The following is a 115,343-nucleotide window of genomic DNA, read 5'->3' as shown; positions in this document are numbered from 1 at the left end:
GCATTATCATCAACGAAAACGGCAAAATTATTTACATTCATGGTCATACAGGAAACTATCTGGAACCCGCGCAAGGCCAGCCCAACTGGAATATCATCGAAATGGCCCGGGAAGGCTTACTGGTGCCGTTGGCGACATCATTGCGTAAAGCCCAAAAAAAGGGTGATATGGAAATCATCAACAATGGAATCAGGGTCAAAACCAACAATGGTTTTGAAACGATCGACCTGAAACTGGTAAGGATTTTGGAGCCGGAAGCGCTGCAGGACCTGTTTTTAGTCAGTTTTCATCCGCATCACAAAGATAGTGACTCACTAGCTGACGAGCAAACTACCTCCTCGATCCTGATCAATAAAAATGATAAAGAACAGCTCGCGCATGAACTGCTTTCCACTAAAAAGTCACTGCGCGAAACGATCGAGGAGCTGGAAACCTCGAACGAAGAGCTCAAGTCCACGAACGAAGAGCTGCAATCGACCAATGAAGAACTGCAAAGCTCCAACGAAGAACTGGAAACTTCCAAGGAAGAAATGCAGTCATTGAACGAAGAGCTGAATACTATCAACAGTGAGCTTCAAACGAAGGTCGACGCCTTGTCGAAGATCAATGATGATATGCAAAATCTTTTGAACAGCACGAATATTGCGACTATCTTCCTCGACAACAACCTTAAGATAAGGCGATTCACCAAATCGGCCATCAATATTGTCCATCTGATCAACAGCGATATAGGACGACCGCTCGGCGATCTGGCATCGAGCCTTAAATATGACCATCTCATTGATGATGCCAAAGCGGTGCTTCAGACACTGATTTATAAGGATGCGGAAGTACAATCCACAACCGGCGTCTGGTATCTGTTGCGTATCCTGCCCTATCGAACCGCAGAAAACATGATTGACGGACTGGTCATCACATTTATCGACATCGACAGACTGAAAAAAGCCGAACAGGCGGCTTTAGACGCCAGTATAGCCAGCGCGATTGTCAATACGGTCTCCAACCCGCTGTTGGTGCTCGATGAAAATTTCAGCATCATTACCGCCAACCCGGCTTTTCACAAAGCCTTCAATCCGTCCCATGAAGATCTGACAGGACAATCGTTTTTTACTATCAATGAGTCGGCCTGGAACTCAGAGCAATTACGAAGCCATTTAAACGAGACATTAAACAACAATACTCCTTTTGATGCATTTAACTATACGTATAAATGCTCTGTAATAGGAAAAAAACATTTAACTCTCAATGGTCGTTTATTACAGCAGTCATCGACAAATGCCAGACGCATTCTGCTAGCCATTGAGGATGTCGAACGGGATAAGCTATGAACACATCGGTCCTGATTTCGCCGGCGCATAGACTAAAATTGCGCACCATAAACCCGGCTAGCCCTGCACCAACCGCAGGCGCTCACTTTTTCACTTATCCGCGGGAATAAATCGCCATGTTTAATTCATTTGACGGGAATACCGACTATGAAATTCTCCAGACAGATGCGGAGAATCTACTTATCCAGTACCGCAAGAACCTTCGTAAGAGGGCGGAAACGATGCTCAGCAAATCCGGCACCGATATTACACGCATGTCCAGCCAGGACATTCAAAAGTTACTGTTCGAATTTCAGGTCCACCAGATAGAGCTTGAACTGCAGAATGAGGAACTCAGTAGAACACACCAGGAACTGCTCTCCTCTCGTGACCTGTACGCCAACTTATATAACCTTTCTCCGGTAGGCTATCTGACCCTCAATAAAGACGGCGTTATCCTGCAAGGCAATCTGACTGCGGCTCGTCTATTGGGCCATCCCATTGAGGGACTGATTAACAGGAAACTGGCGCAATATATAGACGCCTGTGACCAGGATCAGTATTATTTTTTCCTGCGCAGTCTGGCTACGGAACGCGCCAATCAAACGCTGGATGTCCGGCTCAAGAGCAGCAACAGCGAAACCACTTACGTGGAGTGTCAAGGTAAAATCAATGACATCAATAATAATGACAGCGAAATCTGGCTGACTTTAAATGATATTACCGAGCGTAAACGCGCCGAAGAAACCATTGCCAATCTCAATAAAAAATTGGCCCAAAAGGTTCTTAAACAAGATTGCGATTTATCGCAGAGCAATCAGAACCTGACCAAGCTGGTTGAAGAACTCAAACATTCCAAACAGCAGATACTCGAGCGCGAGGCAAAGCTTAATTCCATTTTCAATGCGTCTGTCGAAGGTATCATCACCTGCGACATGTCCTGCAAGATCATTTCCGTGAATGCAGCGGTAGAAACCATTTTTGGCTATACTGAAGCAGAGCTGATCGGCTGCCGCATCAACAAACTCATGCCCTTGGGACAAAACAAATGTTCGCATCGAGAGAGAAAAAGCTATCAGCATGAAGCCGATATGCCGAAAGTTCTGGGCCGCATTCGCGAGGTTGAGGGTTTGCGCAAAGATGGTTCCGCAATACCTCTGGATATATCCATCGCCGAGTTTACACTCGACGGGCAGAACTATTTCACCAGTATTGTTCGTGACGTCAGCCAGCGCAAGATGCAGGAACTGCAACAGAAAGAGCATGTGGAAGCTCTCTCCCATGTCATGCGCCTTGGCCTGATGGGGGAACTGGCATCAGGTATCGCCCATGAAGTCAATCAGCCGCTGACAGCGATCGCCAATTATACGCAAGCCTGTTTGCGTTTTATTCAGACTGATAAACCTGATTTGGCAAAACTCAGTTCAATCCTGGAAAAAACTCATGAACAGGCGCTGAAAGCGGGGCAGATCATCCATCACATGCGGGACTTTGTCAGGTCCAAAAAAATACATCGGTCAACCGCTGACATGAATGCCCTGATCGAAAATGCGGTCAGCCTGTCAATAACTGATTTAAAACAGTACAACATCGAGTTGTCTTTTAATCTGGCCAATAACCTGCCCGCTATTTATGTCGATAGCGTCCAAATTGAACAGGTCATCTTAAATCTGGTCAGAAACAGTATCGATGCCTTGAAAGATTTATCACATAATAAACAACGAAAGCTGTTCATCCAGACACTGTTGAATGATGAGAATTTTATAGAAGTAAAGGTCAAAGATAATGGCCAGGGACTCGGCGAGTCCAGCCAAAAGAAAATATTGACGCCTTTTTACACGACCAAATCGTCCGGCATGGGAATGGGATTGTCCATCAGCCAATCTATAGTCAAATCCCATGATGGCGCATTGCATTTTGCCAGCAAACCGGGAAAAGGCAGTACTTTTTATTTCACCATACCGGTACGGAGGAAAACTAATGATGCATAACAAGCCGACGACCCCTATAGTCTATATAGTTGATGATGAATACGCAGTGCGTGATTCACTGAAGCTATTGATCGAAACGACAGGATATACTGTCACAGATTTCGAATCGGCCGAAGCCTTTCTGGACCACTATACCCCTGACCAACCGAGTTGCCTGCTGCTGGATGTTAGAATGCCGTCCATGAGCGGACTCGATCTTCAGGAAGAGCTTATCAAGAGAGGCATAGAAATTCCCATTATCTTCATCAGCGGCCATGCGGATGTGCCGGATTCAGCAAAAGCATTCAGGGCCGGAGCCGTCGATTTTCTGGAAAAACCGTTCAATGAAGAAGTATTACTGAGCCGTATTGAAGAAGCCCTGAGCAAAGATGCCCAGACCAGAGAGCAACTCAGCGAGAAAAACAAAATACTTGAGCGCCTCAACCATTTAATGACGCGTGAGAGAGAAGTGCTGAACCTGATAGTCCGAAGCCATTCCAACAAAGAAGCCGCCAGAATACTCGATATCAGCAACCGCACTATTGACGTACACAGAGCCCATATCATGGAAAAAATGCAGGCTGAAAATCTGGCCGAATTGATGGTTATGGCAATGCAATGCGACCTCTTGTAAAAACCCGCCCGCAATCAGAACGATAACACTTCGTCAATTTAAGCCCCAGCTTTAAACTCATAAACGCAATAAGCCCGGCTCAATTCGCGCCACAGCTATTCTTTTTACTTAAAATGTTATAATATAACACTTTAAATACTTGACACCCCCTGCTATGCAGAGCTGTCGCTGAATTTCGCTGATTAACTTTTTATAATGAAACCATGAGCAATTTTCCTCACGATCACAAAAAATGCATTGCCGACGCCATCAACATGGCGGAAAGGCTTTGCATTAACCGCAGCGTGAAATTGACACCCATCCGCCGCAAAGTGCTGGAGCTAATCTGGGAAAGCCATAAAGCCGTAAAGGCTTATGACCTGCTCGATCACATCAAGCCGCTGAACTATTCCGCCAAACCGGCCACCGTTTACCGCGCGCTGGATTTTCTGATGAGCCAGGGCCTGATTCATAAGGTGGAAAGCCTTAATGCCTATGTCGGCTGCAATTGTTCAGATAGGCAACATGAACAATTATTGCTGATTTGCGATCAATGCCATGAGATTGAAGAACGCGCCGCATTCGAGGTCATGCATGCACTGTCATCGGAAATCAAAAAGGCCGGCTTCGCCATCAGCTATAAATCGATTGAGATCCATGGCACTTGCGCTGGATGTACGTCATCCCATAACCACTCAGCCTAATCTGAGCAGAGAAAGTGTCTGTATATTTATAGCCCCCATAGTGTAACGATATAACATTAGTTTTTATAAATTTGGAACAATGATGTTCAAAAAATTCATTTTACTGGCAGCATCAGGATCTCTCGCTGTTCCTGTGCTTGCCGAAGAAGCATCGACTATTGAATTGGAGGAAGTGGTCGTCACTGCTCCTTTGCAAGCCGAGCCATTGAAAACGGCAGTACCTGTAACGATATTGGAGGATGACGAACTAAGCATGAAGACCGGTCACAGCATCGGTGATACATTAAAAGATGAGCTAGGTATCAGCAACCAGTCGTTCGGACCAGGCGTGGGCACACCAGTGATTCGCGGCCAGGCCGGCCCTCGGGTGCGGGTGCTGAATAACGGTATTGGCAGTAATGATGCTTCGGCGCTCAGCCCGGATCACGCCACCAGCGTCGAACCACTTTTAGCGGAACGCATCGAAGTGCTGCGCGGCCCGGCCACTCTGCTCTATGGCAGCGGTGCGATAGGCGGAGCGGTCAATGTCATTGACAATCGCATCCCCGGCCAAATGCCGGATAAGTTACTAGGCGGCGCTCTGGAACAGCGCTTCGACTCCACATCCAACGAAACCAGCACCACGATGAAGCTGGAAGGCGGACAAGGCAACATTGCCTACCATCTCGACGGTTTTTTTCGCCATCGCGGCAATCTCGATATCGGCGGCCGTGCCATCGATACCGCCGCTGTATCGATCACCGATCCGTCGCTGGTTGTGGTCGACAATCCCGTCGGTCATCTGAACAATACCGGCGCTGAAGCTATTAGCGGCTCAGCTGGTCTGTCCTGGATCGGCGATCCCGGGTTCGCCGGCATTTCGATCAACAATTTGAACAATAATTACGGCATCGCGCCGGATGGCACTGATGAGGAAACCGTGCGCATCGCCCTCAGGCAGGATAAATACGATTTTAAAAGCGAATTGGACAACCCGTTCCGCTTTGCCAAGAGCCTGCGTACCCGGTTCGGTTACACCGATTATCAGCACACGGAAATAGCCAATGGTGAACCCGGTGCGTTTTTCACTAATCGATCCTACGAAGGCCGACTGGAGCTGACTCACCAGGATTTGGGACCATTGTATGGCACGGTGGGCTTTCAGGCACAAGCCAGTGATTTCAACGCTATTGAAAAGCTCACCGGCGAGAGCATCGTTCCGCATTCCCAAATCAACAGCTACGGTGTATTTGCGGTAGAATCGCTCGACATCGGCGCAGTAACCTACCAGCTCGGCGCTCGGGTCGAACAAAACGATATCAAGCCGGAGGGCATGAACGATCTAAGCTACACACCGGTCAGCGCCTCGGCCTCGGCGCAATGGAAACTCAATGACCACAACAACCTGAATCTGGCTATCACCCGTTCCTCCCGGGCACCGAATGTCCAAGAATTGCTGGCCAACGGCTTCCATGATGCTACTCGCAGTTTCGAGCGCGGCAATATTGATCTAAAGGAAGAGATTTCTTATAACCTGGACCTGGGTTACCGTTTCAAATCCGACTGGCTGCGCGCTGAATTCGATCTGTTCCACAACTGGGCCAGCGATTACATCACTCAGCAGCGCAGCGGCGAATTTGTCGACGAGGACGGCAATCCTTGTGTCGTCGACTGCGTGCCCGTGCTGATCACACGCCAGAATGATGCGATCTTCAAAGGTTATGAGGCCAAGCTGATTTTCCCAATGATGGAAAACCGTCATGGCCAGCTGGACCTGACCTTGTTCAGCGACTACACCCGAGGGCAATTCGTCAATGGCGGCGATGTGCCGCGCATGCCGCCGCTGCGTTATGGACTGCAACTGGATTATAGCAAGCAAGACTTATCCAGTTACCTGCGCTTTACCCGCGCCGATTCCCAACCGCACGCCGGCGACTTTGAAACTTCAACCGCCGGTTACTTCCTGCTCAACGTGGGCGCGAATTATAAAATCAAAGCCTACAAGGATGCCGAGTTGATGCTGTTCGCCAAAGGCAACAATTTGCTCGATCAAAACATTCGCAATTCAACGTCCTATTTACGCAATTTCGCACCGGAAGCCGGACGCGGGGCGGAGGTGGGATTTAGATTGAGTTATTGATTGAATGATTTATCGTAGAAACTTTCGTTGGGTTAGCGTAGTGTATTCAGCGTATGCGTATGTAAAAGGGTGATCATAGCGGTAGAGTACGCAATGCGTACGAGAGTGTGAAAGTATTATTCCTGCCAAGTTAAAAAGTGATTCACCACAGAGAGCACAGAGGACACAGAGGACACAGAGAAAATAATGCTAATTAATTCAATGCATTAAAAACTCTATGCTCTCTGTGCTCTCTGTGCTCTCTGTGCTCTCTGTGCTCTCTGTGGTTAGTTATTAATTGGGCTAAAAAATGAATTCTTTCACAGTCTCGTACCTTTTCAAAGATAAGATAGCCGACAACTATTGAAAAGGTATGCGGTGCATACTCTACTGATGAAGCGCTCTACTCGGCGCAGCAAATGGGATAAAAAGCTGCCTGAGCGCAATAACAATCAGTCAATTAATAAAGCGAACATATACACATGACATCCTCTCACGAACCGGACAACCGCATTCCCGTCATCGTATTAAGCGGTTTTCTCGGCAGCGGCAAAACCACCTTGCTGAACCGCCTGCTAAGCCATGCGCCCCGCTCGGCTGTCGTGATCAACGAATTCGGCGCCACGCCTGTCGATCAGCAATTGCTCAGACAATACAACGTGCCGTTGAGCACTTTGTCGGGCGGCTGTCTGTGCTGCCAGGTACATGGGGCTTTAACACCGTTGCTGAAAAACCTGCGCATGGCCTGGCAGGCGCAAGCCGAGAAGCCGTTCGACCGCGTGTTGATCGAGACCAGCGGCATCGCCAACCCTGAGCCAATACTGGACACTTTGTTAAGAGAGCGCTGGCTGGCATCGCGCTATCGCCTGGATGGCATGATCTCGACGGTCTCGGCCACTTCCGGTGAAGATGCCTTGAATCGGTTTCCCGAAGCCCAAGCCCAGATTGCCTGGGCCGATACCCTGATTATCACGCACACCGATCTGGCGGAAGACTGGCAAATCCACAACCTGACAGCACGATTGGATCACCTCGCTCCGGCAGCGGCAAAGATTCAGTCCGCGCATGGCAATATTGATCCCGATAGCTTGCTCAGGCTCCCGAAACAGAACCGCTATCGATTAAAAACCGATACGCCGATGCCGCAGCACGATTTTAGCAGCACCACGCTGCAACTCGACCAGCCTGTTTCCTGGCCGCGCCTGCAAGCCGCGCTGGAGAACCTGATCAATCGGTATTCCGACCAATTGCTGCGTTTGAAAGGCGTAGTCTATACCACTGGAAATAGCGAGCCCTTATGCGTTCAAGGCTCGGCCGGCCGGCTTTACCCGCCGATACCATTGCCAGCCAGAGCATCGGATGATGGCCGAAGCCGTCTGGTATTTATCACAGACGGCGAAGTACAAGGCCTGATTGAAACTGTAAAGGCAGGCCTGCTTGCGCCCAGCTGATTAGCGACAATCTCAACGAATCGTCACACCACTGATTTGTGCTGGTACAAATTCTGCTTATTTATTGAATGAACTCGAAATTCGCCTGGATTCAAGGTTATTTCCGTCATTTTTACAACATCGCTCAGGTTGAATGTTCGAAGTTCGACACAAGCCGGATCAATTATGTGAATTGACTTTTTCCAGCCCATATTCCAGCAACACAAAACTAGAGAGGTATCTACAATGGCAGAGTTTTACGTTGAAATTAATGCTCAAAGCAATGGGGATCATGTGGTTCATAAAGCGGATTGCGCTCATCTTCCTGCCAAGGAAACGATTCAATATCTGGGAGCCATCAGCAATTGCAACAGCGCCTTGAAAAAAGCCGGCCAATTATTCAGGCAGGTTAACGGTTGTACGCATTGCTCGGTTTCAAGTCATACAGCCTGAGTCTGGAAAGGTACGCAGTGCGTACCCTGCGGCTGTGGAGGGCGGATTTATCCGCCCAGAGGCATCAATAAATTCGCTTCACAGTTATAAAGAATCTTTCATAGTCACCTATGCCGGGTTTCCGCTAAAGCGCCAACCCGGCCTACACTGCATAGGCTATTTTTATTGGCCTATAACTTTCACCAATGCCGTCCTTCCCGCAGCAAATCGATCATCTCGTTCTTGCGCAAAGGACGGCTGACATGATAACCCTGCGCCAGATCGCAGTCATGGGCACGCAGGAAGTCGAACTGCTCTTGGGTCTCCACGCCTTCGGCGACGACTTCCAGGCCGAGCTTTTTGCCGAGTGTGATGCTGGTTTCGACGATGGCCGCATCGTTGGCATCGCGGGTCAGGTCGTGCACAAAGCTCTGGTCGATCTTCAGCGCATCCAACGGAAAGCGCTTTAGGTAGGACAGCGATGAATAGCCTGTGCCAAAATCGTCGATAGCAATGCGCACGCCCAGCGCCCGTAACTTCTTCAGAATCTCGGCGGCGGCGGCCGGGTCCTGCATGATGATATTCTCGGTCATTTCCAGCTCCAGCGCATTCGGGGGTATGCACTCCTGCTTCATAACCCGGCACACCTTATGCAGCAGTTCCGGATCGTTGAACTGGGAAGCCGATACATTGACGGATATGCGCACATCATGAAGCCCCATTTCTCTGAATTCGGCGCAAGCCTGGCTTAGGATCCACTCGCCTGCCTGCATGATCAATCCGGATTCCTCCAGCATTGACACGAAGCCGGCCGGCGATACCAGACCGCGTTGCGGATGCCGCCAGCGGATCAGCGCTTCCATGGCAACAATGCGGCCGCTGGTAAGCTCAACCTGAGGCTGGTAATAGACAATAAACTCATTGCGTTTCAAGGCCAGGCGCAGATCGGTCTCCAGCGTCAACAGTTCGTGGCTGCGAGCGTTCATATCCGGCGCATAGAAGCGGTACTGATTATGGCCCGCCGCGATAGCCCGGTACATGGCCGTGCCGGCGTTGCGCAATAATTCTTCGACACTGGCGCCATCATGCGGATAGATAGCGATACCGGTGCAGAAAGTGATGTAGGTTTCCTGGCTGCCCAGTGATATTGGACGCTCGAAAGCGGCATAAATCTTGCGCAATACGTCCAACACGTTTTCCGAACGTGGCAGATCGCCTGCTATCACCGCGAACTCGTCACCGCCTTGGCGAGCGATCGTGTCATTAGGGCGTAAAGCGGCCTGCAGCCGATCGGAAATCTGCTGGAGCAAGGCATCGCCGACCGCATGCCCCAGGCTGTCATTGATCCGTTTGAAATTATCGATATCCAGAAACAATACGGCTACAAAATTATTAACATGCCGGGCGCGCTCCAGTTCCGCGGTGAGCCGGTCCATCAGCAGAATCCGGTTCGGCAAGCCGGTCAGAATGTCGTGAGTAGCCTGATGCTGCAATTCGGCCTCGAAGCGCTTGCGCTCGGTGATGTCCCGGACAATCGTGGACAGGTATTCGACCTCACCAGCCGCATCGTGATGCGCCAGCAATACTTGCGACACCGGAACTTCTATTTCGTCTACACGCCGCAAGGCCGTCTCTCCGGACCAGGTGCCTTCCCGATAAGCGATAGGCAACGCCTCGCTCTCCAATTGATGGGTTATACGTTCGGGAAACAGTTCTTTCAGACAGACCTTACTGATCTCCGTCTTGGGATCGAGGCCAAGCAAGCGGTAGCCGGCATTATTGAGGTAACGCAAACAGCCGCTGGGATCAAGGATTGCGACCAGGTCGGTCGTAGCTTCCAGAATGGCGACCAACTGGGCGCGCGCTTCTTCGGCCTTGACGCGTTCAGTGATATTGCGGCCTGTGGAAACAAAATGAGTGACGCGCCCCTGCTCGTCCTTCAGAGGGGTGATGACCTTCTCTTCATAGAACAGCTCGCCATTCTTTTTACGGTTAATCAAGGTGCCTCTGAATATCTCGCCTTTGAGTACCGTTTGCCACAGAGCCTGATAAAAAGCCTGACCGTGCTGGCCGGATTTCAATAATGAAGGTTTATTGCCCACGGCTTCGATGCGTGTATAGCCGGTCAGCCGCTCGAACGCCGGATTGACGTATTCAATGCGGCCTCCAGGATCGGTAATGACGACACTGTCGGCCGCCTGTTCCACGACCAGGGACAGTTTGCGCAGCATCTCCTCGGCCTGACGTCGCTCGCGGCGCAGTTGCGCTTCTTCAAGTTCGCGCTCCACGGCCGGCACGAGGCGCGTCAGATTGCCCTTCATAACATAGTCCTGCGCGCCGGACTTCATCGCCAGCACGGCCGTATTTTCGCCGATCGTGCCCGACACAAAGATAAAAGGCAGATCGAGGTCGTGCTGCCTGACCACTTCAAGCGCGCGCATGCCGCTGAAGTGCGGCATTGTATAATCGGACAGCACGATATCCCAATGCTGCCGCAGCGCCTCGGTTAAAGCCTGTTCCGTCTCTACCCTTTGCCAATCGACAGACCGGCCTCCCTCTATCTCCAGTTGATCCACCAGCAGCAGCGTATCGTCTTCGGAGTCTTCAACGATCAGTATGCGCAAAGGTTGCGTGGTATCTACCCGCTTCAGCATAACATCATCACCTTGCTCTAAAATCCGGTCAGTCGGGTGGCGGCTCATTGAGCAGTATCCAGTACAGCCCGAGCTGGCCTGCCGCCCGCACAAATTCGTCGAAGTCGACCGGCTTGCGGACATAACTGTTGGCGCCCAGCATGTAGCCCTTGAGCCGGTCTTCCTCTTCATTCGATGAAGTCAGCAAGACGACCGGCAGCAACTGAGTGCGTTCATCTTCCCGGATGCGGCGCAACACTTCGAGACCATCAATCTTGGGCAATTTCAGATCCAGCAGCACGACCAGCGGCAAATCATGGGGATCTCGCCCGGCATAAGCTCCCGTGCCGAACAGATAATCCAGTGCCTCGGCGCCATTGTGCGCCACGACTATCGTGTGATTAATATTATTTTTCTCAAGGGCGTGCAGAGTTAGCGCCTCATCGTCAGGGTTGTCTTCCACCAGAAGAATGACCTTTTTGTTCATAAATCCTCCCGAGCTTCCAGCGTAAAATAAAAGGTCGCTCCCTGTTCGACCTCACCTTCGGCCCAAATGCGCCCGCCGTGCTTATGAATAATCCGTTGCGCGGTCGCCAGTCCGATGCCGGTGCCGGGAAATTCGCTGGTATCGTGCAGGCGCTGGAAAGCGCCGAACAGTTTTTCGGCATAAGCCATATCGAAGCCGGCGCCATTGTCGCGCACGAAATAGGCCGGTTCATCATCCTGCATTTGCCTGCCGAATTCGATCCGCGCCTCGGGTCGTTTACTCGTGAACTTCCAGGCATTGCCCAGCAGATTGTCCAGCACGATGCGCAGTAATCGGGCATCGCCCCAGACGATCAGCCCCGGCTCTACCGTACACTCTACAGCGCGGTCCGGTTCCTGCTTGCGCAACTCCTCGATCACTTCGTTGGCAAGCGCGCTTAAATCGATGTCTTCGCGTTTCAGTTCGGATCGAGTGATGCGTGACAGTTTGAGCAAATCATCGATCAACGCCGCCATGTGCTGGGCGGCGGCACGCACCCGTTTCAGGCGATCTTTGCCTGTGTCATCGAGGCGGTCGGCATATTCGTCAAGCAGGATGCGGCTGAAGCCGTCCACGGCGCGCAACGGCGCGCGCAGGTCATGCGAAACGGAATAACTGAAGGCTTCGAGTTCGTGGTTGACCGATTCCAGAACCATGGCCCGATCGTGCAAGGCCGTATTCAGTTGCTGGATATGCCGTTCGATTTTTTTGCGTTCGCTGATATCTTCGATGATGCCGTCAAAATAAAGATTGCCGGCGCTGTCTTTTTTCATGGCGGCGCTGACGGCGGCTGAAAACTCGCGCCCTTGCAGGGTAACCAGCTGTATCTCTTCATTGCCGACAAATCCCTGTTGCATGATTTTGTCTATGAATGTTTGCCAGCAGTCCTGATCCCGGCACAGATCCCTGACGGGGAGCGCCTGCAATTGGCCGGCGGACTCCGCTTCGAACATGGCGACGATGGCCGGGTTGACTTCCAGGAAAGATCCATCCGCCGTTGGCGCTTGGCGATAAACGCCGACCGGCAGATTGTTGACCAGCTCTTGGTATTTGGCGTGCGCCTCGAGCTGTGCCCGTTCCGCCCGCTTGCGCTCTGTAATATCGCGGATAATGCTGGTTACGAACAATTCCTGATCCATCTTGAACGGGCTCAGGTTGATTTCCACCGGAAACTCGCTGCCATCCTTTCGGCGGCCGTACAAATAGAGCCCTATTCCCATTGGCCGCACTACCGGATTGGCCGTATAAGCTTGGCGGTAATCTTCATGGTGCTCGCGAAAGCGCTCGGGCACCAGCAGATCGACCTGTTGACCCAGCATTTCATTGCGCGTGTAGCCGAACCATTTCGCGGCCTGCGCATTGACCAGTGTAATGCATCCTTCGCGATTGGTAATAACGATGGCATCCGGCGCTGATTCGACCAGCCCGCGAAAGCGGGCTTCACTGGCTTTCATATCTTCCTCGGCCTGTCGTCGCCGTACTCGATAGTGGGCAATGAACCAGCTGACCACGCCTAATAACAAGGTTAAGGCGGTGAATGCGAGCCCCCGGGCCAAAACAACCGATTTCTCGGCAAGCAATTCAGCAGGTACACGGGTGACCAGTAGCCAGCGTTCATCGCTGGCAATAACACTATTGCCGGTTTCTCCAAACAGCTTACTCGGCGAGATTGCGCCGTAGGTGAACAAATCGCCGTTAACCATGAATTGCTGTCGCTCGGGGTGCTCGACCATAGATGTCCACGCATCGCCATAGTCGTTTGCAAAGAGCTTGTTCGTGCGTTCCGGATACATGAAGCCCCATTCATCTTCAGGATGGCGGCCTATTAGCCAATAACCTTGGGCATTAAGCAGCCATAGGCTGCAGATACTTTGTCTGGAAATTGTCTGGAGCTGGTCGATCAGGCGCTGCCCTCGATAGTTCAGCAGAATGATGCCGCGTTTTTCTCCCTGCCGGTCAAACACCGGTGTTCCGAAGCGGATCACGGGCTTTATCGGCTGCTCAATCGTATTGCGTTCGATGCTGAGATCGAATGAGGAAATATAGATTTCGTCCTTTTTCAGGGCGAGCGCCCGCTCCACAAAATAAAGATCGGACCTGTCCTGCAATTCCCTAGCCGGTACGATCACTGGCTGTCCCTGGTTCCAGCTGATGCGCACTCGTTCCTGCCCTTTTTCATCCAGAAACCGGATCTGGTCATAAAGTTTGCGGTATTTGACGAAGACCAGCAAATCATCGCCTAAACGCCGCCAGATCTTGGGAGATTTGATTTGAAGCCAGTCATGCAGCACTGGCTGATCCCTCAGATAAAGAATATCGCCGTGCAATATGCTCAATTCTTCAGCGACGGTTTGGCTTGCGATCTTGACAGTCTGCCGTCCTTCGTCACGCATGAAGGCCAGTGCCGATTCTTCGTGGATTATATTGACGATCCCAAAAACGACAGCCAGCACCAGTGTCAGCAACACCCATATAAAAATGCACTGGCGTATTATCAACCAATGCTGGCGATCCTTGTTTTCGATAAAAAACCTTCCATTCATAATGGTTACCACCATTTGAGTTTGTCGTTTTTAGTATCGTACTGAACCAGTGCAATAACTTTTTATAATTGCGTCGAAGCCTATCTTTTATTTACTTTTGAAAATCTGACCGATACCGGCGTTGAAAATTCGAAAAACTTGAACTTATATTTGCTGGCGCAATCGCATTTAAATCGCTTAAGAAAAACCGGGGCCTGAAAGCGTGTCAGACCAACCTGATCCCGTCTGTTTCAATGCGGATAAGCTGCTTCTTGTACAAAGCACCAATGGCCTGCTTGAAGACTTTCTTACTGACTCCGAATGCCTCATAAATGGCTTCTGGCGGGCTTTTATCGCTCAGATTCAAATAGCCGTCGTTTTGCTTCAGCCTGGACAGAATTTTATCGGTCAGCGATTCGACTTTGCCGTAACCGGGCTCATGCAGCATCAGATCAATTTTTTTGTCGTCCCTGATCTGCTTGATGTAACCCTCCAGCTTCTGCCCTTTTCTGAGAGGCTGGAATACTTCGTTTTTATACAGCAGTCCCCAATGGCTATTGTTGACGACAGCTTTATAGCCCAGGTCGGTTTTATCGGCGATGATCAGCGACACTTTCTGGCCTGTTTTGAAATAGACCGATTCTTCCTCCAACCATTCGTCCAGTTTGGTCGTCGCGGCAATGCGCCCTTTATCATCCAGAAATAATTTGACCAGATAGGACTTGCCGACTTCCATTTCATGATGCTGTTCACTGAATGGAACAAGCAGATTCTTGGGCAGTCCCCAGTCCAGAAAAGCGCCGACGTAATTGACCGACACCACTTTCAGCCAGGCTACATCATCCACCTGCGCCAGAGGCTTTTGCATCGTCGCGGCCAGATGGCCTTCCGAATCGACATAGACGAATACGTCCAACGTATCGCCCACCTGGCAGTTGACCGGCAGTTTTTTATCGGCCAGCAGAATCTTCCTGGAGGTTCCGCTATCGAGATAAATCTCGTAGCCCAGCTGTTTAACGACTTTCAGCTTGTTGATTTTGCCGATGTTGATCATGAATAAATACTCGATAAATCTGTAGAGGATGGTTCGTTCATAAGATACAGTTAGGCGCTATGCTCAGCGTTTGTCAAGAAATCAAGGATTTGGTTAAAAATAGTTTCCCGATTGCGAATGAAATCAGCTTTAATGGGGAGCGGCTGGCTAAGCCCCCCCACAGGCTCAAAATTATTTCATGCACATGCCTTAGCTGGTGATAACAAACCGCACGGCATCAAGCCTCAATTGCGCCACCTGAATATTTTCATGCAGCAGCATCGTTCTATCCTTTAACAGCTCGATTTCTTCCTCTTTAATGGTCGGATTGACTTTTTTCAGTCTGGCCAAACGTTTTATCTCACCGGTCAATGAATCCAGCATGGCCTTGGTCGCATCGGCGATCAGCACCTGCATGTCGGCATTGGCTTTTTGCTCGGCCTTGTCCAGCATCTTGACCAGATGCTGGCGCTGACCGTTTATAAACGCCACTATTTTCTGCTTATCGAAAGTAGTTCCTGTCTCAACCAGGCTGCGGTGCCCTACGGTGTCACTCAAGTCTTTGATATTTTGATCAATCAGTACCCGAATCGGCGTGGCCGGCAGGAAACGGCCGACTTGTAATTCGGCAGGCGCACTGCATTCGACAATAAACAGGCACTCCAGCAAAAACTGCCCGGCTTTAAGATCGCGGTGTTTGACCACGCTGATCGCGGCATTGCCGGTTTCGCTGGACAACACCAGATCCATGGCCCCCGTTACCATCGGATGTTCCCAGGTCATGAACAGCATGTCTTCGCGCGCCAGCGCACAGGCCCGATCAATGGTTACGGTGACGCCGTCTTCGAGCAGGCCAGGAAAATGGGCAAGCCGTAAATGCTCGCTGGGCCTGAGAATGAAACAATCCGGCGAATGAAACTCGGTGTCAACGCCGTAACACTCAAACACATCTTCCATATAGGGCCAAAGCACGCCTTCATGCTCATAAACCTTGATCTGGTCGATCATGGCCTGGGCCTGCTCCTTGCGGCAGGAATTCAACTCCAGCAGTTGATCACGTCCGTTGTGCAATTCGATTTCGATTTCCGCCGTCAGGGCTTTCGTTTTATTGATAAACGCGCCTATCTCGGCCTGATTTTCGGTCTGTAGAAAAGCGGTCAGTTCGTCGTGCAGCCTGTCGGCGACCGGCTGGGCGGCCGAACAATTGCTGCGGAAGGCGTTCAGCCCTTCGTCATACCAGCGATACAGCCGATGCTGCTCGGTATTTTCCAGATAAGGCACATGAATCTGGATCACATGCTTCTGGCCGATACGGTCAAGCCGCCCGATGCGTTGTTGCAGTAAATCGGGATTGGTCGGCAAATCAAACAGAATCAGGTGATGGACGAACTGGAAGTTGCGGCCTTCGCTGCCGATTTCAGAGCAGATCAGCAGCCGCGCGGTGCTTTCCTGATCGGCAAAATAGGCGGCGGCGCGGTCGCGCTCGATAATCGACATGCCTTCATGGAAAACCGCCGAGGCAATACCGGCGCGATTTCTCAGGGTTTGTTCAAGGTCTATCGCCGTTTGCGCATGCTTGCAGATCAGCAGAGCTTTCTGGCCGGTCAGTTGCTTGATTTTATCGACCAGCCAGATATAGCGCGGGTCTTGTTGCAGATCATCACTATTAGGTTGTCCGGTTAACGCATAGCCGTAGCGTTCCCGTTCAGGAAAGCCCTGCACCGTTTGCCGGGAATTTCTGAACAGGATGCGGCCCGTGCCGTGATGATCCAGCAATATCTTGATCAATTCACCGCGCGCCGCCGGCGCTTTGACGGCATCGTTCAGATTTTGCAGCAAGGTTTCCACATTGTCGTTTTTAAGCAATGTACACAACGAGGCTGTGGCGGTGGCATCCAGCGGTTTTCCAGCCAGCAACATCTTGGCCGCGTTGGCGACCGGTTCAAAAAGTCGCTCTTCTTCGAGGAATGCCGCAAAACTGTAGAACCGGTCAGGGTCCAGCAGTCTTAACCGGGCAAAATGGCTCTCCTTGCCCAACTGCTCCGGTGTAGCAGTCAGCAATATCAGGCCCGGCGTCTGCTGAGCCAGACGCTCGACGAACAGGTATTCGGGACTGGGCGCATCCTCGCTCCATTCTAGATGATGCGCCTCATCGACGATCACCATATCCCAAGCCACCTGTAGCGCCTGCTGCTGGCGGCGTGGATAGGCGGCGAAAAAGTTCTGGCTGCACAGCACCAGCTGTTCGGTTGAAAACGGGTTATCGCCCTGCGTTTCAAGACAACGTTCCTCATCAAAAATGCTGAACCGCAGATTGAAACGCCTGAGCATTTCAACCAGCCATTGATGCAGCAAGCTTTCCGGCACCATAATCAGGACCCGGTTACTCAGCCCATTGATCAGCCGGTGATGCAGGATCAGGCCGGCCTCGATAGTTTTGCCTAAACCCACTTCGTCAGCCAGCATGATTCTTGGCACGGAACGGTTAGCCGCCTCCTGAGCGATAAACAACTGATGAGGAATCAGCGAAGTCCGCCCGCCGAGCAAACCTTTAACAGGCGATTGTTGGTGCTGCTGCAATCTGCGCCAGGTTTCGTAACGCAGCTGAAACCAGGCGCTGGGATCGATTTGCCCCGTAAACAATCGATCCTGAGGTTTGTTAAATTGGATATGGTGATTTAGTTCCACTTCATCCAGGCGAACTTCCTGCCCGGACTCATTTTTAGCGATATAGGTAATCAAACCATTCTGTTCGACTAATCTGATTACCTTCAACTTGATCTCGTCTATCGATTCAATCTGGTCGCCCGATGAAAACCGGACACGGGTTAATGGTGCGTTATCGCGTGCATAAACACGTCTTTCGTCACTGGCTAAAAAAAGTACGGTGACACGATTGCCTGTTACCTCGAGAATAAGCCCTAAACCGAGTTCTGACTCGGTATTGCTGATCCAGCGCTGACCGGGGATGAAATTTTCCATTTATTGATATGCCACTAAAAAATAATAATTTAATCACAAATTATCATCATTATAAGCGTTACAATAATTTGTTGTGGCAATTAATTATTTTGTTTTTTGAATAAAAAACAAGAAGAACTATACTTCCAAGGTTCAGCTGTAGTTTGATGTGATAGAAGTGGCCATTGAAAAGAATGCGAAGATAATATGCCAGTCGTTATAGCAGCCTTATATCGCTATTTGATTTTTATCCACTTCAACATCAAATCACACCTTGGCAGCATTTGTTAAGCATCCATTAAGGTTTAGCGGCCTACTATTTCTCAAAAACCTATGACTGCAACCGTACTGGTTAACGCCCCTGCTCTAAACTAAATCATTTATTGAGAAGGATTCTATGAAAAAGTTGCTTTTTTTAATTCAATTGGCTGCGCTTGTAGCGGTGTATTCCTCGCCCTCTTACGCGTCCGGTGGCCATGGCAAGAAACATGGCCGAGGCCACCATAAACACCGTGAGGTAGTGGTGGAGAGACACTATTACCACGAGCCTGAAGCCAGATATTATCCAGCACCGCCGCCCCCGCCCCAGCCTCGGTATTCAAGTCCTGATCAACGGTCCACTCAAGGACTGGTAGGAGGCGCGGTAGGCAGTGCTTTAGGCTATGAGCTCGGCAAAGGTGACCCCGTCGCTTCCGGCCTCGGTGCAGCCGCAGGGGCCTATATTGGCAACGGCATGAGCGGCCGCTAACAATCCCCTTCCTCAAAATGAACACCAAACCTGCCTGGGTTCTTCTTCGGGCAGGTTTTTCCGCCTTTCAAAATGATCAAGTAAAAAACGTTTTCGGCTATTCTACCTATCCGGTGAATATGCACTACACTTATAAGCTGAATTTCAATATCAGCTTGGATAACTGTATTTTATGCCCATATTTATTCGCGTCGCATTCATTGCTCTTGTCTTATTGAGCACCGGTTGTGGCAGAGCCTATCAGACAGAACATATAGAAACGTCTAATTTCCTGGATGACTATTCGCTACTTAAAGGAGGTCAGCAAGGTGAGGCCCTGCTGAGTTACTGGAAAAGCGGGACGGACTGGGCTTTTTATAAAAAAGTGATTGTTGATCCTGTCGCTATCCGCAAAACCCCCGATTCAAAACTCAATGAATTGCCCCATGCCGATAATTACCGGCTTAAGGAACTGTTTGATTATCGAATCCGCGAAGCTTTGAAAACGGATTTCAAATTAGTCACCAAACCCGGTCCCGATACGTTGCGTATCCAGTTTGCCATCACCGACGCAGATACGGAATCCTATATAGGCAAAGCCAGTGTTGAAGGCAAAATAACCGATTCGCAAACCGGTGAATTACTCATGGCTTCGGCCGACAGCCGGGCAGGCGGCAAAACATTAATTGGCATATTCAATGGTTGGGATGATATTGCGCTGGCCTATCAATACTGGGCCGCACAGTTAAGTTATCAGCTCTGCGAAAAACAGGGCCACAGCCCGTCGTGCCGGAAACCGAAATCACCTGCCTGAACCTTTAACCGTAAAAAATACGCGCTTTGCCTCGAAAAGCATTATGCTATCGGCTCATAAAATAACTCACGAGGATTCACCATGCCTTATACGCAAGATATTGTAGAGGAACTAAACATACTGGTCCGTTACAACCTCACTACCACACAAGAAGGCATTAAGGTTCACAAGACAGCGACGCCGGAAACCATTAACGCCACCCGGCGCTTATACGATAAAGGTCTTATCTCGCAGAAAGACGGCGGTTATCTGACCAGCCTAGGCCGTGAGGTTACCGAGCAGGCCCAGGCTATTCTGGACATACTCAAACCCGCCTGAAGATGAAAGATGTTCTCGCCCAGTTCTTGATATTTCGTTGATTATCATTCCTGCGCTGATTGCTACGATTGATTCAAAGCGAACAAATAAAAAAGGCTTGGCGGTTAAACCGCCAAGCCTTTTTTGTTCAACATGATGAAACGATCAGGCTTCAAGCACAACCGCTGCCCGCAATTTTTTCATGGCATTTTGTTCCAACTGCCTGATTCTTTCAGCAGACACATTGTAACGCTCGGCCAGCTCGTGCAAGGTGGCTTTTTTATCCGCCAGCCAGCGGCTGGAAAGAATGTCCAGGCTGCGCTCATCCAACTCCGACAAAGCTTCGGATAATAAATTCTGCTCATGCCCTCCCCAATCTTCATTTTCAAGCAATAAAGCCGGGTCAGTACCGTGTTGCTGAAGATAGTTCACAGGCGCTATATAGTTTTCTTCCTCGGATTCATCGCTGGGCATATCAAAAGCCATATCCCTGCTATCCAGGCGTTTCTCCATTTCATAAACGGTATCGACATCGACATCCAGATCCTTGGCAATGGCCGTTGCTTCGTCATTGGACAGCCAGCCCAGATTCGCTTTGGATTTGCGCAGATTGAAGAACAGCTTCCGTTGCGCCTTTGTTGTCGCAACTTTTACGATACGCCAGTTCTTGATGACGTACTCGTGAATTTCGGCTTTGATCCAATGCACTGCAAAAGAAACCAGTCGCACGCCAACATCAGGGTCAAAACGCTTCACAGCTTTCATCAATCCGATGTTGCCTTCCTGAATAATATCCGGCATGGGCAGGCCATAACCGCTGTAGCCTCTCGCAACGTGAACGACAAAACGCAAGTTGGACATCACCAATTCCCGAGCCGCTTCCAAGTCGCCGTGATCTCTAAATCTCAAGGCTAATTCACGTTCTTGATCAGCAGTCAATCTAGGCATCTGCCTGACAAGATTCAAGTAAGCGTCAAATGTTCCGACTGACAAATTAACGGGTAAAGCTAATGCACTACTCATGGTATCCCCTTAGTAAAAAACTTAAATCGAATTCTAGCACTCCGCTTTTAAGAGTGCTAATAATTTTCTAAGTTCCACTGTTCTACTCGGGCTTCAGCTGTTGGAGCTGGTAACTAAGCACAGCCCACGAACCCACTATGCCTAGTAATGAGGAGATAAACAGCAGCGCGAAGGTCTCCGAATAACTCAAAAACAGCAAATGAAAATCCCCTTCATACAAGCCGGAAAGTTCCTCGATAGGGTGTTTCACAATCAGCATCATCACGGCAACGATAAACCATGCCGCCACGCCTGCAAAAAAGCCAAGCCAAAATCCACTGTATAAAAACGGCCGTTGAATAAAGCTGTTAGTAGCGCCTACCAATTTGGCAATCTCGACTTCCTCCCGACGGTTATGCAATTCCAATCGTATGGTATTTCCGGCAACAAACAATACGGCGATTCCCAGCAACAAACTTAATGCAGAGCCGGTGCGCCGCGCTAATTCCATGAAAGATTGCAGACGCTTGACCCACTGCATATCCACTTGGGCAAAATCGACTTCAACGGCCTGTTTAAATGAATTAAGCAACTTCTCAAGTTCCCCTCCATTTTCAAGAGTATTTTTCGGTAAAACCTGAATGACGATAGGCAGCGGATTTTTTTCCAGCGCAGTAACAGCCTCGCCGAAACCACTGTATGTCCGAAACTCTTCCAAAGCCTGGTTTTTAGTAATTAATTTGACTTCCTGAATAACCGGATTCTGCCTTATGCTTTCTGCAAACTTTTTAGCGCTTGCATCGGAGACATCATCACGCAGAAACAACGATATTTGATTGCTTGCCTCCAAATTACCGGACAACTGTTGAAGATTCGCTACTGTAATATAAAAAACGCTGGCCAGTGAAATGGCAATAGCCAGCACGGTTATGGTCATGATGGACGTATACGGCGAATCCACCAAACGTCCGAGACTGGAAAAGAGTGCATGGGCATGCAAGTCAAGATAGGCGTGCAATTTATCCCTGAAATCGCCGCCCGAGACTCTGGTTTTCGGACCATCCGGTCTGGTTTGCGTTGCCGTTTTATTGGTTGGATGATGTCTGTGGGGTCTTGCGGGTATTTTTTTTTCCCGAGCATCATATAGACTTCTGAAAATCATCATCAAGATACTTGGAAAGCTAGCTTTATTTCTTCTGCGCTTCATTGTTTAGCCCGCAACCAGTTGCCCATGATCCAGTTTTAAAACGCGATAATTCATTTGGTTGATTAATGAGATATCATGCGATGCAATCAATACGGTGACGCCGACCTGTTGAAACTGCTCAAACAAATGCATGATTTCTGCTGACAGTTCCGGATCCAGATTCCCGGTTGGCTCATCGGCTAAAATCATCGGCGGCTTATTGACGACAGCTCTGGCGATCCCGACCCGCTGCTGTTCGCCGCCGGACAAAGCCAGCGGGTATTTTCTTTCCTTGCCTAGCAAGCCTACCTTATCCAACGCCGCGCGCACCCTACGGGGAACTTCATGGTGTCCATAGCCCGCAATCAGCAACGGCAGCGCCACGTTATCAAAAACTGTCCTGTCCTGTAACAGCTTATAATCCTGAAAAATCAGACCTATTTTTCTTCTTAGGTAGGGGATCTGACTTTCCTTTGCCTGATTGACGTTGTGTCCGTCCAATAAAATTTGTCCGCGGCTGCAGCGCTCGATGACCGCAATCAACTTCAATAAGGTACTTTTGCCGGCCCCCGAATGGCCGGTTAGAAAAGCCATCTCGCCGTGCTGCAAATGAAAACTGACATTGCGCAACACATCTCCGGTCTCAGGATAGCGCTTGCTGACTTTATCGAACTTTAACATATCGGTTTTCAGTCTTTGACAAATAATGCGTCTACAAAAGTTTCTGCGTTAAAGTCCTGCAGATCGTCGATGCCTTCGCCTATGCCTATATAACGGATGGGAATGCCGGACTGTTTGGCCAGAGCGAAAATGACACCACCTTTTGCCGTACCGTCCAATTTGGTCAATACCAATCCGGTTAAGGCAACGGCTTCATTAAACAGCTTGGCCTGGGATAATGCGTTTTGACCTGTACCGGCATCTAGTACCAATAATACTTCATGGGGCGCTGTATCATCCAGTTTGCCCATGATTCTTTTTACTTTTTTCAATTCGTCCATCAAGTTTGATTTCGTATGCAATCGGCCTGCTGTATCGGCAATCAACACATCAATCCCTTTTGCCTGCGCGGACTGGACGCCATCATAAATAACCGATGCGGAGTCAGCGCCGGTATGCTGAGCCACCACATGAATATTATTACGCTCACCCCAGGTTTGCAGCTGCTCGACGGCCGCCGCTCTGAACGTATCGCCGGCCGCCAGCATGACGCTGTAGCCTTGAGCTTGCAGACGCTTGGCCAGTTTACCAATGGTTGTGGTTTTACCGGCGCCGTTAACACCAACCACCAGAATGACAAAAGGCTTATCCTGCTTAGGAATTTCCAAAGGCTGGCTGCAAGGTTGAAGCATAGCCAGCAATTCCTGCTTTAGGGCCGATGACAGTGCGGCACTGTCATTCAGCTGATGCCGCTCGACACGCTCAGTCAATCGCCTGATGATTTCCGTCGTGGCATCCATACCGACATCGGCCATTAACAAGCGGGCTTCAATTTCTTCCAGCAAGTCCTCGTCGATTCCTTTTTGTCCCAGAGGAATAGTGGCCAATACCTCGCTAAGTCCGGAGCGGGTACGTTTCAGCTGCGACTTGAGGCGTAAATAAAGAGACTCGGGCGCCGGCTCGACATAGATTTCTTCGGCGATAATACCGGAAGGCGCTACAACTGCGCTGGGCTGCGGCGCTTCAGCATGGGTGTATCTGCTGTAAAAACTAATGACGATTAGCGGCAGCATCAGTAACGCCGAAAAGGCATTATGTGTCACGACTATCCATAAAGGCATAGCCAGCTTGACACTGACAATGCCCAAAGCAATTTGCACAAACAGCAACAAACTCAACAGCAATCCGGCTTTTCTTACAGGTTTCGGATAACGTTCAGAAGTAGCGCTCAGCATCACCAGACTGAGCAGAATAAAACTGACCAGCGCACCCACCCTGTGTAGCCAATGCACCGCGACTTGTGCATCATAAGAGAGAACACCGCTATAACCTGTGATTAAGCCGTTGAATAAATTAAGCGCACCTTGATAATCGGCTTCAGGCCACCAGTATCCGTTGCACTGCGGAAAACCGGTACAAGCCAATGCAGCGTAATTCGTACTGGTCCATGCGCCTAAAATAATCTGCAAGAACAGAACCAGCATGGCAAAGCGGGCAAAATTTCCAGGGCCTGTGCGTGATTTTGATACAGAAACCAGTGGGTTTAGCCGCAAATACAGCCAGGACAGCACCCAGAAAATCATCATTCCCAACAGCAGATGGCCGGTTACGACAATCGGCATGGCTTGCGTTTTGACAATCCATAGACCCAAAGCTGCCTGCAGTCCGAACAAGAGCACCAGAGACCATGAAGTTGCCACTGCCGTCAGGCGTGCCTGTTTCTGGCGCCAGGACATCAAAGCCAGCAATACGATAAATATGCCCAGGAAAGCCGCCAGATAGCGATAACTCATTTGCTTCCATGCTTTTATAATATCGAGCGGCTTATCGGGAAATGCCTGTGCACCCTGGGATTTAAAATCCGCATCATCACTAATCACGAACTGACCATAACAACCTGGCCAATCAGGACAGCCAAGCTCCGCTCCCGATAAACGAACATACGCTTCCAATACGATCACTATTAACGCTAAAACGGCGCTAAAGAGGGTTATTTTTCTAAACATTTTTTATTTTTCTATTAGCCGATTTGTGAAATTTTCAGAAGATGCATCAGATCATTTTTTACTTTGTAAGGGTCGAACCCAGGCTCATATTGCATCATTAAATTGCCTAATGGATCCATTAACAGCAGCATACCATCGGGTACACCGTCCTGCCTGATGGCAGCGATTTTTTTAATAAGCGCTTCATTGGGTTTGATTCTTAATAAGCGCGAGTCCTCTTTCCACCACAATGCGGCGGTTTCCGGCGCCACTTCCTTAAAAATCAGGGCGACGCGGCGAGTTCTGGTCAAATCCTTGCTCATCATTAGCTGCAATTGTTTGGTTTTATATAGGGCCTCCCGGCATACTTCATTGCAATCATCATGCGGAATCACATTGACGATCAGCCAGTGCCCCGGCAGTTGATCCATATTCTGCGCTGTAAACTGATCAAACCCTGTTAAATCGCTTCGTTCAGTTGTAATAACGGGGGTTATGAGTTCGCCGTGATTAGTTCTGCCCTTTAAGAGACCTGGATTTTCTTTTAGTCCCCAGGCAATTAAAAAAGGAATGACAGACATACCAAAAATAGCCAGAATTAATAAACGATTTCTTTTTTGCTGATTATTCATTGTCTTTTTTAATACTGTACCAAATAAATATAAGCGTAAGTGTCAAGGCCAGTCCGAACCACTGAACCGCATACCCAATATGTTGCTCCGGAGACATGACTGTTGCGGTACGCCATTCGCGCTTAAAACCGCCGGATAAATCTTGATCCAGCTCAATCTGGAATGGGAATAATGGATAGCCTAACTTTTTAGCCAGAATACCACTATCGACTCGCTGAACCACCGAAGGCCAAGTATCAGTCGGGATCTCGGCGCCGGCCAATTTTATACCGACACTAGGGAAACTATTAATCCGGCCAGCAATAATTGTTTGTAGCTCATCAACAGGCACGTCAGGCAATATTGACCGGTCCTTGTTTAAAGGCACCCATCCCCTGTTTATCAATACTGCCTTGTTCTCTCCCTGTAATATAAACGGCGTCAGCACATAATAGCCGACCTTGCCATCGCTGATTTGATTATCTATCAAAAACTGATGCGCTTGATCATAACTGCCGATCACTGTTACATGCCTGTATTTCAACATATCCAGATCATCTTCGACATCTGCCGATAAATGCAACGTACCTGAAGCCAGTCTTTGCTCTTCCAGCTTGATAAATGCCTGTTTCTCATCCGATCTTCTTAATTGCCAGGCTCCCAATGACAACAGCAATGATAATAGACATAGGTAGGCTATTGTCGGGATTATTTCGAACTTCAATGACCTACGGCCAATTTTAATATTCATACTTTTTTACTTTAACCTATTGGCACAGGCAGCTGAATAATCGAGAATACCAGAACCTTACTTGCCTGCATAACTACATCATGATTATAAAAGCCATCATTATTATTGCCTTCGTCCTGATTATCATCAGTCTTGGTTCCGCACTTTTTTATCTGGTTAAATACAAAGATCAGGAACAATCCGAAAAAACAGTCCGGGCACTGACTTTTCGCATTACTCTTTCAATCCTTTTGTTCATTTTTATTTTTATCGCCTTTGCTACAGGTCTCTTTAAACCTCATGGATTGGGTGTTCAAATGCACGGACAAAAACCGGTACAAACTGATAAATAATTATCGCTATCGTCCCGACAAAAAAAAAGCGCTGCCGGTTTAGGCAGCGCTTTTTTTCAGCCTTGTTTTCAGATTACATTAAATAAACGAATACAAACAAGCCTAACCATACAACATCAACAAAATGCCAGTACCAGGCGGCAGCTTCAAAAGCAAAGTGATTTTCCGGTTTAAAATGACCTTTCCAGCTACGGAACAACACAACGCTCAGAATGATAGCACCTACGCAGACATGGAAACCGTGGAAACCGGTCAACATAAAGAAAGTAGAACCATAAATACCGGAACCTAATGTCAAGCCCATTTCAGTATAAGCTTCATGATATTCGAAGGCTTGAAAAGCCACGAACAAAAAGCCCAAACCTACAGTCGCGATCAAACCTTTGATTAATTGATCACGCTTTTTGGCCAGCAAGCCATGATGCGCCCATGTACAGGTTACACCGCTGGTTAATAGAATCAAGGTATTCAGAAAAGGCAGGCCCCAAGCGCCCATTGGCTCGAACTCACCACCGACATTGGCAGGACCATTAGTCGGCCAGCTAGCTTCAAATGATGGCCACAGAAGTTCTTTAGTTGCCGCACCAGTGCCTTCACCGCCCAGCCAGGGCACCGATAAATTACGGGTATACCAAAGCGTACCGAAGAAAACCCCAAAAAACATAATCTCTGAAAAGATAAACCACATCATACCCATACGATAGGAAATGCCTACCTGAGTATTGTACATGCCGGATTCGCTTTCACCAGCTTGTAAGGTAAACCATCCGGTCAGCATGATAATAAAAACAACCAGGCCCATAATCATCCAGGCTGAACCCATGGATGAACCATTTAAATGGTTCGCAAAACCCGCCAGCATCATCATTAAACCGGCAGTACCAATAACCGGCCAGGTAGCCTTATGCGGAATGTAGTAAGAGTGATTTGTAGACATGACCGTCCCCTATTATTTTTTTACTGATGTTTCAGTATTATCGAAAAATGTATATGCGAGTGTAATTGTTCTATATTTTTCAGGTAACTCAGGGTTCACAACAAAACGCACGGGCATGGTTTTGCCTTCCCGCGCCTTGAACGTCTGTTCTGAAAAACAGAAACACTCTATTTTTTTAAAATATTCAGCAGCAGGTCCTGGCGAAATACTTGGAATTGCCCGGGCTACCATCGCCTTATCAGTCATGTTTTCTGCGTAGAAATTCACTGTATGGTATTCGCCCGGATGAATTTTTAACTTCTTTGTTTCCGGGCGGAATACCATCGGTGTCGATTCATTCAACGCAGCCATGAATTCTACGGTAATTTCTCTACTTTTATCAATTTCATAACTCGCTTCCTTGACTGCTGCGCCTTCAACTTTGCCATTGATTCCTGTGATATCGCATAACACGTCATAAAGAGGAACTAGCGCATAGCCAAAACCAAACATACCCAATACAACAAACACTAATGTGACAACTAACTTAGCGTTCTTTTGCGTAATGTCTTCTTTCATTGAGAAACTGCTCTTATTACCGCAAAAACATAAATAATGACCGCTATGATAATTAGAACCACTGCTGTCAAAATATTCTTCTTTTTTGTATCCATATTTCACCTGATACATTGCCTGTTATTCAGACAATATATCTAAATTACACCTTGATGAACATAATCTAGCTCCACTGCTTCACTTGAAGCAGTGGGTATTGAATATCTTAGATATGTTCAGTCGGCACAGAGGCTGGAGGTGTTGTAAAAGTATGATATGGCGGAGGCGATGGCAAAGTCCATTCCAGGCCATGTTTATGTGCATCTTCCCACACTTCATCTGTTGCTTTTATACCAGTGCCGCCTTTAATGGTATCAATCACGATCCACAAGAACAGCAACTGGCTGACTCCGAAGATGAAGCCACCAATACTTGAAATCATGTTCCAGTCAGCAAATTGAACCGCATAATCAGGAATTCTGCGCGGCATGCCTGCCAGACCTAAGAAATGCTGAGGAAAGAACAGAACATTGACTGATATAACAGACAACCAGAAGTGCAATCTGCCGATTCTCTCGTTGTACATATTACCGGTCCATTTAGGCAGCCAATAATAGCCCGCCGCCATCAAAATAAAGACAGAAGCCGGAACCAGCGTGTAGTGAAAGTGGGCAACGATGAAATAAGTATCGTGGTACTGGAAGTCAGAAGGCGCTATAGACATCATCAGTCCAGTAAAGCCGCCCATGGTAAACAGTACGACAAAAGCGATCGAGAACAGCATCGGCGTTTCAAACGTCATTGACCCTTTCCACATGGTGGCCGTCCAGTTGAAAACCTTAACGCCAGTCGGAATCGCAATCAGCATGGTTGCATACATGAAGTACAACTCGCCTGCAATTGGCATGCCGACTGTAAACATGTGGTGAGCCCACACGATGAATGACAGAAAGGCAATCGATGCAGTTGCATAAACCATTGAGCTGTAACCGAACAAAGGTTTACGGGCAAATACCGGGATAATAGTAGAAGCCACGCCGAAAGTGGGCAAAATCATGACATAAACTTCAGGATGACCAAAAAACCAGAAGATATGCTGATAAAGAACCGGGTCGCCGCCGCCAGCTGCATCAAAGAAACTGGTATCAAAAAAGCGGTCCGTCAACAGCATGGTTACCGCACCGGCGAAAACCGGCATGATAGCAATCAACAGGAAAGCGGTAATCAGCCAGGTCCAGACAAACAACGGCATTTTCATCAGCGTCATGGCTGGGGCGCGCATATTGAAAATAGTCGCGATAATGTTAATAGCCCCCATGATGGACGAAATACCCAGCAAATGCACCGAGAAAATCGCGAAAGGCAATGCGGAACCGGTCTGCAATACCAATGGTGGATACAACGTCCAACCGGCTGCAGGCGCGCCGCCTTCCATGAACAAGGTGCTGGCCAGAAGTAGAACACCAGCTACGAGCATCCAGAAGCTCATGTTGTTCATACGGGGCAATGCCATATCCGGTGCACCAATCATCATTGGAATCATCCAGTTGGCCAAGCCTACGAACGCGGGCATAACCGCGCCGAATACCATCACCAAAGCATGCATGGTAGTCATCGAATTGAAGAACTGGGGATTAACAAACTGCATACCCGGCTCAAACAGTTCAGCACGAATGATCATTGCCATTGCGCCGCCGACAAAAAACATCGCCAGTGCAAACACTAAATATAAAGTGCCGATATCTTTGTGGTTAGTTGTAATAATCCATCTTAAAAGCCCCTTCTGAGGGCCGTGATCATGATGATCGTCATGTTCATGTTCAGCTACTACAGCAGACATATTTTATACCTCTATGAATATATGAAAAGATTTTATCGATAACAAAGTCAATGACTTACTCATCATCATCTTCAGCAGGCATAGCCGATTGCAGAGACTGAATCGCTGAAGGCTGTATAGAATCCCCTACCGAATTACCCAGTTTGTTACGGGTATATGTTACAACCGCGGCGAAATCAACCGCATTTAATGTTTTTCCGAAAGCAGGCATCATGCCTTTTCCATTCAACATCAAATCAACCTGAGCATTGATATCTCCTGTTGCCACAGAACTTCCCTTTATAGCAGGAAAAGTACCGGGTAATCCGGCGCCATCTGCCATATGGCACGACGCGCAGTTTTGGGCGTAAACAGATTCTCCGCGAGCCACTAAATCATCAAGCGACATTTCTTTGCTCGCATCCACTTTTTCTTGCGGCTTTTCTTTTGCAGCAGAAGCAGCTGGAGCAGTACCTGCCGGCAGCAATTCTTGTATCGCTTTAGGCTGTATTTCATCACCCACCGAGTTGCCTAATGCATTTCTGGTATAAGTGATAACTTGGGCCAATTCAGCCGCATTCAACATTTTTCCGAAAGCCGGCATCATGCCTTTACCATTCAGCACCAGATCGGTCTGGGCTTTAATATCCCCTGTCACTATAGCGCTGCCAGTAATAGCTGGGAATGTACCCGGAACGCCTTCACCACCGGCCATATGACAAGATGCACAGTTTTTCGCGTAAATGGCAGCGCCTTTGGAGACCAGTTCATCATGGCTTTGATCATTTAAATCAGGTCCTTTTGCCGCTTCTTCCTGAGTCTTTTTCACCCAGGCATCATAATCGGCCTGCTCCATCGCAACGACGACGATAGGCATAAAACCATGATCCTTACCACAGAGTTCGGTACATTGGCCGCGATAAATACCGGGCTTGTCAACAGAGGTCCAGGATTCATTAATAAAGCCGGGAATAGTATCTTTTTTCCAACCCAGATCAGGCACCCACCATGAGTGAATCACGTCAGCCGCTGTAAATACGAAACGAATTTTCTTTTTAGTTGGGATAACTAAAGGATTATCTACATTTAACAGATAATTAGGAACCGTACGAGGATCTATGCCCGAATCTATCTGTCGTGCCTTATTACTGGCTTCATCCAGATTACTGAAAAAATGGATACCGTTGTCCAGGTATTCATATTCCCATTTCCACTGCCAACCTGTAACTTTAATGGACATATCGGCATCTTGCACATCATCCAGTTCCATCATGGCTTTTGTTGCTGGAATAGCCATACCGATGAGAATCAGTGTCGGAATAATAGTCCAGATAATTTCAACAGTAGTATTTTCATGAAACTGCTCCGCTTTATGTCCTTTTGATTTACGGTGATGGTAAATCGAATAAAACATAGTGCCAAATACGACGATACCTATGAATACACATATCCATAGAATCAGCATATGCAGGTCATAAATATCATTACTGATCTCTGTAACCCCTTTCATTAAATTGAGCGTATATGCCGCCTGCGCTGTCCCTAGACCAAAAGTCATTAAGATCAGACCTGCGAGCAGTTGCTTTATTGTTTTCACGGAGCGCTCTCCTCGTTAGTAGTTATAAACTCTTGTATGCGTTTTATCGTTTATATCGTTTCGTAATTTCCAAGACGCACCAAAATTCGCCTTATGTCTCCTCTCTAAGAATTCTCACAAATAAACTGAGCAATTTTAACTCATGAAGCTTTTCTAAGCTAGAAGTCTATGGAATTTAAACCAATAAACGCCCACTTTATTGCTATCTATCTTGTGTATTGATCTCTACCTAGAAAAAGGACAGTTTTTGATTTGTGTTGATTTCTTATGACACATCAATGCTAATTGATGTAAGACAATTCTATTTGATGTAAAAACAATTCAACTTGATACAGAACAATTTTATGAATGAAACCGACAAATGAAACAGTCATGCGCTTTCAAATCTCACTTGAAAGCGCCAACCAATGACGTGATAAATTTTTTAGTGCAACTTCATCAGAAAAGCCGGATCAATTCGGCAACCACCAATTTCAGGACGATTCAGCAAATCCTGCTCGAAATCCCTGAAGGTCGGCAACTGAAACGCGATGCGACTGATTTTTCCACCGAAAAATGCAAACTCTATGGCGCCGCCTTTGATTCGAGAACTGCCATCCTTGGTTGTAAACAAGAAAATCCCTATATTCTCCGCTGACTTTCCTTGTTGTTCAGGCGCGGGACGAGCACAACTCAGCTCACTTATAGACAGGCCGGAAAAGACTTGCGCCAATTGACGAGCACTAACAATTATCCCTTCTCCAGGAACAACCACAGGGGCGGATGCTGCTGATGGCGCTGTTTGAGTCTCTGCCGCACCTGAAGATGAAGATACTGGGGGAACAGGTGAATTTAACAACGCTTCCAAGCCAAAATCACCCAAATGATTCTGTAGCAATACAGTGCCATCACCACCTTTCGCAGTGGATAATAAAGGAAACATCTGACGCGCCATTTCAGCCGGATTAGGACTTTTAAGCACTGAAATCAGCTGTCTTTCCACTGACTGCATCGGCGTAAAAAACTGTTCTTTTTTCTGCCTGGACTCGCCGATCAGATTCCAGTCCGACGGCGCATTAACGGACAATCCCATCGATTTCATGACAGTATAATCATCAGCTGCGAGACAATTACCGAAGCCCTTGCCGCGATAAGCCTCCAGAATTTTAGGACGAATCTCGTCGGCCATAGCCATCTGCCCGGATATGTTGTAGTTTTTCCAATCGCCGTTTTTGAGTAAAAAATAATAAAGTACGGCATTACGGTCAAACTTATTAAAGCCAAGATCCTTCAAAACCAGTTTTAATTTCCGGCAATTACTCTCGACTTCAGCATAATTATCCCAGTTAGGATTTAAATTCGGCTTTGCTGGATGCTGTGATTGCTCAATCAACTGCTGCAGAGTAATTTGGCCCGTGGTTGATTTCATGGGCGAATACCACATTTCTTCCAGCGATAAGTCTCGCGCATCGGGTATTCCGTCAGCAGTCGTTTTCAACAATAATGTCGGAAGAATTTCAGGATAAATCTTTAGCTCACCCAGTGGCTTGATGTTCGAGCCAAACGGATTAACACCGCCTTCCGTCACTTCATAAACCTTGAATACGGAATGATTGAGCGTGCCCGTCTTGCCTGAAAATGAAGTCGCAGCCGGCAGCGAGTGCGATTCTGAACTATGCTTGCCTGATGTCTGGACAGCAGCAGGTGCCGCTTGCTGGCTGCTTTTCACCCATTCGCTGGCAAACTGTCCCATAACGGCGACACCCATACCAACTCCAGTCATCGCCAGCAAGCTACTTGCGGCATTCACATCGCCAACCAGTTTCGATAAATCCAGATCACTATTGGCATTGGTATAGAAGTCATAATCGACCATGGTCTCTTTGCCTGAATCCAAGCGTATCCAGGGAGTGAGATATTGTTTTTTAGCATCGAACTTGAAATTGCATTTCCCTGTCGTAGCCTGATATAAAAAGCCGGTAGCTTCACTGTTGAACTTGAGAGCATTATTACGAATGCCATAAATCAGAGCCGCTGATAAATCGCCTTTGCTATAGGATGGCGCGATATCGGCACATCCGCTTTTTAGTACATTGTCCGCTTTGGAATCAAACTCTGAAATCAGCCGTACATAATAATCATCACCATCAATGACCGAAAATCCCTGCAGAGGCTGAAAAGAATGCGGCTCAATTGATGGAGGATCGATGGCAATTTGACGAGATGTTGTGCACCCTGACAAGATGAAACCAGCAAAGAAAATAAGTGAGGAAATATAACGAATTGACATGCATTAACCTTGTATCGCTAGCTGATCTGCGACTCAAGCCAAAAAAGAGGAAAATAATAGGACGTTCCCAGGGACTTTGTCATGCTTTATTTTTACCAAGCATCTCGGACAAACAAAAGCACATGAAAAAATAAATAGAATAAAAACGTTACGAAAAATCATATTTTAAGGTATATACAAGGCACTTATTTAACGATATCTTTCTCTAATTGTTTAAAAAGATCATAGCCAACCCGGCGAGAAACCACATGCCTACTAAAAAGACAAATCTTGATAAAGACAAATTAAATCAGATTGTTATTGAAGCTCGACGCAGTCAGGAATTGCGGGAACAATCCTATCGCGGGCAAGCCCTTAAACTGTACCCCTGGATATGCGGCCGTTGCGCGCGTGAATTTACGCATAAGAACCTGAATGAATTGACCGTTCATCACAGGGACCACAACCACGACAACAACCCTCCCGATGGTAGCAACTGGGAATTGTTATGCCTTTACTGCCACGATAATGAGCATTCGCGATATGAAGAAACCCGCTTCGGCAGCAGTCAATCCCATAAAGCGTCAGAATCGATTCCTACTCATAATCCCTTTGCAAATCTCAAATCCTTACTGGACAGCAAAAAATAATTGAGAAAAAGTTTATTGGCGGGCAGATTGTACGATTAACCTGTTGCCGTTAAAGAATCAATACCAAGATTCGCCAACGCATCTGCCCGCTCATTGCCTTTATCTCCCGAATGTCCCTTTATCCACCGCCATTCTATATCATGGCTCTCAATAGCTGCGTCCAACCTGCGCCACAGATCTTCATTTTTAACCGGTGTTTTAGCCGCGGTTTTCCAACCCCGTTTTTTCCAATTGACCATCCATTCGGTGATTCCCTGCAGTACATATTTTGAATCGATATGAAGCTCGACAGTGCACGGCCTTGTCAGCGCTTCCAAAGCCTGTATGGCGGCCGTCAGTTCCATGCGGTTATTGGTCGTTTCCAACTCTCCCCCATACATTTCCTTGATCTTACCTTTGTATTTGAGTATGACACCCCACCCGCCTGGCCCTGGATTACCGCGACAGGCGCCGTCGGTATATATAGTAACACGGTCAGTCATGTTGATTGGATTCTGTTGGTGAACTTATCGAATTGGCAAAGACCAGTTGGGGGTTTGTCCTTTCCGCAGGAGTTAATGGAATTAAATGATAACGACGTTTTATTGCCTTAACCGCATAGGCCGTCGCTGAAAACGCATGCCGATTGGCATTCAATCTACCATTCGTCGATTTCACCGAATTCAGATTAAAATCCGATGAGAGCGTCACTTCAAAATTCAACAATTTCAGCCAGTCTAATATTCTCGCCCTGGAAATAAAATGCCCACGCCAAGTATCAGCCATTTTCTTGTCCCACAAATACTGATACCTGACCCATAAACTCCAGGGATTAAAATTTAGCACAACCAATAGACCTTCCGGCTTAAGCACGCGCTCCACCTCTCTCATAGTCTGAAACCGATTGGCATCGAACTCTAATAAATGCGGCAGTATGATCATGTCGATACTATTGTTTTGCAGCGGCAGATTATACGATTTGGCCTGAATCCGTCTCGCTTCGTCACTGCCCAAATTTTTGGCGTCGAGCACTGTATAATTTTTGTATAAAGAGCAATCAATAAATTGATTCTCCCAGCCTAACCCGCCGATCTGCAAAATAGTCTGCTTACAGCTGACGGTAATAGCCCGCTGCAAATAGCATTCTTCAAGCTGCCTCAACAGCTTGCCCCTGGGAGTCTCGTAGCAAGCAAACAAAAAATCACGTTTCATTGATCTAGCTCAACAATTTATGGCTTTAAATGGTTTTCAGGGAAGACAAGCTGTACAATAATTTAGTATATTTAAACACAATTAGACTTCACCTCAGGGTTAGATGATGCACATCAATTTTAACAGGTCAGTTAATTTTTTATTTTTTTTGATCCTTTTAATAGCATCAGGTTGCTCAGAGAACACTAAAGATCGCCTGAGCGTGAGTCAAAAACCGCCATTTGTAGGTCAGGAAGATAACAGCTACATATACCACCGCCATAGTGCATTATCCAAAAAAAAGTTTAAAGGATCATTAAACTCTCACAGTAGCGTTTGGGATCGGCTACTGTCTTTATACTCATTGCCCGAAATCGAAAATGAACGTATAGACCGTGAGTTAAACTGGTATCTACAACATCCCGATTACATTGCCAGAGTTCAACAACGTGCAGAACCCTACATGCACCTTATCCTCAATGAAATCGAAGCCAAAAATCTTCCAGGAGAATTGGCATTACTGCCTATAGTTGAAAGTGCTTTTCTACCCGAGGCCTACTCAAAAAGCGCTGCTTCAGGCCTTTGGCAATTTATACCGGCTACGGGCCGTCTCTTCGGTCTTAAGCAAGATTCCTGGTACGATGGCCGTCGCGATGTCTATGCATCGACTAAAGCCGCCACTACTTTTCTCAAACAACTGAATGAGACGTTCGATGGAGACTGGCTACTCGCATTGGCTTCCTATAATTATGGAAAAGGCAATGTAAGAAAAGCCATTGAAAGGAATGAGGATTTATCCCTTCCGACGGATTACTGGTCTTTGAGACTGCCGGAGGAGACGATGGACTATGTCCCTCGGCTGCTGGCTATTGCGAAATTATTTGCCCATGCCGATAAATACCATATCCCTTTGCAATATATCCCGAATAAGCCTTACTTTGAGGTCGTCGACATTAAATCCCAACTGGATTTGGACAAGGCCGCTCAGCTGGCTAATACCCCGCTTAAAGATTTTTTAAAACTCAATCCCGGCTTTAACCGCTGGACCACTGCGCCTGAAGGCCCCCATCGATTATTGGTTCCTGTTGACCAGGCTCAGTCATTCAAAAGGAATCTGGCACTATTACCCGATGAAGATCGGGTTGCCCAACATCGATATTATGAAGAACGAGTACCTCAACATCGTCCCCATGACAAGCAGATCCAGCAAGTAGCTCAGTATCGGCACAAGGTTCATTCAGGAGAAACGCTTACGTCGATTGCCGTCAAAAACCATACAACAACCAAAGCTATCCGACAGGCCAACCATTTGGCCGGCAATACCATTCGCTCCGGCATGATTTTAAAAATTCCTTCATCGGGAAAATCAGCCAATTTCCCGGTTATCGCCAAAGCGTCTAAAAATCACCTCCAAAACAGCCGGACTTATACCGTAAAAAAAGGCGACACATTCTGGAAGATTGGCCAAAACTTTTCGGTTAGCGGCAAAGATATCGCAAGCTGGAACAAACTCACTTTATCAAGCGCATTGACACCTGGCCAAAAACTCACCATTAAAGGCGGCGAACAACAGCTTGTTACCTCATCTTCTGCAGAATCGAATCCATTCCGCCTGATTCATTACACTGTTAAATCGGGCGACTCATTGATGAAAATTTCCCGAAAATTCAATGTGTCGCTTACAGACCTCCGTAAATGGAACTCAGAAATGACGGGCAAATCACTGCGTCCCGGACAAAAAATAAAAATTCTGGTTGATAATAGCCAACCCGCAACCTAAGTACGGCTAAACGGATTGATAGGGGGTAGCTTCTAAAATAATATTGGTGGCTATACCCAGAATTAGTCTCTATAATGCAGAAGCTAGTATGTCATATACGACTACTACTCTAATTTTGCATATTATTCAGCATTTTACAGAAATCCCATTCGCTTTTTCCTTTAAATTGCCCGATATGATCTGCAATCGAACATCTTTTAATTATTGAGGTAATTTACATGGCATTAGGTACTGTTAAATGGTTTAACGAATCAAAAGGATTTGGTTTTATTTCACCTAGCGATGGCAGCGCAGATGTGTTTGTGCATTTTTCTGCAATCTCTGGCGATGGCTATCGCACGCTGAATGAAGGCCAATCAGTCAAGTATGAAGTAGAAAAAGGCCCTAAAGGCCCGCAAGCATCCCAAGTATCCATAGCTTAAGCTTACGATACTTCCTGACTCACAACCTCGATCGACATAAACCGCGGGGTTGTGGCAAATATCGGCCAACCCGGCCAATCAACTCACCCCCGAACTTAGGACATGTCTTTTGAAACGAATTTTTGTAGGAAACTTACCTAGCGACGCCACCGAAGAATCTGTACAAGCTTTATTTTCCCAATATGGAAAAGTCCGATCCATTCAACTGGTTTCGGATATATTTAGCGGTAAATGCCGAGGTTTCGGCTTTATCGGAATGGAAGGCCATGAAGCCAGAGCGGCTATCGCCGGGCTAGACGGCAACCTGTACTGCGGAAAACCTTTAAAAGTTAAATTTGAAGAGTCCGCCGGCGGCAGAAATAGCAGACGCCATTAATACACATCAAGGCAATTTATTTTTCATCTGGCTTGCCGCTTTTTAGATTGCCTATCTATTCATGAAAGACTGCACGGGCTGAAAATGATTTTATCATCGCCCTGCAGTCACTTCATACATGAACCTTTAAGCAGGCGGCCATAATAGCGCCATACATGAAAATCATAGCCACTCTTTCTTCTTTGGGCCTTGAAAACTACTGTCGTCAGAATCTTTTTTTTATTACACTTAGACCTCCGTCGCTCTCCAGATAACACTCCTTGACTTCGTCCGCACTCTCCACGCCCTGTTGACGTATCAAGCTTATCAGTTCTTCCTGCGTGATCATTTCCTGACGCATGTTTCTGCGCAACATTCGGCCATCCTTTATCAACAACAAGGGAGCAGGATGAATAAGTCGTTGAAAAGCTGGAATCTCATGACCTAGCCAATCAAGCAGATAATCCCAAAAACAAATCGTCACAACTAATACGAGACCTTCGGTAACGGACTTATACTCGCCGGCCATACCATTCTGGGCCGCATCAGCAATAAGCACAATCACCAGAACATCGGTGATTCCCAAAGATCCGGCTTCACGCCTTAGCACTCGCAATAAAATGAACAACGCCAGATAAATAAGGGTACCTCGTAAAATGATCTCCAAAATACCCACTGATGGAACAAAAACCGACTTCCAATCAATCTGAAACAAAATGTCCACCGCCTTATCCGTTCATGGTTTTAATACCACTTTAATGCAACCATCCTCCTTGTCGCGAAAAGTCTTGTAAGCCTGAGGACCATCCTCCAGTCCCAGGCGGTGCGTGATCACAAAAGAGGGATCAATCTGGCCATTCTCAATCATCTCCAGTAGCGGCTCAAGATAACGTTGCACATGGGTTTGCCCCATTTTCAAGGTCAAACCTTTGTTCATCGCAGCCCCCATTGGCATATGATCGAGAAGACCGACATAAACACCAGGAATTGAGACAGTTCCTCCCTTGCGGCAGCACATAATCGCTTCACGCAAGGCATGCGGGCGATCAGTCCCTAAATAAAGCGCCGCTTTCGCCTTGTCGATTACGGCGTCGAAGCTGCCGGTACCATGTGCCTCGCAACCGACCGCATCAATGCATCGATCAGGGCCGCGGCCGTTCGTCATCGTCATCAACCGGTCGTAGACATCCTCTTCCTCAAAATCGATGATTTCCGCCTTGCCGTACTCTTGCGCCATGCTCAGGCGTTCCGGCACACGATCGATAGCAATGACGCGGCCGGCGCCGAACATCCAGCAACTCTGAATTACAAACTGCGCCACCGGACCACAGCCCCAGACTGCCACCGTATCTCCAGCCTCAATCTGGGCATTTTCAGCAGCCATGTAACCGGTAGGAAAAATATCGGACAAAAAGAGCACCCTTTCATCGGGCAATCCGGAAGAAATCTTGATCGGTCCGACATCAGCATAAGGCACGCGCAGATATTCCGCCTGACCGCCCGCAAAACCGCCCAGCAAGTGGGAATAACCGAAAATGCCGGCCGGTGAATGCCCCATCACCTTGCGCGCCATATCAGCATTGGGATTAGTGGTGTCGCAGCACGAATAAAGCGTCTTTTCGCAGAAGAAGCAGTGCCCGCATGAAATCGTAAAAGGTATAACGACACGGTCGCCTATTTTTAAAGTACTAACCGCACCACCGACCTCAACGACCTCTCCCATGGGCTCATGCCCCAGTATGTCGCCTGACTCCATGGTAGGCATATAGCCGTCGTAAAGATGAAGATCAGAACCACAAATTGCGGTAGACGTTATTTTCACGATGGCATCCGTAGGCTCAACAATGCTAGGATCGGGAACGGTATCAACGCGTACATCGGATTTGCCATGCCAACAAAGTGCTCTCATAGCAGCGCTCCTGTGTAAATATGTAAACGGGTTGCAAGGCGGCTAGCCTCTGGAATGAACGCAAGCTTAGTTGGATTGAGCCTTCCTGTCGGTACGATGACGTACATAAAATATCGAAGCCCACTGTCAGAAAACAACGCCCTTGCTTTTGCCACAGCCTCGTGTCTAATCACTGCAAGTAAGCACAAAATGACATTCGGGTTTGTCGTTATCCTGCTTTCCTGCACTATAATTAGTGCCCATTGCAGATAAGGCTTCTGCCAATGCCCAACCTCTTCAAATTGCAATAAAAAAAGCTCCGGGAACCCTATATGTCGCTGCAAATTTTTCGCACTAAACACCTCTCGCCCGATGATCAATCAGATACCGGCCTTCATCGCTGCTTATCGGCATGGGATCTCGCCTTGCTGGGCATTGGCGCCATCATCGGTACCGGCATTTTCGTTCTGACCGGGATTGCCGCCGCGACGCAATCCGGTCCCGCTGTCATACTGTCGTTCGTCATAGCGGGGCTGGCCTGTACATTTGCCGCGCTGGCTTATGCGGAGCTGTCCGCCGCCATCGGAGGATGCGGCAGCGCTTATGGCTACAGTTATGTGGCATTCGGCGAGTTGTTTGCCTGGATTATCGGTTGGGATTTATTGCTCGAATACGGTATTTCAGTGGCGGCCGTCGCTAACGGCTGGTCCGGTTATTTCAACAACGCCATGACGGCCATCGGCCTGCCGCTGCCGGAGATGCTGACTAAAGCGCCCAAACTGGGAGGACTGATCAATCTGCCGGCCTCGGCCATTATTCTGCTCCTGATGGGTTTACTGATCATGGGCGTCAAGCATAGCGCCAGAACCAACAATGCCATGGTGTTCGTCAAGCTGATCACCATAACCGTATTCATCGCCGTTGCCGTGTTCAACGTCAACCCGGACAACTGGAGTCCTTTCATGCCTTACGGCTGGTTTGAGACATTGCCCGACGGCAAGACGACCGGCGTTCTGGCCGGCGCTTCGCTGGTGTTTTTCGCCTATGTCGGTTTCGATGCCGTTTCCACCGCCGCCGAAGAAGCCAAAGATCCCCAGCGCGACCTGCCCTTTGGCATTGTCGCCTCACTGATCTTCTGCACCATCATCTATATTGTCGTATCCGGCCTGCTGACCGGCGTCGTGCCTTATACCGACCTGAACGTCTCATCACCCGTGGCGCATGCCCTGAGCCTGATTGGCATTAACTGGGCATCAGCGCTGATCGCAACCGGCGTCATCGCGGGACTTACAACGGTGATGCTGGTGCTTTACTATGCCCTGACGCGCATCATCTTCGCCATGTCGCGCGATGGCCTGCTTTCGTCTTTCTTTTCCGAGGTCAACCCCAAAACACAAACGCCGGTGCGCGTGATTGTGATGTGCGGCGTCGTCATGTCGCTCATCGCCGGCTTCATGCCGCTTGGCGATCTGGCGGAACTGGTCAATATCGGCACACTGGCCGCGTTCGTGCTGGTATGTCTGGGCGTACTCATCCTGCGCATCGCCAAACCGGACATGCACCGCCCGTTCCGCACGCCGTTCAGCCCTTTGTTTCCGGTACTGGGCATGTTGTCTTGCGGTGCCCTCATGGCCTTTCTGCCCGCTCTCACCTGGTTGCGCTTCATTCTCTGGCTGACCCTTGGCCTGATCATTTATTTCGTCTATTCGATGCGCCACAGTAAATTGGCAAAATCCGCCTAAACCGCGCAGCCTCTCATCGTCTGCCTTGCAAAAAGCAGACGATGACTTCCACGGCCTCACTCGCTGGCCCGTTCACAATCAATATTCTGAACACTTACCTGAAATATCTTCTCTAATTTTTAATCAACTGCTTCTGAATCTTAAAACCCATAGAAACAGAATCCCTACATTAAAAAACCGTCTTCCTGCAAGCATTTTTTAATCATGCAAAAACACATTATTTTCTCGATTAACCACTATATGTTGTGTTATCCTAATCAGAAATCACTACATATCGATGATCAAGCACAAGTTGCCCGCAAAAGCAACGGCCTGTTTTCATCCTTTTACACAACTACCGCAGGGACTTATCCATGACAGCCAAACTCCATGTCGTCGCCAATGCCGTGACCGAAATACCGTTCCAGGATGCCTCGATAGACATCTGGGATACGAAATATCGCTTAAAGACCAAAGAAGGCATCGCTATCGATGCCACAATGGACGAGACGTACCAAAGGGTGGCCAGAGCACTGTCTGAAGCGGAAAAAGGCAAGGCCAAACAAGAACAGTACTACAAGGAATTCCTGTGGGCGCTGCGCCAGGGCGTCATACCGGCAGGCCGCATCATTTCCAATGCCGGCGCACTGGAACACAAACCCGCCACCTCGACGATCAACTGCACCGTTTCCGGCACGATCGCCGATTCGATGGACGATATCCTGCGCAAAGTGCATGAGGCCGGATTGACCCTGAAGGCCGGCTGCGGGATCGGCTATGAATTCTCGACCCTCCGGCCCAAAAACGCCTACGTGTCCGGCGCCGGCGCTTATACGTCCGGCCCGCTGTCGTTCATGGACATCTATGACAAGATGTGTTTTACCGTGTCCTCGGCCGGCGGCCGGCGCGGCGCACAGATGGCCACCTTCGATGTCGGCCATCCCGACGTCGTCGAATTCATCCGCGCCAAACGCGAAGACGGCCGCCTGCGCCAGTTCAATCTGTCACTGCTGATCACGGCGGAATTTGTCGAAGCCGTTAAAAACGACAAACCGTGGCCGCTGTCATTCCCCGTTACCGAAAAAGAACTCAAACTGGACAAGCTCGACCTGAACAACCCCGAACAGATCATCTGGCGCGACCTGCCCGGCAAGGACGGCTATATCGTCAACGAAGATGGCCTAGTCGCCTGCCGAGTCACGAAAACGATCCCCGCGCGCCGCCTGTGGGACATCATCATGAGTTCCACTTACGACTACGCCGAGCCCGGATTCATCCTGATCGACAAGGTCAACGAAATGAACAACAACTGGTTCTGCGAAAAAATCCGCGCAACCAACCCTTGCGGTGAACAACCGCTGCCGCCTTACGGCAGCTGCCTGTTGGGCTCCATCAACCTGACCCGTTTCGTCAAGAAACCGTTTACCAGTGAAGCGCATTTCGACTGGGACACTTACCGCAAAGCCATCCGCGTCTTCACGCGCATGCTCGATAACGTCGTCGAAATCAACGGCCTGCCCCTGCAGCAGCAGCAAAATGAAATCCTCGGCAAGCGCCGTCACGGCATGGGCTATCTGGGCCTGGGCTCTACCGTTACCATGCTGGGCATGAAATACGGCGATGAGCGTTCCCTGCAATTCACCGAAGAAGTGACCAAAATCCTGGCCGTGGAAGGCTGGAAGGAAAGTCTCTCACTGGCCAAGGAAAAAGGCCCGGCCCCGATCATGGAGCAGATGTTCACCGTCACCGGCGAAATGCTGCACAAACGCCCCGAGATGGCTGCCGACGGTTACAAAGTCGGCGACCAGGTGCCGGGCAAACTGCTGCACTCCAAGTACAGCCGCTACATGCAGCAACTGGCCCAGGTTGAACCCGAACTGGTCGCGCAACTGATCGAGACCGGCGCGCGCTTTACGCACCACAGCTCGATTGCGCCTACCGGCACGATCTCGCTGTCGCTGGCCAACAACGCCAGCAACGGCATCGAGCCGAGCTTTGCGCACCACTATTCGCGCAACGTCATCCGCGCCGGCAAAAAATCCAAAGAAAAAGTCGATGTCTATTCCTTCGAACTGCTGGCCTACCGCGCGCTGGTCAATCCCAACGCGATGCCTTACAGCGCAGAAGCAGACCAGCAACTGCCGGACTATTTCATAGCCGCCGACGACATTAGCCCTAAGCAGCATGTCGACATCCAGGCCGCCGCGCAGAAATGGATCGACTCGTCGATCTCCAAAACCGCCAACGTACCGACCGATTATCCGTATGAAGACTTCAAGTCGATTTATGAATACGCCTATGACAAAGGGCTGAAAGGCTGCACGACGTTCCGCTTTAACCCTGAAGTATTCCAGGGCGTTCTGGTCAAGGAATCGGATCTGGAAAACACCACCTACCAATTCACGCTCGAAGACGGCCATGTGATCGAATTGAAAGGTAATGAAGAAGTGGAATACGACGGCGAAACCCACACCGCCGCCAACCTGTTTGACGCCCTGAAAGAAGGCTACTACGGCAAGTTTTAATCGAGATTACAGACATGATACTGAAAATAAACAAAAAAATCGTCGGCTACAAAGTCCTGACCAAAGACACTACCGAAGCCGCCAAGCAGGAAGAACAGCATGCGCTGGAGCGCATGCACGAAAACGTCGAGCGCCCCGAAGTGCTGGTAGGCTCCACCTACAAGATCAAGACGCCGCAGTCGGAACATGCCCTGTACATCACCATCAACGACATCATCCTGAACCAGGGCACGGAGCACGAAGAGCGCCGCCCTTACGAAATCTTCATCAACTCCAAGAACATGGAGCATTTCCAGTGGGTGCTGGCGTTGACGCGCGTTATCTCGGCCGTATTCAGAAAAGGCGGCGACGCCTGCTTCCTGGTCGAAGAGCTGAAAGCGGTATTCGACCCGCGCGGCGGCTACTTCAAGAAAGGCGGCGTGTTCATGCCGTCACTGGTCGCCGAAATCGGCTACGCCATCGAATCGCACCTGAAGCACATCGGCATGATCAAGCCGGAAGCGATGAGCGATCACCAGAAACAGTTTCTGGAAGAAAAGCGCCGCGAGTTCGAAGCCCAGCATGGCGAATCGGAAGGCCAGGCGTTTCCTGAAAAAGCCGTGCTCTGCACCAAATGCAGCACCAAGGCTATGGTGCTGATGGATGGGTGTATGACTTGTTTGAATTGTGGGGAGAGTAAGTGTGGGTGATGGGAATAGGCTTTGTAACGGCATGAAGTAGATTATCTAATTTCGGATCGCCCTTGCTGAGCTTAAATTGAATAAAGAACGACTTTTAAAAATAATGCTGGATAACATACTTAATTTGCATGTTATCCAGATCCTGATAATCACTTGTTATACGCCCGGCGAGATTGATTGCCACTAAGGGATATTATGAAAAAAATTCTAGACTCTGTAACGATATTCAATACAGGAATGTCATTTATTGATTGGGCTTGGAAAATACTAACTATTGTTGTTATTGGCGGCGGGGGTACAGTTGGTGGTTTTTTAGCTTCCGACTCACCATTCTTCAAAGAACTAGGAATGCTCGCTTGGGTTTCCATAGGCTTTGTATGTGCGATGTTAATAGCAATAATTTTCTACTTAATTAAATCAGCAGAAAATCAATCTGCTCAAGCTGAATATACCCGTATAGTTAGTCAACCTAAAAGCCATGTTAACCCACTTCAAGAAAGCTTTAAGGAACTAGTCATTCCAGTGGAAGAGCTAAGAGTTCCAGGTGCTCAAGTTCACGAAAACAAGCATTTTAAGCGATGCTCCTTTGTCGGCCCGGCTGCTCTCGCGTTAATGGGTGGCAGTTTTATCCGTACTAGAGCAATTATCTTTTAGATAAAAACATGATATAAACTAACCTCTTGTTAAACGAAATGAGCCATTTTTATCATGCCCAAGCCTTATTCCGAAGATTTACGCAGCCGGGTGGCTGAAGCGGTTGCCGCAGGCCACACCGTGCGGGCCGTGGCTTTACAATACAAAGTCAGTCCGGCCTTTGTCTGCCGAATGCACGCCTTGTGGCGTGAAACCGGAGCCGTTCAAGGCAAGCCCTTTGGCGGCTACAGACGCTCGCGGCTGGAACCTTATGAAGCCGCCATCAAGGAACAGTTAGCGAGTAGTCCGTCGATGACCTTGCAGGAACTGCAGGCTTGGCTGGGACGCGAACACAGCCTAAGTGTTTCGATCTCGGCCATTGATAAGTTTATTAGGCGCAAGCTGGGCTATCGCTATAAAAAAAACGCTGGTCGCCAGTGAGCAGCAACGCGCAGATGTCGCGATGGCCCGAGAGCAATGGCAAGCCTGGCAGCAAACCTGCGATCTGTCAAAGTTGGTGTTTCTGGATGAAACGGGCGTCTCCACGAACATGATCCGTCGCTATGGCCGGGCCTTGGGTGGCGCCCGCTGTCGGGATGCGGCACCGGCAGGCCATTGGCAAACCCTGACCTTCATTGCCGGCTTGCGTGCCGACCGGCTCACCGCGCCCTGGTGTCTGGACCAGGCCATGACGGGCGAAGCCTTCAAGGAATATCTGCGCTCGCAACTGGGACCGACCTTGAAGCCCGGCGACATCGTCATCTGTGACAATCTGTCCGCCCATAAGGTGGCGGAAGTCCAGTCCATTGTTGAAGCGCACGGGGCGACGATCCAATATCTGCCGCCCTATAGTCCTGAGCTGAATCCGATCGAGCAAGTCTTCGCCAAACTGAAGGCGTTGCTGCGCAAGGCCGCCGAGCGCACTTACGACAAGCTCTGGCAACTCATTGGTAAGCTGTTGGATGAGTTTCAAGCGGATGAGTGCCTCAATCTCTTCAGGCATTCAGGCTATGTTTCTACGTAATAGATAATTGCTCTAGTTTCAATGAAACAGGGGACATTATTCCGCTTCCAGATAATACGTTGCTAACTGGAATTATAGTTTTAAAAAATTGTACGGTAGAGGACTGTAAATTTTATAGAACAACGCTAATGGTTAGTGAAGATCAAGCAAGCGCAATGGTTCAAGCTATCTTAGGTATGCGAGTTGCGGGTAGATAGGCTTATAATCGGGTAACCGGAGGTAACTAGCCCCCAGTCCCCACACCACCCTGCATGCGGCTCCGCACAGGGCGGTTCATCAACCGTAATGAAATGCAATCCAGCCCTCCCGTAGCGAGAACAGGCCTTGTTGTTTCAGATATTTCACACGCTCCGGCGTGGGAATGCATCTCCAGACGCTCTGCGTCGACTTGCAAAAAACAATGATTCGCTAACGCGAAGCCTGATCTAACGCCGGTTCCCGCACCGGCGGGCGGGTTTCTTTCTTTTGCGCGGCCAAAAGAAAGAAACCAAAGAAAAGGCCGCCCGGATGCCGCTTGCTTCCTGCGTTCCTCAATTTCGACGGGGGTTGCCGAAAGGGGCTCCTGCCCCTTCGTCAACGTGCGGCATCCCTGCCGCACCCCTTCGGGCTATTCCCGTCGAAATCTCCGGTACTCGGCGCGGCATACGGGATTAGTCCCGCTCCCTACCCTATGATTTATCCGAATGATCAGCCTGGTAAGGTACACATCACATACCTTTTGGGGTTTAATTCACCAAAAAAATTTTGAAAATGATACGCATGGCCGTATGGCGGATGAATTGCAGGGTGGATTTACCTTGGCAATCCACCAACAACCGGAGTCTTAAAACCATAATGTGCCACAATAGTAGCAGCAAGAAGCAGAGAGACGAAGCTAGCAGACGCTTTTGGGCGTCCGTTTGCTCGAATTGCTGAACTTGAACGAAAACCAGCCCTGTAGAATACTACAGCCGGACGGGGCATGTTGCCCCGTCCGAAACGTTTTGCATTGATTAAATGTAGGCGCTTGGCTCAGACATCACAGAACCGTCAGGAACGGGGTTGCAAACCCCGTTCCGCCAGAGGTACGCGGTGCGTACCCTACGTTCTTTTCGACTCAATCCACGCCCCTGCTTTTATCGACAAACTGCTCGGTTTCATCATCCAGTTGCCGACTGGCGCGCCCCAAGGGTTCATGGATATAAAGGGATTTCGAAAGGGCCTTGGCATTGGCGAATTTTACATCGCGCACCGGCGGTTTCATTTGATACTTGACCGGCATGCGGTGGTCGTCCAACTGAAGCGCGGGGTTGAAGACTTTGTCGAACTTGAAGAGATTGCTGACGAAATTGGTCTGGCCGCGTATTAAATGGCCGCCGATAATCCTGGCGACATCGCGCACAGCCGCCCAGCCCATATGTTTGGTGAACATCACCCGCTGGGTTTCAACCAGTTCCGCGTAAAACTCGTCGATCGGCAGGCGGGTCGGCAGCACCGCATGCTGGATATCGAATAACCGGTAATCCCGGGTCATGAGATTGCGTGATTCAGTCAACCAGCTTTCGGTGCCCGGATAAGGCGTATTGACGCTGATATTGACGATCTCCGGCACTTCCCTGCACCATTCCCTGACGACGCGGAAGCGTTCATGGTCCCAGTCCGTATCGGCGATGATATTGATGGCGACATTGATGCCCAGGGACCTCGCGAATTCCAACGCTTCGAAGTTGCGGCTCAAATCGATGCGCTTACGGTATTTTTCCAGCCCCTCGGCATCGATCGATTCGATGCCCAGAAACATATAACTCATGCCGAGTTCCTTCCAGAGCCTGAAGACATCCTTGTTGCGCAGCAGCACGTCGCCGCGGGTTTCCAGGTAATACTCTTTCCTGATGCCTTTCCGGGCCAGCGCCTCGCCGATTTCAAAGCCCATTTTTTCCTGAATGAACGCCACGTCATCGACAATAAAAACGCCGGGCTCGCGAATGCGCTGCATTTCCTCGACGACTTTTTCAGGACTCAGCACGCGATAACTGCGTCCATAAAAAGTCCAGGCGCTACAGAACGAGCAGTCCCACGGACAACCTCTGGAAAATTCGATCGACGCGCACGGGTCCATCGTGCCCAGGAAATATTTCTTGCGGTGTTTGATCAAGTCCCGCGCCGGCGACACATTGTTCAGGTCGGGCATAAAGGTCGGTTGCCCGCCCTGGCCTTTCATGGTCACGACGCCCGGCACGCAGTGAACATTTTCCCGATCTTCCCTGATGGCCTGTAGCAATAACGGAAGCCCTGATTCGCCTTCGCCTTTTAGAATCGCATCGATTTTGCACTCGCCGTGCTCCAGTAGTTCTTCCGCCGTAAATGAAGCGCTATGGCCGCCGATAAAGACAAAACTGTGCGGCAACCGGTCTTTAGCGGCTTTGGCAAGATCGATCACTTCCGGCACATTGGCCAGATAATTCAATGAAAAAGCGATGATGTCGGGTTGCCAGTCATCGAGCAGACGGTACAGATCCTGATGCGACTCCACCTGCAAATCGATCAGGCGAACCTGATAACCCTGCCGGCGGGCCGTATCGGCAACCTGCTCCAAACCGAGCGGTTCCAGGCGCAGGAACACTTTGGTGTACATGAGTGGACTGGGATGAACGGCAAGAAACTTCATAATAACTCCTTATTATTAGGTCATCGCGACTCGCAACAATCCATGCCACTTTCAGCATAAACGCGCGCTTGAAATATAGTATCGATTCAATATAAAAAACCTGGCCATAGCGGTCAAATTTAAATAGATTGCTTTCTCATCGACAAAGGCATTGAGAAATATGACAATAAGTCGGATTTTTTGCTCCTTGCAAAAATCCCCATGAGCTTAATGGTACTCAATGCGTACCCTACAAAAATTGTCCTGGCAGCCATTAAAAATTTCCAGTTGCCAAACGCATAACCAAGCCGCTCAATAACAGCAACTATCAATAAAATTGAAACAATCTGTCAATAATGAGCCATATTGTCAACCATACCTTATCTGCGTATAGTATGCGCCAACTGACAGCGAGATTTACTGCTGAGCCTTTCAGGCATTTTTTAAGCCAATATTAAAGAATCCTTTTTATAATTTATTGGCCCATGAAAATTTATTCTGCCTGTCTGCAACCCTATTTTTGCAAGGATCGATTTTTCGGCGCCTTGCCGAGATCGAGGCTGAAAAGCCCGTCTCCACCCGTTTCATATACCTCCTCGGACTATGGAAATTCAGAACCTACCATAATTCTGTATTCTTTATACCTCCCGCTGCCTTTGGCTCCGGGAGGTTTTTTTTGTCCGCCGATAAGCATTCCCTGCCCTACTGTGCAGAAGAGATATCATTCCGCCCATCTCTTTTAGCCGTGTCAGGCAACTTGGCCAGCCAAGCCTGTATCTTGCCTTCCGCCTGTTGGACCAGTTCGGCGAAAGCCGTTACCGCGCCCGATGCATCAGCCGTTTGGGTCGCCTGTTCCAGGCGAAATTCCTGAGCGCCAAGCAGGCGTTTGTCATCAGGCGAATAGGCTTCCAGATAAAAACGCATGATGGCACGAGCCCGGTCAGATGACTCAAACTGCTGCTCAAAGTCCAGCAAACGGATATTCAACAAATAATTCAGCGACGTTGTACTGCCAATCAGCTGCTGCTCCAGCAATTCCGGAGGCGCGGCAATCCAGCGGTCCAGTGCATAAAACCTTACCTGGGTCGGCGCCGCGTAGAGTAGCCGGTAACGGATGCGATTGTCCCATAGCCACTTGGGCGCGGTAATCTTGACGGCCGGCTTGGCGGATTGTCTGCTTTCATGCCGGGAATAAGGAACTCCGAAGTCATGCAGCGCGGGCTGCGGCTGCTTGGGTGCGATGCTGCAACCGGCGCTAATCATAATAATGGGCAGTAATAATATGCCTGAGTATTTCATTTCGGCTCCTTATAGCCGGGTTCGCCCGGGCCGGGTTCTGGTTCAGCCGGCCCCAACAGCAAGCTTTGAGGGTTGTTTTCGAGCATCGTGGCTACGCGCTTAACCTGCGTTGTCGTCGATTGCAATTCGGACAGCAGATCGTTAATTTTCGGCAACGTCGTTTGCAATAAAAGATCACCGGTTGTTTGGCCCTTATCGGCAAGGCTTTCCGCTTTATTGCTGAGCGTTTGCACATTGCGGGTTAACAGCTTTAGATCGTCAGTCAAGGCATTGATATGTGTTAATGTCTTTTGGGCGTCGGCGCTTAACGCCGGAACACCGGCCAACGCTTTATCCACGGCCATTTGCAAATCGGAAAACTTGGCGGTCAAGGTATTGAAATTATCAAGAATTTCGCTGATATTTTTTTCGTTTTCTTCATTCAGCAATGAGTTAAGACGGCCCATGATCTGCTCGGCTTTTTTAAGAAGGTCTTCGCCCGAAAGCATCAGCTTGTCGGTCAAGGAAGGCACTAAGGGAATGCGTGTCATGGGATCATTGCCGGGCGGCAAAACCTCCTGAACTTTACCGTCATCCTGTAATTCGATCTGAGTCAAGCCGGTGACGCCTTTTAACCGCAAAGTGGCGTATACGCCTTTGGTCAGCGTGATGTCTTTGTCGACTTCAATCGGCACCAGGATGGTACCGAAATCTTTCGGATCAAACTGGATCTTCCGTACTTTGCCCACGGCAATGCCACGGTAAAACACCGTGGATTCGGGATTGAGGCCGGAAACGGATTGACGTGTTGAGATTACATACAAATCGCGTTCACGCTCAAAATGGCCTATCCAGTAGATCACGACCACGGTAGCTGTAATTAAAGCCACCAAAAACAGGCCGGTCATCAATGCGTGGTTATTTTTGCCCATGCGTAGTCTCTTGAAATTGAAATACCCGCTCAGCGCGTCTATTGTGAAAAAATTGCTCGACAAAAGGATGTTTGCTGCTCAAGACCGTAGCCAGCGGCCCGAATGCGACCAGTTGATGATCGGCCAGCACCGCGACTTGCGTGCATAAATCCCTCAATATATCCAGATCATGCGTCACCATGACGACCGTGAATTTGAGCTCGCGATGCAGTCCCGATAACAGCTCGACAAAGTCCTCGCTGGAAATAGGGTCCAGCCCCGAGGTCGGCTCGTCCAGCAGCAGCAACGGCGGCTCAACGATCAGCGCACGGGCAAGCGCGACCCGTTTGGTCATGCCGCCGGACAAATCGGCCGGTTTCAGCCAGGCATCCCTGGCCGCCAGCCCTACGTTTTCCAGTTTCATGAAGACCAGATGCCTGATCAATTCTTCGTCACGAATGCCCAGTTCGCGCAATGGGAAGGCAATGTTTTCGAAGACATCCAGCACGCTGAACAATGCGCCTTTCTGAAACAGCACGCCGCAATTGTTGCGCAACCGCAGTTCGCTACCGGGCGTAATATTGGTCAAAGACTGCCCCATCACGGACACCTCGCCCTGAGTGGGTATTTGCAGGCCGATGATCTCGCGCAACAAAACCGTCTTGCCGGAACCCGACGCGCCCACCAACCCCAGAATCTGGCCTTGCGGCAAGCAAAGATTGATATCCTTATGGACGGCCTTATCGCCGAAGCTGGTCCAGACGTGTTCCAGCCGTATCGCGCATGGCGGCATGGATGTGCCGGCGTCTGCGGGTGACTCAATGGTCGCTGGAGCATTTGTCGGGAGCTCGGTCATGGCATGCCCACATTCATAAACAGGATCGCGAATACGGCATCGACCATAATAACCACGGTAATCGCGGCTACTACGGAATTGGTCGTCTCGAAGCCAAGACTTTCGGTGTTGGGCTGGATGCGAAATCCGAAATGGCAGGCGATCAACGCTATCATCAAACCGAATACGACGCTCTTGCCCAGCCCGATAAAAACATTGAGCAGCGGCACCACATCGGGCAATTTGAGAAAAAACTGCTGGTAACTGATATCCAGCGTATTCTGCGCCGAAACCATGCCGCCGACCAGCGCCATGGCACTGGTCCAGACGCTCAGCAGAGGCATTGAAATCGCCAGCGCCGCCACTTTGGGCAGAATCAAACGCATGGAGTGGGAAATGCCCATTGCGGACAGCGCATCCAGTTCCTCGGTAACGCGCATGATGCCGATCTGCGCGGTCATGGCCGAACCGGATCGGCCGGCGACCAGAATGGCCGCGAGCAATGGCCCCAACTCGCGAATAACGCTCAGGCCCAGAATATCGATAATATAAATCTCGGCCCCGAACAACTTTAATTGCAGCGCCGACAGATAACTGAGCACAATGCCGATCAGAAAACCGACCAATGCCGTAATGCCCAGAGCCCGAACGCCCGCTTCATAAATCGTGTCTGAGATCTCGGGCCAGGGAACAGCGCGCGGACGCCGCAGCAAATAAGCTATATCGAGCGCCAGCTGGCCCAATAACATGATCAGGTCCAGCAGTTGAAGCCAGAAGCTCCCAATCGTTCGCTGCAGATAACGGGATATCAGGAGCGACCGGGAACTCTTGGGCTCGGGTTCTATAATTTTAAGCTGCCGTGATTGCCAGCGCTCGAACAGGCGCTGATGCTCCGGCCGTACCCTGAGCGCCGCCGGCATCCGTTCCCCCCAATCCTGCCAGAGAACCAAGGCCGTGCCGCTGTCGAGTACATCAACCGCGTGCATGTCCCATTGCATAGTCTGGTCACCGGCATACTTCTTGAGTTTATGTCGCAATAGAGGCGCCATCGCCAGATTGCGTAGCGTCCAGTTGCCTGACAATTTGATCACTTTATTGCCGTCCTTTTGCTTATGGACTTTCAGCAGTGCTGGAGAATCCGGATGTATTGCGGCATCAGTCATAGATAATTTACGGTAGCAAACAAAAATTTTTCCTTAAATACATACGCCGGCTTGATTATACCTTGCTCGAAACGGTATGACGCACAACTGACGTTAAAAAGCTAAGCTCATGCTCAATAGCGGACTTTACCTGTGTTATAGTAAAAAACATGAGCATTAGCGTTAGACAGCCTGTGATCATGATTTTATGTTACAAGCATACACATTAGAGATTACCTATGAATATAAAAAGATCGTTAGCCCTGTTATTTTTTTTCCTTATCACGAGTCAGGCTTTCGCTATTGATCCGGTGTATGAGGGTCCCAACGGCATTCGAGCGCAAGTGTTCGCCACCAACTGTCTGGACTGCCATTCATCCGACCTGGGCTCGGCGCGTAGAGGCGCCCCACCCAATGTCAACTGGGATACTTACGAGGCAACACTCCCGTATGCGGAGCGCGCCATCGTCAGGGCCGTGGAAGAGATGACGATGCCGCCCGCCGGCAGCGGCATTCCACAGCTTAACGATGAGCAAAAAGCCGCCATGCTCGCATGGCAAAGCACCGGTTTTCCGAATACGATTCCTTCTAACTCCTCTTTTGACGGCACTGTTCTGATACTCCCTGTCCTTAATATCGGTGACCAAAAAGCCCGTGCTACTTTTATATCAACCCCTCTCAAAAATAGTCCGACCGGCTACGGATTCGTACTGGATAGCGTCGTGCCGACTACTGTGTCCTCGGATAAAGCCGCGACTTTCGATCCTGAAACCGGGCAAATGCTATTACCTTCAGTGGAATTGATAGAAAAAGGCGTCAGTCAAGGCAGCGGAGATGCTCAAATGACGTGGGTAACAGGCTCTGCTCCAATGATCTTTACTTTGGAAAGTCCCAATTTTCCGATCATTTCGTCTCCGGCTACTTTTGATGGCCATCTACTGACCCTGCCGGTCGTCAATGTCGGCAATCAAAAGTACCATGCCATCCTGAGATCAATCCCCCTCCTCACTAGTCCGACAGGCGGAGGATTTGTGCTGGACAGCGCTGAACTAACCACGGCGTCTTCGGACGATACGGCAACTTTTAACCCTGAAACCGGGCAAATCGTTCTGCCAGTGGTAAAACTGATACAAAACGGCGTCAGACAGGGCGTGATGTTTATCGATATGGAATTGGTAGCCGGCTCCGATCCGTTACTGTTCAGCATCACTGGTTTTAGCGTTATACCTGCATCACCCTGGTATCCAGGAAGCCAATAATTGGGCTTGAAGCATGAAGCATTCCTCATCACGCGTATGAGACTGGTTTATTTGCCTTTAATCGCCAGCATGGCGGCGATAATGAGCTGTTCTGTTCGCTCTTATCGCCGCCATCCCTGAAACCGTAACTCAGCAATGCTTCCGCCGGCTTGATCTTAGCCTGCCCGAAACGGTATGCCCTATGTAGACATTAAAAACTCAATACCAGCTTTTTATCTGATTAAAGTCAATGTCATGATTTTCGATGCTAGATAGCCTGTGTGTCACGACTTTATATTTCGAGCCTACACACAAAGGTGAACCTATGAATATAAAAAGCTCGTTGATCATACTGTTCTTTTTCCTTATCACAGGTCACGCTTTCGCTATTGATCCGGTCTATGAGGGCTCCAACGGCATTCGAGAGCGGGTGTTCGCCACTAACTGTCTGGCCTGCCATTCATCCGAACTGACCGGCCCGGATCGCAACGGCGCCCCACCCGAAATCAACTTCGATACCTACGAGGCAACGGAACCGACTGCCGAGCGCGCCATGGTCAGGGCCGTGGAAGAGATGTCGATGCCGCCCGCCGGCAACGGTATCCCGCAGCTTAACGATGAACAAAAATCCGCCATGCTCGCATGGCAGAGCGCCGGCTTCCCGCAATCGCTCACGGCCACGACCTCTGTTGCGCCCAATTCCTCTTTTGATGGAACTCGATTGAGAATTCCGGTCGTTATTGTCGGCACTCAAAGGTTCAATGCCGTTTTGAGACTCACCCTGCTCGAAAGCAGTCCGACCGGCTTCGGATTCGTGCTGGAATCCGCCGTGCTGACCACGGAGAGGTCGAGAGCTCCCGCCACGGCCAACATCCAAACCGGAAGAGTACTCGTGCCTTCGGTAACGGTCATACGAAATGGCGTCAATACAGGCACTGTGGATATCCAGCTGACATTGGTACCGGGCACCAGGCCAATGCTGTTCAGTCTGGATACCCGCTTGGTGGTGCCAGCCAATGCCAGCTACTCTTTTAACAGCAGGGTTCTGAACCTGCCGGTCGTTATTATCGGCAATCAAAGGTTCCGGGCAAACCTGAGACTAATCCCTCTGGAAGGTAGCCCGACGCGTATTGGATTCGTGCTGCAGAGCGCCGTATTGACCACCGCGACTTCGGACAATGCCGCTATTTTTAACACGTCGACCAGACGACTCGTTCTGCCTTACGTTGAGATGATACGAAATGACACTGTCGAGAGCGTAGTCCGGGCCGAAATGCAATTGGTAGGCACCAATCCAACGGTGCTGAGTTTGCTCAGGTTTGCCACCATACCCCGCGCTCAATAGTGCGAAGGGTATGGATATGCTGTTTCTAAAATAAGGCCATGCTAATGAAGAGGCGGCGATAATGAACTGTTCGCCATTATCTCCGCTGTACCTGAATCCGTAATGCGACAATGCCGCCGGCGTGATTTCAGCCCGCCCGAAACGGCATGCCTTTGTGTAGACATTAAAAACCCAATACCAGCTTTTATCTGATTAAAGTCAATGTCATGATTTTTGATGTTAGATAGCCTGTGCGTCACGATTTTATATTTCAAGCAACACACTTAAAGGTGAACCTATGAATATAAAAAGCTCGTTGATCACACTGTTCTTTTTCCTTATCACAGGTCAGGCTTTCGCTATTGATCCAGTGTATGAGGGTCCCAACGGCATTCGAGCGCAAGTGTTCGCCACCAACTGCCTGGCCTGCCATTCATCGGAAAAAGTCGGCGCGGCGCGTAACGGCGCTCCCCCCAATGTCAACTATGATACCTACGAGGCAACGGAACCGAATGCGGAGCGCGCCATCGTCAGCGCCGTGGAAGAGGAGTCGATGCCGCCCACCGGCAGCGGCATCCCGAAGCTTAACGACGAACAAAAAGCCGCCATGCTCGCATGGCAAAGCGCCGGTTTCCCTAGAGAAGCGACTACGCCCCCTCCTCCGTCCGCTACCGATTCCTCTTTCGATGGCACCACGCTGAGACTGCCGGTCGTGAATGTCGGCGATGAAAAGTTCAATGCAACGCTTGACCTCATCCCCCTTGAAGACAGCCCTACCGGTTCCGGCTTCGAACTGAGAAGCGCTGAGCTGACCACGGCGTCTTCGGACAATGCCGCGACTTATACCCCTGCAACCGGGATAGTAACGATACCTTCGGTAAATCTGACGACAGACGGCACCAGCGTAGGCACGGAAGATGCCCAATTGACGCTGATACCAAACTCGGATCCCATGCGGTTCATCCTGGAAGAACCCGGTTTTCCGAATATTTCGACTGAAGCCTCCTTCTCTTTCGATACCAATATTTTGACTCTGCCGGTCGTCAATGTCGGTGATCAAACATTCCGGGCAACCCTGAGGCTGATCAATCTCGAAACCAGCCCAACCGGCGCTGGATTTGTACTGGAAACAGCCGAGCTAACCACGGCATCATCGGACAATGCCGCGACTTATACCCCTGAAACCGGACAAGTCATTCTGCCTTTTGTCGATCTGATACGAAACGGCGTCAGCGAGGGTCCGGTGAGTGCCGAAATGCAATTGGTGGAAGACTCTCAACCGCTAGAATTCAGCTTAACCAGTTTCACGCCTATCGAACAACAACAGCCACCTAACCAGTAATGAAGCCTTAACATTACTGGTTTACCGCCGATAGCGTCCTGTTTATAAAAAGGCAGTAATTATTAATGAAGGATTTTCTTCTCACGTATGAGACTCATTTATTTAACTTTGATCGCCAGCATCGCGGCGATAATGAGCTGTACGTCATTATCGCCGCAGCCCCTCTGAAACCGGAATTCAACAAAGCTCCTTAAACACATGCCCTGCCTGAGATGGGTATGACGCCCAATTATGAGAGTCAAAGCTCATACTCAACAATAGATTTTACCTGACTTAAATCAATGTAATAAGTCTCCGTGTTAGATAATTTGTCAGACACGACTTTATTGCAAGCCCCAAAGGTAAACCTATGAATATAAAAAGCTCGTTAGTCTTACTGTTTTCTTTCCTTGTCACAGGCCATGCTTTCGCTATTGATCCGGTTTATGAAGGCCCCAATGGCATTCGAGAGCAAGTGTTCGCCACCAACTGTCTGGCCTGCCATTCATCCGAACTGAGCGGCGCGGCGCGTAACGGGGCCCCACCCACTGTCAACTGGGATACTTACGAGGCAACGGAACCGAATGCGGAGCTCGCCATCGTCAGGGCCGTTGAGGAAATGTCGATGCCACCCGATGCCAGCGGCATCCCGAAGCTTAACGACGAACAAAAAGCCGCCATGCTCGCATGGCAAAGCGCCGGTTTCCCGCAAGAAGCGGCGGCCACCTCTACCAATGCCACTTTTGATCTTACTGAGAATACGTTGAAACTTCCGGTGGTCATTGTTGGCAGTCAAAAATTCAATGCCACCCTGAGGCTGATCCCGCTTGAAAGCAGTCCGACCGGCTATGGATTCGTGCTGGAAAATGCTGAGCAGACCACAGCGTCTTCGGATACTGCCGCAACGTATACTCCTGAAACCGGAAAAGTACTCATACCTTCGGTGGATGTGATACAAAACGGCACTGTCCAGGATCAGGCAACGAATGTCGAATTGACATTAGTGGCTGGCTCTGATCCTATGACGTTTAGCTTGGACGAAAGTGGCTTAGAGATTCCAACTACCGCCTTCTTCTCTTATGAAGCAAACAAGCTGGCACTGCCGGTCGTCAACGTCGGAGAGCAAAAGTTCAGTGCAATCCTGAAACTCATCCAGCTCCCAAGCAGTCCGACCGGCCTTGGATTCGAACTGGAAGACGCAGAGTTGACCACACTAACTTCGGACACTCCCGCGACTTATGACCCCGAATCCGGAATACTCACTCTGCCTCTTATTGATCTGCAGCGGAACGGCGTCAGTGAAGATCAAGTAAGCGCTGAAATGCAGTTGATAACGGGTTCCGATCCGTTGCAGTTCAGCTTGACCAGCTACACGCCTATCGCACAATGATAGCCACTAAACCAGCAATGGCGTTTGAACATTGCTGGTTTAACACCGATAGCGCCCTGTTTATAAAGTAGATAGTCATTAATGAAGGATTTTTCATCTCACGCATGAGACTGATTTATTTAACTTTGATCGCCAGCATCGCGGCGATAATGAGCTGTTCGTCATTATCGCCGCCGTCCCTGAAACCGGAACTCAGTACCGCGCAAAGCCATGCCCAATATGTCGGAGCAAGCGTCTGTTCCAGCTGCCATGAACTTGAAACCAGTCACTGGAACCATACGATTCATGCGCGCATTCCTCATTTGGCCGCGCCGGATAATCCGAAAGTAGAAGGCTGCGAAACCTGCCACGGCCCCGGATCGGAACATGTATCGGACCCTGCCGATAAATCGAAGATCATGGCCTTCACCCGCCAGTCAGGCTCGACCATCCGTCAGCAGAACTCCATGTGTCTTCAGTGTCATCGAGGCAAGGAGCGCATCGCCTGGCCGGGTTCGGCCCACCAAATGAACGACTTGAGTTGCAGCGATTGCCACAATCCGATGGCGCGGTTTTCGGAAAAAGGCCTGCTGGGCAAGGATGGCATCAATCAGACCTGCTACAGTTGCCATCAGCAACAGCGCGCCGAGTTCAGAAAACGCTCGCACATGCCCTTGCCCGAAGGCAAAGTCACCTGCACCGACTGCCACAACCCGCACGGTTCCGGCACCGCGCCATTACTGAAAGCCGATACGGTCAATCAGGTTTGCTATCAGTGTCATCAGGAAAAGCGCGGTCCCTTCATTTGGGAGCACGCACCGGTTCGGGAAAATTGCCTGAATTGCCATCAGCCGCACGGCTCCAATCACGAATCGCTGCTGGTCAGCACCAGGCCGTTTTTATGCCAGACCTGCCATACCAACCGCGGGCATCCCAACGATTTGCTGACCACCGGAAATCTGGCGTCGGCCTCCAATCCGGATGCGCGCCTCATCAACCGAAGCTGTCAAAACTGCCATGCTCAGATTCATGGCTCCAATCATGCGGCAGGCATGCTTTTCCATCGATGACGCGGCAGTGCTGCCCGTTATCGGCGCTGGCCGTTTCGGCAGCCAGCGCACCGCTTTGCTTATCGCATCGCTGGCTTTTGCCTCGTCGGCGACAGGCATAGGCAACCCGCCCGGAAACCATCTCAATCCCACAGGCACCGATATAACCCGGACCAAATCCTCGCAGGGACTTTCCGCTTTGAAGGAACACCCTTCCAGAACGCCGAGCGGTCTGCTGTACAACTCTCCCTATGCGCCATTAAGTTATAAAAAGCTGAACGAAGACTGGCGGTACCGGGGCAGCCTGGATTTCGGCTATTTATTCGGCAGCGACAGAAGATCGTCTTCAAAATTTAATGATTACAGCGACTGGCGCACAGGTCCCCTGCTCAATTATTTTTCGCTGTCGGGCTGGCAGGAGCGCGAAGGCTATTTTCTCGACGCGCAAGGCGGCGGCGTCGGGCGTGATGATCAGTATTATCAGTTATCGACAGGCCAGCTCGGCACCTTCAGGATCAACGGCTTTTTCAACCAGACGCCGCATACCTATACCGATAATGCCCTGACACTGTTCCAGGGCGTCGGCAGCGAAAACCTGAGCTTGCCGTCCGGTCTCGTTCCCGGCAGCAATAGCCGCGAGCAGATCCGGCAGGCTCTGGCATCGGCCTATAACCCCGATCTGGGCATCAACCGGGAGGAAAGCCGCATCGGCTTCAACTATACGCCGACGCTGGGCATGAAATTCTTCGCCGATTTCTCCCATGAAACACGCGACGGCAGGCGGGCCTTCGGCGGATCATTCCTGCCGCCGTTCTATGCCGGCCCGAACTCAGGCGGCATGGTCGAAACCATCGAACCCATCGATTACACGACCAACGAAATACGTTCCGGCTTCAGCTATGCCGATGCCGATTTGGAACTTAACCTGAACTATACCGGCTCATTTTTCGCCAATGACAAAGGCCAGTTGACCTTCGACAACCCGTTCACCAATCTTCCTGGCACGGACTTTATCATCGAACGCGGCCGCTTCGATTTATATCCCGACAATACTTTCCACCAGGTAAAAACCGATCTTGCCTACAGACTGCCGCTGCGCGGGCAACTGACCTCGACCCTGTCATGGTCGCGCATGTATCAGGACGATGACCTGCTCCCGTCAACTATCAACTCAGGCCGGACCTTTACCGGCATCGACATGGACCAGTGGAATTCCGCCGCATCGCTGTCGCAGAAAACGGCTAATGCCGAGATCACGAACTGGCTGTTTCAACTGGGCCTGCAACTGGCGCCATGGGACCCGTTGACGCTGAAAGCGAAATTCCGCTATTACAACGAAGCCAACGATACGGACTATACCGCGTTCAACCCGCTAACCCGTCAATATGGCCTGATCCTCGAAGACGGTTCGCAAGGCGGCGAGGTTTTCAGGCCGGCCTCGCCGCAAAGCCCTTTCCACTACCGAAGCATCCCCTTCTCGCAAGAAGTCATGGACTGGTTCCTCGATACCGATTACCGGCTCAGCTACAAGACCACGGCCGGCTTCAGCTATCATTTTGAACAGCATGATCCCAGCTACCGCGAGCGCGACAGCACCGACGAAAACCATTTTAAAATCCACTTATCGAACCGTTCGCTGTCCTGGACCACCTTGCGCCTGTCTTATGAATACGCGGTCCGGGACGGCAGCGATTACAACTATAATCCCTACGTGCCTTTCTATACCGCCTCGCTGCCCGGATTCAGATCGTCGCTGCCCGACGGTGTCACGCCGCATACGCTCGCCGATCTGAGAAAATACGATTTGAGCGACCGGTATCAGAACCAGGTCAAGGCCCAGGCCAATTTTCTGCTACGCGACGACCTGGATCTGCTCGCTTCCGTGAACTGGACCGACAACGATTATGACGTCCGTTACGGACTGCAAAACGCCCGGACCCTCTCGGCCAATCTGGAAGGCAACTATCAGCCTTCGTCACGACTGAATGCCTACGCTTTCTACAGTTTTCAAAAGCAGGAAAGCCAGCTCAGCAATATCAACGATATCGGCTTCTCGGCCGACCCTAATGCCGGCGGAAGCCGCTTTCCCTATGCCGCCGCCTGGCAAGAATCCGTCGACGACATCAACCACCTGATAGGACTCGGCTTTCGCTACCAGTTCAACCCGTTCGATATCGACATCCGTTATTCATATAACTGGGCGGACACTCACGTTGACTATGACGCCGCATCCAATCTGGCCTTCGCCAATCCGGATGTCGGCAACCAGGCGACTAACAACAGCTTTCCGGTGATTAATTTCGACAGGCATATTCTGGAAACCAACTTAAGGTGGAACCTGCGCAAGGACATATCGATGCGGTTCTATCATCGCTATGAACACAACACCATACAGGACTGGCATTACGACGGACTCACGCCGCTGATCGGCAATCACCTGTTTCTGAATGCGATTCCGGAGAATTATGGCGAGCATGTTTTTGGGGTGTTTGTGCAGTATCGTGTTCAGTAATTAGATATACCCCGTTTGCCCCACCGGGCACCGCAGCTTTTAGCGGCTGTAGGCGGTAGGCTGGGTTAATAACCCAGCATTTCGGCCGCCCATGCCGGGTTTCCGCTAAAGCTCCAACCCAGCCTACACAGTCGTAGGGTACGCATCGCGTACCTTGCCTGCTCATTCCCCCGCCACAAGCAACGGATACGGATTGATCGCGCCCTCGCGGTAAGCATAAATCCCATAATGCAGATGCGTCGGCCCGCCTTTGGCATTGCCGCTATCGCCGACGTAGCCGATCACATCGCCGCGCTGGACGAGTTCATAGGCTTTAACAGGCCCGAAGCGATCCAGATGCGCGAAGTAATGGACCTGAAGCCCTGGCCCCAAGAGCCTGACATTATTGCCGCCGAGACGATTCTCCCCCATACCGATAACCAGGCCCCGGACCGGCGCAAGCACCGGCGTGCCGCGTCTGGCGAAAATGTCGATGCCCTTATGCTGCCTGCCGCCGCTGCGCGGGTTGCCCCAGGAGTCGGCGATCGCCTTGCGCGATACGCCTTGCACGGGAATCGGCAATGCCGACGGCGCATCGGACGTCATGAGCGAAAACAGCGCCTTGGAATGCGGAACCACCATCAAGACGGCACCTGAAAGAAAACCGGCCAGCATCAGCAAGGCAAGAAACATTCTCATGGACGCCTCATGCCAAAGCGTCCAAAAAACCGCAGATTCGAGCGGGGCGGCAGGCGTTCTCCAACATTCATGATTTTCACTCCAGACAACACGCCGGTTATTTTTAGGACAAATCTTCAGGCATTATTCTCATTGTCCTTAAAAAGCCTGAATGGATTTTTTAACGGTTTTTTTATGAATTTTCATTTTCTGATGAGGTCGAAAATCCGTGCAAGCCCAAACATAAGTAGAGTCAGATACTTGTCTACAGTAGAGTCAGATACTTGTCTACCGCTTCGCACCGATAATTGAGCCCAGGAGTCTGCTGTTGCCATGATAGAAACTGATTCAAACGCGCGCGTGATTTATGTACCGGGATTTCTCGCAGCTTAAAGACCGCAATGTTGACGTGCTGATTTGCGGCGGCGGCGTTTATGGCGCCTGGACGGCCTACGATGCGGCCTTGCGCGGCCTGAAGGTCGCCATTGTCGATCAGGGCGACTGGGCCAGTGCGACCTCTTCCGCATCCAGCAAGCTGATTCACGGCGGCTTGCGCTATCTGGAATCCCTCGACTTCAAGCTGGTCAGAAAGACCCTGGCCGAACGGCAGATGCTGCTCAAAACCGCGCCGCACCGGGTCTGGCCGCTATGTTTCGGCATACCGGTTTATAAAAACGGGCGCATGGGCTCGCTGCAATTAAAAATTGGTCTGCTCCTTTATGATCTGCTGGCCAGCACGGTGCCCAAAACCCAGACTTACCAATACCATTCCCCCGCCGAGTTCGCCGAGCGATTCCCCTGTCTTGAAACGGCTGGCCTGACAGCCGGCTTTACCTATTTCGACGCCCAGACCGACGATGCCCGCTATGTCCTGGAACTGATAGCCGGCGCGCAGAACAGCGGCGCTATCTGCCTGAACTATTGCCGGCTCAGCCGGTTTCTGGAAAATGACGGCCGGCTCTGCGGCGCTGTCTGTCAAGACCAGGTCACGGGCGAGATGGCCAATGTCGGCGCCGCTCTGATCGTCAATACGGCCGGCCAGTGGTCGGCTTGTCTTCGGAGCGACAACCGCTACAGACTCTCGAAAGGCGTGCATTTGATCCTGCCGAAAGTGCTGGAAAATGAAGCGCTGCTGCTGACCGCGCAAGCCGACGGGCGCGTGTTTTTCATGATGCCCTGGTACGGGCTGACGCTGCTTGGCACGACCGACACCGATTATAGCGGCGACATCGAGCACGTGGCGGTCGAACCCGAAGACATCCGCTATCTGCTGTCCGAAGCCAATCGCGTGCTCAGGACGGCAAACTGGACAGAAAACGACATCATCGGCCGATACGCCGGCTTGCGCGTGCTGAAGCCTGGCGATGAAGCGTCGCCTTCGGACGTCAGCCGTGACTGGACATTAAAAATCGCCAGCGATGGCCTGCTCTCTTCTATCGGCGGCAAGCTGACTTCAGCGCGTGAAGATGCCGAGCGCATAGTCGATACGGTATGCAGGCAATTAGGCATCGACGCCGTCAGCCAGACCTTCGGCAAAGCCTTTCCCTGGAGCCCCGACACGGACTATGCGGAATGGTGCGCCGGCGCTTCATACAAGGCCACGCATCTGGGCATCGACAGCATCAGCGCGCACTGGCTGCTGCGCCGCCACGGCAACCGGATGCCGGCCGTATTCGAGTTGTGCGAACAGGAGCCTGAACTGGCCCGGCGCATAACGCCGGCGTTGCCGTTCATCATGGCCGACCTGGTTTTCTGCGCGCGGCACGAAATGGTCGTGCATCTGGAAGACCTGTTGCGACGTCGCATGCCGCTGCTGATCCTGGCCAAGCTGTCGCCGGTCGAATTGCAGCGCCTGGCCTGCATCGCCGCTGAGGCACTGGGATGGGACCGGCATACGATGAATCATCAACTCGACAGTTGTACCGAAAAATGGCTGCTTCACTGACTTCGACTATCGCGCTGGACCTGGGTTCGACCGCCATCAAGGCCGGCATCCTGGCCGATAGCGGCGAATTTGCCGCCGTGCTTTCGCGCCCGGCGCCGACCACGACGGGCGAAAACGGCATCTGCGAAAGCGACGCACTGGCCTATCTGACCACGGCCACCGAACTGCTGGACCAATGCCTTGCCGATACGGGCGGCAACGCCAGACTGGGTTTATCGTGCCAGCGCTCCTCTTTTCTTCTCTGGGACAAGATCAGCGGGCTGCCGGTCACGCCGCTGATATCCTGGCAGGACACGCGCGGGGAAGCCAGTTGCAAGACGTTGCGCTCGCAGGAACCCCTGATAAAAGACCTGACCGGCCTGCGCCTGACGCCATATTATTTCGCGCCCAAGCTGCGCATCTTGCTGGAGGATCGTCCTGCCCTGCGCGAGGGCCTTGAGCAGGGCGAACTGATCGTCGGCACGCTGGACTGTTTCCTGATTTACCACTGGTCGGGCGGCAACCGGCATCAAACCGATGTCTCCATGGCCGCGCGCACCTTGTTGATGGATGTTCGGCAGGCGGCCTGGTCGCCGGTTTTATGCGACCTGTTCGGAATTCCGTTGAACTGGCTGCCGGCCATCACGCCCTCTTCCGGCCTGAATCTGACGCTGAACAACGGCTGTACGCTGCAAGCCGATATCGCGGACCAGTCCGCCGCACTGATCGCCAGCATCCGGCCCGATAGTACGGAAGCACTGGTCAATCTGGGCACCGGCGGCTTCGTGGTCCGTTATCTGCCCGAGCAAGTCCCGATGCAGATAGACGGGTATCTGCGGACCCTGGTTTACGAGGACAGCACTTCGAAAACGCATACCGCCATCGAAGGGACGATCAACTCCATCGCCGCCGCGCTGGCCCCCTACCCTTATCAGGACTGCCGGCTGGAAAATCTGGCCGAAGCGGTGCAACTGTTCTGCACTTGCGAGCCGAGCGGACTGGGCGCACCGTATTTTCGCGAAGCATCCGGCACCGTTTTTTCAGCGCCTGTCGATCATTTGAGTGAACATCAGATCGCCTGCCTGTTGCTGGAAGGCATTATTTTTCGCGTGACGCGCATACTTGATGATTTCCGGCGTTGCCATGGCATCGACCGTGTTTATCTGTCCGGCGGCTTGTCCGAAGTGCCGGCGCTGCGGCAAGGCATAGCCGCATGCAGTTCGGTCGAGGTTCACAGCCTGCAGCAAAGAGAAGCGAGTTTGCTCGGCGCCGCTATCCTGGCCGCCGATCTGCCGCCGGCTTATGCGAGAAAATCGGTAATCGTATCGCCGACGTCCGGCGCCGGCGCATTAAAGGACAAATATCAACATTGGAAAATCTGGTTCGATGCATTCCTTAATACATGACATAAAATTAACGAAGAGCGCGGCTGTTGACCGTCCGGGCATGAGCAACCTTCATGAGGTACAGGGTGTGAATGCTTGGTATACTAACCGGAGCCGACTATCAGAAAAACCATTCAAGAACAGGTTGAAAACAACATGCAAAAATCCATTATAAATACCCGCCTGTTAGCCGCCGGCCTGATTATCTCAGGCATGCTGGGCGGTTGCGCGACGACGCCCAAAACGGGGGAAGCCAACGCGAACGACCCTTTGGAAGGCTGGAACCGGGGCGCGCAGTCATTTAACGATGATGTCGACGACGTTATTTTAAAACCGATGGCGAAAGGTTACCTGTGGATAACCTCGGATGCGGTCGACGAAGGCGTGTCCAACTTCTTCAGCAACCTGAACGATATCGGCGTCACCGTCAACGATCTGCTGCAGTTTAAAATGCTGCAGGCCGGCATGGACGCCAGCCGTTTCCTGATCAACACGACGGCCGGGGTAGTCGGGGTTTTCGATGTGGCCAAGCATATCGATTTGCCCAAACACGATGAGGATTTCGGCCAGACTTTGGGCTATTGGGGCATTCCCTCCGGCCCTTATCTGGTGCTGCCGTTCGCCGGCGCCAGTTCACCGCGCGAGGCGGTCGGCCTGCTTGGCGATGCCCTCCTGAGCCCTTTGACCTATGCCTTTCTGCTTTCCGGCGGCATGGTCAATGCCGTATCGTTGGCTTCCAGCGCGGTCGATGTCGCCGATACGAGAGCCGGCTTGATGTCGACGGAAAAAATGATCGACGAAGCGGCCGTGGACCGCTATGAATTCATCAAAAACTCCTACCAGCAGCACCGTGAATTCCTGGTCAACGACGGCAGTGCCCCATCACAGGAAGCGGACGGTTTTGACATAGACAAAGAAGTTTCCGAAATGGAGGATATCGATAACGCCTCAACGGATGCGGCCGAAACGAATGCCGCCGGTAATGCCTCGGCTAATACGACCAGAGTGAATGCGGTCACGGCGATTCCTGACAACACCGTCAAGATAACGCCGATAGCCGACAGGGCGCCTGTTGCCACCCATACGCTGAAACTGGAGGACGCTAAACCAGCCGTTTCGCCCAAGTCGGTTCCGGTGACCCGGCACTTCCTGGATTTATCGACTCCTCAAGAGGAATAACGCCATGCCTAGAGTACCTTATCCCGACAACTGGAGTGATATCGATACCGCACTCTATAAAAGATCGATCAAGGTATTCAGTTCCGTTAAAAAAATGCTGGGCGTCAAGCTTAAGCTCCATGCCGACACTCAGGTTCAGCAAGGCGATATCTTTTTATTCAACCATTTCTCGCGCTTTGAAACGTTTATCCCGCAATTTCTGATCTATGAGAAAACCGGCGCCTACAGTTGCGCCATCGCCTCGGGAGAATTCTTTCAAGGCGACACGGTACTGGCCCGATACCTGAGGAACGTCGGCGTGTTCCCCCATGATCATCAACGCTTGTTCCCCCTGCTTGCCGAACAGATACTCCGCGGCCGCAAGGTCATCGTCTTTCCCGAGGGCGGCATGGTCAAGGACCGCCGCGTCATGGACCAAAAAGGCCATTACAGCGTTTATTCGCGGCTGACCGGCGAAAGGCGCAAGCATCATACCGGCCCCGCCGTGCTGGCGCAGGGCCTCGAGGCCTTCAAAGCCACGATCCGCAATGCCTATACCGACAAAGATTATGATCAGCTGTTGCGCTGGAAGGAAGACCTGCACCTCGACAGCCTCGACCAATTACTGACCGCCGCGCTGAAACCGACCCTGATCATACCGGCCAATATCACGTTTTATCCGATTCGGTCCGATGAAAATCTGCTGTTGACGAGCGTCGAACTGTTCGCCGACGGGCTCAATCTGCGCCAGACCGAAGAACTGCTGATCGAAGGCAACATCCTGCTCAAAAATACCGACATGGATGTCCGCATGGGCGCACCAGTTGATCCCTATAAAGTCTGGCACTGGTGGAACCGCTATCTGCTGGGATTGGTAGCCTCCGAATTCAGGACCCTCGATGATGTGTTTGCGCTGCATGCCAGGCCTAGGAACTGGAAGCAGAAAATGCTGGGCTCGTATTTTAAAAAAAGCGCCGCAGCCACGCGCAATCAATACATGGAAGAGATCTATGCCAATGTCACGATCAATTTAAGCCATCTGGCCTCGACGCTGATCATGCATTGCATCGAGAACGGCCGGCAGCAGATCGAGCGCCAGCGTTTTTTCACGACGCTGTACATCGCCGTCAAGCATTTGCAGAACAACACCAAAATCAATCTGCACAGGAGCCTGCTGAACCCGATCGATTACAGCGATTTGATCACCGGCACCAGCAAGCGCTTCGAGCAGTTCATCTCAGTGGCGATCAAAAACGGGCTCATTCTCGAATATGAAGAGTACTACCAGTTCTTGCCCAAACTGCTGGAAGAGCATGACTTTGACAACATCCGGCTGGAAAACCTGATCGCCGTTTATGATAACGAGGCCGAACCGATAACCGCCGTCCGCAAGATCATGGTTAAAGCGCTGGCCGAGTATGATCATGTCGACCCGCAGAGATTGGCCGCCTGGCACTTCGACGATGAATGCCGCGATTTGAGCTGGGAGCGGCATCTGTACAGCAAGGCTCATTTCGACGATATCAATGAAAATGAAGCGGCCTCCGCCGATCCCTCGCCGTTTTTCCTGCAGCCCGAACACGATAACGGCATCGGCGTGTTATTGGTACACGGCCTGCTCGCGAGTCCGGCCGAAACCCGAGGCTATGGCGAGTATCTGGTTAAACAGGGCTATACGGTCATGGGCGTCAGGCTGAAAGGCCATGGCTCATCGCCGTACGCGCTGCGTGACCAGAACTGGCAGGATTGGTACGCGTCCGTGCAGCGCGGCTTCACCATACTGAAAGCTCACTGCAGCCGGATTTTCGTCACCGGCTTTTCCACCGGCGGCGCCATGGCGCTAAAGCTGGCCTCGGAAGGACACCCACAAATCATCGGCGTCAGCGCGATCGCCGTGCCGCTAAAATTTCTCAACCCGACCTTTATGCTCGTACCGTTATTGCACGGCACCAATAAGCTGGTCGGCTGGGTTTCGGCCTATGAAGGCGTCAAGCGGTTTATCGAAAACACACCGGAAAATCCGAACATCAATTACCGGCACACGCCGATCAGAAGTTTATATGAACTGCGTCTGCTGATCGATGACATGGATGAGGTTCTGCCTCTTATTGATATACCCGTATTCGTCGTTTATGCCGATCAGGACCCTATCGTATCGATAAAAAGCGCGCAGGAAATCTTCGAAAAACTCGGTACGCCCCACAAACAGCTCAAGATCATAAACGCCGACCGCCACGGCATCCTGCTGCATAACCTCGGCAACACCTGGGAAATGATCGATGACTTCATGGCCGACTGCATCGATGAAACCAATCAGGATACAGCCGGTCAAAGAAGAGCTAGTGAGATTTATCTGCCCACCCTGCCGGAGTCGAGCCGCTAGAAATCAAGCCTACTTCACTGGAGATAAGGATTATGAAAAATGTCGTTATTGCCGGATATTGTCGGTCGCCGTTTACGCCCGCCCATAAAGGCCGCCTTATTAAAGTCAGACCGGACGATCTCGCGGCGCAGGTTGTCAAGGGATTGATCGAAAAAACCGGCGTCAACCCGCATGACATCGAAGACCTGATCCTGGGTTGCGCGTTTCCCGAAGGCGAACAGGGGCTCAATGTCGCCCGCCTGATCGTCAATCTGGCCGACTTGCCGATTTCTGTCGCCGGCATGACGGTTAACCGCTTCTGCGGCTCATCCATGCAATCCATCCATATCGCCGCCGGCGCCATTCAACTGAATGCCGGTTCGGCATTTATCTGCGCCGGCGTTGAATCGATGACGCGGATTCCGATGGGCGGCTACAACTACATGCCCAATCCGGCCCTTTATGAGAAGCTGCCCGAGGCCTATATCAGCATGGGCGATACAGCCGAAAACCTGGCCCGGCAATACGACATATCGCGCGCTGATCAGGAAAGTTTCGCCCTGCTGAGCCAGCAAAAAGCGTCCGAAGCCCAGCAGCAAGGCCGGTTTGCCGATGAAATCATCCCGATCAACACGCCGGACTCAGATCTTGTGGACCAGGACGGCTGCATCCGGACGGATACCAACATGGAGGCCATGGCGCAGCTGCCTCCCGCTTTTCAGACCAACGGCAGCGTCACGGCCGGCACTTCTTCGCCCTTGACCGACGGCGCCGCCGCGGTGCTGGTCTGCAGCGAAGAATACGCCGACGCGCACGGCCTCGATAAACTGGCCCGGATCAGGTCGATCGCCGTTTCGGGCTGCGCGCCGGAAATCATGGGCATCGGCCCGGTCGGCGCCTCCATCAAAGCCCTGCAGCGCGCCGGACTCGAGCTGGACGATATCGATATCGTCGAATTGAACGAAGCGTTTGCCGCGCAGTCGCTGGCCGTCCTGAAAGCCTTGCCGGTTCCATTACACAAGCTGAACCTGGACGGAGGCGCCATCGCATTGGGCCATCCGTTGGGCGCATCGGGCGCCCGAATTACCGGCAAAGCAGCCAGCCTGCTGAAACGCGAAAACAAACGCTACGCGCTGGCCACGCAATGCATAGGCGGTGGTCAAGGCATCGCGACCATTCTGGAGGCAATCTGATGGATATCAAAAAAGTCGCCGTGATCGGTGCCGGCGTCATGGGAGCCAGTATCGCCGCTCATATCACTAACGCCGGCGTGCCCGTTTATCTGCTCGATATCGTTCCCAAGGATGCCAAAAGCCGCAATGCCATCGCTGAAACGGCCATCAAGAAACTGCTTGAAGCCGAGCCCGCGCCGCTGATGCATAAAAACAATGCGCGTCTGATCACGCCCGGCAATGTCGAGGACCATCTGAACTGGCTGGCTGATGTGGACTGGGTCATCGAAGCCGTTCTTGAAGACCTGCAAATCAAACAATCGCTTTATCAGAAACTGGCAGCCGTCTGCCGTGACGATTGCCTGATCTCATCGAACACCTCGACGCTGCCCCTGGCGCTGCTGACGCAAGGCCTGCCGAAAAGCTTCACACAGCGTTTCATGATCACGCATTTTTTCAATCCGCCGCGCTATATGCGGCTGCTGGAACTGGTGGCAGGCCCTGATACCCGGCCCGAGCTGGTCGAAATGGTCAACCGCTTCGCCGATATCAGACTGGGCAAGGATTGCGTGACCTGCAAGGACACGCCCGGCTTTATCGGCAACCGCATCGGCGTGTACTGGCTGCAGTGCGGCCTGCTGGAAGCGATGGACCGGCATCTCGGCATCGAACAGGCTGATGCCGTCATGACGCCTTTCGGCATTCCGAAGACCGGCATCTTCGGCCTTCTGGACCTGGTCGGCCTGGATCTGATCCCGCATATTTTGAAAGGTATGGAACTGGCGCTGCCGAAGGCCGATGCGTTTCATCAGGTCAACCGGCTGCCGGAACGGGTCGCCAACATGATCAAGGAAGGCTATACCGGCAGAAAAGGCAAAGGCGGCTTTTACCGGCTGAACAAAACCAACGGCGAGCGCGTTAAAGAAGCGATCGACCTCGAAACAGGCAGTTATCATCCGGCTGAAAAGCCCAAGACCGACGACCTGCATGAATCCGTGGGCGCGATAGCGAAGTCGCCCCTGCAAGCCTTGTTGTCAGGCTCAGGCCCTGCCTCGCTCTATGCCTGGCAGGTCTGGTCCAGGACGCTGAGCTACGCCTCTGGTCTGGTGCCTGAAATAGCCGACGATATCGTCGCCGTCGATACGGCCATGCGCGAAGGATTTAACTGGAAATACGGACCGTTCGAATTGCTGGATCAGATCGACGTCGCCTGGTTCGTCGACAGGCTGCGTGCGGAAAATCGCGAGGTGCCGCCATTATTGGCGGTCAAACAGCCCATGTATCAGGTCAGCTCGGGGCAGCTGACATTTGCCGGTCTGTCGGGCAATTACCAACCGGTCCGCAGAGCGGAAGGCGTGCTGCTGCTGTCCGATGAAAAATTGCGGCAGCCGGCCGTACTGGTCAATCCGTCGGCCAGCCTCTGGGATATCGGCGACGGCGTCGCCTGTCTGGAGTTTCACAGTAAGATGAACACGCTCGACATGGACACCATGACGCTGATCAGGCAAAGCATCGACAAAGTCAGCAACGAATTTGCAGCGCTGGTCATTCACAACGACGGCGAGAATTTTTCCGCCGGCGCCAATCTGACCTTGCTGATGCAGGCTATTCACAACAGCGACTGGACGGCTGTCGAACAATTGCTGCTGCAGGGACAACAGACCTTTAAAGCCCTGAAATTCGCGCCTTTCCCGGTAGTCGGCGCGCCATCGGGGCTGGCTTTGGGCGGCGGCTGCGAAATATTGTTGCACTGTGACGCCATACAGGCGCATGCCGAATTGTATATCGGCCTCGTGGAAGTCGGCGTCGGCCTGGTTCCGGCCTGGGGCGGCTGCAAGGAATACCTGCGCCGCTGGCTGAAGCTTCCCAAGCGGCCCGGCGGCCCTATACCGCCGATTGTCAAAGCCTTCGAAACCATCGGTATGGCCAAGGTATCGAAATCGGCCATGGAAGCGAAAGAGTTGCTGTTCCTGGCGCACACCGACGGCATCAGCATGAATAAAAGCCGCCTGCTGGCCGACGCCAAGGCCAAGGCGCTGGCGCTCAGCCAGGATTATCGTCCGCCTGAACCCAGTGTTTATGCGATGCCTGGAGAGACTACCCGGGTATTGCTCAGCATGGGCGTTAAAGCCTTGCATCTACTGGGCAAAGCCACCGAATACGATGTCGAAGTCGGCGGGAAGCTGGCCTATGTCCTGAGCGGCGGCCATGATGCCGACATCACGTCGCCGTTAACGGAAGGCGACATACTAGCGCTGGAACGGGAGGCATTCGTGCAACTGGTACAACAACCCGGCACCCTGGCACGACTGGATCATATGTTGAAAACCGGCAAACCGTTAAGGAATTAAACGCTGATAATAATTGCTCATTCACCGCGGAATTTTACGGCGAACGCGCATCTATAACAAACCGAGGAGAACAACAATGCTCTGGTTACTCGCCCTATTCCTCCTGTTAGGGGTGCTTGCCTATTACAGAACCTCGCTGCTGAAATCGACGATCGCCATCGCCCTGCTGCTGAGCGCTTATACGCTGCTAAGCAATCTGCCTCTGCTGAATGCCGTGCTATGGATAAGCTTTTTGCTTTTAGCCATACCCATCAATTACTCGCCCCTGAGACAGCAGATCGTCAGCGCCCGGGTTTTCAGACTGATGAAGGACGCGCTGCCGGTCATGTCGCAAACCGAACGCGAAGCGCTGGAAGCGGGCAATACCTGGTGGGATGCGGAATTGTTCTCGGGCAATCCGGACTGGAGAGTGCTGCAGAACCTGCCGGCCGCCAAACTGACCGAGGAAGAACAGGCCTTTCTGGACGGTCCCGTTGAAACGCTCTGCGCCATGCTCAATGACTGGGACATCACACACAACCGCCGGGATCTGCCTGAAGAGATCTGGGACTACATCAAAAAACACAAATTCTGCGGCATGATCATTCCGAAGCAATACGGCGGGCTGGATTTTTCCAACACGGCGCATTCGGCCTGTGTCATGAAGCTTGCCAGCCGCAGCACCACAGCGGCCGTCACGGTCATGGTGCCCAATTCGCTAGGCCCCGCCAAATTGCTGCTGGAATACGGCACGGAGGAACAAAAGAACCATTATCTGCCGCGCCTGGCTTCGGGCGATGAAATCCCCGCCTTCGCACTGACCGGCCCGCATGCCGGCAGCGATGCCGGCGCCATGCCCGATACCGGCATCGTCTGCCATGGCCAGTTTGAAGGCCGGGAAGTACTGGGCATCCGGCTTAACTGGGAAAAACGCTATATTACATTGGGCCCCGTCGCCACGGTACTGGGCATGGCCTTCAAGCTCTATGATCCCGAACGGCTGATCGGCGACCAGGAAAGCCGGGGCATCACCGTGGCCCTGATCCCGACCAATACGCCCGGCGTATCGATCGGCAGGCGCCATCTTCCGCTTGATTCGGCATTCCAGAACGGCCCTAACTGGGGCAAGGATGTGTTTATTCCGCTGGACTGGGTCATCGGCGGCGTCGAACAGGTCGGCAACGGCTGGAAAATGCTCATGCAATGCCTGTCCACGGGACGGGCCATTTCGCTGCCGGCACTGAGCGTGGGTACGGCAAAATTCACCTGCCGCAATACCGGCGCTTATGCCTGCATCCGCAAGCAATTCAATCTGCCGCTCGGCGAATTCGAAGGCATACAGGAGCCGCTTGCGCGCATGGCCGGCGAAACCTATATTCTCGATGCCGCGCGCAAAGTCACGACCGCGGCATTGGACTATGGCAAAAAACCTTCCGTGATCTCGGCCATCGTCAAATACGAACTGACCGAACGCATGCGCCGCATCGTCAACGACGGCATGGACATCCAGGGCGGCTCGGGCATCTGCCTGGGGCCGCACAATTATCTGGGCCGACTCTACCAGGTCATTCCGATCAGCATCACCGTCGAGGGCGCCAATATTCTGACCCGCACGATGATGATTTTCGGCCAGGGCGCCATCCGCTGTCATCCGTTTATCCAGGAAGAAATGGCCGCCTTGCAGCAGGAGCCGTCCAGGCAGACCTTACAGCAGTTCGACGAGATTTTGTTCCGGCATATCGGCTTTTTCATCCATAACATGGCGGCCAGTTTCTGGCTGGGGCTCACCAATGCCTGTTTCCTGCGCGTGCCCGGCGATCGCATGACCAAGCGCTACTACCGGCGGATCGCCCGTCTCAGTGTCGATTTCGCGCTCGTTGCCGACTTCGCTTTATTTTCCCTGGGCGGCTCGCTGAAACGCAAGGAAAGAATCTCTGGGCGATTTGCCGATGTCTTGAGCAATCTGTATTTGTGCTCCTGCGTGCTCAAGCATTACCACGACCAGGGCTGCCCCGTTGACGATGCGCCCTTGCTGAACTGGGCCTGCCAGCATACCCTGCATCGGGCGCAGCAGTCCCTGCTGGCCGTTCTGTGGAAGCTGCCGATGCGCCCGATAGCCCTGCTGTTGCGATTGATTATCTTCCCGACCGGCAAACCTTATACGCCGCCCAATGATAAACTGGCGCATAAAACGGCCTCGCTGCTGCTTGCCGATACGCCGGTGCGCGACCGTTTAACCTCCGGCATTTACATCACCGACAAAGCCGACGATGCAACCGGTCGCATTGAAGTTGCCTTTAAAGCCGTACTGGCCGCGGCGCCCGTGGAAGCCAAAATCCGTGTCGCTCAACTGCACAAGCAATTATCCAAAGGCGATCAATCCAGGACCATTGCTGAAGCGTTGGCGAAAGGCATCATCGCGCAGCATGAAGCGGACTTGATCACTGCCGCCGAACAGGCCAGAATAGCGGCCATCAGTGTTGATGATTTCAACCCCGAAGAATTGACCGGCAGATTTAAGCACACCTGACAGTATCCGACGCCGGTTATTTCCAAAATATGGCACAATCAATAGTATACATGTCTGATTATTTCACAACTGTAGCTAAGTGTTGTACCATAACGTTCAAATAATGTTTAAATGCCTGAGACCAGCCTCAAGCTTGAGTAATCGGAGAAATAAATGCCTGTCAGTGTTGATGATTTTAAGAAAGCGCTACAATTTTGGGCCAGCGGCGTCACTGTCGTTACCACTCAATCCAGGAAATTCGGCGTGCAAGGCATGACTGTAACCGCGTTTTCCAGTGTTTCAGTCAGTCCGCCTCAAGTACTGGTGTGCATCAATGATTCGGCGGACACCGGCGCCGGCATTGAAGAAAGCCGGTGCTTTGCCGTCAATGTGTTGAGTTCGGAGCAACAGGACGTTTCCAATCAGTTTGCAGGCGGCAGCAGTCAGCAGCAACGTTTCGAAAGCACGGCCTGGGAACCCGGCATAACCGGCGCCCCCATCCTGACCGACAGCATCATGTCGCTGGATTGCAAGGTCGTTGAGAAAGTGCGCGCCGGCACGCACTGGATCATTATCGGGGAAGTGCAAGACACGATTCGCCGTCCGGGTGATCCGCTCCTGTATTATTGTGGCAATTACCGGCAGCTTTCGTAGGCTGGGTTGATAAACCCAGCACAAAGCACATTGAGATGCTGGGTTTATCAACCCAGCCTGCAGAAGCTATCTTTCACGAAACACATCCAGTTTCGTGAAAGATAGCCATCCCCCATCAATCTCTTTTACTGATGATTGATAACTTTTCCTTCCTGCACAACAGAACGCACACGAATATCTCTTTGTGGGAAAGGAATCTCTATATTATGCTCGCGAAACGCATGGTCGAGCCGAACATGCAGATCATGCGTAACAGGCAGCCGATTTGACAGTTCGCTGACAAAAATACGGATAGAGAAATTCAGCGCACTTTCGCCGAAGCCCACAAATAATACACTTGGTTCAGGATCGGCAAGTACCAGCGGGATAGAACGAACCGTGTCGATCATGATTTTATGCGCCAATGCCACATCGGAGCCGTAAGCGATGCTGACCGGTATCACAACCCGGGTTGTCGCGTCGCTTAAAGTCCAGTTTACCAATTGATTGGTAATAAAGGTTTTATTGGGCACGATCAATTCTTTCTGATCCCAGTCTATTATCGTCGTGGCGCGCATTTGAATACGACTGACCTTACCGCTCACATCGCCGATAGTCACTGTGTCGCCAACGCGCACCGGGCGTTCGAATAACAAAATAATACCCGACACCAGATTGGCGAAGATTTCCTGCAGCCCGAAGCCCAAGCCAACGCTTAGTGCCGCCACCAGCCATTGTACTTGTGACCAGCTGCCGCCCAACTCATTGGCAACGCCGATGAAACCAATGGAAACCAAAACATACTTGGCCAGCTGGTTAACTGCGTAGCGGCTGCCCGCTTCTACCGATAAGCGCCGGAATATCAATAACTCGACCACACCGGAGAAATTGCGTACCGAAACAACAACGATAAAGGCGTACAATCCGGCCAGCATCAAATTGGTCATCGTTATCGGCTGATAGCCTTCCTGTCCGTCGACTATAACCTTGTGTTGCCAAAGCACGATGTTATCCAGGAATGAAAACGCCGGCAGGATATTTTTCCAGATCATCCAGAATCCGATAATCAGACCGAAACCGATAAAAACATTCAGTAATTTCGTGGTCTGGGCGTTTATTTTAGGGATATCGATCAGCTCTTCGTCGATAGGCAGTACAGGGTCTTCCGCGCCAGCCGCCACGGGCTTTGCGCTACTGGCTGCATGCTTGCGTTTTTGCCGGACGTTCTCCAAAGCCAATTGCCGATTGACCAGCGTCAACCAGCGCAGGACCATCTGGTGCACAATAACGGAGACAAAAATCAGCCGCAGCGTCACGGTCAATTTTTGCTGCAGTTCCACTGCGCTTTGATAATAGCCGGCAACGGCAAAACCAATCACAATGACAGGCGCCAGGATAATAGCCGAATACCAGACATAGCGCAGCCGGGACAGCCACTTATCAGGATGTGCCTGAATATAATCCTTTATCAACCCTTTTGACGGGTGCAATGCCTTCCCCAGAAAAACCGCCAGGACCGTCATGGCAACAATAAGCGCGAGGCGGCCGAGGTTATCGCTATGCCCTGAAGTTTGAGACGCCTCGGTGGCACAGATAATGAAAACGGCCGGCAGGATGACAAAGCGTATCCAGGCAATCTGGCTGCGCAAAAAACGGGTTGTGCTTTTCTGCCATTGGAAATGTTTGCTCGCTATGCCCTTGGAGGCAAACAGGCGATAAAAAAACTCAAGGAAGAATAAGGGAGCAGAAATGCCTAGCAATCCCGCCCCGACCGATCTGCTGAAATCAGCAGCATGGGCATGAGTATTTAAAAACCAGCCCAGATAATAAAGAAACAGCGGCAACGGCAATACCAGAATCAGCGTATATCCCAGCGCCCGCAACGTGTAATTGAAATTGTCCGTATAAATTTTTTCAACTTTTTCGGATACAGCCGCCAACTGCTGTTTTGCCCAGTTCCTGGCTGATATGGAAACAATCAGACCGAATACAGCGATGATAGCCAGAAACAGATTTTGCAAGGCTATATGGCCAGTATCCTTGACTGCGGCCAGCCAGTTAAACGGCGACAACAACCACTGTACCGAATAATACAGACCGATGATAAAGTCTTTATTGATCGGGTTGGAACTGGGCACCCATAATAACCGTTCATCCAGATAAACGGCAAAGTCATCGGCCTGTTTGACCATCTGTTGTCTGGCAAAATCCAGATCGCCCAGCGTGCGTAGATAAGTTGTATAAGCAACCGATAATTTATTCAGCAATTCTTTCTGACTATCCAGCAGGATGCGCAACTCGGCCTGTATCATCATGCGCTGATCGGCAGGCAGTGCCGCATCAACTTGTTGCTCCATTATGGTCCGCAGCTCTTCATCAGTATCCGCGAGTTTTTTCAACCTGTCCTCAATCTTGAATTGCTCAAGACTGGTTAAAGCCGTCTCGTTCTGAATCGTCTGCGATTGCAGCGCAAACTGGTCATTGGTCGGCAGATTACGCCGCTGTTCGCGCAATATCTTGCCCAATGCCGGACTCAGGCCGGCCAGGCTAATTTTCTTCTCGGCACTTTTAAAGTCATTGCCAATTTCGGCAGCCTGTCCATCTACCTTCGCCTTTTGTTCGCCGTAGCGCTCAAGCTTGCCTGTGATGACCTGCAAATCTCGACTATATTGGATGTTCTCGCGCGTGACGGCCTGAATAACGGCATGCTTGCCGGAAATGGCTTTTTCAGCCTGGCTGAGCGCTTCCTGCACTTCGCGCGCTTCCCGCTGTCGTTTTTCGACCAATAGACTTTCTATGGCTACCGCAACCGGATTCAGCGCAGTTTTCTGCATACTCAGCAACTGCAACTCGGCCTTGATCTGCTCCACTCTGGCCGGGTTGCTGATCGCCTCGATATCCAGCATCTTTAGCTCGGCCGTGCGCGATTCGATCAGCGTTTTCAGATGCATCTGCCAAGCTTCGGCTTCGAGTTTTGACTCCGAACTGGCGGCAGGCGCTTCCAGCTTTTTCTGCGCCGATTCAAGATCCTGTTTTGCCGCTACGATTTCTTCTCGTATGAGCTGCGGGCGACTGTTCTGCAAAGCCAGCTCATTTTCCAGCTTTTTTATTTGCTCATCCAGATTGCTGATTTTCCCTTTCTCAAGAATAAGCCGCTGCTCCAGTTCTTCGATGGCGATGTGACTGAAATCCTCGATTTTCTGTTTGGACAGCTTTTGCTCAAGCTGGTTAATATCTTTTTGCAGTTTTTTTGTTCGATCGGGCGCCTTGTTGACAGCTTCTTTAAAACCGGCCGTCTGGTTGTTGAATCCTTCCGTATTGGCCAGATTATCCTGTGCGGACTGGTAGAGTTTGAGCACTTTGGTTTTCAAGGCGGCATCCAGATCCTGCCGTGTGTTCAATGAGTCAATCCTGGCCTGCAACGTATCCCGGGCAATGCTGGATTTGCCGTTTTTTTGTCCCGTATCAGATGTGGATACTGTTTTTCCGGCCCAGACAGGAGACGATCCGAGACAAAGAATAAGCAATAAATACAGTAAATTATGAGCCATCGAACTGACAACGGCGCGCGAATCCATACTTTTCATGAGAAATTTTTACAGCTGGGAGAGAATAGACAGAGGGTTATAAAGTATAAAACAAGATAGCCTGACCGGTTTTTTGGAGCATTGCTTTACCATTTTATCAGAAAACAGTCCAATCTCAGCCTGTCTCCAAGTCATTATTCAGATCAAGCAATAGTTTGTGCAAAACATCAGTGCGGTATAGGTTAGCAAAGTTTTCTTAAGTTACGATTGCCCATAAATGACTGCCACATGTCAGCTCTATGATAAAATGCTGAGCTTGATGTCAGTATCACTGCATCATTGAGCCATTAAGAGTGAGTTATAAATTAGGTGTTACATTGCATGCGGTTGATTATCTTGGCAAGTGGTTATAATTTTGGGGTTAATTCCATTTTCAACACTTCGAAATTATCGCTAAAAAATGATTTGAAACTGTGGAGCATGCGTCATGCCTGCCGGTTGCTGATGCTGTTTTCTCTGGCCGTGCCCGCCCCATGGCTTCATGCGGAAGCCGTCGCCGAGCAGCCATCCGGCGTGGAAAAAGAAATCAGCGCCATTATAGCGGCCAAACAGCACCCTTACCTGAAACGATCAAGCTTTCTCAATCGAACTGAGGATCTTGAGAATCTCTATAAGCTCACCCATTATCGGCCGCTATGGTTAGGGCATGAACACTCGGAAAAAACTATCGCCGACGCCCTGGCGTTACTGGAAAAAGCCTCGGAACACGGTTTGAGCCCGGCAAATTATGACGCTGAAACGCTGCAACAAAAATTGCCCTCAGCTTTAAAGCCCGACCCGGAAGCTTATAGCTCAATCGCTTTATACGATACGGCGCTGAGCCTGTCTCTGCTGCGTTTTCTGCATGATCTGCATTACGGGCGCATCAATCCACAAGGCATCAATTTCAACTTGAAGCTAAGAGAAAAGCTGATTGATTTGCCCGAGCTGATTAAAGCCAGCCTGGCGCAGGACACAATTTCCAACCTGCCTTTACTGGTCGAGCCCAAATTAAAACAATATCAAAAGCTGAAACAGGCTTTAGCCACTTATCGTCAACTGGCTGCCGAATCCCAACCCTATAAATTGACTATCGCCAAAACCGTACACCCTGGCGATAAACTGCCGAAAATGGAAGATCTGCGCCGGTTTCTGATCACAGTCGGTGATATGCCTGAGGACAACGCCCCTGAAGACAACGCCGGCGATAATAACAAAGCTGAAAAATCATCGCTTTATACGGGCGAAATCGTGGAAGGCGTTAAAAAATTCCAGTACCGGCATGGCCTTGGCGCCTTTGGCGTCATCGGCAAGGACACAACCGCGGCACTCAATGTCCCGTTAAACCAGCGTGTGGCTCAAATTGAACTGGCGATGGAAAGATTGCGCTGGCTGCCTGAACTCCCGTCCGGTCCATCGATTATCGTCAATATTCCGGCCTTTCAGTTATGGGCGCTCAATGACCGTGGTGAAGTGGATGCTGACATCCTGAACATGAAAGTGGTCGTCGGCAAGGCTTTGGAAAACCAAACGCCGGTGCTAATGGCGGAAATGCAGTTTATCGATTTCATGCCTTACTGGAATATTCCCAATAGCATCCTGAAAGCCGAAGTATTACCCAAATTAATGAAGAACCCGAATTATCTGGCTAAAGAGCATATAGAGCTGGTCCCCAATTTCGGCAATGAAATCAAGCCCGTCCCGTTTACCGACAAATCCATCGCGCAACTGAAACAGGGCACATTAAAAGCCAGGCAACGCCCCGGCAACAAGAACGCCCTGGGCAAAGTAAAATTTATTTTCCCCAATCAGAGTGACGTCTATCTGCACGACACACCGGCCAATGCCTTGTTCGGCAAGTCGCGCCGGGATTTCAGCCATGGCTGCGTGCGGGTTGAAAATCCTCAGCGGCTGGCCGAGTTTGCTCTTAAAGGCCAGGAAGGATGGAGCAAGGAAACCATACAGGCAGCCATACAGACACCTAAAACGCAACGCGTTGTCCTGAAAAAGCCGATACCGGTCCTGTTCTTTTATACGACGTCTTTCTTCGATCAGCACGATAATCTGGTGTTTTACCAGGATATTTACGATCAGGACTCTATTTTGCAGAGCGCACTTGAAAAACCGGCCGACTTGTCCGATCAGTCGCTTTTCATCAGCAAAAGCCCGGCGCCGATCCAATTAGTCAGGTAAGCGCAATCCGGTCATTTTATTGACTAATTACGTACGGGCGCCTTCATTCCGTTTAATGCGTTGAGCACCCCAGCTCTTTTGTGTCCCATGAATATTCGGCGAGATACAGGAGAGCAACTCCCCGGCAGTTGACGCCCCAACCAGCGAGCGCGCTGGTCTTGCCCACTGGCAACCTGCCTTCAGGTTATAGAGGATGGCAGCGAGCACCCGCCGAGGGGTTTCAGTTAACGCCACACGCCATCAATCAGACGACTCGGATAACGCTTATTCCGCCTTTTGATTCATGCGGGTCGCTACCGGCCGCAAAATCTCACCGGCCTGACATCCGCCAAAAGGCAATTGCCCTAGCACCTCAGGGATTGATCCATTTATTGTTTCACCGCAATGAGTCCGACAAAGTTATGCCACTTAAAAAACACTTCGCAATGTGCGAAACCTGTGTCGTGCAACAAGGTGATATTTTCACTGAGTTTATAAGGGATAAGAATATTTTCCAAAGCTTCACGTTTCTGTGAAATTTCCATCTCGCTATAATGGTTGCGCCGCTTGTAGTTATAATAATACTTGATGAAGTCCCGATTAAAGATACTGTCTTCGGCTAATATTTTTTCCACCAGAATCAATACGCCGCCGCTGTTTAAACCATCAAAAATGGATTTCAACAATTTTTCCCGATTAATGGGACGGACAAATTGGAGTGTCAGACATAAGATCGCGACTGATGCGTTGGAAATTTCGACATTTTGATTCAAGTCCGCAACCCGTAATTCAAAAGGGCGTTTAAAACCGGCTTCTTCCAGTTTGCTTTGGCATTTGCTCAACATTTCAGGGGAATCATCAATTCCAATAAAACGAATATCCTCGGCTATCGAGGTGTTCATACCGATCAGAGTAGTCCCGGTAGCGCAGCCTAAGTCATAGACATCTGTACCTGCAGTGGCATAGTCGGCAGCCAGTTCCGCCATCATGCGCTGAATTTCTCCATAAAAAGGCACCGAACGGTTCACCATATCGTCAAATACATTGGCAACCGCAGTACCGAATTTAAAATCTGCAGCCTTTTGAGTTTGTTCCTTAAAAACTTGATCTTTGCACATGGAAATCCAAAAAATTAATCGCTTCGGAAAAGCTTGTTTGTTGACTGGACAGGTCTATTACCGATCCCAAAAAAATGTATATCTTAGCATAGGGTTATAATTCCGCTTTACAGTAAGCGCTGGAGGAGACAGTAATTGCACGGCCAAGACGATTTACTCGAAGCACTGTGGGCATATGATTTCCACTCACTTGCGAAAAATAAACTGCGCCCACGCTTTCGCATTTAACTCATAGGCATGGCCGACTCTCCAAGCGTGTTAATAGCGTGTTAATAAAGTATGGAAAATTTGCCCGTTTTTCCAGCATCGCTCATTACACGATCACTGCGGCAATACGAAATAATCCCGTTTGCCGGCAAAATCTTTCTTGTTGTTCCCGAACTCATGCAGCGGTTTTGAACATGACGATGCTAAAAAGCAAGATGCAATAAATCCGGCACTAACAGTCTTCGCCGGCTCTCTTGCAAAACAAAAAACGGCGACTTAGGGACCACCGTGGACCTCAAACGAGCTGGCTAAAATGCGGAGCCTTAGTCAGAAGTTTCAATCCCCCGCCACCCGCCGGATACTTCGATTTTACTGGAGATTTCCGCAGACGCCAAGTGAAGGAGTACAATATCCCACTCAATTTTTTAAGGAAGTTTATTATCATGCAGTCAGCTAGCATCACCCCACTCAACCGTTTCCTGGTTTCCACGGGTAACGTCTTATATCACGCGCGCAAGCTGTTGTTGCCAGGAATCGCGATCGCACTGATTATCACGATTAAACCGTCCTTATTCCTGGAAAGCCACGCACTCGACCAGTTAATGGTGATTCTTGGGATTATGATTGCCTTGGCTGGTGAGGTATTGCGTCTGGCGACCATCGGCTTTGCCTACATTCATCGTGGCGGAAAAAACCGGCAAGTATATGCCACCAAGCTGGTCGTGAAAGGATTGTATTCACACACACGGAATCCGATGTATGTAGGGAATTTCTTGATAACGATGGGGTTGAGCCTGCTCTACGGTTCGCCCTTGCTTTCCTCGTTGATCTTCTTGTCTTTCGGGTTTGTCTATCTTGCCGTCATCTCGGCGGAAGAGGATTTTCTCAGGAAAAAGTTTGGTCAGGAGTTTGAGACTTATACGAAAACCGTCAATCGCTTCTGGCCCAATCTGCGCGGCCTGAGTCGAACTTTACGGGAATTCGACCATTATAACTGGCGCAAGGCTCTCGATAAGGAAACCGGAACGATAGTCGAGGCACTGCTCATCGGCGTCGCACTGGTCGCGTGGAAGACCTATGCCCTCTATGGGTTCGAAAATAGTCACTCGGTCTTCGCTGTCCTGGCTGTGGTATTTTTGTTGGCAGTGGCTTTGTCTGTTTTAGTCAATTACTTGAGAAAAACGGGACGCTTGGTATCGGACCTTCACAATGAGCACAGTGACTTGGGGTAGTCTGGTTCCGCGAACGGGTACTGGTAGCACGAAACGGATGAAACAATAAACGGATCAGTCCCTGGTGGGGTGGCGGGGCAATTGCGTTTTTCGGATGTCAGGCTGGTGAGATTTTGCTGCCGGTAGCGACACGCATGAATCAAAAAGCGGAACTGCTTCGAGGCTAATGCGTATCGTCATGAGAATTTGATCTACCAGTACCTGAAATCGCCCGTGTCCAGATGCACAAAGTTGGCTCGCGGATAGTACCCGACTCCGCCGCGGCGCATGGCAAGCGCTGCGTTTCTGACTCTTCGCAAATCCAGTCCGTCCACATGAATATCGATAGCCCGGCCCTGCATATGCAGACTGTGCTTTGCGACGCCTCGGAGTCTTCTGCTCAATTTGGCATTGGTACGCGGGGAACGATAGCCCGAGAAGATATGGAAAGGTTTATTGAGTCCGAGCGCAAGTTTCAGATCATATAACTGATCCAGCAGTGCCGGATCAATGGGGTGAACATCGTCGGTATGGTAATCGCGCAGCAGATAGCTGATTTCATGCAGGGCGTCTTTAAGATAACCGCCCTGTTCAAAATAGGTCAGCTTCAGCTTATCGCCAGTATGGACGTGTTGTAATGAAAGCGATTTGTGCGAAGGAAAGTGTCTGGCTGCCGCGTTTGCGATTCCGGTACCACTCAATGTCAACAAAGAACCACATGCCATCGTCGTCAAAAACCTGCGCCTTGATGCTACAAAACCGCCCTCATCAATATCTAGGCTTTCTATCTGTCTGTTCATGTTTTGTCTTTTGTACCGCTATAACGCCCATTGTTCTTCGCTAATCTTAAATGAATCTTAAGTAGGTATTCGTACTTAAATTGAACAGCCATTTATTCGGCTGCTCGTTCTTAAGCGGTAAAATTCTTCTTGAAACTCATCATTACACTGAGATCGTAAAAACTAATGAACATATCCTTAGCCGTGCTAATCGCTGTCTTTCTATTGATCGCCGTGCGGAAAATCGGCCGGTTTACAATTAAAATCTGGCAGTCGATGACCGCAGGCGCCTTGACTGTACTAATCGCCGGCGAAATCAGCTGGCTCGATGCCTTAAAAGCGATAGACCTCGATGTCATGCTGTTTTTACTGGGCATGTTCATCGTGGGCCAGGCACTGGTCGCCAGCGGTTATCTGTATTATCTGGCTTATCGCTTGTTCAATCGACTCAAGTCAGCGCAGCAATTGCTGCTGGGTATTTTGTTCGGCGCCGCCTTCAGCTCGGCGCTGCTGATGAATGACACGCTCGCCATAGTGGGCACGCCGCTCGTGTTGCGATTAGCACTAGAGCACAAGCTCAGCGGCAAGCTGTTCTTGTTGACGCTGGCCTACGCCATTACGCTCGGCAGCGTGATGAGCCCTATCGGTAATCCGCAAAATCTGCTTATCGCCACACATGCCGATTTACCGGCGCCTTTTCAGACGTTTTTCGCGGCTCTGGCCGTGCCCACGCTGATCAATTTGGCCGTCACCTATTTAATATTGCGATGGGTCTATCGGGAACAGTTCAGTAATAGCCTGCCGCTGATTCATAATCCCGTCGATCTGCTGGACCCGGAGCTGGCTAAACTCGGCCGCATTTCGCTGTTTTTGTTGATCGGACTGATCATCGTCAAAATCATTCTGGTCGGCCTGCACAGCCCGATACAGATCAAGCTGAGCCATATTGCGCTGATCGCCGCCTTGCCGCCGGTATTGTTGAGCCCTGCCCGCCTGCATTTATTGAAAAGCCTGGACTGGGCAACGCTGGTGTTTTTTGCCGCCATGTTTGTATTGACCGCCAGCGTCTGGCAAACCGGCATCATGCAGCAACAGGTTGATGATTTGGCGATAGACCTGACGACCGTGCCGGCAATCATGCTGCTCAGCGCGTCACTCAGTCAGCTGGTTTCCAATGTGCCGCTGGTCGCGCTGTATCTGCCCATGCTGACGCATGCGGATGCCGCCTCGTTGATGGCCCTGGCGGCCGGCAGCACGATAGCCGGCAATTTCCTGATTCTGGGCGCCGCCAGCAACGTCATCATCATCCAGCATGCCGAGAAGCATGAGGCAACGCTGGGCTTTTTCGAGTTTGCCCGCATCGGAATTCCATTGGGCTTTATCAATCTATTGATATACTGGGGATGGCTCAGTTACTGGTATGGCTGAACCCCGAAGATTTTTCCGACCGCCGCACCGCTTACGCTTACGAACATTGAATGAGTAAAAAGACCACTAAACCCTCGGCTTACCTGACGGAAGTCAAAATGCTTTCGGACCGCATCGTCAAGGCCCAACAGCCCATACGTATCCTGGACGCGATCAAGTGGGACGATAACGTCAAGCAGGCATTTTTCGAGGGCAAATGCAGAAAACCGCCGCCCGTGACGCCCGATTATTATTTGCAGCGGCCCTTGGGCTTTGATTCGACCGAGAAAAAACGCGAGTTTTACCAGATCGAGCGTGATTTGGCGCGCAAGCTGGGCCAGCTCAATCCGCTCAGCGTCATCATGCGCCGGATTTGCCGCGAATACCAGTCGGTCGTGCGCATGCTGGAATCCCGGGGCACGCCCATATTTTCCGACATTTCCCAGGAGCTGTACGGCTCCTCGCATGATGTATTTCATGTCGGTGATCCGACCATTGCCGGTCTCGGCAGCATGATGGAGGAAACGCTGTCGCAATTGCTGAAGCTGGATTTCCTGGTTGAAGAGCCCAAGACCATCACCGCGAAGGAAGCGGTGGCCATCCTCAATGACAGAATCGAAGGCCTGTTTCCGGGCGACGGCCTGCGCGCGATGATCAGTGACGGCATCGTCGCCGATGCTGCCGCCGGCACCGATTACGTCAAGCTGCGCGCGGACGCCATGTTCAACATGCGCGACCTGCGCGTCCTCGAAGTGCATGAGATCTGGGTGCATCTGGGCACGACGCTGAACGGCCTGGCCCAGCCTTATTGCACGTTTCTCGGCAAGGGCCCGCCTTCGTCCGCGGTCACGCAGGAAGGCCTGGCGGTATTGATGGAGATTCTGACCTTCAGCTCCACGCCGAACCGGCTGATGCGCCTGATTAACCGGGTGCGCGCCATCACGCTGGCCGAGGACGGCGCCGACTTCATGGATATTTTTCATTTCTTCAGGGACAAGGGCCTGGACCTGGAAGAAAGCTACACGCTCAGCAGCCGGGTCTTCAGAGGCAGCAGCACGGACGGTATGCCTTTCACCAAGGACCTGACGTATATCAAGGGCTTCGTGCTGACCTACAACTTCATGCGACTGGCGGTCAGCGCGGGCAAGCCCGACCGCATCCCGCTGCTGTTCTGCGGCAAGACCATGATCGAGGACATGAGGGTGCTGGTCGACCTGGTCGAGGAAGGCACGGTCATTGCGCCGCGTTTCCTGCCGCCGCAATTCAGGGACCTGATGGGACTGTCGGCCTGGATGAGCTTCAGCCGTTTTATGTCATCGATGAGTTTCCGTCAACTGGAGCAGGACTATTCGAATGTTTTATAATCCGCTCATCACCCGCAAAAGCAGACGTGTTGGACGTCGTGCATCTGCTGCCACCCGGAATCCGTAGGTACAGGATTTGGGCTATAACACAGCATCGCTTTTAATGCTGATTAAAATAAAAATAATAGAGAGGAAATCATGAGAACATCCAAACTGCTCGTCATTTTATTGAGTCTTTCTTTGTTTAATATGACCGATGCCCTGGCCGGAGCCAGTGGTCATGCCGGCCATAGCATGGGTAGCGGCGGTGGCGGCGGCTCCTGTGTAAAAGCCCGTGTCAGCAAATTTCAACCCGGCCATTTAGCTACCGTTGCGCCCGAAGCGGAATTTTCTTTCATGGTTACCGGCATTCAAAGTCCCGATCAAGTCGACGTCACCGTAAAAACGATCCCGGTGGAAGTCACTGGCGAAGATAAAGACAGTTTCTATCTGATAAAAGGCAAACTGCCAGCCGAGCTGAAAAATGTAACCGCCAGAGTTAACGTCAAGGTCAATGCCAAGTCGCCAAGATGCGATGCTGAAAACGGATGGTTAATCAAAATAACCGGATAATAAACCTTAACGATTCAAGAAGAAGTATCCGTCAGGTTTGATGGCGTATACAAACATCCCTCACCTGACGGAGCTTTTGAGAATACCGCATGCATGAAAATCTTTCCATTAAAAGATGTGTGGCCTACTGCCTGGCGCAACGTTTCGATATTGCCGCGTTATCAAAGATAATTTCGGAATCGAAACAGGTAAGGATTATTAAAGGCGCATTACTGATTGAAGATCACGAAACCTTGTCGGTCGTTTTCGCGTATGGGGCCGTCGTGCACTGGAATATCGATCCGGAGCAGCAGGCCCGGCTCCACCGTTTACTGCTGGAGCATGCGAACAATCCGCTCGACATAGTGGAGGAAGATAATTTCACATATACTCTCAACTGCTCGACAACGCGCATTGTTGAAGATCATATAGAAATCGAGTCTTCCGACCCCATCCTGCTGTTTTCATTGTCCCAGGGCATGGCGCAATCGATCAAGCTGGCCTATTTCGAAACCCATGCTCTCAGAACCATCAACAATACCAATTACATTCCCGAATCACTGGCGCAGGATGGCCGCATCAAGTTGAACCGTCAGGAAATAGCCAAAATCCGCGGCCAATTGTTTTTGACCAAAAGCGACATCATTCTGAATTACGACCTGCTCGATATTCCCGACTTTTTCTGGGAATACCCGGAATATGAGCCTTTCTACAGCGTCGCCGCCAAATATCTGGAGATAGCGCAACGCATCGAAGTATTGTCCAAAAAGCTCGAAACCATCCATGAATTGTTTGAAATGCTGGCCGACGAGCAAAAGCACAGACACTCATCGGCACTGGAATGGATTATCATCTGGCTGATTGCGTTTGAAATCGGCATGACCATCTTTGAAAAAGTGACCTGAAAATCCCGGCACCAGCCATTGCTTTCCCTTGTGAATCTTTCTTTATGCTCAGTTACCGCCACTCATTCCATGCCGGCAATTTCGCCGATGTCCTGAAACACCTGATTCTGATCCAGATACTTGAACACTTAAGAAAAAAAGACAAACCGTTCTGTTGCGTCGATACCCATGCGGGGCCCGGCGCTTACGCACTGGACAGTGACTATGCGCTGAAAAACCGGGAATTCGACAATGGCATCGGCAAACTCTGGCAACGGCATGACCTGCCGGCCGGCGTTGCCGCCTATGTCGATCTGATCAGACAGTTCAACGGCTCGGATAAACTCACGCGCTATCCCGGTTCTCCGTTGATCACGCAAAGTTTGCTGCGCAGTGCGGATCGACTGTTTTTATATGAGCTGCATTCGACGGAAATAGCCCTGCTGATAGAGGTCGTTGACAAGGACCGGCGCATCAAAGTCTTCCATGACGACGGCTTGAAAAGCGGCATCGGCCTGTTGCCGCCGGCCGAGCGCCGCGGCCTTGTATTGATCGATCCATCCTATGAAATGAAAAGCGATTATCAGGAAGTCGTGGAAACGCTGAAAAAAATGCACAAACGTTTTGCCACCGGTATTTTTGCGCTCTGGTATCCGGTCGTCGAACGCAGTCGCAACAAAAAGCTGGAACAGGCCATGCAAAACAGCGGCATCAAAAATGTTCAGTTGTATGAACTGGGCATTCAGGCCGATACAAGCGAACATGGCATGACCGCCAGCGGCATGATCGTGGTCAATCCGCCGTGGACATTGAAGTCTGACATGGAACCTGTTCTGCCGTGGCTGGCCGATGTGCTGGGCGAGAGCGGCGCAGGCTTTTACCGCATACAGGAACTGGCCGGGGAATAGAAACCTTTTTGCCGCCTTGAAATGAGGGCATTTAGCGCGGTAGGCTGGGTTGCTAAACCCAGCATTTCGAAGCCGCTCATGCTGGGTTTCCGCTTAAAGCTCCAACCCAGCCTACCTATGCTGCAGGGGCGAATTCATCCGACCCTGAACACCGTGTCCCCACGCGAGTCGGGGTTTGTAACCCCGACCCGAACGTTTCATTGGCAGGTGACGCGAAGCAACATTGACGGTTGTATGCACTCCAGCCGGGGCGTGGGAACGAGAAATAACTGCTTTAGCTTGAAATGGCGGTTTGCTGCGCGAAACCGCCCTACGTGGCTGGGGGCATTCGGGTAATTTCGATAGCCATATAAATGAATGACTCGAACGATGCGCTTCGTGCCTCGGCAACTGCTCCTGCGTTGCTCTACCTCCCGCATCCATGCGGTCGTCAGCGCATCCTATGCTTCCTGATGGCTTCGCGTTCGGCTTTGATTTTTTCCAGCAACGCTTCGGCGCTGTTGCCTCCCCTGATCAGGTCGGGGTTGTCTTTGCGCCATTGCTCGGTGAGTTCGCCTCGGAAGGCTTTGGCGAGGATGGATGGGGTGAGATTGTTGACCCGCGCCAGGGCGTTTTGTACTTGCTGTTCGATGGTGTCGGCATAGGCGAACAATTGTTCGACACGGCGGACTATTTCGGTTTGTTCTTCAACCGGTGGAACTCTTAAAGGATATTTTTTTAATGCTTTTCCAGTAAGGTGTTTAATTGTGGTTCCTGTAAATAACTGTTCCAAGGATTTATTGTCAGAATCGTTTTTTAGATTAAATGCAAGCCATTGCGGAGTTATTCGTTTGCCAACACGGCTATGAAGAGCTTTTTGAAACACAATGGGATAAGTTGTATCCTCAGACCAAGTAGCACACCTGCCCGGTTCTCCTCCCTCACAAATCAGAACATCACCTCTTTTTACAGTGAGTTCATTTTGTTCTTCTTCTGAAACAAGAATTTCTTGTAAATTTTCAAGATCAAAGGAAAACCATCGAACATTAATATTACCAAGATATTTTGTGGGTTTACCTGTATTTTTAGCCTTATCAAGCATCTTTCCTAACCTGCTTGAAACCAAGTCAGGGAAGAAATCTGTTTCCCATAATTGAGGAACTTGCCCCCATTTCCAATCGTAACTTTGCGGCACTTGGTAATATTCAAGACTGCCCCGCCACTCCTCCGTCAACTTCCCGCTCACCGCGGCGGCGAGGACGGATTGGCGGAAGCGTTTGAGGATTTGCGGGATGCGTTCGAGGCGGGCTTTGGTGCTTTCCACCTGTGCCAGCAGGGTATCGAGTTTATCGGCGATGACTTTTTGTTCGGTGAGTGGGGGGAATGGCAATGAGTAATTAACAACAAAATCTTTAGGAACGCGTTTATGCCCCACTGAGCCAGACATGTTCAGTGCGCCATTAATCAAAAAATCTTGTGTTTTTACCAAAGCAAAAAGCAATTTTGGATTAACAGCATTAGCGATAGGCCTTAATACGTAATATTCAGTGCTACCAGCTCCCCAACCATTAGGAAAGCCTTGAATCACAGCAGCCTTACTGTTTTCAAAGCACGGTGTAATTTTTGCGAAGATTGCATCACCGTTCCGAAACTGCGTGAACCCCTTTTTAGCATCAAGCCATTTACGAGATTCAAATTTACAAGCACTAAAGTAGTCAGTTGGTACACCAGTCATCGGCATGAAGCCGATTTCTAATTCGTCCTCTAACTTTTCTTTTGGATTTAATAGGCAGACATCCCCAATTTTTGCAAGTATCCAGTCTTCCGGTAATTTCACTTCTGCTGCCACTCGAATCCACCGACCTTATATGTAGTTCTTCTATTCATATTCATTATTCTTTTGTTAGTCATCCCACGTTACCTGCGGCAACCGAACTTAACCCCAACATTTCCGCCAGCAAAGTCATTTGCGCATCCGCTTCATCACCCGCGCCCAACTCCCGCATCAAGCCATCCAATTCTCCCAATGCCTGCACCAGCTCGCCCATGGCTTCACCTGCAAGCACCGAAGGCTCGGGCAGATTGGCGGCATCGATGCTGTCGGCATCTTTCAGCCAGGCAATATCCAGCGAATCGCCTTTGTGTTCGGTGATATAGTCGCGGGAAAAAGCGCGCAGGCGGGAGTTTTCGGGAACGCGTTCCATGGTTTCATTCATCCAGGAGAAGTCGCATAAGGTAGGTTGGGTTAGCCCGGCGGGCGTAACCCAACATTGGCTGGGCGTTTCCACCTTTTGTTGGGTTACGCTATCGCTAACCCAACCTACGGAAAGAAATAAATCATAGAAGCTTTCAAACGGCCTTAAATGTTGCTCGCCGAACGGGCTGCGCTTGCCGAAGCTGGGCATGTTGGTGCGCAGGTCGTAGACCCAGACGGTTTCGGTGCAGTTTTCTTCCTGGTGTTTGTCGCCGGCCGAGCCCTTGGTGAAAAACAGCACGTTGGTTTTCACGCCCTGGGCGTAGAAGATGCCGGTGGGCAGGCGCAGAATGGTGTGCAGGTTGCACTTGTTCATCAGGTCGCGGCGCACCTCGGTGCCGACGCCGGCTTCGAACAGGACGTTATCGGGCAGCACCACCGCGGCGCGGCCGCCGGGTTTGAGGTTGCGGTAGATGTGCTGCAAAAACGCCAGCTGCTTGTTGCTGGTTTTGTAGGTCAGGTCGTCGCGGGTGATGCTGGCTTCGCCGCCCTTGGCGGTGCCGAACGGCGGGTTGGCGAGGATGACATCGGCTCTGGTCAGGTCTGCGCCGGTCTGGCCCAGGGCGTTGCCCAGATGCACGACGCCTTCGTCGTCGCCTTCCATGCCGTGCAGCAAGCAGTTCATCAGCGCCAGGCGGCGGGTGGAAGGCACCAGCTCGACGCCGATGAAGGCTTTGTTTTTCTGGAACTGTTGCTGCTGGGCGTTCAGGTCGAACAGGTCGTCGGTCTGCTGTTTGATGTACTGGTCGGCGGCGATCAGGAAGCCAGCGGTGCCGGCGGCCGGGTCCTGGATCAGTTCGCCGGCCTGCGGTTTGATGCAGCGCACCATGCTGTTGATCAGGGCGCGCGGGGTGAAGTACTGGCCTGCGCCGGATTTGGTCTCGGAGGCGTTTTTCTCCAGCAGGCCTTCGTACAGATCGCCCAGGCCGTCTTTTTTTGCGCTGAACCAGTCGATCTGGTCCAGGGTTTTGATCAGTTGTTCCAGGTGGCGCGGCTCGCGCAGGCGGGTCTGCGCGTCGGCGTAGATGGCGCCGATCAGCGGATCTTCGTGAATGCCGTTGCCTTCGGCGTCTTTGCCGGTGGACAGGCTCAGCAGGATGCGTTTGTAGTCATTGAGCAGGTTGATGCCGGACTTGCCGTTCAGGTCGGTCCAGCGGCAGCCTTCAGGCAGCGGGTGTTTTTTCAGCGTGCCGGCTTCGGTGTTTTCGTGCACCATCTTGATGAACAGCAACAGCACCAGCTCGGTGACGTAATCGCTGTAGTTGATGCCGTCGTCGCGCAGTACGTCGCACAGGTTCCAGAGTTTTTGGACGATGTCGTTGTTGGTCATGCTGTTCCTGATAAAAAAAATCGGTTCACTAGCCGATGCGGCCAGTAGTTAGTCAGCCTTGTTCTGACGAGTAAAATTCTCAGAGCATTCATATAGTGCGAATGAATTCGCACCTACAATTTACCGCCCTGATTAAATAGGCTGAGTACTAAGTGTCATTGGGGTATAGGGTCATCTCGTTGCTGTCCTGGCTCATCAGGCGCATCAGCTTGGGGTGGACAAAGAGTTTTTCCTTGCCCGCTTGCATCTCTTGCAATACGCCGATCTCGGCCAGTTGCTTTAGATACACCGAGGCGGTCTGCCGTTGGGCGATATCGCGTTCAACCAGGTTGTTGATGCGGCAGTAGGGCTGCTCGAAGATCACTTGTATCAGTTCGTGGCTGTAAACTTTGGGTAACTGCTGTTTGACATAGCGGCTGGTGTGTTCCATCAATGCGCGGATGGCGGCGATTTTGCCGCAGGTCCAGCCGGACGTTTGTTCGACGCCTTTGAGGATGAACAGTATCCAGTCCTGCCAATGGCCGCCGCTCGTCACTTGATTGAGTAAACGGTAATAATCCGCCTTGTGCTGCACGATGTAGCGGCTCAGGTACAGAATCGGCAAGGTGAGCAGTCGCTGCTCGATCAGATACAGAATATTGAGGATGCGGCCGGTGCGGCCATTGCCGTCATGAAAAGGATGAATGGCTTCAAACTGATAGTGGCTGACGGCCATTTTGATCAGCGGGTCGATGTCATCTTCGGCATGAATAAAGCGTTCCCAGTTGCCGAGCAAGTCACGGATCACGGCCTCGCCCGTAGGCGGGGTGTAGATAATGTCCCCTGTGCCTTGATTGCCGATCACGGTGCCCGGAATCTTGCGGATGTCCATCTCTATGCCTTTAAGGGTGCTGCAGACTTCAATGGCTGTGGCTGTGCAGAGCGGGCGCTTTGTAAGTTGCACAAAGCCTTGATACAGGGCCGTGCGGTAGCGCAATGCCTCTTTGGTCGCCTGGTCGGCGCCGCTGTCTTCATGGGCAAACTGAAACAGCTTGTCCGTGGTGGTGACGATGTTTTCGATTTCGGAGCTGTCTTTTGCTTCCAGCAGCGGCAGCAAATTAATCAGCAGTCCCTGGTCGGGCAGCAGTTCTCCGGCTTGCTTCAGTTCCGCCAGGGCCGCACGTGCTGAAATGCAGGCTTTTAAAATGCCTAGGGTTTCTACCTGTTCGGTTGCGGGAGGGAGCGGCGGTAAGGTGTTGTAGGACTGGTCGGCGCGCCAAGTCATGTTTAAAATCCTTTAAAATTTCGACACGTGATGCGTGAGGCGCCAGTATATGTCGATACTGCCGACATAACAAGCACTCATGTCGAAAAGTGTTAAAAATATCGACATGAAATATTTGCTTCATCGTTCCCATGCTCTGCGTGGGAACGCATTTCAAACCGCTCCGCGGTTCGGGACGCGGAGCGTCCTAAGCCGGGCTCCCACGCAGAGCGTGGGAGCCATATGGGAAACATCGACATGGCAGGCTGGTCAGGCGCTTTGAGCCGGCCAAATGGCCTCGCCGAGTTCTTCCAATACCGTATTCCCGTGCGGGTCGGGGTTTGTAACCCCGACCCGCACGTTTTGTTGGCAGCAGGCGGCACGAAAGCAACATTGACGGTTGTATGCACTCCCGCCGGGCGTGGGAACGAGAAGTCACCAGGCTTGTTGCGGCCAAATGGCCTCGCCGAGTTCTTCCAATACCGTATCGAGCTGATTGGCCAGCACTTTATCCAGCTGTCTGGCGCCGCCGTGGTCGGCAAAACGGCTGTTCACGAACTCGCGGTCGATGATGACTTCGTGCACCAGTTGTTTGGCCAGGCGCTCCAGCCATTTGCGCTGCGCCGGCAGCCAGTTGTGGCCGGTGTAGATCCGGTCCATCGCCTTCGCCACCCGCTGTTCGAACGGGATCAGCGGCTCGCCCAGGGCGGCGCGGCGGATATGGCCGATGATGCTGGCGGCAATGTCCTGGTTGGTTTGGTTGCGCACGGCGCTTTGCAGCCTGGCCTCGCTGAAGCCTGCGCCATCGAGCAGCAGTTTGATTTCCTTGAGCTGTTCGCGGGTGAGATCGCGCGGCTTGTTGACCACCACGGCCAGCGCTGCGGACTGGTTGAGCTGTTCCTTGATGAAGCGGTTGAAGCTGTCGAGGTAGTCTTCCGGCCGTTGATGGGCGCCGTAGCTTTGGCTGCGGTCACGGATTTCATCAGGGTGTTCCGAGATGAGCGGCTGGAGCTCGCTGCCCAGCAGGGCGTTGACTTCCGCCAGCTGATTGACCAGGCCTGCATGCTGCTGAATGAAGCGGGCGGCCTGTCTGGGGCCAAGCTCATGCAGGTGCCTGTGCAGCGACTTGGGCTCGACGCCCCAGAGCTGCTGCAGTTCCGAAAGCTTTTGCTTGAGCGCCGGTTTGCTTTCCGACTTGTTCTCGGCCTTGCGCAGTATCCGCATCAGTTTCTGGCTGAGCTGGCTGAGCACCACATCGGCATGTGTTTCCCCTGCTTGTTCGCCGGGGCTGTTCAGCGCCTTTTCCAATTGTTCCGGGTTGGTGAGCTCGTCCACCAGCTGGTCTAGCGTGATGTTCGGGTCTTTGACCAGGGGCTTCATCGTGTTCACGTCCTGCAGGGCGGCATAGATATCCACCGGATCGTAAATGCGGAAGACGGTCTTGCCGATTTCATCGCAGCGGCGGGTGGCGCGGCCGATCATCTGTTCATACAGGATGCGCGATTTCACCCGGCGCATGAACACCAGATTGCAGATTCTGGGTACGTCGATGCCGGTGGTGAGCAGGTCGACGGTGATGGCGATATTCGGGTAACGCTCGTTTTTATACTGGCGGATCAATTGCTCCACCTTGTCGCTCTGGCCGGTGATCTTGGCGACGGCGGCCTGATTGTATTCACTGTCGTAGAGGTCTTTGAAGGCGTCGTCCAGCAGGCGCTTGACCATGTCGGCATGCAGGTCGGTGGCGCAGAAGATCTGGGTTTTCTCGTCGCCGAAAGGGTCAAGCTCCTGCACCAGCTGTTCACAGATGACCCGGCTGAAATTTTCGTTGATCACACGGCGATTGAAGGCGTCCACGTCGAATTTCAACTCATCTTCCAGTTCGGCGGTTTCGACCGCGCCGGTCTGGAGATTGACGGCGCTGACAGTCTCGCCTTTTTCAAAGCGGATGCCTTGTTGCGTCAGCAGGGTTTCGTAGCGGATCGGCGGTTCGTGGTCGATCAGCCAGTCGTCGGCGACGGCTTCACGATAGGAATAGGTATAGACCGGCTTGCCGAAGATGTCGCTGGTGTGTTTAGCGGGCGTCGCGGTCAGGCCGACTTTGACCGCGTCGAAATACTCCAGCACCCGGCGATAGGTCGACAGATACTGACCGGCATCGCGGGTGGCCAGCTCGCCTTCGGTCATTTCCTGATCGAGCGTGTAGCCCCGGTGGGCTTCGTCGATGATGATGCAGTCGAACCGGTCGACAGGCGGCGGCGCATCCGACATGAAAACGCGTTTGACCATGGCCTGCACGGTGGCGACCTGCACGCGGGTTTCCGCTTCGGCGGCCATGTCGCCGAGTTCGGCCACATTGTAGATTTTGGACAGGGTCTGGTTTTGTTCCAGCGCGGCTTCGTTGAACACATCGACGGCCTGCCGGCCGAGCGCGGTCCTGTCCACCAGAAACAGAATGCGCCTGAAGCGTTCCGCTTTTAAAAAACGGTACATCAGGGCGATGACGGTGCGGGTTTTGCCCGTGCCCGTCGCCATCGCCAGCAAGGCCGTGCGGCTGTTTCGGGCCAGCGTTTGCTCGACGGCGGCGATGGCTTTGATCTGATAGTCGCGGAGCTTGAGGTAGGCGAACCCTTCCTGTCTGAGCGCTTCTTCCGCCTGCGCTTTGCTGCGTTTGAGCTGGTCCAGCAGGCCTTGCGGGGTATGGAAGTGCAAAAGCGCGCGTTTGGTATTGCCGGGATCGCGCACGTCGCGAAACCAGGTACCGGACTGCTCGGCCAGCTGCGGAATGTAAGGGCGGCCGTTGCAGGAATACACGAAAGGCACTTTGTAGTGGCCGTCTTCCTCGTCGGGCCAGGCTACGGTCCGTCCCGCCAGCTCCCAGGCGCCTGTCATGGGCGGGATAATAGTAAAGCCCTTGCTGTAACGTTCCGCCTGCGGAATTTTACCCGCCACATTGGCGTTTTCTCTTTTGGCCTCAACCACGGCAATGGGCGTCAATCCGCAAAACAGCACGTAATCCGCTCTGCCCTGCTCGCCCTTGTGCTTCGTCGGCCATTCGGCGATGGCCTTGTTGGTCCCTTTTTCCGGGCGGGCGCCGCTTTTGTAGGTCAGTTCCTGACTGTCCGCTTCCCAGCCTGCTTCGGTCAGTTGCTGGTCGATCAGCAAACGGGTGAGTTCTTCATTTAAAACAATGTACTGGCTGGCGGAATGTGTTTTCTGGCTGACTTTTTGCCGCTGCTCGCTGAGAGCTTTGTCATCCTGCTGTGTGAGCTGGCTTTGCAGGGCTTTAAGTTTTTGTTCGTATGCCTGTTGCTGCGCTTTGAGAGCTTCTTCATGCGCTTTGGCCTGCTGGGCGAGCTGGCGCGATTCTTCATCCATGGCCAGGGCCAGCGCTTCGAATTCCGCCTTTTCCTGCGCGATCAGATCGTTAAGCTGCTGGCTGGAGTCCAGCTGAATATTGGTCTCTGTCAGTTCATGCTTCAGTTTCTCGATTTCCGCCTGGAGTTGCCGGAGCTGAGTGCTTGGGTCAGCCTGCGGGATAAAGGGCCCCGCTTTAAACGCCGTGCCCGATTTGCCGAATGACTGATGGAACCAGATGGCCAGAGCCCTGGCGACCTTCAAGCCGTCCAGGGCTTCTTTGTGCCGGGTTTTGAACTGGTGGGTGGCTTTGTTGCCTTCAACGCGGAGGGTATGGAACAGCTCGCGCACAACGGGTTCGAACTTCAGCTCGCGGTCAAGCCGGTACAACAACTCGGCCTGACCGGTTTGCTCACTGGACTCGATGCCCGCCAGCGCGGCGATATGCCGGGCCAGCGCTTCGCCGAGCTGGCGAAGCTTGATCAGGGTGGTATTGGGATCGCTCGGGAACGCCTTCTCGGCGGAGGAAGCGATTTGCACGAACAGCGGATCATGTTCCGCCAGGAAACCAAAATTGGCTGATTCAGGATTTTCCATGGACTGCAAAGTACAACCTCCATGTGCTGCTGTCGCCATACCGATCGCTTAATTAACGAGTTCCAGCAAGCGATCATCCCGGCAGATTTCCGGTTTTCCCTGCAGATAGGATGAACTGGGATCGATAACAAAGCGCGTATTCATCGCGGTGCGCCCAAGCAACATGCGAAAGCGCATGCTGTCGCGATTGGTCAGCGTCATTTCGGCCCGGATCAGCGATCGCCCCAGAACAAGCTCGGTCTCTATAACGTAGCGGAGTTGCTTGTGCCCGCCCGAATCCGAAACCAGGCGGCGGTCTTTAACCGGCGCGTGACATTCGACCACAACATCCGTGCTAAGCTGACTGGGATGAATCGCAAACATGATCCAGCGCTGCCGGCCTTTTCGATAAGGGTCGATGGCGAAAGCATGCAGGGCCGATGAACGGGCGCCGGTGTCGATTTTAGCTTTAATCTGTCCGATATTCAGTTCGGGCAATGCGACCCATTCGCGCCAGCCCAGCATCGGTAACTGTGTCGTTATATCTGTCATTAATTATCTTTGCCTGGAGATGTATTATCGGTTTAGAGTTATGTCCGTATGCCGAATCCTGCGATTCGCTTCGTTTGCCGGAAAACATTATGCTTGAATACACGGATTATATAAAAATATTTGTCGCCTTATTCGCCGTGGTCGATCCGATAGGCATGATTCCTATTATTGCCGCGCTCACCTCTAACACGAAAGGGGCCGAGCTCAGAAGCATCGAAAAAACCGTCGTGATAACGGTCACGACGATTCTGCTGCTGGCGCTCTTTATAGGTGAAAATCTGCTGCTTTTCTTCGGCATCAGCCTCAATTCGTTCCGGGTCAGCGGCGGCATTTTGCTGATGCTGATGGCGCTTTCCATGCTGCAGGCTAAAATCAGCGAAACCGTGCATACTAAAAAGGAAGCCAAGGAAGGCGAAGCCAAGCAGTCCATTGCCGTGGTGCCTTTATCGATGCCGCTGCTGGCGGGTCCTGGCGCCATCAGCACGGTCATCCTGTATTCGCACCGGGGCACGGATATAAACCACTACCTCATTATGAGTCTGGACATCATTGCCGTCATGATAATTTTATGGATCGTGCTGAGAACGACTCCCTGGCTGGTCCGACATATCAGCCAAACCGGCATAAACATATTCATACGGCTAATGGGACTGATTCTTTCGGCGCTGGCCGTCGAATTTATTGCCAGCGGCCTGAAAGGTTTATTTCCGGTATTGGCCGGCTAAGACCTGCAATCCTACTCACAAATTATTTTTTATCATGTCTGAATCATTAAGTTACTCTTCTGAAAAATCCGGCCTGCCGTCGGGCTCGCTCGTGCATGTCGGCGAAGTGCACGAGATTGAGAACCGCATCACGGTCGTGGATTACAATAAATCCGTGCTTGAAAAGCGCGTCGTCAAATCGATTGATGACATTTTGCTGTATAAACATACCCATACAGTGACCTGGGTGAATATCGAGGGCCTAACGGACGTTTCAGTCATCGAGGCCATCGGCAAACACTTCGGCATTCACGCACTGGTGCTCGAGGATATCCTCAATACTCATCAACGGCCCAAATTCGAGGATTATGAGGATTATTTGTACATCGTCCTTAAAGCGCTGTCTCTCAGTGATGATATATTTGATGTGTCCTATGAACAGATCAGCTTATTGATCCTCGACAAATTTGTTTTTTCCTTCAAGGAAAAACCCGACGACATATTTGATCCGATTCTGACCCAGCTCAACAATGAGAAAGGCCGCTTGCGTAATTTCGGCACGGATTACCTGGCTTATGTGATCATGGATACTGTCGTCGATGAATATTTCACCCTGCAGGATACGCTCGATGAACTGATTGAAGCTGTCGAGGACGAATTGCTGTCCTCGCCCTCGTCAAAAACGTTGATGACCATACAGACCATCAAGCGCGAATTGATTTTTTTACGCAGAAGCGTCTCGCCGCTACGGGAATTGCTGGCCGGCATACAGCGCAGCGAATCGGATTTGCTGCATGAGCGCACCAAACGCTATTTCGGCGATGTCTATGATCATGCCGTACGCGTGATCGAAGCCATGGAATCCTGCCGTGACCTGATCGCCGGCATGATGGACATTTATTTGTCCAGCGTCAGCAACAAAATGAACGAGACCATGAAAGTCCTGACCGTGTTTGCCACGATATTTATTCCCTTAACTTTTATCGCCGGCGTCTACGGCATGAATTTCGAGTATATGCCGGAACTGAAATGGAAATGGGCTTACCCGGCCTTATGGGCCGTGTTTATCGCGATCTCGGTCTTTCTGCTCGGTTATTTCAAGAAAAAAGACTGGCTTTAGCCGGGCCGGTTCCGCTGGCGCCGGAACCAGCCTGCTGATAATAATTAGTGATGGCAACCGTCGCCATGAACATGGCCATGAGCGAGTTCATCCTGAGTCGCAGGTCTGACCGCTACGACTTCGACATCAAAATTCAGCGCTTCACCGGCCAGAGGGTGGTTGCCGTCAATTGTCACGTCATCACCATCGACATCCACAACCGTAACCACGCCCGGACCTGAACTGACATCGGCATGAAACTGCATGCCGACTTCGATGTTATCGACACCTTCAAACATAGCCCTTGGAATAACCTGAACCATATCCTCCTCATGTTCGCCATAAGCGTCAGCCGGCTCAATGTGGACATTGAATTTGTCGCCTGCTGTTTTACCCGTCAAAGCGTTTTCCAGGCCGGAAATAATATTTCCCATGCCATGCAGGTAAACCAACGGCTCATCCCCAACCGAACTGTCCAGCACTTCGCCAGCATCATTAGTCAGAGTATAATGAATTGAAACAGCCATATTGTCTGCTATTTGCATGATGAAAACCTTTCTCGTGATTTAAAAGGCCACTATCATATAGATTTATCAGACATTTGTCTGGAAAAATAAACAGCCGGGCTTAAGCCTGTGCCTGAAGTCATCCCGGAAAATTGAATATGTCACGCTGGCGACCGCCTCAACCAAAATCAGCCCCTTACATTACGCCGGAAGGTTATCAGGCGCTGGAGATGGAATTGAAAGCGCTCTGGGACCGGCGCAAAGAAGTTACCCTGGCCTTGTCGGCCGCAGCCGCCGAAGGCGACCGCTCGGAGAATGCCGAGTATATCTACCGCAAGAAGGAACTGCGAGGCATTGACCGACGTATCCATTATTTGCAAAGGCGTTTGCCTTCTCTCAATATCGTCTCGGAAACGCCTGCCGATCAGGACAGAATTTTTTTCAGCGCCTGGGTCACGCTCGAGAATGAGGACGGAGAAGAGATCACTTACCGCATCGTTGGCGCCGATGAGCTTGATCCCAAAAAAAATTACATCAGTCTTGACTCCCCACTGGCGAGAGCGCTGCTTAAAAAAACGATTGATGATGAAGTGGTTATTAAAAACGCGCTCAAGGAAAGCCGCTATATTGTCGTCGATATCGGCTACAAAAAGCCCGCCGGTAACTGAATTGTCGATGGCCGGCTAGCGCCTCTGCCCTTAATTCTCCCTTTTGCTTTTTAACTGCCTCGCGGACACATAACCTGCCAGGGCGCCCCACAACAGCATATAACTGCTGTGCAGCATGACTTCAGGTTTAAAGCTGTTGATATTTCTGAAGTAATCCCAGATGTCATCGGCCAGCACCAAGGCTAAAACTACATAGAACACATTCATGAACCTGATTCTATGTTTGGAAAAAACCCAGACTCCGATAGCGATAAAGCCGGCAAAGAATCTGATAGCACTGTGAATCAGAATTTCCTCCTGCCATATATCCACCTTAAAGGCCGCATTTACGAAATAAAGCAGGATGAATCCCACCACTATGACAACGCCGACTGCTTTCATGTTTATTTTTAGGTTTTAGTTATTATTGATTAATTTTAGCCCCGGCGGCAAAGCCTCGCCAAAAATTTGTTTTTCCTCTTTCTCATCAAGCTCTCGAATTTGTTCCACCATGTCCACCCAGGTCGAAGGCGCTTTGCTCAGCCGCAATTTCTCGATGATTTGCCTGCGCGTTGCCTCGTCGATGTCGCGCGCGCGGTCGCCGCTCATGCGCGCGATCAAGGTCGCGGCAAAGCCGGCCTGAGGATTTTTCTTCCAGTCTTCGGACATCAGTTGCTTGAGCCACACGCAGACCTTATCGGCGGGAATCACATTGTGGCTGCTGCCGTGGAACGGCATCCGCGCACCGATACGGCCGACGGCCCACCAGGTCTGACTGGGCTCGCTGGCTTTCTGCAAGCGTTTCAGCAGCCATTCGCCCAACTGTATTTTCTTGTCGACGGGCAGCCGTTCCAGCACCGCAGCCAGACGCACTATGTCGTCATAGCCGCGCGCCTTGACCTGCTTGGCAACGCCGGGCTGTCTGGCGGCGGCTGGATCAATGTACTTGGTTATATCGTTGAAGATCTGTTCCTGCGCTTCGCTGCCGAGGCCGCCGGCAATACGGCGCCACAATGTCCACCATTCGGTCCAGTTCTGGGTTTCGTTGACAAACTGAATGCCTTGAGAATAGGTTTTCCAGAGCTGTTCCACGCGCCAATCGTCGAGCGGATAGCCGAATCCCGGACGCAGGCAAAAACCAGTCAGGCTGAGCCAGACCCTCTCATGGTTCTCGGAACGGCGACGGTACTTCAGACCATCTAGCAACGCCGTGAACATGGCCCGAAGCAGCGGCGTTTCCCATTCATTGCGCGAGCTGCCCAGCAACTTTTCCAGATCGGCGCGCAGATTCTTGACTGCTTTGGGATCAACCTGCTTGGATTTTGAACCGAACACCGTCTGTATCTTTTCGACGGCGGCATTGAACTGGGCTGGCAAAGCCGCATCGGTTTGCAGACCACTCACGCCTTTCTTTCTGATCTGGAACTCCACATCCCAGCGCTGCGCGCTATCGGCAACGGACACGCACTGAATTTTCAACGTGCCGATTTCAGTCTGGGTCACGGCCAATTGCACGATGACTTCGCGGTTGCCCTGCTTGTCGTCATGCTCGAATGCCACGGCCAAAGGCGGCAGTGAATGGAACTGATCGGTAACGTCGGTCAGATCGCCGGGCTTGAACGGCGTATCGCCGGTCATCGAGGCCAGATGGAAGCGCACGGGCTGCCCCAGACGCAAGGCAAATTGCCGGTCCTTCAGGATCACCTCGTCGCCCTCTTCGCTGCCGCGCGGCAGGATACAGACACCCTGTTGCACGGCTTTTTCGGTATCGACCAGCAGAAAATAACTGCGTGCCGCGCCGCCGCCGATTTTCAGCTTCTTTTCGCGGCGCGCGATGGCGTAACTGACCGCACCCAAGGCCACGGACAGTTCGGGGTGCTTGTTTTCGAGCAAGACCGGAGGCTTATCGGCCCACGAATTGATTAACTCGACCGTGCGCTGCGTGATCGGCCGGCTGCGGAATACGCCGCCGTTGAGCAACAGCGCATCGGGCACGACGCCCTCGCCTTTCAAGGCTTCACGGCAGGCTTCGCGATGCAGCTTCAAGAATGCCGCGATATGTTTGCTGACTGCCGGCTCGGCCGCATAAGGCAAACCGAACTCAACCACACCGCTACGCTTCCGGTCCGGCAGTTCATCCAGTCCCGACAGCGGAAAGAATCCGTCCAAGGCAATGGCCCTGGCCTCGTCCCGGCTCAGTGAAACGGAACGCGAACTGCCGATCAGTTTGGAGCCGCCGCCCAGCAAGGTGACGTTAACCTGCTCCGGAGCATCTTCGGCCAGCAGCCGTTCCTTGGCCAGGCGGCACTGTTCGATCAGCTGTGACAAATCGGCCGCCGACAAACGTCTCTCGTCTCTGACCAGCCGGCTTTCGGCCAGATGCGCCAGCGCGAGATCGATATTATCGCCGCCGAGCATTAAATGCTCGCCGACGCCGATACGGGTCAATTTAGGCTCCTGCTCGCCCTGCTCGACCTTGATCAGCGTCAGGTCGGTCGTGCCGCCGCCCACGTCGCAGACCAGCAGCAGACGAACATCGGCCAGCGCCTGCTTGATCGTGCCGGCATGGCGCCTTAACCAGTCGTAGCAGACCGCTTGGGGCTCTTCCAGCAGGCGGACATTGGGAAAGCCCGCAATGCGTGCGGCTTCCAGCGTCAGCGAGCGCGCCGCCTCATCAAACGAGGCCGGCACGGTAATGACGATATCCTGCTTTTCCAGGGGGGAATCGGGAAACCGGTGGCCCCAGACAGTACGGATGTGCGCCAGATAACTGGCGCTGGCATCGATCGGCGACACCTTGTCGATGTCATCGCTGCTGCCCCAGGGCAGAATCTCGGCACTATGGTCGACCGACGGATGCGACAACCAGCTTTTGGCGCTGGTCACGAACCGGCCTTTGGTCTTGGCGCCCAACAGGCGCGCGGCCTCGCCGATCACGGCCGTCTCGCCGGCCGGCGAAAAGCTGACATCGGCTTCCGACAGCTCGCCGCTGGCCGGATGATAACGCACGGAAGGCAGCAAGGGCCGGGCCGCGACCTGGCCGGGAGCGATCAGTTGCTCGACCTGAAAAATTTCGATTTCGGGATTGGGTTTATCGGTTCTGGCAAAGGCGACAACGGTATGCGTTGTGCCCAGGTCGATACCGACTAAATAGTTGGCGGATTGATTTTGCACGATGATTTTGTGATTTTAAGAGTCCAATCGATCCAGGATATTAGTTAATCTCTTCCATGAGTCATTGGGGTGATCATTTATCAAGATTCGGTTTGACATAACCAGGGCGACCGGTCGGTCGCCCTGCTGTTCGGAGAAGTTATTACTCTTCCCCGGCCCTGACATCAAACTCGATCTTCCAGCGGCCATTGTCTTTTTGCGATACGGCCTGCAATTCCAGCGTACCGACTTCGGTCACGGCCGCGAGCAGATGAACGGGTATGACTTCACCGGGCCGGCGGCCTTCTTCCGGCAACGTGACCTCGATTTCATCCAGCTCTTCAAGCTCGCCATCAGCCCAGTAATCGAGGCGCGTGCCTACCGTATCGTCACGCCGCGTATTGGACGCGAAGAAACGGAAACGCACCGGCTCGCCGATAACGAGGCCGAATTCATCATGGGGCAACTCCTCTTGAGTCCCTTCTTCCATGCCGAACGGCGCGATGCACAAGGCCTCAATCTCGGGTGCCATGCCCGGTACGGCCGGCATGGCGCTTTCGACGCCAACATAGTAGGACGCGGCCGTACCGCCTTTGATGCGCACGCCTTTGCCTTTGCGCACGTAACCGTAATAAGCGGCGCCGCGCGCAACGGCCAGATCCAGATCGACGCCCGGCAACAGTCTGGCTTCGGGCGCCTGCTCGGCCTTCAGCCAGGAATTCAGGACTTCCATCAACCGGTCGGCAAGCACCTGCGCTTTCAGCACGCCGCCATTGAACAGCACGGCCGTCGGATGCAGGAAGCTGGCATGCTCGGGCAGATTGACGTCTTTCAGATCTACCGCCGCGCCTTGCTGTTTGGCCAGGAACGCCGCCAGATGCCGCGTGATGCCCGCATCCTGCGCATAAGGCAGGCCCGCGGTTCTTAAGCCGGTACGTGTGCGGGTAATCGGCCGGTCACTGGCTGCAACCTTGGGCATGAAGCCCTCGACCAATACGCGGTTGACTTCCTCGCGCGTCAATTCGGTGCGCAGCGTGCCGCCGATCAGCGACGAGCCGCGGCTGGCGACAACGAGTGGAATCGTATCGATCTCGGCATTGTTGAAAATTTTCTCTTTCGCATCGCGGCAACTGTGCGTCAACGCCTGTATCTGCCAGGGCTCAAGGCGTTTGCCGTCCTGCTCCAGCTTGGCTTTGACCGTGTAGGCCAGGGCCAGGTCCATGTTGTCGCCGCCGAGCAGGATATGATCACCGACCGCGACGCGGGTCAGCTCCAGATTGCCGCCCTGTTCGGTGACGGCGATCAATGACAGGTCGGTCGTGCCGCCGCCGATATCAATGACCAGGATGATATCGCCGCAAGTGGCGTAATTACGCCAGTCGCCATGGCTTTTCTCGATCCAGCTGTACAGGGCCGCCTGCGGCTCCTCCAGCAGAATCGCCTGGTCCAGACCCACGGATCGGGCCGCTTCGACGGTCAACTCGCGCGCCGCCGGATCAAACGAGGCCGGCACAGTGATAACCAGATCCTGCTCATCCAGTGGCGCATCAGGATGCAGGCTTTCCCAGGCTTCGCGCAGGTGCGCCAGATAAGCCGTAGTCGCCTGGAAAGGCGAAACGCGTTCAACTTCATCCGGCGCTTCGGCCGGCAGAATGGGCGATTTGCAATCGACGCCGGCATGGCACAGCCAGCTCTTAGCGCTGGCGACCAGGCGGATCGGCGTCTTGCTGCCCAGATTGCGCGCGATTTCACCGACCAGATAGTCCGGCTTGGCCGCCCACGGCAGCGAGGTCGAGCCTTCCGCCAGCTCGGCTTCGTGCGCCTGATACAGAAACGATGGCAGCTGTTCCTTTTCTTCCACGGCGCCGGGCGAGGTCAATTGCGGTATGGCCATGACCTGTTGGGAAAATTCATCGTCTATTTTGCTGAGATCGGCATACGACAGAACGCAATGCGTCGTGCCCAAATCGATGCCTACTGAAAACCTCGGCCCGTCATGAGCAGTGACTTCGGCCACTTCATCACTGGCTTGCGGATTGTCATTAGTCTGTTGATCTACGGTTTCAGTATTTTCAGTGTCTGGCATTTCGCTCTCTGTAGCTTCTAAATCAGTAGCCGCAACAGGGGTATTTTCCGGCTCTGCGGCGGCCTTCTCGTCCTTCTTTTTCAGCGCATCCGGCTTTATATGGCTGAACAACCCTTTCATAGCTCGACCTCCGCTGGCGCGACGATATGGGCATTATACCCCTGTGTCAGTTTAGGCAGGCGGATATCAGTCACCTTCCAGCCTTTATGAACCAGTGTGCCGTTAAACGGCGCCGAGCCGACGATATTGCCGGTCAGGCGCACGCTGGCGGCATCGAAGCCTTGCGGCAGGGTCACTTTCGTGCCTTCCTGCTCGCCGCGCACGGGCGCCAGACTAAAGTGCTCGTTGATGGCTTTGTTGCAGCCTTCGTGCACGACGCGCGCGGCGATACCGATGTCGGCATCGCCATAGGCAGAAATATCTTCCTTGATGAAGTCGATAAAACGCGCCTCTTTTTGCAGCAATCCCAGTAATTGCAGGGCTGCATCGGGCGTCGCCTCCTTCAATATCACCGGTTCCGGCGCCGGTGCATGGACGATTTTCTCGACTTCGACGATTTTCTCAACGACTTTGACTTCAGGTTCAGGCGCGGGTGCGGCCGGCGCAATAACCGGCGCTACCGCTTTTTTGCGGCCCCGGGCCAGACTGATCACCATGGACAGCAGCAGAATGATCAGGATCAGTGACAACAGCACCACGGCACCGGCCAGATACACATGCCACAAGTCGAACGTGGTCGGCACCAGCGTCAAATCAATTGCGTAGTTAGTATTCATTCAATTAAAAGCTCTTTCGATTATTATTGTTGACCCGCTTTACGGGCTGCTTCGGCAAACATCATTTCCTGAAGCACGGCACGTGTGGTTTGGATGCGCATCTGTTTCAGATGGCGGTCGGCGACTACGCCGGGCACGTTTTCTTCCGTATATACTTCGCGCATTTTCGCTAAGGTCGGCTCGCACTGTTTAATAAGGCCTTCCGTCGCCCTGCGGCTTTCCAGTTGCTGATACGCCGGTTTTTTCATTTCTTCCACGACGCATTTTTTATAGTCGTATTTGGCTTCCTGAATTTTTTTCATCGTGTCTTCAGTCAGTACGGTGTTATGCCATTCATTTTTCGCATCGTCAGCGAAGGCTGTTACTGCTGAAAGCAAGATAGTCAGGAAAAAAAGCTTTTTCATGATAGTCCTCAATATTAAACGTTTAATTTTACGCGAACTGGTTAAAAAATAAGTAACGAACATCTAAATCGGGGCAGATGTCATTTTTTCAATGCTTCCATGATAAATAACATAGTATGACGGAATGGCTATTTGTCCAAAAATACCGGCCAATAGTCATTCATCTGTATAATGTTTGGTCATCCATTAAACACTAGCAATCTTTAATATGTACAAATATGATGGCCGACTGATCCACCAAAGTCACGATGATGACGGTATTATAGAGGTGGTCGAACTCAACGGCGTCAGATCCCTGCATTTCGGCTCGCATCCCAGGCAAAGCAGCATGCGTTTAGCCGCGCCGCATAAACTGCAATTGACTTACGTGCGCGCCATGACCTGCTGGCTGTTATTCAAGCAGACGTTGGATGACGATGCTCTGATTATCGGTTTAGGTGGAGGTTCACTCACGAAGCATTTGCTGCACCATTTTTCCGAATGCAGATTAAAAGCAGTGGAATACAGGAGAAGCGTGGTCAAAATCGCACGCAGCCATTTTGGCCTGCCGCTGGACCCGCGCCTGAAAATTATTGTCGATGACGGCGGACGCTATATTTGCCAACGGACCGAAACCGAACGGGAACATTACAGCCTGCTTTTTGTCGATGCATTCGATCATGAACGCATGGCCGAATCCATCTGTAGCGAAGCTTTTTTTGAAGCCTGCAAGCTGTTCCTGAAAAAAGACGGCATACTGGTCATCAATCTTTGGGGCACCGACAAACCCTTGTTCGCACAGGTTTCCCGATGGCTGGGCCGCATTTTCCAATGGAAAATTCTGTTTCTGCCGGTGCGCTGCAAGGGCAATATCATCGCCTTCGCCTTTAATGATCATTCTGCCTTTTATTCCATGCGGGATTTAAGAGCAAGAGCGATGGCTCTTGAAGAGCACTATCAAATTGAATTTCCGGTCTTCCTGAGAGATCTGAATACGCACAACCCCCATACGCTGACTAATCTGATAAAACCATGACGTCTTCCGCTTTACCTTCTGTACCCAACCTGTTCAGCTATCGCAAATACTGGGCGCAACGTTTCGGCGTAGCGCCGGAATTGCCGATGAGCCGGGAGGAAATGGATAACCTGGGCTGGGACTCGTGCGATATCATCCTCGTCACCGGCGACGCTTATATTGATCACCCCAGCTTCGGCATGGCATTGATCGGCCGGCTGCTGGAAGCGCAGGGGTTTCGGGTCGGCATTATCTCGCAGCCCGACTGGACCAGCGCCCGCGATTTCCAGAAACTGGGCCGCCCGAACCTGTTCTTCGGCGTGACCGGCGGCAACATGGATTCGATGGTCAACCGTTATACATCGGACAAAAAAATCCGCTCTAACGATGCCTATACACCAGACGGTGCAGCCGGCAAACGGCCTGATCGCGCCGTCAACGTCTACTCGCACCGCTGCCGCGAAGCCTACAAGGATGTCCCGATCATCATCGGCGGCATCGAAGCCAGCCTGCGGCGCATCGCGCATTATGACTACTGGTCCGACAAGGTGCGCAAATCGGTACTGCTCGATTCCAAAGCCGACCTGCTGGTTTACGGCAATGCCGAACGACAAATCGTCGAGATCGCGCACCGCCTGGCGAACGGCGAGGCCATTGCCGATCTGAAAGGCATCCGCGGCACCGCGCACTTCGTCAAGCAGATTCCAGAAGGCTGGATCGTCAAGGACTCCACGCATATCGACACACCGGGAGCCGTAGCGCCGCCGCAGAATCCTTATCAGGAACAGCCCGCCTGCGAAGTCAAAAATACGGCCGAGCCAGGCGGCGAAAAGGTCATCCAGTTCGACAAGCATTTGATCAGAAACCGGCGCGCGCAGACCGTGATCCGATTGCCCGACTATGACGACGTCAAGGACGATCCGATCCTGTATGCCCATGCCTCGCGCGTCATGCACGGCGAGACCAATCCCGGCAACGCCCGGCCGTTGGTTCAGCAGCATGGCTCACGGCTGCTCTGGATCAATCCGCCGCCCATCCCTCTGAGCACGAAGGAAATGGACGGCGTCTTCGATTTGCCCTATTCGCGCCTGCCGCACAAGGCCTACGGCAATGCCAACGTGCCCGCTTTCGAGATGATCCAGCATTCGGTCAACATCATGCGCGGCTGTTTCGGCGGCTGTACCTTCTGTTCCATCACCGAGCATGAAGGTCGCATCATTCAAAGCCGTTCGGAGGATTCGATCATCCGCGAAATTGAAGCGATACGCGACACCTCGCCCAATTTTACCGGCCATATCTCCGATCTGGGCGGGCCGACCGCCAACATGTACCGGCTGGCCTGTAAGGATGAGAAAATTGAAGCGGCCTGCCGCAAGCCATCCTGCGTCTATCCGGGCATTTGCCCCAACCTGAACACGGACCATACGCATCTGATCAAGCTGTACCGGCGTGCGCGCGCCCTGCCCGGCATCAAGAAAATCTTTATCGCCTCCGGCCTGCGCTACGATCTGGCCGTGGAATCGCCAGAATATGTCAGGGAACTGGTCAAATACCATGTCGGCGGCTACCTGAAAATCGCCCCGGAACATACCGAGAAAGGCCCGCTGTCAAAAATGATGAAGCCGGGCATGGGTACGTACGATCGCTTCAAAGCCATGTTCGACAAATTCTCGAAGGAAGCCGGCAAGGAACAGTACCTGATCCCCTACTTCATCGCCGCCCATCCCGGCACGACCGACCAGGACATGCTGAACCTGGCCTTATGGCTGAAGCGCAACGGTTTCAGAGCCGACCAGGTGCAGGCCTTCCTGCCCTCGCCGATGTCCATCGCCACGGCCATGTATCACTCAGGCAAGGACACCTTGCATAAAGTCAGCCGCACAGTCGCCGACATCCCGATACCCAAAAGCGTCAAGCAGCGCCGCCTGCACAAAGCTTTCCTGCGCTATCACGACCCGAAAAACTGGCCTCTGCTGCGCGAGGCGCTGAAGGCAATGGGCCGCAGCGATCTGATCGGCAACGGCAAGCATCATCTGGTGCCATCATTCCAGCCCAAAGGCACCGTCGAGCCTTCCGAAAATAAGGTCCAGCGCTTTAAAACCAAATACACCGGCCTGGATAACAAACGCGGCGATAAAAACCCTCGCCCCTCCGGCAATAGAAATAAAGCGGGGCATAATAAGCAAAAAAGTTTAAAAAAATACTAGGCAAAACAAGAATACCGTGTATAATACTCTCATTCGCTGGTGTAGCTCAGTCGGTAGAGCAGCTGATTTGTAATCAGCCGGTCGCGGGTTCGATTCCCATCGCCAGCTCCATATTTCAAAGGCCTTAGGTAATTTATCAAGGCCTTTTTTATTGCCTGAAAAATTTTAGCAAGCACATAATCCAGCCAAATAAAAAACAAAATAACAAGCTTCAGTTCGATCTAAGCCTTCGAGATAAAGAGTAACAAATCGACATTGCTCAAATTGAAAGCCGGTTTTTATCCGGATAGGAATGCGTCATCCGACTGGTGATGATGTTGGACAAATAACTGGTTGAAGAGCGATGCCGTGAGTACTCAAGATCGCCAATATTCTTGAATTGATCATTGATCGTTTCAATGATGTTGCGCTTGCGCAGCAAACATTTATCAAGCCCATCAATACTTGCGGTTTCATGTTTTTCTTCAAGATGGCCATCAAATCGACCTTCTGATGCGCTGATAAGTCGGTTGGTTTCCTGTCAATATATCTACAATCACCCAGCCGCTTTCCCATTCCCCTCTTTGGCACCGTATTAAACGGGTTCAATCTCCGAATTTTCTATGCCAGATAGCCCCGGATCAAGTTCTCTAAGGCAATTCAAAACCGATTTGATCTTTTGATAAACCGGCTTTATCAAAGAAATCCGGGCCCAGTTCGGACAACACTGGCTTTTTGCAGTTTAGATTGACCTGAAGTCCATTATTCTTTTCAACCGCTATGCCGGCTTTATCCCCCCAGCCTCTGCCTAGGGCGGTATAAACTACATATCCGTATGAGGCTTGTTTGAATCGAATATAAGCACCGCCGCCGCCCGCGAACGTTAGGGTACTGGCCTGGATATCCGCATTAGGAGGTATTTTGGCTGCCGGAAGAATCAGTTCGGGCGCGCCTTTCGGGCCGAATCGGTATTGCAGGTATCCGGATGAGGCAGAAATAGTTTTCGATGCGCATACGGATACGATTTTCTTGCCTGTGCGGCAATTAAAAATAATCGATTCGTCTTGCTCGCAATGGGATTCAACGGCGCCAGCCAGTTGAGCATAGCCATGAAACATAATTGCAAAAATTATCTTACTTAGTCTCATAAGGTCATGCCCATGAAAGGAGAAATAAGGCTGGCGCCGTCCAATTCCGATCTACGGATTTTATTAGATCAGCCTGTTGCCTATATTGTAGGCTTCCGTAAACGCCTGTAAGCCGTGAGATCCACCGTTCACCACTCTCCTGGCCCCGGCAAGATCATGAATAACCAGATAATTACGGATCTTGTTTTCACTATTTTTTAGAAAACAGGTAAGCAATTTCGCCGCAATTTTTGGATCGTTGGCCAATTCGGGACTATTGACCAAATCCCGTTCGATTTTGTCGCCGAATTTTGCATAATTAGCGCGTCCGGTTAACTGTACAAAGCCACGCCCCTTGAATCTGTCGCCATCCGGCTTGCCTCTATTACCCAAATCCCGACGATTGTCATACAGATCAAAAGGATGGCCGTTTGGCGAAGTATTAAATCTCGATTTGCCTTCGCTGATCGGTTCAAAGCTGGCTGTTTCGGCTCGGATGGTCGCTAAAGCCATTAAAACCATCGCTTTATCAGCTAGATTAACAGTGTGCAGGGAATTCAGCACAAACGGCAAATTTGCCTTGATATGGCCGATAGGTGTTTGGGGAAACATCTTCGAAACTATGCTGAAGGTCACGTTTTCGATTTGAAAAGGGTTGGGAGTTTCCGGCGCGACGATTCCCAGCGCCTTCTGAGTCGGCAAATCGACGATTCCATGTGATGCCAGCCCTTCACTTTTCTGAAAAGCAATCACCGCAGCTTCCGTGCCGGGACCAAAGTCTCCGTCAATAGCTCCCGGATTGAATCCTTTATTTTTTAGTGCTTCCTGAATGGATTTAACACTCTGACCTGATGAACCTTCTTTGAATATAGACATATTTTTTCTTATTTTAATAATGCACTGTTTAGAAAAAGTCGGTTTAAAAGAGCGGATTTCATAAAAAATCAGATGGCTCTTGCAAACTTACATGAACAAATAGTTGGCATAAAAAACTTGAATATTATTTACGACCGATCCTCCCATTCGCCTTGTAACAAGACGAACACATTCTCTTCAATACAGGAAACCATAACACAATAATTATATTTGTATATGTTATGCAGATAACGAAATACGGATACACTGCAGCCTTGATCATCCTAAATTCCATCATGTTTTATGCGGGGATCTCCAGAACATTTGCCTGTTAGCAAGTTTTGAATATTGATCAACAGCAATTCGAGATTGCCATCCGCTCCAGCCCGTGGGCGATCTCAGACGCTTCCTCGTAAAGTTTTTGTTTCATCATCCAGGGGCCGAATACGGGTGGAAACCAATGGTTCGGCGTCAGATCGGCATCAAAGATCAACCGGGTGCCTCCGCCACCAGGCAGCAGGCGCCAGCGGCTGTTTCCCTGCCGAAAATCGCCCCGGTTCGGTACGATGGTCACGGCAATGTCTCCGCTGGGCAGAAGCCGGACATCCTGAACCCATTCGAAATGCAGGCAGACGGCTGAAATGCAAAAGTCCGAGCTAACACTCATTCGAGTCCCGCCGCCATCAAGGTGTCCCATAGGCTCTACCCGCTTGATGTCAGGATTGAGCCGAAGAAAATTTTCATAATCCATGAGAAGCGTGCGGACTTTCGAAACGGGCGCCTGCACAACGCTTTCCGTGTGCATCATGTACCGTCCATGCTGTTGTTTGACCGAACTGTCCAGCACCTCCGCGCCCTGGGTTACCAAAGGAAGACCGATCGCGGCCAGCAACAGCCAAGCCGATATCTGAGCCGGACAAATTTTGCGCATCACAGTAAAAGCCGAAAACCCGATTTTCCATTTATTCCTGAAAAGGCGGAAGGCGTTTTTCCAGAAACCGCGGACCGTCGAGATGCCGCTTGCCGAGGCAGGCAATGGCACGAATTCTCCATTGC

91 protein-coding genes and 1 tRNA gene (1 of these 92 only partly in view) are annotated in these 115,343 nt (G+C 51.4%); 48 read left to right on the top strand and 44 right to left on the bottom strand.

What is annotated here, in order from left to right; translation table 11 throughout:
• The 7 genes from METLU_RS0104410 to METLU_RS0104380 all read left to right on the top strand — a co-directional run.
• Positions 1-1,328, top strand: partial view of a CheR family methyltransferase gene (locus tag METLU_RS0104410; protein ID WP_036243497.1) — the end only. Its footprint begins 1,591 nt before the window's first position; 1,328 of the gene's 2,919 nt are visible here — the last part of the coding sequence; its start codon lies beyond the left edge, outside the window; it ends in the stop codon at positions 1,326-1,328.
• Positions 1,329-1,444: 116 nt separating this feature from the next.
• On the top strand, positions 1,445-3,298 hold the full coding sequence (locus METLU_RS26595) for a PAS domain-containing sensor histidine kinase (RefSeq protein WP_051299767.1): 1,854 nt from the start codon (positions 1,445-1,447) through the stop codon (positions 3,296-3,298).
• A complete protein-coding gene (locus METLU_RS0104400) occupies positions 3,288-3,911 on the top strand; it encodes a response regulator transcription factor (protein ID WP_027157174.1) in 624 nt (207 codons plus the stop codon). Before METLU_RS26595 ends, METLU_RS0104400 begins: the two co-directional genes overlap by 11 nt.
• A 203-nt stretch (positions 3,912-4,114) precedes the next feature.
• On the top strand, positions 4,115-4,594 hold the full coding sequence (locus METLU_RS0104395) for a transcriptional repressor (RefSeq protein ID WP_027157173.1): 480 nt from the start codon (positions 4,115-4,117) through the stop codon (positions 4,592-4,594).
• Positions 4,595-4,676: 82 nt separating this feature from the next.
• Positions 4,677-6,713 carry a TonB-dependent receptor gene (locus METLU_RS0104390; RefSeq protein WP_027157172.1) on the top strand — a complete coding sequence of 679 codons (2,037 nt, stop codon included), beginning with the start codon at positions 4,677-4,679 and terminating at the stop codon, positions 6,711-6,713.
• 461 nt (positions 6,714-7,174) lie between these two features.
• Entirely contained in the window at positions 7,175-8,143 is a 969-nt protein-coding gene (locus METLU_RS0104385; RefSeq protein ID WP_027157171.1) for a CobW family GTP-binding protein, read from the top strand.
• Between the two features lie 225 nt (positions 8,144-8,368).
• Positions 8,369-8,575 (top strand): hypothetical protein, encoded by a 207-nt coding sequence (locus METLU_RS0104380; protein WP_027157170.1) that lies wholly within the window; start codon positions 8,369-8,371, stop codon positions 8,573-8,575.
• Positions 8,576-8,754: 179 nt separating this feature from the next.
• Here METLU_RS0104380 and METLU_RS0104375 read toward each other — a convergent pair whose 3' ends face one another.
• The 5 genes from METLU_RS0104375 to rapA form a co-directional block, all read right to left on the bottom strand.
• Positions 8,755-11,256, bottom strand: a complete 2,502-nt coding sequence (locus tag METLU_RS0104375; RefSeq protein ID WP_081679013.1) for an EAL domain-containing protein — start codon at positions 11,254-11,256, stop codon at positions 8,755-8,757.
• Positions 11,237-11,674 carry a response regulator gene (locus METLU_RS0104370; RefSeq protein ID WP_027157168.1) on the bottom strand — a complete coding sequence of 146 codons (438 nt, stop codon included), beginning with the start codon at positions 11,672-11,674 and terminating at the stop codon, positions 11,237-11,239. Before METLU_RS0104370 ends, METLU_RS0104375 begins: the two co-directional genes overlap by 20 nt.
• Positions 11,671-14,256, bottom strand: coding sequence for a sensor histidine kinase (locus METLU_RS0104365; protein WP_231383544.1), 2,586 nt, complete (start codon positions 14,254-14,256; stop codon positions 11,671-11,673). Before METLU_RS0104365 ends, METLU_RS0104370 begins: the two co-directional genes overlap by 4 nt.
• Before the next feature lie 205 nt (positions 14,257-14,461).
• Positions 14,462-15,289 (bottom strand): CvfB family protein, encoded by an 828-nt coding sequence (locus tag METLU_RS0104360; protein WP_027157166.1) that lies wholly within the window; start codon positions 15,287-15,289, stop codon positions 14,462-14,464.
• Between the two features lie 189 nt (positions 15,290-15,478).
• Positions 15,479-18,250, bottom strand: a complete 2,772-nt coding sequence (gene rapA, locus METLU_RS0104355) for an RNA polymerase-associated protein RapA (protein ID WP_027157165.1) — start codon at positions 18,248-18,250, stop codon at positions 15,479-15,481.
• 376 nt (positions 18,251-18,626) lie between these two features.
• Between rapA and METLU_RS0104350 the strand changes: the two genes are divergently transcribed.
• From METLU_RS0104350 to METLU_RS0104340, 3 genes are all read left to right on the top strand, one after another.
• Complete coding sequence (locus METLU_RS0104350) at positions 18,627-18,977, top strand: hypothetical protein (RefSeq protein ID WP_027157164.1); 351 nt, start codon at positions 18,627-18,629, stop codon at positions 18,975-18,977.
• A gap of 172 nt (positions 18,978-19,149) precedes the next feature.
• Positions 19,150-19,770, top strand: a complete 621-nt coding sequence (locus METLU_RS0104345; RefSeq protein ID WP_027157163.1) for a DUF3313 domain-containing protein — start codon at positions 19,150-19,152, stop codon at positions 19,768-19,770.
• Positions 19,771-19,851: 81 nt separating this feature from the next.
• The gene (locus METLU_RS0104340) at positions 19,852-20,088 is read left to right on the top strand and encodes a TIGR02647 family protein (RefSeq protein WP_027157162.1); all 237 of its coding nucleotides are present in this window, start codon (positions 19,852-19,854) and stop codon (positions 20,086-20,088) included.
• A 144-nt stretch (positions 20,089-20,232) separates the two neighbouring features.
• On the opposite strand, the gene rpoH is transcribed toward METLU_RS0104340, so the two are convergent.
• The 6 genes from rpoH to METLU_RS0104310 all read right to left on the bottom strand — a co-directional run bounded on the left by rpoH (position 20,233) and on the right by METLU_RS0104310 (position 26,262).
• On the bottom strand, positions 20,233-21,090 hold the full coding sequence (gene rpoH, locus METLU_RS0104335) for an RNA polymerase sigma factor RpoH (protein WP_027157161.1): 858 nt from the start codon (positions 21,088-21,090) through the stop codon (positions 20,233-20,235).
• Positions 21,091-21,172: 82 nt separating this feature from the next.
• A complete protein-coding gene (gene ftsX / locus METLU_RS0104330; RefSeq protein ID WP_331271286.1) occupies positions 21,173-22,087 on the bottom strand; it encodes a permease-like cell division protein FtsX in 915 nt (304 codons plus the stop codon).
• A gap of 192 nt (positions 22,088-22,279) precedes the next feature.
• Positions 22,280-22,936 carry a cell division ATP-binding protein FtsE gene (gene ftsE, locus METLU_RS0104325; RefSeq protein WP_027157159.1) on the bottom strand — a complete coding sequence of 219 codons (657 nt, stop codon included), beginning with the start codon at positions 22,934-22,936 and terminating at the stop codon, positions 22,280-22,282.
• Positions 22,937-22,944: 8 nt separating this feature from the next.
• Positions 22,945-24,921 (bottom strand): signal recognition particle-docking protein FtsY, encoded by a 1,977-nt coding sequence (gene ftsY / locus METLU_RS0104320; protein WP_027157158.1) that lies wholly within the window; start codon positions 24,919-24,921, stop codon positions 22,945-22,947.
• Positions 24,922-24,935: 14 nt separating this feature from the next.
• Complete coding sequence (locus tag METLU_RS0104315) at positions 24,936-25,532, bottom strand: hypothetical protein (RefSeq protein WP_027157157.1); 597 nt, start codon at positions 25,530-25,532, stop codon at positions 24,936-24,938.
• Positions 25,525-26,262 (bottom strand): SURF1 family protein, encoded by a 738-nt coding sequence (locus METLU_RS0104310; protein WP_027157156.1) that lies wholly within the window; start codon positions 26,260-26,262, stop codon positions 25,525-25,527. Before METLU_RS0104310 ends, METLU_RS0104315 begins: the two co-directional genes overlap by 8 nt.
• An 80-nt stretch (positions 26,263-26,342) precedes the next feature.
• Here METLU_RS0104310 and METLU_RS0104305 point away from each other — a divergent pair, with 80 nt between their 5' ends.
• Positions 26,343-26,594 carry a twin transmembrane helix small protein gene (locus tag METLU_RS0104305; RefSeq protein ID WP_027157155.1) on the top strand — a complete coding sequence of 84 codons (252 nt, stop codon included), beginning with the start codon at positions 26,343-26,345 and terminating at the stop codon, positions 26,592-26,594.
• 73 nt (positions 26,595-26,667) lie between these two features.
• On the opposite strand, the gene METLU_RS0104300 is transcribed toward METLU_RS0104305, so the two are convergent.
• From METLU_RS0104300 to METLU_RS0104275, 5 genes are all read right to left on the bottom strand, one after another.
• Positions 26,668-27,531, bottom strand: a complete 864-nt coding sequence (locus METLU_RS0104300; protein WP_027157154.1) for a cytochrome c oxidase subunit 3 — start codon at positions 27,529-27,531, stop codon at positions 26,668-26,670.
• 12 nt (positions 27,532-27,543) lie between these two features.
• Positions 27,544-28,089 carry a cytochrome c oxidase assembly protein gene (locus tag METLU_RS0104295; RefSeq protein ID WP_027157153.1) on the bottom strand — a complete coding sequence of 182 codons (546 nt, stop codon included), beginning with the start codon at positions 28,087-28,089 and terminating at the stop codon, positions 27,544-27,546.
• A gap of 202 nt (positions 28,090-28,291) precedes the next feature.
• On the bottom strand, positions 28,292-29,905 hold the full coding sequence (gene ctaD / locus METLU_RS0104285) for a cytochrome c oxidase subunit I (protein ID WP_027157152.1): 1,614 nt from the start codon (positions 29,903-29,905) through the stop codon (positions 28,292-28,294).
• 55 nt (positions 29,906-29,960) lie between these two features.
• Positions 29,961-31,394 (bottom strand): cytochrome c oxidase subunit II, encoded by a 1,434-nt coding sequence (gene coxB / locus METLU_RS24455; RefSeq protein ID WP_231383691.1) that lies wholly within the window; start codon positions 31,392-31,394, stop codon positions 29,961-29,963.
• A gap of 511 nt (positions 31,395-31,905) precedes the next feature.
• On the bottom strand, positions 31,906-33,750 hold the full coding sequence (locus tag METLU_RS0104275) for a hypothetical protein (RefSeq protein WP_027157151.1): 1,845 nt from the start codon (positions 33,748-33,750) through the stop codon (positions 31,906-31,908).
• A gap of 248 nt (positions 33,751-33,998) precedes the next feature.
• Here METLU_RS0104275 and METLU_RS0104270 point away from each other — a divergent pair, with 248 nt between their 5' ends.
• The gene (locus METLU_RS0104270) at positions 33,999-34,379 is read left to right on the top strand and encodes a YajD family HNH nuclease (protein WP_027157150.1); all 381 of its coding nucleotides are present in this window, start codon (positions 33,999-34,001) and stop codon (positions 34,377-34,379) included.
• A 35-nt stretch (positions 34,380-34,414) separates the two neighbouring features.
• On the opposite strand, the gene rnhA is transcribed toward METLU_RS0104270, so the two are convergent.
• Positions 34,415-34,861, bottom strand: a complete 447-nt coding sequence (rnhA, locus tag METLU_RS0104265; protein ID WP_027157149.1) for a ribonuclease HI — start codon at positions 34,859-34,861, stop codon at positions 34,415-34,417.
• Positions 34,854-35,570, bottom strand: a complete 717-nt coding sequence (locus METLU_RS0104260; RefSeq protein WP_027157148.1) for a class I SAM-dependent methyltransferase — start codon at positions 35,568-35,570, stop codon at positions 34,854-34,856. The genes rnhA and METLU_RS0104260 overlap by 8 nt, the downstream gene beginning before the upstream one ends.
• 103 nt (positions 35,571-35,673) lie before the next feature.
• On the opposite strand from METLU_RS0104260, the gene METLU_RS0104255 reads away from it, so the two are divergent.
• The 3 genes from METLU_RS0104255 to METLU_RS0104245 all read left to right on the top strand — a co-directional run bounded on the left by METLU_RS0104255 (position 35,674) and on the right by METLU_RS0104245 (position 38,127).
• Positions 35,674-37,329, top strand: coding sequence for a LysM peptidoglycan-binding domain-containing protein (locus METLU_RS0104255; protein ID WP_027157147.1), 1,656 nt, complete (start codon positions 35,674-35,676; stop codon positions 37,327-37,329).
• A gap of 218 nt (positions 37,330-37,547) precedes the next feature.
• Entirely contained in the window at positions 37,548-37,751 is a 204-nt protein-coding gene (locus tag METLU_RS0104250; RefSeq protein ID WP_027157146.1) for a cold-shock protein, read from the top strand.
• Positions 37,752-37,800: 49 nt separating this feature from the next.
• Positions 37,801-38,127 carry an RNA recognition motif domain-containing protein gene (locus tag METLU_RS0104245; protein WP_407939058.1) on the top strand — a complete coding sequence of 109 codons (327 nt, stop codon included), beginning with the start codon at positions 37,801-37,803 and terminating at the stop codon, positions 38,125-38,127.
• Between the two features lie 205 nt (positions 38,128-38,332).
• On the opposite strand, the gene METLU_RS0104240 is transcribed toward METLU_RS0104245, so the two are convergent.
• Positions 38,333-38,830 (bottom strand): DUF421 domain-containing protein, encoded by a 498-nt coding sequence (locus tag METLU_RS0104240; protein WP_027157144.1) that lies wholly within the window; start codon positions 38,828-38,830, stop codon positions 38,333-38,335.
• Between the two features lie 12 nt (positions 38,831-38,842).
• Positions 38,843-40,015 (bottom strand): zinc-dependent alcohol dehydrogenase, encoded by a 1,173-nt coding sequence (locus tag METLU_RS0104235; protein ID WP_027157143.1) that lies wholly within the window; start codon positions 40,013-40,015, stop codon positions 38,843-38,845.
• A gap of 311 nt (positions 40,016-40,326) precedes the next feature.
• On the opposite strand from METLU_RS0104235, the gene METLU_RS0104225 reads away from it, so the two are divergent.
• The 6 genes from METLU_RS0104225 (at position 40,327) to METLU_RS0104200 (ending at position 46,577) form a co-directional block, all read left to right on the top strand.
• Positions 40,327-41,736, top strand: a complete 1,410-nt coding sequence (locus METLU_RS0104225; RefSeq protein ID WP_027157141.1) for an amino acid permease — start codon at positions 40,327-40,329, stop codon at positions 41,734-41,736.
• 353 nt (positions 41,737-42,089) lie between these two features.
• Positions 42,090-44,240, top strand: a complete 2,151-nt coding sequence (locus tag METLU_RS0104220; RefSeq protein ID WP_027157140.1) for an adenosylcobalamin-dependent ribonucleoside-diphosphate reductase — start codon at positions 42,090-42,092, stop codon at positions 44,238-44,240.
• Between the two features lie 14 nt (positions 44,241-44,254).
• Complete coding sequence (locus tag METLU_RS0104215; protein WP_027157139.1) at positions 44,255-44,929, top strand: TSCPD domain-containing protein; 675 nt, start codon at positions 44,255-44,257, stop codon at positions 44,927-44,929.
• A gap of 186 nt (positions 44,930-45,115) precedes the next feature.
• Entirely contained in the window at positions 45,116-45,574 is a 459-nt protein-coding gene (locus METLU_RS0104210) for a lipase chaperone (RefSeq protein WP_027157138.1), read from the top strand.
• Positions 45,575-45,628: 54 nt separating this feature from the next.
• The gene (locus tag METLU_RS0104205; protein WP_027156756.1) at positions 45,629-45,994 is read left to right on the top strand and encodes a helix-turn-helix domain-containing protein; all 366 of its coding nucleotides are present in this window, start codon (positions 45,629-45,631) and stop codon (positions 45,992-45,994) included.
• The gene (locus METLU_RS0104200) at positions 45,933-46,577 is read left to right on the top strand and encodes an IS630 family transposase (protein WP_196806481.1); all 645 of its coding nucleotides are present in this window, start codon (positions 45,933-45,935) and stop codon (positions 46,575-46,577) included. Before METLU_RS0104205 ends, METLU_RS0104200 begins: the two co-directional genes overlap by 62 nt.
• Before the next feature lie 1,096 nt (positions 46,578-47,673).
• On the opposite strand, the gene hpnR is transcribed toward METLU_RS0104200, so the two are convergent.
• From hpnR to METLU_RS0104170, 5 genes are all read right to left on the bottom strand, one after another.
• Positions 47,674-49,224, bottom strand: coding sequence for a hopanoid C-3 methylase HpnR (gene hpnR, locus METLU_RS0104190; RefSeq protein ID WP_027157137.1), 1,551 nt, complete (start codon positions 49,222-49,224; stop codon positions 47,674-47,676).
• A 681-nt stretch (positions 49,225-49,905) separates the two neighbouring features.
• Positions 49,906-50,502, bottom strand: coding sequence for an ABC-type transport auxiliary lipoprotein family protein (locus METLU_RS0104185; RefSeq protein ID WP_027157136.1), 597 nt, complete (start codon positions 50,500-50,502; stop codon positions 49,906-49,908).
• Entirely contained in the window at positions 50,499-51,413 is a 915-nt protein-coding gene (locus tag METLU_RS0104180) for an MlaD family protein (protein ID WP_027157135.1), read from the bottom strand. The genes METLU_RS0104185 and METLU_RS0104180 overlap by 4 nt, the downstream gene beginning before the upstream one ends.
• Entirely contained in the window at positions 51,400-52,185 is a 786-nt protein-coding gene (locus tag METLU_RS0104175) for an ABC transporter ATP-binding protein (RefSeq protein WP_027157134.1), read from the bottom strand. The genes METLU_RS0104180 and METLU_RS0104175 overlap by 14 nt, the downstream gene beginning before the upstream one ends.
• Before the next feature lie 59 nt (positions 52,186-52,244).
• Complete coding sequence (locus METLU_RS0104170) at positions 52,245-53,390, bottom strand: MlaE family ABC transporter permease (RefSeq protein ID WP_027157133.1); 1,146 nt, start codon at positions 53,388-53,390, stop codon at positions 52,245-52,247.
• Positions 53,391-53,608: 218 nt separating this feature from the next.
• Here METLU_RS0104170 and METLU_RS0104165 point away from each other — a divergent pair, with 218 nt between their 5' ends.
• The 6 genes from METLU_RS0104165 (at position 53,609) to METLU_RS0104135 (ending at position 62,182) form a co-directional block, all read left to right on the top strand.
• Positions 53,609-54,628, top strand: coding sequence for a c-type cytochrome (locus tag METLU_RS0104165; RefSeq protein WP_027157132.1), 1,020 nt, complete (start codon positions 53,609-53,611; stop codon positions 54,626-54,628).
• A 304-nt stretch (positions 54,629-54,932) separates the two neighbouring features.
• Positions 54,933-55,952, top strand: a complete 1,020-nt coding sequence (locus METLU_RS0104160; RefSeq protein WP_027157131.1) for a c-type cytochrome — start codon at positions 54,933-54,935, stop codon at positions 55,950-55,952.
• 277 nt (positions 55,953-56,229) lie between these two features.
• Positions 56,230-57,273, top strand: coding sequence for a c-type cytochrome (locus METLU_RS0104155; RefSeq protein ID WP_027157130.1), 1,044 nt, complete (start codon positions 56,230-56,232; stop codon positions 57,271-57,273).
• 349 nt (positions 57,274-57,622) lie between these two features.
• The gene (locus METLU_RS0104145; protein ID WP_027157129.1) at positions 57,623-58,642 is read left to right on the top strand and encodes a c-type cytochrome; all 1,020 of its coding nucleotides are present in this window, start codon (positions 57,623-57,625) and stop codon (positions 58,640-58,642) included.
• Between the two features lie 104 nt (positions 58,643-58,746).
• Positions 58,747-59,691, top strand: coding sequence for a DmsE family decaheme c-type cytochrome (locus METLU_RS0104140; RefSeq protein WP_027157128.1), 945 nt, complete (start codon positions 58,747-58,749; stop codon positions 59,689-59,691).
• Complete coding sequence (locus METLU_RS0104135) at positions 59,651-62,182, top strand: MtrB/PioB family decaheme-associated outer membrane protein (RefSeq protein ID WP_196806494.1); 2,532 nt, start codon at positions 59,651-59,653, stop codon at positions 62,180-62,182. The genes METLU_RS0104140 and METLU_RS0104135 overlap by 41 nt, the downstream gene beginning before the upstream one ends.
• Before the next feature lie 162 nt (positions 62,183-62,344).
• Here the strand turns inward: METLU_RS0104135 and METLU_RS0104130 are convergent, their stop codons facing one another.
• Positions 62,345-62,860 (bottom strand): M23 family metallopeptidase, encoded by a 516-nt coding sequence (locus METLU_RS0104130; RefSeq protein ID WP_027157126.1) that lies wholly within the window; start codon positions 62,858-62,860, stop codon positions 62,345-62,347.
• Positions 62,861-63,206: 346 nt separating this feature from the next.
• Between METLU_RS0104130 and METLU_RS0104125 the strand changes: the two genes are divergently transcribed.
• The 8 genes from METLU_RS0104125 to METLU_RS0104090 all read left to right on the top strand — a co-directional run bounded on the left by METLU_RS0104125 (position 63,207) and on the right by METLU_RS0104090 (position 76,333).
• Positions 63,207-64,784, top strand: a complete 1,578-nt coding sequence (locus METLU_RS0104125) for a glycerol-3-phosphate dehydrogenase/oxidase (protein WP_027157125.1) — start codon at positions 63,207-63,209, stop codon at positions 64,782-64,784.
• Entirely contained in the window at positions 64,769-66,169 is a 1,401-nt protein-coding gene (locus tag METLU_RS0104120; RefSeq protein WP_027157124.1) for an FGGY family carbohydrate kinase, read from the top strand. The genes METLU_RS0104125 and METLU_RS0104120 overlap by 16 nt, the downstream gene beginning before the upstream one ends.
• Positions 66,170-66,304: 135 nt before the next feature.
• The gene (locus METLU_RS0104115) at positions 66,305-67,327 is read left to right on the top strand and encodes an MlaA family lipoprotein (RefSeq protein ID WP_027157123.1); all 1,023 of its coding nucleotides are present in this window, start codon (positions 66,305-66,307) and stop codon (positions 67,325-67,327) included.
• A 4-nt stretch (positions 67,328-67,331) separates the two neighbouring features.
• The gene (locus METLU_RS0104110; RefSeq protein WP_027157122.1) at positions 67,332-69,689 is read left to right on the top strand and encodes an alpha/beta fold hydrolase; all 2,358 of its coding nucleotides are present in this window, start codon (positions 67,332-67,334) and stop codon (positions 69,687-69,689) included.
• Positions 69,690-69,721: 32 nt separating this feature from the next.
• Positions 69,722-70,861 carry a thiolase family protein gene (locus METLU_RS0104105; protein ID WP_027157121.1) on the top strand — a complete coding sequence of 380 codons (1,140 nt, stop codon included), beginning with the start codon at positions 69,722-69,724 and terminating at the stop codon, positions 70,859-70,861.
• On the top strand, positions 70,861-73,191 hold the full coding sequence (locus METLU_RS0104100; protein ID WP_027157120.1) for a 3-hydroxyacyl-CoA dehydrogenase/enoyl-CoA hydratase family protein: 2,331 nt from the start codon (positions 70,861-70,863) through the stop codon (positions 73,189-73,191). The genes METLU_RS0104105 and METLU_RS0104100 overlap by 1 nt, the downstream gene beginning before the upstream one ends.
• Positions 73,192-73,267: 76 nt before the next feature.
• A complete protein-coding gene (locus METLU_RS0104095; protein WP_027157119.1) occupies positions 73,268-75,700 on the top strand; it encodes an acyl-CoA dehydrogenase in 2,433 nt (810 codons plus the stop codon).
• Positions 75,701-75,853: 153 nt separating this feature from the next.
• Positions 75,854-76,333: a flavin reductase family protein gene (locus tag METLU_RS0104090; protein ID WP_027157118.1), complete on the top strand. Its 480-nt coding sequence runs from the start codon at positions 75,854-75,856 to the stop codon at positions 76,331-76,333.
• A gap of 125 nt (positions 76,334-76,458) precedes the next feature.
• Here METLU_RS0104090 and METLU_RS0104085 read toward each other — a convergent pair whose 3' ends face one another.
• Positions 76,459-79,899, bottom strand: a complete 3,441-nt coding sequence (locus tag METLU_RS0104085) for a mechanosensitive ion channel domain-containing protein (RefSeq protein ID WP_027157117.1) — start codon at positions 79,897-79,899, stop codon at positions 76,459-76,461.
• A 321-nt stretch (positions 79,900-80,220) separates the two neighbouring features.
• On the opposite strand from METLU_RS0104085, the gene METLU_RS0104080 reads away from it, so the two are divergent.
• The gene (locus tag METLU_RS0104080; RefSeq protein ID WP_027157116.1) at positions 80,221-82,071 is read left to right on the top strand and encodes a L,D-transpeptidase family protein; all 1,851 of its coding nucleotides are present in this window, start codon (positions 80,221-80,223) and stop codon (positions 82,069-82,071) included.
• Between the two features lie 368 nt (positions 82,072-82,439).
• Here METLU_RS0104080 and cmoA read toward each other — a convergent pair whose 3' ends face one another.
• The gene (cmoA, locus tag METLU_RS0104075; RefSeq protein WP_027157115.1) at positions 82,440-83,168 is read right to left on the bottom strand and encodes a carboxy-S-adenosyl-L-methionine synthase CmoA; all 729 of its coding nucleotides are present in this window, start codon (positions 83,166-83,168) and stop codon (positions 82,440-82,442) included.
• A gap of 650 nt (positions 83,169-83,818) precedes the next feature.
• On the opposite strand from cmoA, the gene METLU_RS0104065 reads away from it, so the two are divergent.
• Positions 83,819-84,607 carry a methyltransferase family protein gene (locus METLU_RS0104065; RefSeq protein ID WP_027157114.1) on the top strand — a complete coding sequence of 263 codons (789 nt, stop codon included), beginning with the start codon at positions 83,819-83,821 and terminating at the stop codon, positions 84,605-84,607.
• A 191-nt stretch (positions 84,608-84,798) separates the two neighbouring features.
• On the opposite strand, the gene METLU_RS0104060 is transcribed toward METLU_RS0104065, so the two are convergent.
• The gene (locus tag METLU_RS0104060) at positions 84,799-85,386 is read right to left on the bottom strand and encodes a YcbK family protein (protein ID WP_036242839.1); all 588 of its coding nucleotides are present in this window, start codon (positions 85,384-85,386) and stop codon (positions 84,799-84,801) included.
• Positions 85,387-85,551: 165 nt separating this feature from the next.
• Here METLU_RS0104060 and METLU_RS0104055 point away from each other — a divergent pair, with 165 nt between their 5' ends.
• The 5 genes from METLU_RS0104055 to METLU_RS0104035 all read left to right on the top strand — a co-directional run bounded on the left by METLU_RS0104055 (position 85,552) and on the right by METLU_RS0104035 (position 90,459).
• The gene (locus METLU_RS0104055; RefSeq protein ID WP_027157112.1) at positions 85,552-86,793 is read left to right on the top strand and encodes an ArsB/NhaD family transporter; all 1,242 of its coding nucleotides are present in this window, start codon (positions 85,552-85,554) and stop codon (positions 86,791-86,793) included.
• Positions 86,794-86,843: 50 nt separating this feature from the next.
• Entirely contained in the window at positions 86,844-88,136 is a 1,293-nt protein-coding gene (locus tag METLU_RS0104050; RefSeq protein ID WP_027157111.1) for a flavohemoglobin expression-modulating QEGLA motif protein, read from the top strand.
• 138 nt (positions 88,137-88,274) lie between these two features.
• Positions 88,275-88,688 carry a hypothetical protein gene (locus tag METLU_RS0104045; RefSeq protein WP_027157110.1) on the top strand — a complete coding sequence of 138 codons (414 nt, stop codon included), beginning with the start codon at positions 88,275-88,277 and terminating at the stop codon, positions 88,686-88,688.
• An 89-nt stretch (positions 88,689-88,777) separates the two neighbouring features.
• On the top strand, positions 88,778-89,572 hold the full coding sequence (locus METLU_RS0104040; RefSeq protein ID WP_027157109.1) for an RMD1 family protein: 795 nt from the start codon (positions 88,778-88,780) through the stop codon (positions 89,570-89,572).
• Positions 89,573-89,616: 44 nt separating this feature from the next.
• Entirely contained in the window at positions 89,617-90,459 is an 843-nt protein-coding gene (locus METLU_RS0104035; RefSeq protein ID WP_027157108.1) for a 23S rRNA (adenine(2030)-N(6))-methyltransferase RlmJ, read from the top strand.
• A gap of 430 nt (positions 90,460-90,889) precedes the next feature.
• Here the strand turns inward: METLU_RS0104035 and METLU_RS0104030 are convergent, their stop codons facing one another.
• The 5 genes from METLU_RS0104030 to METLU_RS0104010 all read right to left on the bottom strand — a co-directional run bounded on the left by METLU_RS0104030 (position 90,890) and on the right by METLU_RS0104010 (position 99,750).
• The gene (locus METLU_RS0104030) at positions 90,890-92,287 is read right to left on the bottom strand and encodes a restriction endonuclease subunit S (protein ID WP_196806493.1); all 1,398 of its coding nucleotides are present in this window, start codon (positions 92,285-92,287) and stop codon (positions 90,890-90,892) included.
• Between the two features lie 58 nt (positions 92,288-92,345).
• The gene (locus METLU_RS0104025) at positions 92,346-94,022 is read right to left on the bottom strand and encodes a class I SAM-dependent DNA methyltransferase (protein WP_027157106.1); all 1,677 of its coding nucleotides are present in this window, start codon (positions 94,020-94,022) and stop codon (positions 92,346-92,348) included.
• Positions 94,023-94,170: 148 nt separating this feature from the next.
• Positions 94,171-95,286: a protein adenylyltransferase Fic gene (fic, locus tag METLU_RS0104020; RefSeq protein ID WP_027157105.1), complete on the bottom strand. Its 1,116-nt coding sequence runs from the start codon at positions 95,284-95,286 to the stop codon at positions 94,171-94,173.
• Between the two features lie 414 nt (positions 95,287-95,700).
• The gene (gene hsdR / locus METLU_RS0104015; protein ID WP_231383543.1) at positions 95,701-99,258 is read right to left on the bottom strand and encodes a type I restriction-modification system endonuclease; all 3,558 of its coding nucleotides are present in this window, start codon (positions 99,256-99,258) and stop codon (positions 95,701-95,703) included.
• 9 nt (positions 99,259-99,267) lie between these two features.
• Positions 99,268-99,750 carry an ATP-dependent zinc protease family protein gene (locus tag METLU_RS0104010; RefSeq protein WP_027157103.1) on the bottom strand — a complete coding sequence of 161 codons (483 nt, stop codon included), beginning with the start codon at positions 99,748-99,750 and terminating at the stop codon, positions 99,268-99,270.
• Positions 99,751-99,839: 89 nt separating this feature from the next.
• On the opposite strand from METLU_RS0104010, the gene METLU_RS0104005 reads away from it, so the two are divergent.
• Both METLU_RS0104005 and corA read left to right on the top strand, forming a co-directional pair.
• Positions 99,840-100,475, top strand: a complete 636-nt coding sequence (locus tag METLU_RS0104005) for a YchE family NAAT transporter (RefSeq protein ID WP_027157102.1) — start codon at positions 99,840-99,842, stop codon at positions 100,473-100,475.
• Positions 100,476-100,509: 34 nt separating this feature from the next.
• On the top strand, positions 100,510-101,574 hold the full coding sequence (gene corA / locus METLU_RS0104000; protein ID WP_027157101.1) for a magnesium/cobalt transporter CorA: 1,065 nt from the start codon (positions 100,510-100,512) through the stop codon (positions 101,572-101,574).
• Between the two features lie 44 nt (positions 101,575-101,618).
• On the opposite strand, the gene METLU_RS0103995 is transcribed toward corA, so the two are convergent.
• Entirely contained in the window at positions 101,619-102,098 is a 480-nt protein-coding gene (locus METLU_RS0103995) for an FKBP-type peptidyl-prolyl cis-trans isomerase (RefSeq protein ID WP_027157100.1), read from the bottom strand.
• Between the two features lie 119 nt (positions 102,099-102,217).
• Here METLU_RS0103995 and greB point away from each other — a divergent pair, with 119 nt between their 5' ends.
• Positions 102,218-102,727, top strand: a complete 510-nt coding sequence (gene greB / locus METLU_RS0103990) for a transcription elongation factor GreB (RefSeq protein WP_027157099.1) — start codon at positions 102,218-102,220, stop codon at positions 102,725-102,727.
• Between the two features lie 30 nt (positions 102,728-102,757).
• Here greB and METLU_RS0103985 read toward each other — a convergent pair whose 3' ends face one another.
• The 5 genes from METLU_RS0103985 to METLU_RS0103965 all read right to left on the bottom strand — a co-directional run bounded on the left by METLU_RS0103985 (position 102,758) and on the right by METLU_RS0103965 (position 109,125).
• Positions 102,758-103,108 carry a hypothetical protein gene (locus METLU_RS0103985; protein WP_027157098.1) on the bottom strand — a complete coding sequence of 117 codons (351 nt, stop codon included), beginning with the start codon at positions 103,106-103,108 and terminating at the stop codon, positions 102,758-102,760.
• A gap of 15 nt (positions 103,109-103,123) precedes the next feature.
• The gene (locus METLU_RS0103980) at positions 103,124-105,880 is read right to left on the bottom strand and encodes an Hsp70 family protein (protein ID WP_027157097.1); all 2,757 of its coding nucleotides are present in this window, start codon (positions 105,878-105,880) and stop codon (positions 103,124-103,126) included.
• A gap of 142 nt (positions 105,881-106,022) precedes the next feature.
• A complete protein-coding gene (locus tag METLU_RS0103975; RefSeq protein ID WP_231383542.1) occupies positions 106,023-108,065 on the bottom strand; it encodes an Hsp70 family protein in 2,043 nt (680 codons plus the stop codon).
• Positions 108,062-108,721, bottom strand: coding sequence for a DUF2760 domain-containing protein (locus tag METLU_RS0103970; protein WP_027157095.1), 660 nt, complete (start codon positions 108,719-108,721; stop codon positions 108,062-108,064). The genes METLU_RS0103975 and METLU_RS0103970 overlap by 4 nt, the downstream gene beginning before the upstream one ends.
• Positions 108,722-108,744: 23 nt before the next feature.
• A complete protein-coding gene (locus METLU_RS0103965; RefSeq protein WP_027157094.1) occupies positions 108,745-109,125 on the bottom strand; it encodes a hypothetical protein in 381 nt (126 codons plus the stop codon).
• 208 nt (positions 109,126-109,333) lie between these two features.
• On the opposite strand from METLU_RS0103965, the gene METLU_RS0103960 reads away from it, so the two are divergent.
• From METLU_RS0103960 to METLU_RS0103950, 3 genes are all read left to right on the top strand, one after another.
• Positions 109,334-110,140, top strand: coding sequence for a spermine/spermidine synthase domain-containing protein (locus METLU_RS0103960; protein WP_027157093.1), 807 nt, complete (start codon positions 109,334-109,336; stop codon positions 110,138-110,140).
• Positions 110,137-112,326, top strand: coding sequence for a YgiQ family radical SAM protein (locus METLU_RS0103955; RefSeq protein WP_027157092.1), 2,190 nt, complete (start codon positions 110,137-110,139; stop codon positions 112,324-112,326). The genes METLU_RS0103960 and METLU_RS0103955 overlap by 4 nt, the downstream gene beginning before the upstream one ends.
• Before the next feature lie 35 nt (positions 112,327-112,361).
• Positions 112,362-112,437 (top strand) — tRNA-Thr (locus METLU_RS0103950).
• A 148-nt stretch (positions 112,438-112,585) separates the two neighbouring features.
• Here METLU_RS0103950 and METLU_RS29120 read toward each other — a convergent pair.
• From METLU_RS29120 to METLU_RS26590, 4 genes are all read right to left on the bottom strand, one after another.
• Positions 112,586-112,747 carry a transposase gene (locus METLU_RS29120; protein ID WP_196806492.1) on the bottom strand — a complete coding sequence of 54 codons (162 nt, stop codon included), beginning with the start codon at positions 112,745-112,747 and terminating at the stop codon, positions 112,586-112,588.
• 208 nt (positions 112,748-112,955) lie between these two features.
• Positions 112,956-113,423, bottom strand: coding sequence for a hypothetical protein (locus METLU_RS0103940; protein ID WP_036242836.1), 468 nt, complete (start codon positions 113,421-113,423; stop codon positions 112,956-112,958).
• Between the two features lie 93 nt (positions 113,424-113,516).
• The gene (locus METLU_RS0103935; RefSeq protein ID WP_027157090.1) at positions 113,517-114,308 is read right to left on the bottom strand and encodes a peptidoglycan-binding protein; all 792 of its coding nucleotides are present in this window, start codon (positions 114,306-114,308) and stop codon (positions 113,517-113,519) included.
• 331 nt (positions 114,309-114,639) lie between these two features.
• Positions 114,640-115,329, bottom strand: a complete 690-nt coding sequence (locus METLU_RS26590; protein WP_027157089.1) for an SRPBCC family protein — start codon at positions 115,327-115,329, stop codon at positions 114,640-114,642.
• Positions 115,330-115,343: the final 14 nt, after the last annotated feature.

Source organism: Methylobacter luteus IMV-B-3098, assembly GCF_000427625.1.
Taxonomy (GTDB): Bacteria; Pseudomonadota; Gammaproteobacteria; order Methylococcales; family Methylomonadaceae; genus Methylobacter; species Methylobacter luteus.
This window is presented reverse-complemented; position numbering and strand designations above follow the sequence as displayed.

Bases quoted from the DNA above. Each gene is read 5' to 3' on its own strand.
- METLU_RS26595 (WP_051299767.1), top strand. From the start codon at position 1,445: ATGTTTAATTCATTTGACGGGAATACCGACTATGAAATTCTCCAGACA.
- METLU_RS0104400 (WP_027157174.1), top strand. From the start codon at position 3,288: ATGATGCATAACAAGCCGACGACCCCTATAGTCTATATAGTTGATGAT.
- METLU_RS0104395 (WP_027157173.1), top strand. From the start codon at position 4,115: ATGAGCAATTTTCCTCACGATCACAAAAAATGCATTGCCGACGCCATC.
- METLU_RS0104390 (WP_027157172.1), top strand. From the start codon at position 4,677: ATGTTCAAAAAATTCATTTTACTGGCAGCATCAGGATCTCTCGCTGTT.
- METLU_RS0104385 (WP_027157171.1), top strand. From the start codon at position 7,175: ATGACATCCTCTCACGAACCGGACAACCGCATTCCCGTCATCGTATTA.
- METLU_RS0104380 (WP_027157170.1), top strand. From the start codon at position 8,369: ATGGCAGAGTTTTACGTTGAAATTAATGCTCAAAGCAATGGGGATCAT.
- METLU_RS0104375 (WP_081679013.1), bottom strand. From the start codon at position 11,256: ATGAGCCGCCACCCGACTGACCGGATTTTAGAGCAAGGTGATGATGTT.
- METLU_RS0104370 (WP_027157168.1), bottom strand. From the start codon at position 11,674: ATGAACAAAAAGGTCATTCTTCTGGTGGAAGACAACCCTGACGATGAG.
- METLU_RS0104365 (WP_231383544.1), bottom strand. From the start codon at position 14,256: ATGAATGGAAGGTTTTTTATCGAAAACAAGGATCGCCAGCATTGGTTG.
- METLU_RS0104360 (WP_027157166.1), bottom strand. From the start codon at position 15,289: ATGATCAACATCGGCAAAATCAACAAGCTGAAAGTCGTTAAACAGCTG.
- rapA (WP_027157165.1), bottom strand. From the start codon at position 18,250: ATGGAAAATTTCATCCCCGGTCAGCGCTGGATCAGCAATACCGAGTCA.
- METLU_RS0104350 (WP_027157164.1), top strand. From the start codon at position 18,627: ATGAAAAAGTTGCTTTTTTTAATTCAATTGGCTGCGCTTGTAGCGGTG.
- METLU_RS0104345 (WP_027157163.1), top strand. From the start codon at position 19,150: ATGCCCATATTTATTCGCGTCGCATTCATTGCTCTTGTCTTATTGAGC.
- METLU_RS0104340 (WP_027157162.1), top strand. From the start codon at position 19,852: ATGCCTTATACGCAAGATATTGTAGAGGAACTAAACATACTGGTCCGT.
- rpoH (WP_027157161.1), bottom strand. From the start codon at position 21,090: ATGAGTAGTGCATTAGCTTTACCCGTTAATTTGTCAGTCGGAACATTT.
- ftsE (WP_027157159.1), bottom strand. From the start codon at position 22,936: ATGTTAAAGTTCGATAAAGTCAGCAAGCGCTATCCTGAGACCGGAGAT.
- ftsY (WP_027157158.1), bottom strand. From the start codon at position 24,921: ATGTTTAGAAAAATAACCCTCTTTAGCGCCGTTTTAGCGTTAATAGTG.
- METLU_RS0104315 (WP_027157157.1), bottom strand. From the start codon at position 25,532: ATGAATAATCAGCAAAAAAGAAATCGTTTATTAATTCTGGCTATTTTT.
- METLU_RS0104310 (WP_027157156.1), bottom strand. From the start codon at position 26,262: ATGAATATTAAAATTGGCCGTAGGTCATTGAAGTTCGAAATAATCCCG.
- METLU_RS0104305 (WP_027157155.1), top strand. From the start codon at position 26,343: ATGATTATAAAAGCCATCATTATTATTGCCTTCGTCCTGATTATCATC.
- METLU_RS0104300 (WP_027157154.1), bottom strand. From the start codon at position 27,531: ATGTCTACAAATCACTCTTACTACATTCCGCATAAGGCTACCTGGCCG.
- METLU_RS0104295 (WP_027157153.1), bottom strand. From the start codon at position 28,089: ATGAAAGAAGACATTACGCAAAAGAACGCTAAGTTAGTTGTCACATTA.
- ctaD (WP_027157152.1), bottom strand. From the start codon at position 29,905: ATGTCTGCTGTAGTAGCTGAACATGAACATGACGATCATCATGATCAC.
- coxB (WP_231383691.1), bottom strand. From the start codon at position 31,394: ATGAAAGGGGTTACAGAGATCAGTAATGATATTTATGACCTGCATATG.
- METLU_RS0104275 (WP_027157151.1), bottom strand. From the start codon at position 33,750: ATGTCAATTCGTTATATTTCCTCACTTATTTTCTTTGCTGGTTTCATC.
- METLU_RS0104270 (WP_027157150.1), top strand. From the start codon at position 33,999: ATGCCTACTAAAAAGACAAATCTTGATAAAGACAAATTAAATCAGATT.
- rnhA (WP_027157149.1), bottom strand. From the start codon at position 34,861: ATGACTGACCGTGTTACTATATATACCGACGGCGCCTGTCGCGGTAAT.
- METLU_RS0104260 (WP_027157148.1), bottom strand. From the start codon at position 35,570: ATGAAACGTGATTTTTTGTTTGCTTGCTACGAGACTCCCAGGGGCAAG.
- METLU_RS0104255 (WP_027157147.1), top strand. From the start codon at position 35,674: ATGATGCACATCAATTTTAACAGGTCAGTTAATTTTTTATTTTTTTTG.
- METLU_RS0104250 (WP_027157146.1), top strand. From the start codon at position 37,548: ATGGCATTAGGTACTGTTAAATGGTTTAACGAATCAAAAGGATTTGGT.
- METLU_RS0104235 (WP_027157143.1), bottom strand. From the start codon at position 40,015: ATGAGAGCACTTTGTTGGCATGGCAAATCCGATGTACGCGTTGATACC.
- METLU_RS0104225 (WP_027157141.1), top strand. From the start codon at position 40,327: ATGTCGCTGCAAATTTTTCGCACTAAACACCTCTCGCCCGATGATCAA.
- METLU_RS0104220 (WP_027157140.1), top strand. From the start codon at position 42,090: ATGACAGCCAAACTCCATGTCGTCGCCAATGCCGTGACCGAAATACCG.
- METLU_RS0104215 (WP_027157139.1), top strand. From the start codon at position 44,255: ATGATACTGAAAATAAACAAAAAAATCGTCGGCTACAAAGTCCTGACC.
- METLU_RS0104210 (WP_027157138.1), top strand. From the start codon at position 45,116: ATGAAAAAAATTCTAGACTCTGTAACGATATTCAATACAGGAATGTCA.
- METLU_RS0104205 (WP_027156756.1), top strand. From the start codon at position 45,629: ATGCCCAAGCCTTATTCCGAAGATTTACGCAGCCGGGTGGCTGAAGCG.
- hpnR (WP_027157137.1), bottom strand. From the start codon at position 49,224: ATGAAGTTTCTTGCCGTTCATCCCAGTCCACTCATGTACACCAAAGTG.
- METLU_RS0104185 (WP_027157136.1), bottom strand. From the start codon at position 50,502: ATGAAATACTCAGGCATATTATTACTGCCCATTATTATGATTAGCGCC.
- METLU_RS0104180 (WP_027157135.1), bottom strand. From the start codon at position 51,413: ATGGGCAAAAATAACCACGCATTGATGACCGGCCTGTTTTTGGTGGCT.
- METLU_RS0104175 (WP_027157134.1), bottom strand. From the start codon at position 52,185: ATGCCGCCATGCGCGATACGGCTGGAACACGTCTGGACCAGCTTCGGC.
- METLU_RS0104170 (WP_027157133.1), bottom strand. From the start codon at position 53,390: ATGACTGATGCCGCAATACATCCGGATTCTCCAGCACTGCTGAAAGTC.
- METLU_RS0104165 (WP_027157132.1), top strand. From the start codon at position 53,609: ATGAATATAAAAAGATCGTTAGCCCTGTTATTTTTTTTCCTTATCACG.
- METLU_RS0104160 (WP_027157131.1), top strand. From the start codon at position 54,933: ATGAATATAAAAAGCTCGTTGATCATACTGTTCTTTTTCCTTATCACA.
- METLU_RS0104155 (WP_027157130.1), top strand. From the start codon at position 56,230: ATGAATATAAAAAGCTCGTTGATCACACTGTTCTTTTTCCTTATCACA.
- METLU_RS0104145 (WP_027157129.1), top strand. From the start codon at position 57,623: ATGAATATAAAAAGCTCGTTAGTCTTACTGTTTTCTTTCCTTGTCACA.
- METLU_RS0104140 (WP_027157128.1), top strand. From the start codon at position 58,747: ATGAGACTGATTTATTTAACTTTGATCGCCAGCATCGCGGCGATAATG.
- METLU_RS0104135 (WP_196806494.1), top strand. From the start codon at position 59,651: ATGGCTCCAATCATGCGGCAGGCATGCTTTTCCATCGATGACGCGGCA.
- METLU_RS0104130 (WP_027157126.1), bottom strand. From the start codon at position 62,860: ATGAGAATGTTTCTTGCCTTGCTGATGCTGGCCGGTTTTCTTTCAGGT.
- METLU_RS0104125 (WP_027157125.1), top strand. From the start codon at position 63,207: ATGTACCGGGATTTCTCGCAGCTTAAAGACCGCAATGTTGACGTGCTG.
- METLU_RS0104120 (WP_027157124.1), top strand. From the start codon at position 64,769: ATGGCTGCTTCACTGACTTCGACTATCGCGCTGGACCTGGGTTCGACC.
- METLU_RS0104115 (WP_027157123.1), top strand. From the start codon at position 66,305: ATGCAAAAATCCATTATAAATACCCGCCTGTTAGCCGCCGGCCTGATT.
- METLU_RS0104110 (WP_027157122.1), top strand. From the start codon at position 67,332: ATGCCTAGAGTACCTTATCCCGACAACTGGAGTGATATCGATACCGCA.
- METLU_RS0104105 (WP_027157121.1), top strand. From the start codon at position 69,722: ATGAAAAATGTCGTTATTGCCGGATATTGTCGGTCGCCGTTTACGCCC.
- METLU_RS0104100 (WP_027157120.1), top strand. From the start codon at position 70,861: ATGGATATCAAAAAAGTCGCCGTGATCGGTGCCGGCGTCATGGGAGCC.
- METLU_RS0104095 (WP_027157119.1), top strand. From the start codon at position 73,268: ATGCTCTGGTTACTCGCCCTATTCCTCCTGTTAGGGGTGCTTGCCTAT.
- METLU_RS0104090 (WP_027157118.1), top strand. From the start codon at position 75,854: ATGCCTGTCAGTGTTGATGATTTTAAGAAAGCGCTACAATTTTGGGCC.
- METLU_RS0104085 (WP_027157117.1), bottom strand. From the start codon at position 79,899: ATGAAAAGTATGGATTCGCGCGCCGTTGTCAGTTCGATGGCTCATAAT.
- METLU_RS0104080 (WP_027157116.1), top strand. From the start codon at position 80,221: ATGCGGTTGATTATCTTGGCAAGTGGTTATAATTTTGGGGTTAATTCC.
- cmoA (WP_027157115.1), bottom strand. From the start codon at position 83,168: ATGTGCAAAGATCAAGTTTTTAAGGAACAAACTCAAAAGGCTGCAGAT.
- METLU_RS0104065 (WP_027157114.1), top strand. From the start codon at position 83,819: ATGCAGTCAGCTAGCATCACCCCACTCAACCGTTTCCTGGTTTCCACG.
- METLU_RS0104060 (WP_036242839.1), bottom strand. From the start codon at position 85,386: ATGAACAGACAGATAGAAAGCCTAGATATTGATGAGGGCGGTTTTGTA.
- METLU_RS0104055 (WP_027157112.1), top strand. From the start codon at position 85,552: ATGAACATATCCTTAGCCGTGCTAATCGCTGTCTTTCTATTGATCGCC.
- METLU_RS0104050 (WP_027157111.1), top strand. From the start codon at position 86,844: ATGAGTAAAAAGACCACTAAACCCTCGGCTTACCTGACGGAAGTCAAA.
- METLU_RS0104045 (WP_027157110.1), top strand. From the start codon at position 88,275: ATGAGAACATCCAAACTGCTCGTCATTTTATTGAGTCTTTCTTTGTTT.
- METLU_RS0104040 (WP_027157109.1), top strand. From the start codon at position 88,778: ATGCATGAAAATCTTTCCATTAAAAGATGTGTGGCCTACTGCCTGGCG.
- METLU_RS0104035 (WP_027157108.1), top strand. From the start codon at position 89,617: ATGCTCAGTTACCGCCACTCATTCCATGCCGGCAATTTCGCCGATGTC.
- METLU_RS0104025 (WP_027157106.1), bottom strand. From the start codon at position 94,022: ATGACCAACAACGACATCGTCCAAAAACTCTGGAACCTGTGCGACGTA.
- fic (WP_027157105.1), bottom strand. From the start codon at position 95,286: ATGACTTGGCGCGCCGACCAGTCCTACAACACCTTACCGCCGCTCCCT.
- hsdR (WP_231383543.1), bottom strand. From the start codon at position 99,258: ATGGCGACAGCAGCACATGGAGGTTGTACTTTGCAGTCCATGGAAAAT.
- METLU_RS0104010 (WP_027157103.1), bottom strand. From the start codon at position 99,750: ATGACAGATATAACGACACAGTTACCGATGCTGGGCTGGCGCGAATGG.
- METLU_RS0104005 (WP_027157102.1), top strand. From the start codon at position 99,840: ATGCTTGAATACACGGATTATATAAAAATATTTGTCGCCTTATTCGCC.
- corA (WP_027157101.1), top strand. From the start codon at position 100,510: ATGTCTGAATCATTAAGTTACTCTTCTGAAAAATCCGGCCTGCCGTCG.
- METLU_RS0103995 (WP_027157100.1), bottom strand. From the start codon at position 102,098: ATGCAAATAGCAGACAATATGGCTGTTTCAATTCATTATACTCTGACT.
- greB (WP_027157099.1), top strand. From the start codon at position 102,218: ATGTCACGCTGGCGACCGCCTCAACCAAAATCAGCCCCTTACATTACG.
- METLU_RS0103985 (WP_027157098.1), bottom strand. From the start codon at position 103,108: ATGAAAGCAGTCGGCGTTGTCATAGTGGTGGGATTCATCCTGCTTTAT.
- METLU_RS0103975 (WP_231383542.1), bottom strand. From the start codon at position 108,065: ATGAAAGGGTTGTTCAGCCATATAAAGCCGGATGCGCTGAAAAAGAAG.
- METLU_RS0103970 (WP_027157095.1), bottom strand. From the start codon at position 108,721: ATGAATACTAACTACGCAATTGATTTGACGCTGGTGCCGACCACGTTC.
- METLU_RS0103965 (WP_027157094.1), bottom strand. From the start codon at position 109,125: ATGAAAAAGCTTTTTTTCCTGACTATCTTGCTTTCAGCAGTAACAGCC.
- METLU_RS0103960 (WP_027157093.1), top strand. From the start codon at position 109,334: ATGTACAAATATGATGGCCGACTGATCCACCAAAGTCACGATGATGAC.
- METLU_RS0103955 (WP_027157092.1), top strand. From the start codon at position 110,137: ATGACGTCTTCCGCTTTACCTTCTGTACCCAACCTGTTCAGCTATCGC.
- METLU_RS0103940 (WP_036242836.1), bottom strand. From the start codon at position 113,423: ATGTTTCATGGCTATGCTCAACTGGCTGGCGCCGTTGAATCCCATTGC.
- METLU_RS0103935 (WP_027157090.1), bottom strand. From the start codon at position 114,308: ATGTCTATATTCAAAGAAGGTTCATCAGGTCAGAGTGTTAAATCCATT.